This is a genomic window from Rosenbergiella gaditana (genome assembly GCF_018494065.1).
GTDB lineage: Bacteria > Pseudomonadota > Gammaproteobacteria > Enterobacterales > Enterobacteriaceae > Rosenbergiella > Rosenbergiella gaditana.
Genome location: NZ_JABBFR010000014.1, coordinates 1 through 89416, shown reverse-complemented (window position 1 = coordinate 89416; position 89416 = coordinate 1). Strand labels below are relative to the sequence as shown.

General features: G+C 47.8%; 82 protein-coding genes, 1 tRNA gene and 9 pseudogenes. 58 read left to right on the top strand and 34 right to left on the bottom strand.

Annotated features, from left to right (window positions below; all coding sequences use genetic code 11):
• Nucleotides 1–725: glycosyltransferase (locus HH682_RS11235; RefSeq protein ID WP_214237638.1), on the bottom strand; the 725-nt coding region annotated here is incomplete at its 3' end.
• Nucleotides 726–1406: 681 nt separating this feature from the next.
• Between HH682_RS11235 and HH682_RS11230 the strand changes: the two genes are divergently transcribed.
• On the top strand, nt 1407–1826 hold the full coding sequence (locus HH682_RS11230) for a secondary thiamine-phosphate synthase enzyme YjbQ (RefSeq protein WP_214237637.1): 420 nt from the start codon (nt 1407–1409) through the stop codon (nt 1824–1826).
• 42 nt (nt 1827–1868) lie between these two features.
• On the opposite strand, the gene HH682_RS11225 is transcribed toward HH682_RS11230, so the two are convergent.
• Nucleotides 1869–2921 carry an NAD(P)-dependent alcohol dehydrogenase gene (locus tag HH682_RS11225; RefSeq protein WP_214237636.1) on the bottom strand — a complete coding sequence of 351 codons (1053 nt, stop codon included), beginning with the start codon at nt 2919–2921 and terminating at the stop codon, nt 1869–1871.
• A 53-nt stretch (nt 2922–2974) separates the two neighbouring features.
• Nucleotides 2975–5803 (bottom strand): excinuclease ABC subunit UvrA, encoded by a 2829-nt coding sequence (uvrA, locus tag HH682_RS11220; RefSeq protein WP_214237635.1) that lies wholly within the window; start codon nt 5801–5803, stop codon nt 2975–2977.
• 224 nt (nt 5804–6027) lie between these two features.
• Here uvrA and HH682_RS11215 point away from each other — a divergent pair, with 224 nt between their 5' ends.
• Nucleotides 6028–6558 (top strand): single-stranded DNA-binding protein, encoded by a 531-nt coding sequence (locus HH682_RS11215; RefSeq protein WP_099825125.1) that lies wholly within the window; start codon nt 6028–6030, stop codon nt 6556–6558.
• Between the two features lie 334 nt (nt 6559–6892).
• Here the strand turns inward: HH682_RS11215 and HH682_RS11210 are convergent.
• Nucleotides 6893–7546: pseudogene (locus tag HH682_RS11210) on the bottom strand (IS1 family transposase).
• 487 nt (nt 7547–8033) lie between these two features.
• On the opposite strand from HH682_RS11210, the gene HH682_RS11205 reads away from it, so the two are divergent.
• The 4 genes from HH682_RS11205 to HH682_RS11190 are packed head-to-tail and all read left to right on the top strand — an operon-like array spanning nt 8034 to nt 12716.
• The gene (locus HH682_RS11205) at nt 8034–8306 is read left to right on the top strand and encodes a YtcA family lipoprotein (protein ID WP_338049339.1); all 273 of its coding nucleotides are present in this window, start codon (nt 8034–8036) and stop codon (nt 8304–8306) included.
• Between the two features lie 6 nt (nt 8307–8312).
• A complete protein-coding gene (mdtN, locus tag HH682_RS11200; RefSeq protein WP_214237633.1) occupies nt 8313–9353 on the top strand; it encodes a multidrug transporter subunit MdtN in 1041 nt (346 codons plus the stop codon).
• The gene (locus HH682_RS11195) at nt 9350–11284 is read left to right on the top strand and encodes an FUSC family protein (RefSeq protein ID WP_214237632.1); all 1935 of its coding nucleotides are present in this window, start codon (nt 9350–9352) and stop codon (nt 11282–11284) included. Before mdtN ends, HH682_RS11195 begins: the two co-directional genes overlap by 4 nt.
• Nucleotides 11271–12716, top strand: coding sequence for an MdtP family multidrug efflux transporter outer membrane subunit (locus HH682_RS11190; RefSeq protein ID WP_214237631.1), 1446 nt, complete (start codon nt 11271–11273; stop codon nt 12714–12716). The genes HH682_RS11195 and HH682_RS11190 overlap by 14 nt, the downstream gene beginning before the upstream one ends.
• 62 nt (nt 12717–12778) lie before the next feature.
• Here HH682_RS11190 and HH682_RS11185 read toward each other — a convergent pair.
• A pseudogene (locus HH682_RS11185) lies at nt 12779–14238 on the bottom strand (peptide MFS transporter).
• Nucleotides 14239–14407: 169 nt separating this feature from the next.
• On the opposite strand from HH682_RS11185, the gene HH682_RS11180 reads away from it, so the two are divergent.
• Entirely contained in the window at nt 14408–14848 is a 441-nt protein-coding gene (locus HH682_RS11180) for a GNAT family N-acetyltransferase (RefSeq protein WP_214237630.1), read from the top strand.
• Here HH682_RS11180 and HH682_RS11175 read toward each other — a convergent pair.
• The 4 genes and pseudogenes from HH682_RS11175 to HH682_RS11160 all read right to left on the bottom strand — a co-directional run.
• Nucleotides 14827–15069, bottom strand: coding sequence for a glutathione binding-like protein (locus tag HH682_RS11175; RefSeq protein ID WP_214237629.1), 243 nt, complete (start codon nt 15067–15069; stop codon nt 14827–14829). The genes HH682_RS11180 and HH682_RS11175 overlap by 22 nt on opposite strands.
• Before the next feature lie 79 nt (nt 15070–15148).
• Nucleotides 15149–15568: a WapI family immunity protein gene (locus HH682_RS11170; RefSeq protein WP_214237628.1), complete on the bottom strand. Its 420-nt coding sequence runs from the start codon at nt 15566–15568 to the stop codon at nt 15149–15151.
• Nucleotides 15569–15579: 11 nt separating this feature from the next.
• Nucleotides 15580–16077 (bottom strand): hypothetical protein, encoded by a 498-nt coding sequence (locus tag HH682_RS11165; RefSeq protein WP_214237627.1) that lies wholly within the window; start codon nt 16075–16077, stop codon nt 15580–15582.
• A gap of 338 nt (nt 16078–16415) precedes the next feature.
• A pseudogene (locus HH682_RS11160) lies at nt 16416–16502 on the bottom strand (thioredoxin domain-containing protein); the annotation flags it as partial.
• An 80-nt stretch (nt 16503–16582) separates the two neighbouring features.
• Here HH682_RS11160 and HH682_RS11155 point away from each other — a divergent pair.
• The 6 genes from HH682_RS11155 to HH682_RS11130 all read left to right on the top strand — a co-directional run bounded on the left by HH682_RS11155 (nt 16583) and on the right by HH682_RS11130 (nt 20279).
• Complete coding sequence (locus HH682_RS11155) at nt 16583–16855, top strand: putative quinol monooxygenase (protein ID WP_214237626.1); 273 nt, start codon at nt 16583–16585, stop codon at nt 16853–16855.
• Between the two features lie 4 nt (nt 16856–16859).
• Complete coding sequence (locus HH682_RS11150; protein WP_214237625.1) at nt 16860–17417, top strand: isochorismatase family protein; 558 nt, start codon at nt 16860–16862, stop codon at nt 17415–17417.
• The gene (locus HH682_RS11145) at nt 17398–17709 is read left to right on the top strand and encodes a cupin domain-containing protein (protein ID WP_214237624.1); all 312 of its coding nucleotides are present in this window, start codon (nt 17398–17400) and stop codon (nt 17707–17709) included. Before HH682_RS11150 ends, HH682_RS11145 begins: the two co-directional genes overlap by 20 nt.
• Before the next feature lie 336 nt (nt 17710–18045).
• Nucleotides 18046–18399 (top strand): multidrug/spermidine efflux SMR transporter subunit MdtJ, encoded by a 354-nt coding sequence (mdtJ, locus tag HH682_RS11140; protein WP_214237623.1) that lies wholly within the window; start codon nt 18046–18048, stop codon nt 18397–18399.
• Entirely contained in the window at nt 18396–18731 is a 336-nt protein-coding gene (gene mdtI, locus HH682_RS11135; protein WP_214237622.1) for a multidrug/spermidine efflux SMR transporter subunit MdtI, read from the top strand. Before mdtJ ends, mdtI begins: the two co-directional genes overlap by 4 nt.
• A gap of 114 nt (nt 18732–18845) precedes the next feature.
• The gene (locus HH682_RS11130) at nt 18846–20279 is read left to right on the top strand and encodes an MFS transporter (protein ID WP_250318666.1); all 1434 of its coding nucleotides are present in this window, start codon (nt 18846–18848) and stop codon (nt 20277–20279) included.
• A gap of 38 nt (nt 20280–20317) precedes the next feature.
• Here the strand turns inward: HH682_RS11130 and HH682_RS11125 are convergent, their stop codons facing one another.
• Nucleotides 20318–20584 (bottom strand): YdgH/BhsA/McbA family protein, encoded by a 267-nt coding sequence (locus HH682_RS11125; RefSeq protein ID WP_214237643.1) that lies wholly within the window; start codon nt 20582–20584, stop codon nt 20318–20320.
• A 211-nt stretch (nt 20585–20795) separates the two neighbouring features.
• Complete coding sequence (locus tag HH682_RS11120) at nt 20796–21656, bottom strand: helix-turn-helix domain-containing protein (protein WP_214237620.1); 861 nt, start codon at nt 21654–21656, stop codon at nt 20796–20798.
• Between the two features lie 177 nt (nt 21657–21833).
• On the opposite strand from HH682_RS11120, the gene HH682_RS11115 reads away from it, so the two are divergent.
• The 5 genes from HH682_RS11115 (at nt 21834) to HH682_RS11095 (ending at nt 28811) form a co-directional block, all read left to right on the top strand.
• Nucleotides 21834–22775, top strand: coding sequence for a DMT family transporter (locus HH682_RS11115; RefSeq protein ID WP_214237619.1), 942 nt, complete (start codon nt 21834–21836; stop codon nt 22773–22775).
• A gap of 287 nt (nt 22776–23062) precedes the next feature.
• Nucleotides 23063–23983 carry a 2-hydroxyacid dehydrogenase gene (locus HH682_RS11110; RefSeq protein ID WP_214237618.1) on the top strand — a complete coding sequence of 307 codons (921 nt, stop codon included), beginning with the start codon at nt 23063–23065 and terminating at the stop codon, nt 23981–23983.
• Nucleotides 23984–24129: 146 nt separating this feature from the next.
• On the top strand, nt 24130–26529 hold the full coding sequence (locus HH682_RS11105) for a membrane-bound PQQ-dependent dehydrogenase, glucose/quinate/shikimate family (RefSeq protein WP_214237617.1): 2400 nt from the start codon (nt 24130–24132) through the stop codon (nt 26527–26529).
• Nucleotides 26530–26655: 126 nt separating this feature from the next.
• Nucleotides 26656–27531 carry an SDR family oxidoreductase gene (locus HH682_RS11100; RefSeq protein ID WP_214237616.1) on the top strand — a complete coding sequence of 292 codons (876 nt, stop codon included), beginning with the start codon at nt 26656–26658 and terminating at the stop codon, nt 27529–27531.
• A gap of 26 nt (nt 27532–27557) precedes the next feature.
• The gene (locus HH682_RS11095) at nt 27558–28811 is read left to right on the top strand and encodes an AGE family epimerase/isomerase (protein WP_214237615.1); all 1254 of its coding nucleotides are present in this window, start codon (nt 27558–27560) and stop codon (nt 28809–28811) included.
• Between the two features lie 44 nt (nt 28812–28855).
• On the opposite strand, the gene HH682_RS11090 is transcribed toward HH682_RS11095, so the two are convergent.
• Nucleotides 28856–31129, bottom strand: coding sequence for a heavy metal translocating P-type ATPase (locus tag HH682_RS11090; RefSeq protein WP_214237614.1), 2274 nt, complete (start codon nt 31127–31129; stop codon nt 28856–28858).
• Nucleotides 31130–31266: 137 nt separating this feature from the next.
• Here HH682_RS11090 and HH682_RS11085 point away from each other — a divergent pair, with 137 nt between their 5' ends.
• Nucleotides 31267–31620, top strand: a complete 354-nt coding sequence (locus tag HH682_RS11085; protein WP_214237613.1) for an ArsR/SmtB family transcription factor — start codon at nt 31267–31269, stop codon at nt 31618–31620.
• Here the strand turns inward: HH682_RS11085 and HH682_RS11080 are convergent.
• From HH682_RS11080 to dalD, 4 genes are all read right to left on the bottom strand, one after another.
• Complete coding sequence (locus HH682_RS11080) at nt 31617–32612, bottom strand: cation diffusion facilitator family transporter (RefSeq protein WP_214237612.1); 996 nt, start codon at nt 32610–32612, stop codon at nt 31617–31619. The genes HH682_RS11085 and HH682_RS11080 overlap by 4 nt on opposite strands.
• Before the next feature lie 81 nt (nt 32613–32693).
• On the bottom strand, nt 32694–33446 hold the full coding sequence (locus tag HH682_RS11075; RefSeq protein WP_214237611.1) for a YoaK family protein: 753 nt from the start codon (nt 33444–33446) through the stop codon (nt 32694–32696).
• A 66-nt stretch (nt 33447–33512) separates the two neighbouring features.
• Nucleotides 33513–33986: a SemiSWEET family sugar transporter gene (locus tag HH682_RS11070; protein WP_214237610.1), complete on the bottom strand. Its 474-nt coding sequence runs from the start codon at nt 33984–33986 to the stop codon at nt 33513–33515.
• A gap of 4 nt (nt 33987–33990) precedes the next feature.
• The gene (gene dalD, locus HH682_RS11065; protein ID WP_250318665.1) at nt 33991–35397 is read right to left on the bottom strand and encodes a D-arabinitol 4-dehydrogenase; all 1407 of its coding nucleotides are present in this window, start codon (nt 35395–35397) and stop codon (nt 33991–33993) included.
• A 204-nt stretch (nt 35398–35601) separates the two neighbouring features.
• On the opposite strand from dalD, the gene HH682_RS11060 reads away from it, so the two are divergent.
• On the top strand, nt 35602–36282 hold the full coding sequence (locus HH682_RS11060) for a YjbE family putative metal transport protein (protein WP_214237609.1): 681 nt from the start codon (nt 35602–35604) through the stop codon (nt 36280–36282).
• 59 nt (nt 36283–36341) lie between these two features.
• Here the strand turns inward: HH682_RS11060 and HH682_RS11055 are convergent, their stop codons facing one another.
• The gene (locus HH682_RS11055; RefSeq protein WP_420826207.1) at nt 36342–37220 is read right to left on the bottom strand and encodes an SDR family oxidoreductase; all 879 of its coding nucleotides are present in this window, start codon (nt 37218–37220) and stop codon (nt 36342–36344) included.
• A gap of 177 nt (nt 37221–37397) precedes the next feature.
• Here HH682_RS11055 and HH682_RS11050 point away from each other — a divergent pair, with 177 nt between their 5' ends.
• On the top strand, nt 37398–39038 hold the full coding sequence (locus HH682_RS11050) for a dihydroxyacetone kinase subunit DhaK (protein WP_214237608.1): 1641 nt from the start codon (nt 37398–37400) through the stop codon (nt 39036–39038).
• 87 nt (nt 39039–39125) lie between these two features.
• Here HH682_RS11050 and HH682_RS11045 read toward each other — a convergent pair whose 3' ends face one another.
• Nucleotides 39126–39263: a hypothetical protein gene (locus HH682_RS11045; protein WP_214237607.1), complete on the bottom strand. Its 138-nt coding sequence runs from the start codon at nt 39261–39263 to the stop codon at nt 39126–39128.
• Between the two features lie 300 nt (nt 39264–39563).
• Between HH682_RS11045 and HH682_RS11040 the strand changes: the two genes are divergently transcribed.
• Both HH682_RS11040 and HH682_RS11035 read left to right on the top strand, forming a co-directional pair.
• On the top strand, nt 39564–40685 hold the full coding sequence (locus HH682_RS11040) for an alkene reductase (RefSeq protein ID WP_214237606.1): 1122 nt from the start codon (nt 39564–39566) through the stop codon (nt 40683–40685).
• Between the two features lie 13 nt (nt 40686–40698).
• Entirely contained in the window at nt 40699–41013 is a 315-nt protein-coding gene (locus tag HH682_RS11035) for an ArsR/SmtB family transcription factor (protein ID WP_214237605.1), read from the top strand.
• A gap of 29 nt (nt 41014–41042) precedes the next feature.
• Here the strand turns inward: HH682_RS11035 and HH682_RS11030 are convergent, their stop codons facing one another.
• Nucleotides 41043–41813, bottom strand: coding sequence for a class I SAM-dependent methyltransferase (locus tag HH682_RS11030; RefSeq protein ID WP_214237604.1), 771 nt, complete (start codon nt 41811–41813; stop codon nt 41043–41045).
• 100 nt (nt 41814–41913) lie between these two features.
• On the opposite strand from HH682_RS11030, the gene HH682_RS11025 reads away from it, so the two are divergent.
• Nucleotides 41914–42702 (top strand): helix-turn-helix transcriptional regulator, encoded by a 789-nt coding sequence (locus tag HH682_RS11025; protein ID WP_214237603.1) that lies wholly within the window; start codon nt 41914–41916, stop codon nt 42700–42702.
• Between the two features lie 192 nt (nt 42703–42894).
• Here HH682_RS11025 and HH682_RS11020 read toward each other — a convergent pair.
• Both HH682_RS11020 and HH682_RS15840 read right to left on the bottom strand, forming a co-directional pair.
• Nucleotides 42895–43304 (bottom strand): annotated as a pseudogene (locus HH682_RS11020) (NUDIX hydrolase).
• Nucleotides 43305–43417: 113 nt separating this feature from the next.
• Nucleotides 43418–44545 (bottom strand): metallophosphoesterase, encoded by a 1128-nt coding sequence (locus HH682_RS15840; RefSeq protein WP_214237602.1) that lies wholly within the window; start codon nt 44543–44545, stop codon nt 43418–43420.
• Between the two features lie 244 nt (nt 44546–44789).
• Here HH682_RS15840 and HH682_RS11010 point away from each other — a divergent pair, with 244 nt between their 5' ends.
• The 5 genes from HH682_RS11010 to HH682_RS10990 are packed head-to-tail and all read left to right on the top strand — an operon-like array spanning nt 44790 to nt 50782.
• The gene (locus HH682_RS11010) at nt 44790–47120 is read left to right on the top strand and encodes a TonB-dependent receptor domain-containing protein (RefSeq protein WP_214237640.1); all 2331 of its coding nucleotides are present in this window, start codon (nt 44790–44792) and stop codon (nt 47118–47120) included.
• A gap of 43 nt (nt 47121–47163) precedes the next feature.
• Nucleotides 47164–48189, top strand: coding sequence for a hemin-degrading factor (locus HH682_RS11005; protein WP_214237601.1), 1026 nt, complete (start codon nt 47164–47166; stop codon nt 48187–48189).
• Nucleotides 48189–49022 carry a heme/hemin ABC transporter substrate-binding protein gene (locus tag HH682_RS11000; protein ID WP_214237600.1) on the top strand — a complete coding sequence of 278 codons (834 nt, stop codon included), beginning with the start codon at nt 48189–48191 and terminating at the stop codon, nt 49020–49022. The genes HH682_RS11005 and HH682_RS11000 overlap by 1 nt, the downstream gene beginning before the upstream one ends.
• Nucleotides 49006–50010 (top strand): FecCD family ABC transporter permease, encoded by a 1005-nt coding sequence (locus HH682_RS10995; protein ID WP_214237599.1) that lies wholly within the window; start codon nt 49006–49008, stop codon nt 50008–50010. The genes HH682_RS11000 and HH682_RS10995 overlap by 17 nt, the downstream gene beginning before the upstream one ends.
• A complete protein-coding gene (locus tag HH682_RS10990) occupies nt 50003–50782 on the top strand; it encodes a heme ABC transporter ATP-binding protein (RefSeq protein WP_214237598.1) in 780 nt (259 codons plus the stop codon). Before HH682_RS10995 ends, HH682_RS10990 begins: the two co-directional genes overlap by 8 nt.
• A 4-nt stretch (nt 50783–50786) precedes the next feature.
• Here the strand turns inward: HH682_RS10990 and HH682_RS10985 are convergent, their stop codons facing one another.
• From HH682_RS10985 to HH682_RS10975, 3 genes are all read right to left on the bottom strand, one after another.
• Nucleotides 50787–50927: a hypothetical protein gene (locus HH682_RS10985; RefSeq protein WP_214237597.1), complete on the bottom strand. Its 141-nt coding sequence runs from the start codon at nt 50925–50927 to the stop codon at nt 50787–50789.
• A 128-nt stretch (nt 50928–51055) separates the two neighbouring features.
• Nucleotides 51056–53215: a beta-glucosidase family protein gene (locus HH682_RS10980; RefSeq protein ID WP_214237596.1), complete on the bottom strand. Its 2160-nt coding sequence runs from the start codon at nt 53213–53215 to the stop codon at nt 51056–51058.
• Between the two features lie 77 nt (nt 53216–53292).
• A complete protein-coding gene (locus HH682_RS10975; protein ID WP_214237595.1) occupies nt 53293–54249 on the bottom strand; it encodes a LysR substrate-binding domain-containing protein in 957 nt (318 codons plus the stop codon).
• Nucleotides 54250–54515: 266 nt separating this feature from the next.
• Between HH682_RS10975 and HH682_RS10970 the strand changes: the two genes are divergently transcribed.
• The 5 genes and pseudogenes from HH682_RS10970 (at nt 54516) to HH682_RS10950 (ending at nt 57664) form a co-directional block, all read left to right on the top strand.
• Nucleotides 54516–54866, top strand: coding sequence for a cupin domain-containing protein (locus HH682_RS10970; protein ID WP_214237594.1), 351 nt, complete (start codon nt 54516–54518; stop codon nt 54864–54866).
• Between the two features lie 130 nt (nt 54867–54996).
• Nucleotides 54997–55320, top strand: a pseudogene (locus tag HH682_RS10965) (MsnO8 family LLM class oxidoreductase); the annotation flags it as partial.
• Between the two features lie 129 nt (nt 55321–55449).
• The gene (locus tag HH682_RS10960) at nt 55450–56016 is read left to right on the top strand and encodes a YceI family protein (protein WP_214237592.1); all 567 of its coding nucleotides are present in this window, start codon (nt 55450–55452) and stop codon (nt 56014–56016) included.
• A 142-nt stretch (nt 56017–56158) separates the two neighbouring features.
• Complete coding sequence (gene lpxP / locus HH682_RS10955; protein WP_214237591.1) at nt 56159–57082, top strand: kdo(2)-lipid IV(A) palmitoleoyltransferase; 924 nt, start codon at nt 56159–56161, stop codon at nt 57080–57082.
• A gap of 90 nt (nt 57083–57172) precedes the next feature.
• A complete protein-coding gene (locus HH682_RS10950; RefSeq protein WP_214237590.1) occupies nt 57173–57664 on the top strand; it encodes a GNAT family N-acetyltransferase in 492 nt (163 codons plus the stop codon).
• A 164-nt stretch (nt 57665–57828) separates the two neighbouring features.
• Here HH682_RS10950 and gsiD read toward each other — a convergent pair whose 3' ends face one another.
• The 5 genes from gsiD to HH682_RS10925 form a co-directional block, all read right to left on the bottom strand.
• Nucleotides 57829–58737, bottom strand: a complete 909-nt coding sequence (gsiD, locus tag HH682_RS10945) for a glutathione ABC transporter permease GsiD (protein WP_214237589.1) — start codon at nt 58735–58737, stop codon at nt 57829–57831.
• Nucleotides 58738–58746: 9 nt separating this feature from the next.
• Nucleotides 58747–59667, bottom strand: coding sequence for a glutathione ABC transporter permease GsiC (gsiC, locus tag HH682_RS10940; protein WP_214237588.1), 921 nt, complete (start codon nt 59665–59667; stop codon nt 58747–58749).
• A gap of 44 nt (nt 59668–59711) precedes the next feature.
• On the bottom strand, nt 59712–61247 hold the full coding sequence (gene gsiB, locus HH682_RS10935) for a glutathione ABC transporter substrate-binding protein GsiB (RefSeq protein WP_214237587.1): 1536 nt from the start codon (nt 61245–61247) through the stop codon (nt 59712–59714).
• Nucleotides 61244–63148 (bottom strand): dipeptide ABC transporter ATP-binding protein, encoded by a 1905-nt coding sequence (locus HH682_RS10930; RefSeq protein WP_214237586.1) that lies wholly within the window; start codon nt 63146–63148, stop codon nt 61244–61246. The genes gsiB and HH682_RS10930 overlap by 4 nt, the downstream gene beginning before the upstream one ends.
• A gap of 211 nt (nt 63149–63359) precedes the next feature.
• Entirely contained in the window at nt 63360–64166 is an 807-nt protein-coding gene (locus HH682_RS10925; protein WP_214237585.1) for a deaminated glutathione amidase, read from the bottom strand.
• A gap of 138 nt (nt 64167–64304) precedes the next feature.
• On the opposite strand from HH682_RS10925, the gene HH682_RS10920 reads away from it, so the two are divergent.
• The 8 genes and pseudogenes from HH682_RS10920 to HH682_RS10885 all read left to right on the top strand — a co-directional run.
• The gene (locus tag HH682_RS10920; RefSeq protein WP_214237584.1) at nt 64305–64643 is read left to right on the top strand and encodes a gamma-glutamylcyclotransferase family protein; all 339 of its coding nucleotides are present in this window, start codon (nt 64305–64307) and stop codon (nt 64641–64643) included.
• A gap of 113 nt (nt 64644–64756) precedes the next feature.
• Nucleotides 64757–64833 (top strand) — tRNA-Ile (locus tag HH682_RS10915).
• 396 nt (nt 64834–65229) lie between these two features.
• Nucleotides 65230–66855: an ABC transporter substrate-binding protein gene (locus HH682_RS10910; RefSeq protein WP_250318667.1), complete on the top strand. Its 1626-nt coding sequence runs from the start codon at nt 65230–65232 to the stop codon at nt 66853–66855.
• 53 nt (nt 66856–66908) lie between these two features.
• Nucleotides 66909–67871: an ABC transporter permease gene (locus HH682_RS10905; RefSeq protein WP_214237582.1), complete on the top strand. Its 963-nt coding sequence runs from the start codon at nt 66909–66911 to the stop codon at nt 67869–67871.
• A complete protein-coding gene (gene opp4C / locus HH682_RS10900; RefSeq protein ID WP_214237581.1) occupies nt 67868–68815 on the top strand; it encodes an oligopeptide ABC transporter permease in 948 nt (315 codons plus the stop codon). Before HH682_RS10905 ends, opp4C begins: the two co-directional genes overlap by 4 nt.
• On the top strand, nt 68812–69792 hold the full coding sequence (locus HH682_RS10895) for an ABC transporter ATP-binding protein (RefSeq protein ID WP_214237580.1): 981 nt from the start codon (nt 68812–68814) through the stop codon (nt 69790–69792). Before opp4C ends, HH682_RS10895 begins: the two co-directional genes overlap by 4 nt.
• Nucleotides 69789–70754: an ABC transporter ATP-binding protein gene (locus HH682_RS10890; RefSeq protein WP_214237579.1), complete on the top strand. Its 966-nt coding sequence runs from the start codon at nt 69789–69791 to the stop codon at nt 70752–70754. The genes HH682_RS10895 and HH682_RS10890 overlap by 4 nt, the downstream gene beginning before the upstream one ends.
• A 176-nt stretch (nt 70755–70930) precedes the next feature.
• Nucleotides 70931–71107, top strand: a pseudogene (locus HH682_RS10885) (transposase); the annotation flags it as partial.
• Here the strand turns inward: HH682_RS10885 and HH682_RS10880 are convergent.
• A pseudogene (locus tag HH682_RS10880) lies at nt 71094–71436 on the bottom strand (IS1 family transposase); the annotation flags it as partial. The pseudogenes HH682_RS10885 and HH682_RS10880 overlap by 14 nt on opposite strands.
• 256 nt (nt 71437–71692) lie before the next feature.
• On the opposite strand from HH682_RS10880, the gene HH682_RS10875 reads away from it, so the two are divergent.
• The gene (locus HH682_RS10875) at nt 71693–71941 is read left to right on the top strand and encodes a hypothetical protein (protein ID WP_214237578.1); all 249 of its coding nucleotides are present in this window, start codon (nt 71693–71695) and stop codon (nt 71939–71941) included.
• Nucleotides 71942–72782: 841 nt separating this feature from the next.
• Nucleotides 72783–74267 (top strand): PhoPQ-activated pathogenicity-related family protein, encoded by a 1485-nt coding sequence (locus HH682_RS10870; RefSeq protein ID WP_214237577.1) that lies wholly within the window; start codon nt 72783–72785, stop codon nt 74265–74267.
• A gap of 367 nt (nt 74268–74634) precedes the next feature.
• Here the strand turns inward: HH682_RS10870 and HH682_RS10865 are convergent, their stop codons facing one another.
• Both HH682_RS10865 and HH682_RS10860 read right to left on the bottom strand, forming a co-directional pair.
• Nucleotides 74635–74889 carry a hypothetical protein gene (locus HH682_RS10865; RefSeq protein ID WP_214237576.1) on the bottom strand — a complete coding sequence of 85 codons (255 nt, stop codon included), beginning with the start codon at nt 74887–74889 and terminating at the stop codon, nt 74635–74637.
• A 499-nt stretch (nt 74890–75388) separates the two neighbouring features.
• Nucleotides 75389–76897 (bottom strand): L-lactate permease, encoded by a 1509-nt coding sequence (locus HH682_RS10860; RefSeq protein ID WP_214237639.1) that lies wholly within the window; start codon nt 76895–76897, stop codon nt 75389–75391.
• A 155-nt stretch (nt 76898–77052) separates the two neighbouring features.
• Between HH682_RS10860 and HH682_RS10855 the strand changes: the two are divergent.
• The 8 genes and pseudogenes from HH682_RS10855 to HH682_RS10820 form a co-directional block, all read left to right on the top strand.
• Nucleotides 77053–77208: pseudogene (locus tag HH682_RS10855) on the top strand (MFS transporter); the annotation flags it as partial.
• Nucleotides 77209–77274: 66 nt separating this feature from the next.
• The gene (locus HH682_RS10850; protein WP_214237574.1) at nt 77275–77427 is read left to right on the top strand and encodes a hypothetical protein; all 153 of its coding nucleotides are present in this window, start codon (nt 77275–77277) and stop codon (nt 77425–77427) included.
• A gap of 161 nt (nt 77428–77588) precedes the next feature.
• The gene (locus HH682_RS10845) at nt 77589–78176 is read left to right on the top strand and encodes a YtfJ family protein (RefSeq protein WP_214237573.1); all 588 of its coding nucleotides are present in this window, start codon (nt 77589–77591) and stop codon (nt 78174–78176) included.
• A 79-nt stretch (nt 78177–78255) separates the two neighbouring features.
• On the top strand, nt 78256–79164 hold the full coding sequence (locus HH682_RS10840; protein WP_214237572.1) for a polyprenyl synthetase family protein: 909 nt from the start codon (nt 78256–78258) through the stop codon (nt 79162–79164).
• A gap of 9 nt (nt 79165–79173) precedes the next feature.
• Nucleotides 79174–80460, top strand: a complete 1287-nt coding sequence (locus HH682_RS10835) for a glycosyltransferase (protein ID WP_214237571.1) — start codon at nt 79174–79176, stop codon at nt 80458–80460.
• Entirely contained in the window at nt 80453–81601 is a 1149-nt protein-coding gene (crtY, locus tag HH682_RS10830; protein WP_214237570.1) for a lycopene beta-cyclase CrtY, read from the top strand. Before HH682_RS10835 ends, crtY begins: the two co-directional genes overlap by 8 nt.
• A gap of 8 nt (nt 81602–81609) precedes the next feature.
• Complete coding sequence (locus HH682_RS10825) at nt 81610–83091, top strand: phytoene desaturase (RefSeq protein ID WP_214237569.1); 1482 nt, start codon at nt 81610–81612, stop codon at nt 83089–83091.
• Complete coding sequence (locus tag HH682_RS10820; RefSeq protein WP_214237568.1) at nt 83084–84010, top strand: phytoene/squalene synthase family protein; 927 nt, start codon at nt 83084–83086, stop codon at nt 84008–84010. Before HH682_RS10825 ends, HH682_RS10820 begins: the two co-directional genes overlap by 8 nt.
• On the opposite strand, the gene HH682_RS10815 is transcribed toward HH682_RS10820, so the two are convergent.
• A complete protein-coding gene (locus tag HH682_RS10815) occupies nt 83955–84485 on the bottom strand; it encodes a sterol desaturase family protein (protein ID WP_214237567.1) in 531 nt (176 codons plus the stop codon). The genes HH682_RS10820 and HH682_RS10815 overlap by 56 nt on opposite strands.
• Nucleotides 84486–84752: 267 nt before the next feature.
• On the opposite strand from HH682_RS10815, the gene HH682_RS10810 reads away from it, so the two are divergent.
• Nucleotides 84753–85118, top strand: coding sequence for a VOC family protein (locus HH682_RS10810; protein ID WP_250318663.1), 366 nt, complete (start codon nt 84753–84755; stop codon nt 85116–85118).
• Here HH682_RS10810 and HH682_RS10805 read toward each other — a convergent pair.
• A complete protein-coding gene (locus tag HH682_RS10805; RefSeq protein WP_214237566.1) occupies nt 85097–85510 on the bottom strand; it encodes a DoxX family protein in 414 nt (137 codons plus the stop codon). The two genes, HH682_RS10810 and HH682_RS10805, sit on opposite strands and share 22 nt — an antisense overlap.
• 117 nt (nt 85511–85627) lie before the next feature.
• Between HH682_RS10805 and HH682_RS10800 the strand changes: the two genes are divergently transcribed.
• The 5 genes and pseudogenes from HH682_RS10800 to HH682_RS10780 all read left to right on the top strand — a co-directional run.
• The gene (locus HH682_RS10800; protein ID WP_214237565.1) at nt 85628–86518 is read left to right on the top strand and encodes a LysR family transcriptional regulator; all 891 of its coding nucleotides are present in this window, start codon (nt 85628–85630) and stop codon (nt 86516–86518) included.
• 170 nt (nt 86519–86688) lie between these two features.
• Nucleotides 86689–86898, top strand: a pseudogene (locus tag HH682_RS10795) (IS3 family transposase); the annotation flags it as partial.
• A 775-nt stretch (nt 86899–87673) separates the two neighbouring features.
• Nucleotides 87674–88261: a fimbrial protein gene (locus tag HH682_RS10790; RefSeq protein ID WP_214237564.1), complete on the top strand. Its 588-nt coding sequence runs from the start codon at nt 87674–87676 to the stop codon at nt 88259–88261.
• A gap of 41 nt (nt 88262–88302) precedes the next feature.
• On the top strand, nt 88303–88995 hold the full coding sequence (locus HH682_RS10785; RefSeq protein ID WP_214237563.1) for a fimbrial biogenesis chaperone: 693 nt from the start codon (nt 88303–88305) through the stop codon (nt 88993–88995).
• Nucleotides 88996–89007: 12 nt separating this feature from the next.
• Nucleotides 89008–89416 (top strand): FimD/PapC N-terminal domain-containing protein (locus HH682_RS10780; RefSeq protein WP_250318662.1); only part of this gene is annotated, 409 nt, incomplete at its 3' end.

Here is an 89416-nt window from a genome sequence, read left to right as displayed (position 1 = left end):
AGTCGGTGGAGTTGCATGATAAGGTCATCGGGTACTACCTCACGATAAAGCACTATCAATAAATTGGAGTCATTACCAGCATCTTGGTCATAATATTTTAAGGAATCAAATTTGCTCTCATTAACGAGTGTATGCATTGATTTTTTTGTGATAGAAAGTCGGTACCATTCATTTGTGTTGATTAACATCACTCCAGAATTGAAATAGCCTTTGAAACCGAGCTGGGTCCCAAATAATTCATCAGCTTCAATGATGTTCTTGGCGCCAGGATCGCTTACAGCTGCTACAGTGTACCGACTTACATCTAAATTAACTAAGTAGCTAATATCACCGTTACAGAATACGTCAGAGTCTAAGTAAAGGATTTTGCTAACCTTGCCATAGAAGTAGTCGGCTATCATCAATCGAAAATAGATAGCGTGGTTCCATGTTTTGTTTGTGGGAAGCGTTTTAATAAAATCTGTGTTTACATTATATATATTTATAGTAGTTTTATGTTTTTTGCATACTTGGGATAACTTATCTAAATTTTCGCGTGAAATATCATCAGTAAATATATGGAATTTGAGTTTTCTATCATTATTATTAATGATAACTGATTCGATTGAAACACCAGCGCCAAACATAAATTTATCGTCTGCACCATAGGCGATATTCAACTCTTCTCCACCTTCCAACGATGAAAATTCGACCTTACTTTTGACTAAATCATGACCAAAGAACATTTAAAAGCCCAAATATAAACATAATGAAGAATAATCTTATATTAGGAGTTTGTAAGTTACTATAGGGATTTTGTTAAGATGATAGTCTGTATATGCCATATTTTATAGTGCTGGGCCACTTGTGTAGCATTCGGCGCTGAAAACGACCTTCGTAGTGGGCTGACCGATCTCGCATCGGCAGTTAATCATCTCTGAACGGTGAATTTATGCCGTGGTCCCCTATTGGTATTAGGATGCTCCATTACCCGCCTATGCGCACACCGACTTTGGGGGGTTAACTCTGTTGTGACAAGATAAAAATGGTGGCCTACAAGTTTGGGATCACGAATGTACTGAGCGGTGACAGGCTACACCGATGCCAAGACGTTTTACCTTGAATCTCGAGGAGATGATTGCTGGCTGGACCCATGACCACTTTATATTGACGTTGCATCGGGTTATCAGCACTCGTGGGTTTGCGCGTTACATCATACCCTTCTGCTACAATATTTGGCGCCTAGTGAAGAGAGAAAATACCCACCCGCCACGGTGATCGAGGACAGTCTCAAAAATAGGTAAAAAACTACGGCTAACCGATTATTGGGAGAGTTTCTCACTCGTAATCTCTGACCGGTAGGGCGATTTTTCTTACGTGTTGACGTGATTTGCTACACTACTGAGTAAGTACATTTAGGAGGTCACATGTGGCACCAGAAAACCATTACCTTAACTGAAAAGCGCCGTGGATTTCATCTGGTCACCGATGAGATTTTGCGAGCAATACCTGAAATATCTAGCCTGTCTGCCGGTCAACTGCAGCTATTTCTGCAACACACGTCGGCATCGTTGACGCTGAATGAAAATTGTGATGCAACAGTACGCGCGGATATGGAACAACATTTTCTGCGTTCAGTTCCCGATAATGCTGATTATCAACATGATTATGAGGGGGCTGATGATATGCCTGCGCATATCAAATCATCGTTATTAGGCGTTTCTTTATTATTGCCGATCTCTCGAGGAAAAGTGATGTTGGGGACATGGCAAGGAATATGGCTTGGGGAGCATCGTATTCATGGCGGTAGTCGTAAAATTATCGCCACATTACAAGGTGAGATCTAACGAAAATACCGTTCCCTCAGGGAGGGAACGGTAAGTAATGACTTACTTTCTCAATGAGTTATTGTCGATAACGAAGCGGTACTTCACATCGCTTTTCAACATACGTTCATAGGCTTCATTAATTTGGTCGATATTGATTAACTCAATATCCGCAGTGATATTGTGCTCGCCACAAAAGTCGAGCATCTCTTGTGTTTCCGCTATGCTACCAATAAGTGATCCACCCACAGTCCGGCGTTTAAACACTAATTCTGCCACGCTCGGTGCCGGGTGGTCGTGCTCTGGAACGCCGACTAACGCTAAGTGTCCATCACGTTTAAGTAAACGGATAAATTGCGTTAAATCGTGTTGTGCCGCAACGGTATTGAGGATCAAATCAAAGCTATTGACCTGTGTTTCCATCTGCTCAGCATCTTTAGAAATGATGACTTCGTCAGCGCCTAAGCGCTTTCCATCCTCAATTTTAGAGGCGGATGTGGTAAATAACACAACCTTCGCGCCCATAGCATGGGCTAACTTAACGCCCATATGCCCTAAGCCGCCTAAGCCGACAATGCCAACTTTCTGACCTGGACCCACTTTCCAATGGCGTAGTGGCGAATAAGTGGTAACGCCAGCACAAAGTAACGGTGCCACGCCGGCAGGATCTAAGTTTTCAGGCACTTTTAGCACAAAGTCTTGGTCAACCACGATATCCGTAGCATAGCCGCCGTAAGTGATCGCTTCGGAATGGCGGTCATTACTGTTGTAGGTTGCCACGAAACCATTTTCACAGTAGTTTTCAGCACCTTCCTCACAGCTTGAGCAGGTCCGGCAGGAGTCGACCATACAACCCACTCCGACTAAATCCCCTTGTTTGAATTTTGTCGCTGAAGTGCCTGCATCGACGATACGGCCAACAACTTCGTGGCCTGGAACGATTGGATATAACGTATTTTTCCACTCATTGCGCGCCATATGCAGATCAGAGTGACAAACACCGCAGTAGAGAATCTCAATCTTGACGTCGTTATCGCGCACTTCCCTTGAAGAATATTCAAAAGGGGTTAGGGGGGATTTTTCATCCTGTGCTGCATAAGCATGAATTTCTGCCATGATAACTCCTCATAGTTAGAACAAAATTGCCCAGAATATCTGGGCGTTTAGGTTTATTTGGCGAGTAGAGGTTTAAGGAAGCGTGCAGTATGCGATTGCTCACATTCCGCTACAGTCTCAGGCGATCCTGCAATCAGGATTTCACCTCCGCCACTTCCTCCTTCGGGCCCCAGATCGACAATCCAATCTGCGGTTTTGACCACGTCCAAATTATGCTCGATCACGACAATAGTATTACCTTGATCGCGTAACTGATGTAACACAACCAATAGCTGTTGAATGTCCGCAAAGTGTAGGCCTGTCGTCGGTTCATCGAGAATATACAATGTCTGGCCAGTCCCGCGTTTAGAGAGCTCGCGTGACAGTTTAACCCGCTGTGCTTCCCCTCCAGATAAGGTCGTTGCTGATTGCCCTAAACGAATGTAGGAAAGTCCTACACTGATTAAGGTTTGCAGCTTGCGTGCCAGTGCGGGCACAGCCTCGAAAAAGTCTTTAGCTTCTTCGATAGTCATCTCCAGCACTTCGTGGATATTTTTCCCTTTATATTTGATTTCCAAGGTCTCACGGTTATAGCGCTTACCTTGGCACTGATCGCAGGGAACATAGACATCTGGAAGGAAGTGCATCTCAACTTTAATTACGCCATCGCCTTGGCAAGCCTCACAACGACCGCCTTTAACGTTAAAACTGAAGCGACCAGGGGTGTAGCCCCGTGAACGCGCTTCGGGCACTCCAGCAAACAGTTCCCTTACCGGCGTAAAGATACCGGTATAGGTTGCAGGGTTCGACCGCGGGGTTCGTCCGATAGGGCTTTGGTCGATATCAATCACCTTATCAAAATGTTCGAGACCATTAACCTCATGATACGGTGCCGGTTCAGCAATAGTTGCGCCATTCAGTTGACGTTGGGCTATGGGGAATAAGGTATCGTTGATTAAGGTCGATTTACCGGATCCAGATACCCCAGTTACACAGGTAAATAATCCTACCGGAAGCGAAAGCGTGACATTTTTTAAGTTATTACCGCGAGCACCCGCGATGCGTAACATTTTTTCAGGATCGGCTTTAACGCGGTTTTTAGGAACTTCGATGGCTTTCTTACCGCTAAGGTATTGGCCTGTTAACGAATCTTCGTTGGCCATGATCTGCTCAACATTCCCCTCCGCGACCACAGAACCGCCATGCACTCCGGCACCGGGACCGATATCGATCACGTGATCGGCAGCGCGAATCGCATCTTCATCGTGCTCCACCACGATCACGGTATTACCCAAGTCACGTAAATGGATCAGCGTACTCAGTAGGCGCTCATTGTCGCGTTGGTGTAAGCCAATAGAAGGCTCATCCAGCACATACATCACGCCCACTAGCCCCGCACCTATCTGGCTGGCAAGACGGATTCGTTGCGCCTCGCCACCGGATAAGGTATCCGCTGAACGCGACAGTGATAAGTAGTTCAGACCAACATTGACCAGAAAGCCGAGCCGCTCTCGGATCTCTTTAAGAATTTTTTCTGCAATCTGTGCTTTTTGACCATTTAGCGCCAACTGCTCAAAAAAGTCGCTCGCGTGACCAATACTCATTTCTGAAATTTCTGGCAGCGTGTTCTCGGCAACAAACACGTTGCGTGCTTCTTCTTTTAACCGCGTTCCGTGGCAGCTGCTACAGGCACAGTTACTGATGAACTTTGCTAACTCTTCACGAACCGCATTCGATTCCGTCTCTTTATAGCGTCGCTCCATATTGTGGAGGACGCCTTCAAACGCGTGGCGTCGAACCGAGGTATCGCCTCGATCGTTCACATAATTAAATTCGATATTGGTTTTTCCGGAACCATACAGAATGACTTTTTGCGTCTCTGTACTTAAAGATTCGAAAGGGGCTTCAATATCAAATTTATAGTGTTCGCTTAGTGAACGTAACATCTGATAATAATAGAAATTGCGGCGATCCCAGCCGCGAATGGCACCATTTGCGAGGGAGATTTCGCGGTTCTGGATGACACGCTCAGGATCAAAATATTGTTGTACGCCAAGTCCGTCACACGTCTGACAAGCCCCTGCTGGGTTATTAAACGAGAACAAGCGCGGCTCAAGCTCGCGCATACTGTAGCCACAAACAGGACAAGCAAAATTGGCGGAGAAGAGTAGCTCTTCCGCTTTACTATCGTCCATATCGGCGACAATAGCGGTGCCCCCAGACAAGGCGAGGGTGGTTTCAAAGGATTCCGCTAAGCGAGTACCGATATCATCACGGACTTTAAAGCGATCTACCACGACTTCAATGCTGTGCTTTTTCTGTAGTTCAAGCTTAGGCGGATCAGACAGATCACAAACCTCTCCGTCGATCCGAGCACGGATATAACCTTGGGCCGCGAGGCTCTCTAGGGTTTTGACATGCTCTCCCTTACGATCTTTCACTACCGGTGCGAGCAACATTAATCGTTGTCCTTCAGGTTGTTTCAGAACCTGATCAACCATCTGGCTAACGGTTTGTGCCGCGAGAGGTTGATGATGCGTAGGACAGCGAGGTTCACCGACTCGCGCAAAAAGTAAGCGCAAATAGTCATGAATTTCGGTAATAGTCCCCACGGTGGAGCGTGGATTATGTGAGGTGGACTTTTGCTCTATAGAAATGGCAGGAGATAACCCCTCAATATGATCGACATCGGGTTTCTCCATCAACGAGAGAAACTGCCGAGCATAAGCCGATAACGATTCGACATAGCGCCGCTGCCCTTCGGCGTAAAGGGTATCAAAGGCCAGCGAGGATTTACCTGATCCAGAAAGACCAGTGACGACCACTAGCTTGTCACGGGGGATGGTGAGGTTGATGTTTTTTAAATTATGGGTTCGTGCACCCCGTACTTCGATCTTATCCATTCACATTTCCCAATTTGATTGCCTATACGCTGAGATGACATCGCTCTGCATCGATTTCAAGCAGACTCTATAGTATGGCACAAAAAATAACCTGAATAAATATCCAGTACTTTTTGCTATAATGATTGCCTTTGTGCGCTTGCTCTAAACTACCCAACTTAAGCAGTGACGTGCTATCATCCGTTAGATAGTATCTGTATAATTTTTCATCAGGAGAGAGTGCAATGGCCAGTCGCGGCGTAAACAAAGTGATTCTTGTCGGTAATTTGGGTCAAGATCCAGAAGTCCGGTATATGCCAAATGGAGGAGCTGTGACAAACATTACACTGGCAACCTCTGAAAGCTGGCGTGATAAGCAAACCGGTGAAAATAAAGAAATCACTGAATGGCACCGTGTTGTGTTGTTCGGTAAGTTAGCGGAAGTTGCTGGTGAATACCTGCGTAAAGGTTCTCAAGTTTATATTGAAGGCCAACTCCGTACGCGCAAATGGCAAGATCAAGGTGGCCAAGATCGCTACACCACCGAAGTCGTGGTCAATGTCGGTGGTACAATGCAAATGCTAGGTGGACGTCAAGGTAATAACGCTCCTCAAGGCGGCGGTGCGCCAAACAATAATAATGGTTGGGGTCAACCACAGCAGCCTCAATCTTCTGGCGCGCAATTTAGCGGTGGCGGACAGGCTCCGCAATCACCTAAAGCTCCAGCCGGCGGTAATGAGCCACCAATGGATTTCGATGACGATATCCCGTTCTAAGATGTGATAACGCTGTGTCTGCCTACCCCCGTGATGACGGGGGTTTTTTTATGGTAATTTTATTGTAATGGCTAAAGGTTTTGGATACCAATAGCGATATCGGTCTATAATTAAATATTATTAACCATTAATTATAAATAATTATTACATAATGCTAGTTTGATTTTTAGGAGGCGTAATCATTGACTCCCACGCTGGTTTATTTTGTAGTAGTAATCAGAATAATTATTGGAATTATCGCTAGGCATATTGTCACGGTATTTTCTGATGATGAATACTTGGTATTATTGGTGGGTTTGATAAAGTAGGTCACGTATTCAATATATAGATCCGGTTATTGTACGTAATACTCACGCTCGACGAACGTACCGATGACCTTATCGTGCCTTTCTGCTGATTTTGAGTACCCGACAGTCTTGCGATTGAGTCGTGTTAACCGGTTACGAAGATTCAGGTTTTCTCGCTCAATGCCTTGCGTGTAAAGCTTGCCTGTGATGTGATTTTTACTGGGCAACAGTTCATAAGCGCTGATGTTATCTGTACACCATAAGGCAACATTGAAGCCCGACAGTCACCCCTGTAATTTATGCAGCGTCTTTTTACTCCGGTCCCCGAAAGCATGGGCAATAATGCGTTTGAGACGAGGCACCCCTGCATACCACCGCCAGCGCTGTTGCTTCTTATTGTCAACAAATGACCACATTTCATCAACTTCACAGATAAGCTGAATCTGGAGATTATCCAGTAGGAGTGTGGTTACACATCGCGGCGAGAGTTTTTTAAGGTACGAACAACGGCATTGATACTGATATGTAGCGTTCGAGCGGTGTCACGAATGCGCGCATTGTTCATTGCAAAAGCGACAATCTGTTCTTTCATTTAGGGCTGACAGGTGCGATAGCGCTGATGCCCGGTTTTACCCTGACCCTGTTTTTTTAACGGATTCGGTCTGCTCACAAACAGGGCATTTCACGTCAACGTTAGCCATCAAATGCACTCTGCAAAAAGAGTGATTTTATAACATGATTAACGCTTTGGATACTTGACCGTATTAAGGTATGAAAAATAGGGCAGGTATACAGCGTGAACTTAATAAACGAATAATAAACTCTATCGAGTTCAGAATAACTGCTCAAAGAATAATAACGTTAAATCGAATCCCGTTTATAGGAAGTGGATCTTTCTTTAACATGAAAATAAGCTGCGAAATGCTGTTATTTCTTCACGGTGAGGTATTCATAATGTTTAACTATGTATTAAATTAGATAATTACGCCGATAAACACTGTAACCTGTAATGATAAATATTTTATCAGTCCAATTCACCATCGCCCACAGATTCAACTGACTTTTAGTGCTTAGTATACCTCTTAGCGCATAACCCCCACTCTCGTCCTATTCTGCCGCGCTTTCGCTTCCAATCTTATCAAAAAAAGTTAACAATCAATCTCCTTAATGGTTAATGGAGTAACGGTTGTGTGGCAGCGTTATCTATGGAAAAGGCCTCTGATCGTATTACTGGCTGGGTTACTCACCGGTTGCACACTCTCGCCTGCTATCCCGGTCTTTGGGGCGACTTTTCCCGCATGGCTTTTTTGTAGCGTGGCGGGAGCATTTTTACTGATCCCGACCCATCTCTTGCTGGCTCGACGAGGCTGGCTACGCCCATTTTCCCCGCTGGTCATTAGTTATTTGGCCTTAATGTTTATCTATGCCGCCATCATATGGCTACTTTTGTTTATGGGTTGAGTCATCATGACAACATCGAATACAGCCTTTATCCGACATAAATGGCCATTATTGTTGGTCGTCTGTTTGGCAATCGCGGCCTTGATCGGCGTTATTGCCTACTTACAAACTTCTCCACAGACCAATGATGCTTATGTCTATGCTAGCACCATTGATGTCGTACCGGAGGTCAGTGGTCAGATTATTGAGATGCCAATTCAGGATAATCAGCGGGTCAAAAAAGGCGATCTACTATTTAAAATTGATGATCGACAATACCGTGCGATGTTATTAGATGCCCAGTCACGATTAGCGGCTTTAGATGCCCAAATTCACCTGACAGCGCGTACAGTCAAAGCCCAAGAATACAATGCGCAATCTGTTACTGCGGCGGTGGCGAGAGCGCAAGCCTTGGTGCAGCAAACTACCTCATCGCGTCAGCGGTTAGAACCGTTAGTTCCGCAAGGCTTTGCCTCGCAAGAGGAACTGGACCAAGCACGTACTGCTGAAAAAGCAGCGAGGGCAGAGCTCAACGCGACCTTACTTCAAGCCAAACAAGCGACGGCAGCCGTATCGGGGGTGGATACCCTCGTAGCCCAGCGCGAGGGCGCACTCGCGCAAATTGCGTTAGCTACGCTTAACCTTGAACGCACGGAAGTGAGGGCCCCGTTTTCTGGGACTGTGGTGGCATTAAAAACCACCACGGGCCAATTTGCTTCGGCCATCAAGCCAATATTCACGCTGATTGATAGCGATCATTGGTATGTGGTGGCGAACTTTAGAGAGACTGACCTCAACGATATTGTTCCTGGAACGCCAGCGACGATTCGTGTGATGACTAATCATCATCGCACCTTTTCAGGACGCGTCGACTCCGTGGGTGCAGGCGTTCTTGCCAGTGGCGATAGCGTTATTGAAGGCTTACCGGTAATACAAAAAAGTATTAATTGGGTGCACGTCTCACAACGCTTTCCAGTAAAAATTGCGGTGACTGATGCGGACCCTAGCTTATTTCGCTTAGGGGCTTCAGCGAGTGCCACCTTACAATTAGGGCCATCCCAGCCATGATCACTCGGCAGTGGATGGCGCAAGCACGACAGGTCTCCAGTGAACGTTGTCACACTGCGCTGCGGCTCACGCTCTCGTGCCTGTTGTTGACCTTACTCTTTCTTAGCTTACAGTTACCTTTTTTAGCCGTTGCTATCATCGTCGTATTTTATGTTACACAAAAAAATGTTGTTCTCACCGCAGGAATTGGACTGGGCTTTATTGTCGTTGCGCTGCTCGCACTAGGGGAGATGTTACTGATCATTAAGGTTACCTACGATTACCCCTTAATCCGGTTGGTCACCTCGCTATTCCTGTTTTTTTGGGCGATGTTTTTTATGCGGGTTTTGGGAAAACTGGGCTTAGCCTTTTTTGTTGTCGGCTTGGTGCTCATCTACGCACAAACTTTTCCTTCAATGACCGGTGAGAGCGAAGTTATAGTCCGACTTATCCTATGGTTATGGACGTCGATGGTAGTCGCTATAGGGGTTATAGTGTTAGTGAATGCTTGCTTCGTTCAGGCATATCCTCACTACCAGTTTGGGCAGCAGGTTGCAGATCTTTACGAGCAAGCGGCCGACAGGCTACAGACTGCACCGGCTATTGAAGGGCATGTCGGCATCATCATTGCTGAACATCTCAGCCAGAGACAAACTCTATTTAAACTCGCTTGCTTAACGAACGGTCGCTTTAAACAACAAAAAGAAAGTTGGTGCTCACTATCAAATATGGCCATGAGATGTGTTGAGCTAGCAGAAGCTTATCGGCTTAATCCTACCAAAAATGATTCGTACAGTGCGCAGGCGCTCGCGCACTGTTTTCGGCAGCTTGCTGAGCAAGCTCGTCAGCGACAATTACCAACGCCTCTAGGTTTGGAGATAACCCCCGCAGAGCCAATATTAATTGAAATAAGTGAGCTTTATCATCAGTTTGCCAGCGGACAGGCTATCGTGCCGCCGCCCGGTCATAGCGAAAAGCCGCCACTGATGGCAGCCGACGCTTGGCGTAATCCGATTTATTTACAGTTTGCCCTGAAGACCTTACTCGCTAGCCTCATCTGTTACCTGTTTTATACTGCGACAGCCTGGCAAGGTGTGCATACCATCATGCTGAGTTGTGTCATCGTTGCGCAACCGGGTTTAGGGGCGACTTATCAAAAGGCGATCTTACGGATTACGGGGGCGCTTTGCGCGGCGGGAGCCGCTGTGCTGTGTATGGTCTTTATCCAGCCGCATCTCGACACGGTTGTCGGATTACTGCTGATGTGCTTGCCGATTTTCGCGCTCTCTGCTTGGCTGGCTGCAGGGACAGAACGTGTTGCTTATGCAGGCATTCAGCTAGGGTTCACTTTTGCGCTACTTTTTCTGTCCGGATTTGGACCGATGAGTAATCTGACGGAATTACGTGACCGAATGATTGGAATTGTACTGGGCGTCATCGTCGCCTCAATTGTCTATCTCTATTTATGGCCAGATAGCGATGCCCCACGGCTGCGACGCGGGATGGCTAACCTTTATCGGCAATTATCGCACTATTTTGCTCAGCCAGCGCAAAATGCTACGCCGTTACCGATTTACCAATGTGTGCAGCAGGTTGAAGAACTGGCGAATCGGCTTTGTGCAGAACCACTGGCCAGCACAACCCTTCCCTACCGCTATGCCGCGCAGTGGCCGATTAACGAAAGTGTAGCGCTTGCACAACAGCTAGCAATACTTGCGACGGGTTATCACCGTTGTGCAGGCAGTGATGATCGTTATCTTGCTTATGCGGCAACCTGGTTAGGGGCTTATGCGAGCCATCTAGCAGAAGAGGGAGAGTACCCGCTAGAGGCGTTCCCCCATCCTGATAGGCACAACCCCTATGCCACGGCACTGGATAAAGATTTACGTCGTCTTGCAGTTTGGCCCTCCACAGCTCTTCAAACAACACAGGAAGTCAATGATGGCACTTAAAAAAGGGTTCTCGTTAACGCTTGGCGGGATGCTGCTCAGTGGGTATGCCTTAATCCATGATGAACCCGCACAGGTGTCACAGTTACCGGCGCAGCAGGCGCAATTATCACAGGTTATTCATCTCGCTAACAGCCAGTGGCCACAAGCTCGCTGGTGGGAGGCTTATCATGATCCCCAGTTATCGAGTTTGATTATTCTCGGTTTGGCCAATTCCCCAACCCTCCAAGCAGCTAAATTGCGTATTCAACAGTCGCAGTCATCAGTTGAAGTCGCTCAATCGACACTAGGGGTACAAGCAACGGCAATTGCCGCACAGAACCATATGCGAGTCACTGATCGGCAAACGACGTGGCCTTATTCGATCTCTTTACCGACAGACAAACGTGGCCCGTGGTACACCCTCAGTACGGTAGGGGTGGGAGCGGATCTGAATATCGATTTATGGGGAGCGAATCGCGCAGGGGTTGTTGCCGCAATGGGCGAGCAAAATGCTCAGCTGGCTGAGACCGCAGGGATACAGTTAGATTTAGCATCGAGTATTGCGCAGCTCTATTTTTCTCTCCAAGCCAATTACCGACGCGTTGCGTTATTAAAACAGCAGGAAGCGATTGCAGCATTTTCTCTAAAAGCTCATCAGCAGCGTGCCGCGCGCGGTATTGAAGACCAGGTCAACATCGCCTCCGCGCAATCTGAGTGGTTTAGCGCTCAGCAACAGCTTGTCGCTGCGCAGACTAATATCGTGCGTGACCGAGAAACACTACGGGCCCTCACGGGAATGACCGGACAGCAACCACTGGTGATTGCAGAGCAACCTTGGCCACAGCTTCAGCAAAGTTTACCCGCTTCACTCTCTTTCGATTTGCTGGCGCGCAGACCCGATTTGCAAGCGATGAGTCACACGGTGCAGGCCTCGTTAAGTCGAGTGGATGCGGCGAAAGCGGCGTTCTATCCGCATGTTGATATCAAAGCTTTTTGGGGCTACAACGCACTGAGTATTGGCGACTTATTTAAAAGCGCTTTTCAACAATTCAATATACTGCCAGGGCTTTATTTATCGCTTTTTGATGGCGGACGGTTAAATGCGGCGCTACGCTCGACGCGTACGGCCAGTAATATCCTTATCAAACAGTACAATCAGGCAGTGTTAAATGCCGTAAGGGATGTGGCGATCACCTCGCAGCAACTGAATAACCTCAATCAACAAGTTTTGCTGCAGCAACAGAAAGTTACCGCCGCACAGTTAACGACGGATAGTGTGCAAGCGCATTATCAACGGGGATTGACCAGTCTTTATCTGGCACAAGAAGCGAGACGCACCACCTTAATGCAGCAATTATTATTAATTGATCTTCGTGCCCAGCAATTAAGTAGTGACCTATTGTTAATCAAGGCACTAGGTGGGGGGTATCGCGCTGATCAACCCGTTATCTAAAAGGGTAAACCTTAAGCATGCCCTTGGCTGACATAACGTCGCCAAGGGAACGCTAACCATTATTAACAGGTCTGTACGGGTCCAATTAAGCGGCGTAATAACGGGATTAATAGCGCAAGGATTAATGCGGTTAACCCAGAGGCTATCGCCAGCACGATAAACAGATGGCTGTATCCTGGATTAGTCAACAGAGGGGTGGACCCTTGTGCCGTGGGCATCGCTTGCGATAAATATCCGGCAAGGATGGAAGCAATACCGGAAATCATCATCCAGGATCCCATCAGTAAGCCTTGGTATTGCTGCGGAGCCAGACGCCCAATCATGGCGTAGCCAATCGGGGAGATCAGCAGTTCACCGATGCTTTGTAGCAAATAACTCCAAAATATCCACTGAAAATCGACTAAGCCATTAGAGGCTGCAAGCTTAATACCGATAGGAAGCACTAACATACCTCCTCCCATAAACAGCAGAGATGCCGCAAATTGACTTGGGATATCGATAACCATTCCGCGTGAACGTAGGCGTTTAAAGAGTAAGGCGAGCAGTGGCCCCCCCAATACAATCACCAGGGTGTTAATATTCTGAATCCACTGTGGGGCGATGTGCCAGCCAAAGAGTTGCAAATTAAGATTATTTTCGGCGAATAACATTAAGCCCATGGGGGCGAGTTGATACAAAGACCAAAAAACCAGTGAGCCAAGGGTGAGGAGTAGATAGGCGATCATCCTGGAGCGTTCTGCCGAGACCTTATGCCGCCCTGTAATAATACCAAGTGCAATAAGTACTATTGTGCCTAACCCTAAAACGAAGTAACTACTTACTTCTGAGTGAGTTAGCATAACCTTAACGACTGGTAGGAGCAGCAACAGGATAATACAGCCAATCCCCAGTCGTTGTAACATCGCAGGCCGTGAGGCCTGGCTTAGTGGCGTATTGAGATCGTGTAAATGACGCCAGAAAATAGCGGTGAGTACGATGGCGATAAGGTTACCGAGGGTAGCAAATAAAAATAGTGCATGATAATTAAGGCTTAATTGAAAATAACCGGCGGCCGTAAAACCCATAAAAAGCCGAGATTCATTCCGGCATAATTCCAGAGAAACGCTGATTCGCGGCGTGGATCATTGGGGGTAAAGCGTTGAGTCAGCATCATGTTAATACAGGTAATATTCAGGCCACTGCCGGTTAAAAATAGCGCCAGTCCCCAATACAATCCGTCAATATTGGCACTAGACAGCAGATAACAGCCTATGACCTGCAACACCATACCAATCACAAACAGATTACGGTTACTTAAGAACCGCCCGCCAAGATAACCGCCGAACAGATGCAGACCATAATTAAACGCGCCAAAAATACCCATAATGGCGTTGGCAGAGTGTTCACTGAAGCCCAATTTTTTGGTGGCGTAGAGCACAAGTGAAGAATAGAGTACTGCAAACCCCATGGTGGAAAATATCTGTACGAAGCAAAGAATATTCGCTCCAGCAATTTTATTCTGTTTTTGAAGTGTAACGTCCAACCTAACCCCTTAACGCTGTTTTAGTTAGTGCAAAAAGCTGATAAGGAAAATTGCCAGTTTTTAATAGTTCAAACAACTGTTAATAGGGTAAAAAACCTAATAATTGACATGTTATAGGCGCTTTTACTGTAATTTTTTATTACCGTAGCTAAAAAAGTGAGGAGTATCTATGCAATATATTCTTACCCCAAATCTCAATGTAACCGACCAACAAGAGTTATTTGTCGGGTTACGCCGCTACAACCACACTTTTTTACCTCCCCAAGAGGTGGGGCATTTCGGCGTCTATTGCCGAGATGAGCAAGGCGTCATGTTAGGTGGCCTCAATGCCTCAATCAAAGGACAGTGGTTGTGTATCGATTATCTTTGGGTGGATGAGACGGTGAGAGGGAAAGGTGTTGGCGGGCGGTTAATGCAGCAAGCTGAAAACCACGCTAAGCGTCAAGGGTGCCAATCAAGCCTGGTCGATACTTTTAGCTTTCAAGCCCCGCTTTTCTATACGAAGCTCGGTTATCAGACAGTAATGACGCTGGATGACTTTCCCAAAGCAGGAATGCAGCGCCATTACTTGCGCAAAGCCTTGGTCGATCAAGAGACCTGTAGCGATTGATAACTGATCATGACATGGCGTTGATAAGCCGGTCGTTGGGTTAAACGGTGGTAGTACTCCTCAAGGGCGGGAAAGGTGCGTACGCCGATCCCTAATTGATAATAACGATAGAGCAGATGACCCAATTGAATATCAGCCAAGCTAAAGTGTTCACTCGCTAAATAGGGGAATTGGGTAAGCTGCTGCTCGGCGCTCGACTTCACATCGAGCAAAAATCTCAATTGTTATACTTTTCATTGAACGTAATGAATTTAACATAAGCCCTTTACGCGCACCCACGTAGAGGGGAGTGATACCTAGTCAGCTCTGCCAGTTAATCATCTCATCAAGACCTGACAGTAATGCAGGGAAGTAGCTTTGATCAAGGTAAAAAGTGTCAGAAACCCTAACACTCTCTGCATGATCCTCTGGTCTCAAAAGCAAATTTACCTCAACTTGCTCAGGGTGATTTTTTATGAAAGAAAGGTTCATCTTTCTTTCCAGACTATCCAAAATCACAGGAGATATTTCACTTATAGAAATCATACTTTGGTAGATATTTGCAATCCCGCTTTTTAATTCCATAATCTCATAAACGGTAAGTGCAGTTTTAAACTGTGTTTTCAACTCAGGTATGGAAAATTCAATCCATAGGTTTATCCAGTCATCATTATCAGGGTTAGTCTCTCTTTCGTAAGGTGTTATTTTTAATGTTCTGGTACCGCAAATTAGTTCGATCATAACTCACCTGCTCACTTGTATAGAAAGTGGCTAATTGTCCAATTTTTCTCTCTGACGATAACTTCCAACATGTATTTTTTATAGGTGTAAGTTTTATTTACCTTATTCTCTACAAGTCTATACATCTCAGTTTCATAACGAAAATATCCTATTTTTTTCTGCGGATCTGGCATCCTACGACCATAGCGAATAGCTTTTTCCTGAAGCTGCAAAGGCACATAGCGTCCGGGATTATGCATATGCTTTGCTGCAGTTTCTGTCATTTTAAGGTTACGGGCGGATAGACCCATTTTTAACCGACCACGCAGGAAGGTGACGGTGCTCTGGCTTAGTTTTACGGTAATAGCCGCTCTGGCCCCGCTTTGTAATAATGACCTTCCCGCCATGAAAACGCGAAATACACCGGCTGCTAGTAACGCAATATCAAGTGGATCAATCAGTAGTGATCCCAGTGGGGCTTCTTCAAGTATGACAAAATTGCCTTCGGCATAATGTCTCCTTACGCACACCGCTCAAACGCTCTAGAAACGATTCTAGGGTGTAATTCCTAATCCCACGTCTTACTCCCTTAAAACGCCTCACAATCTCTGAGATGAATTCTGAACCTATGAATCGTTATGCATCCAACAGACTGGCGACGTATTTCACTGTTTTATTAATGAAATGTCCAATTGAATGATTTCGTATTTAACGAACCTAATACGCTAATTCCTTAAATAATCTTATAAGGAAATCAAAAGGTGAATAAAATATATCTACTTATTATTAATTTAATTATATTTACAGAGCTGATGGAGGGGCTCATAAAAGAGCTGTCTCATCTAGGGGATTTGAGAATAAAATTTTTACGGTTGTAGTCAAGGTTTAACTCCCCGATGCACCACATCACCGCTTGAACATTTGAAGAGGTTTCTCTTCCCCATATTTGCACCATATTTAGCCTCCTGAGCTATAGCCTTTTTACGCATTATCTCTTAACGTAGAAGCTTCGAGGCATGAGGTAAAGGAAAAGTAATGATCATATTGAGTGGTTTTTTACGTTGTCGCACACCTGAAGAGTCCCAGATTGTGAGCCACTATCTCCCCGCACATCAACAGCTATCACGGGCTGAAGTCGGTTGTTTAACGTTTTCGGTGACACAAACCTCAGATCCCTTGGTATGGTGTGTAGAAGAGTCATTTAGGGATAAACATGCTTTTGACGTCCATCAACAGCGTGTGGCTGCATCGGAGTGGGGCGGTAAAACGGGTGGTATCGTTCGAGACTACACCATTAGTGAGGGCTAAAAGAATGCAAGATGCGCTATTGATCATTGATATGCAGCAATTTGTGCAGCAACGCTTCGATCAAGGTATCGATGCATATTCCCATCATGCGGTAGAGAAGGGGCTTTCTTTACTCAAGGCTTACCGACACAGCCAGCGGCCGATTATTCATATCTATCACCACGATCAGGATAGTTGTGGTGCCCTACACCCCGACCATTCGGCAGCCTTACCGCTTGAAGGTTTCCAACCCTTACCTAACGAAAAATTTTTTATTAAACACGGCTCTTCCGCCTTCAGTCATACAGGACTTTATGAGCACCTAACAGCACAGGGTATCTCACACCTCACCGTGATCGGCGCTGTTGCGGGATTTTGCGTGAATTCAACGGTACGCGCGGCGGCTGATTTAGGGTTGAGTGTGACGCTCATTGAAGACGCGGTGTTAAGCTTCGAACTCGAAGGAACGCCGTATCACGCTGAATTATTGTGGAAAACCACGCTAGCCTTACTTGCTGCGGACTTTGCTGAGGTGAACACCCTCGCGCAATGGTGGAGTAAAAATGAAAATAGTCTGGAGTAGTACCTTTACCGGGAGTCGTGCTTGGGACGCGCTCGATATTGCTAATTTTGACGGGACGTCTGTTCGATTGCATTGGACAAACCAACCCTATCAATGGCATATCAACGACGGCCAAGAGGTCTTTACGGTTCTGCAAGGTTGTGTCGAGATGTTCTACCGCATTGCTGGGGAAGAGAAGTCGGTAGTCTTACAGGTAGGCGATATTTTTTATGCCAGTGTAGGAACTGAACACGTCGCCCATCCCCGTGGGGAGGCCAGAATTTTAGTAATAGAAAAAGCCGGTTCAGTCTAAATTATTGAGTAAAACCCTAAAATATGAGGTAAAGATTCGCAAAGTAGCGGGATTTCTGGCATTCGCTCTGGCAGAATTACGATAACTACACTACCGAGGACAACTTTTTTCCGCAATGATGAGAAGCAACCCTGCGGATAAATTGTAATTTTATGCGTATGCCGATCCAAAAAGAAGGATTCTTTTTTTCGACTGTTCTATCTCCTTTCCCTAGCTCTGCGAGTGATCAACACTGGCGCTCGGCGCTTTAGCTCCACTCTTCCTGATCGTTTTTCTCTTATATCTCTCACTCTATTTTGGTGCAGAGCACTTATGCCATGATTTGGAAGAATCACCATGTTTTATTGGATGCTATTAGTACTCGCTATTATTTTTGAAGTTACTGGGACATTATCGATGAAGTGGTCCGCTCTAAGTGGGTCCGCCAGTGGTTTTTACATCATGTTATTCATGATCGGCTGCTCTTATCTCTCTTTATCGATCGCGATAAAAAAGATCGCGTTAGGTGTCGCCTACGCAATGTGGGAAGGGGTGGGAATTATCCTTATCTCACTGTTTAGTTTATGGTTATTTGATGAATCATTATCAGCCGGTAAACTATTTGGCTTAGCCTTATTGATCCTAGGGATCGCTTTGATCAAAATTGGGACACGATCGGCGGATCCTGAAAAAGAAGAGGTGATGCAATGATTGATCTCCTATTTGAATGGCAGCATAGCTTATGGTTGCTGCTGGCGGTGATCGTAGAAATTATCGCTAACGTCTTGCTCAAACTTTCCAATGGATTTGAAAAAAAAGCTTATGGGATACTGTCGCTCATCGCGGTGTTAGCGGCGTTTAGTGCGCTGGGACAAGCGGTGAAGGGGATCGACTTGGCTGTGGCTTATGCCCTATGGGGGGGAATGGGGTTACTCGCTACCATCACTTTTGGCTGGATTTTATTTGGGCAACGGCTTAATTGGATCGGTGGTGTGGGGATCATTTTGCTATTGATCGGGATGACTATTATTAAATTAGCCTAACGTTATATCAGCTGTTCCATTGGTGATTTCATTCACAGGCAAACAAAAAACTTGTCAATAACGCGATAATGAAGGAGTCTAGACGTCTAAACATCCATGCGGTTAAGTGATTTTATGACGGATAATGCTGAGCAGACTTCTTATATCGTTCACAATGCGGCCGATGTTAGCCGTTTGATTAATACCTCTTCAGTGAGCAGCAATAATGCTCGGATGATTGTTGCGTTAGCTCTGGGGGGCATTTTTCTTGATGCTTATGACCTCGGTGCATTGGCCTTTGGAGTGAAAGATATCACTGCGCAGTTTGCGCTCAGTGCAACACAAGTCGGTATGGTGGTTTCCGCCATTACGTTTGGAGCCATCATTGGTGCGCTGTTAGGCGGGTACTTAACCGATAAAATCGGTCGTTACCGCGTCTTTATGGCTGATATGTTCTTCTTTGTCTTTGCGGCTATCCTTGGTGCAATGGCGCCTAATGCAGAAATTCTCACACTTAGTCGCTTTATTATGGGGTTGGGTATCGGTATCGATTTACCGGTAGCGATGGCCTTTCTCGCAGAGTTTTCACGCTTAACGGGCCGCGGTAGTAAAGCGGCAAAAATCGCGATGTGGTGCCCAACGTGGTATGCGGCCATTTCCGTCGCATACCTGTTGGTATGGGTGCTTTACAGTTTTCTCCCCGACAGTCAATCGGCCTACTTATGGCGCTATATTGTCGGTTTTGGTGCTGTACCAGCGTTAGTGATCCTCATGATCCGAAAAAAATATATGACTGAATCACCAATATGGGCGGCTCAGCAGGGCGATCTGGCAACGGCTGTGATAATTTTAAACTCGACTTACCGTATTCCTGCGACAGTGGGCAGTAGCGCGCCGGGACGGCAACAGACTAATCAGGTTCCACGACCTTGGACCGCTTATCGGTCCCTATTCAGCGGATATTACGCAAAACGAACCGTTCTTAGTAGCACACTTTCTTTTGTCTCGCCTTTTGCTTATGCCGCTATCGCTTTTGGTTTACCCATTATTATCTCGACGCTTTTTGCTCAATCGCTATTAACCACTATTTTGGCCTCCTTAGCGCTGAACCTCTTTTTTGCTTTCACCGGAGGCGTGCTGGCCGTGCGGTGGGTGGCGATAATCGGTGCCAGGCCGCTAGCAATGGCTGGTTATGGTTGTCAAATTGTGGCACTGATAGGCTTAGCTTGGTTGGGTAAACCGCAAGATACCTTACATGCCCTCTACTGTTTTGGGTTGCTGGCATTGTTTCTCTTTGGACAAGGTGTAGGGCCTGGGGCACAGTCGATGGTCTATGCTTCATTAAGCTATCCAGCCTCGCTACGTGGGGTGGGAGTCGGGCTTAACCAGACAGTGACTCGAATCAGTTCAACTCTAGCACTGTTTATTTTTCCTTTATTAACTCTCTATCTGGGTACCCAGCTTTTTTGGGTCATTGCGTGTGCCCCAGCGATAGGACTTATTGCGTTGAAGGTATTAGGGTGGGAGCCTGTAGGGTACGATGTGGATGCAGAGGATTATTCGCGGTAACGCCGAAAAGTGGGGGGCGCTAACCCCCCACATCTTACTTATTTATACAGGTCAACCACGGCATCAAAATTAGGGCCGTGTTCACGAGCAGCGATGATGACATAGTATTTCGCGCCTTTATCATCCGCTCGTTTAGAGATTTCTTTGTGTAAATCGGAAGGCGAAGAGATGCTTCCCCCAGTCTCCGCGATAGAAATTTCTCCCACTTTGGTTAATTTAAAATGTTTCACTTCTTCTTTCGAAATGTTTTGAGCAGCTTGTGCAGCAACGCAGCAGGTTAAACCGAACAGACCTGCGAAAAGCATCGAACGTGTTATTTTCACTTTTTTACTTCCTCTAGGTAGAGAAACATGGGCTAGCATCATTGCATCATTGCATCGTTATCTGATCAAGCAAGATAAGGCGATTCTTTATAATTAAACAGCTGTTGAAGTAATCGAGATAAAATTAGCACTTTTAGTGATGTATTTGTGAGTTCAATCACAACAGGTGTTGATCTGCGTCAGCTAATTTTTATCACTGTCGACGAAATTGTGTCGGCGTCACTCCAGTATCCCGTTTAATACGTTGGCTTAGGTGGCTGGTAGAGCTAAAACCACAGTGATAGGCAATATCCGTCATACTGCTGTCGGTGGTCGCGAGTAACTGTTTGGCCAGCTGTAATCGACGTTGCATCACATAGTGATGGGGAGGAACCGACATCGATGCGGTAAACATCCGAGCAAAATGGTATTCACTTAACGCCGCTTCTTGTGCAAGTACCGTCAAAGTGAGGGGATCGGCGAGGTGAGTATCGATATAGTCGCAAACGTTTCGTAAGACATAAGGCGACAATCCACCGGTTACCGTCGGCAGACGCCATTTCACTTGGCTGTAATGTTGAATAAGATGCGTCAAGAGTAATGAACTCGCTGAACTTAGCGCTAGCTGATTAGCGTTGTCCTGCCAATCGTAACTCAGTAAAAAGTGGCGGTACAAGGCTGTTACTTTATCATCACGCTGAAAGCTGGTTTCCACCAAAGAAAATTCCGCTGGGCTACGGTCCCAAATTTGTTCACCGATATGACGCAAATGCTGCTGGGTGCAATAGAGATGCACAAAAGATAATGGCCCGCGGATATCCCAATGGCTCTCTATATCTTTTGGCATAATACAGAGCTTATCGGGACCGCCGCCATTATGCCAACCACCGCGACATTTTTGGAAGCTTTGATAGCCGCCGTGGGTATAGAGACTTAGGGTATGGTGATCACTCATCACCCTGATGTGATCACGCTGGTTTGACCAGGAAGCCAACTGAATACCTGTATTGAGCGCAACCTTTTGATGCAAGGTGGCTCGCTGCTGGCTTAAGATTTCGAAAGTTTGGTAAGGCATTGGCGCACCAGGCAATCGGAGAATAACCCAGTGTATGAATCAAAACGGACAATTACTAGCTTTCAGCCCTAGGGAATAATAAAAACCGCAAGAATATATAAATTGATCTCATGGGGATGACAGCGTTTTCCTGACTCATGTTGCACAGTAGAGGGAGTGAACATAATGGAGATGCTGATGAACAAGTTAGTGTATTTAGGTGTTGTCGTCATTTGGGGAACAACGTGGTTTGCCATTGCCCTACAGCAAGGCGAGGTCTCCATTCTGGTCTCGATTTTTTGGCGTTTTACGATTGCTGGCGGACTCTTATTGCTTATTAATCGCTGGCGGTTGGGAAAAACGCAATTAACGTGGCGAGATCACGGCTTTTGCTTACTACAAGGCCTCTGTGCTTTCAGTCTGAATTTTTACTGTTTTTATCTCGCCGCATCACAGATTACGACAGGTATTGAGTCGGTAATTTTTTCAATGGCAATTCTTTTTAATGCGATCAACCAAGCCATTTTTTATCGCGTAACACCGGTGAAACGCTTCTGGCCGGCCGCCGCATTGGGGATTATCGGAATTACCATACTTTTTAGCGATCAGTGGGGTGCACAGTATTTCTCGGTGTCACTCGGAGTAGGGGTAGGGCTAAGTTTAGTGGGAACCTATGGTTTTTCTTTAGGTAATATGTTGAGCATTAGGCATCAGCGTCGGGGATTAGCCATTCTGACCACCAATAGCTGGGCGATGTGTTATGGGGCTGCGGTGGCTGGGATCCTCGCTTATTTTTACGGGTATTCTTTTACGTTGCCAGCGCAGCCCCTTTATCTCGGGGCCTTATTCTATCTCGCGCTATTCGGCTCAGTGATAGGATTTGGCGCTTATTATTTCTTGGTGGGACGAATAGGCGCAGGGCAAGCAGCGTATACCACGGTACTGTTTCCCTTAGTCGCCTTAACAATATCAACACGGTTTGAAGGGTATCAGTGGCACCCGCATGCAGTGGTCGGGCTAGGCATTATTTTGCTGGGGAATTTCATCATGTTTTTTCCCGTACACAAATTTGGAAAAAGCCGGCTCCGTTTACCCGTCGCTTCGGCAGCGATACAGGGGAAACGGAGCGACCTTCCCTGAGTCTTATCTGTTATAAGCAGCTTTAGCTGTTGCATAAGAAGACAGCTATCTTCTTGCCCTGGTGAGGCCGATAACCCAAAACGTGATACTGCAAATTTAGGGTCTCTTGCGCAATAATTTTTAATTAATGATAAGGACTCAGGGGAGAATTATAGAGATAGCGCGTTAACGCAGCAATATCTAATGACCCCAGGGGTTGATTGATATCAATTTAGTTAGACTTTATTAACAATCGATAACGGGTTATAACATTAAAAAATCTTGTGATTTATATTGAGGCGTTATCGATGCACTCTATCGCATTTTACAGTCGTCATGCTGAAACAGATTTATGGTTGGCTCCCTTACAGACGGCCCTACCTGACGTCACGCTGAATGTCTGGCCTGAGTATGATGAACGGGCGACTGTCGCATTAACTTGGGCACCCGATCAAACTTTTATTGATGCACATCCGAATCTTAAAGTAATTTTTAATATGGGTGCCGGGGTTGATGCGATTTTGGCCCTAAAATTACCCAAGGATATTGCGATTATTCGTATAAAAGATGGCGGGATGGCGGTGCAATTGGCTGAATACTGTTGTGAAGCAGTGATTCGTTTTTATCGTGAATTTACGCAATACGAACAACAACGCCAGCAACACAAGTGGCAAAACAACCTGCTCAAAAACCGTGAAGAGTATCCGGTTGGCGTAATGGGGCTTGGGGTACTCGGTGAACAGATCGCCCAAACCCTATGTCATTTTGACTATCCCGTTAATGGCTGGAGCCATAGCCGTAAAGCACTCCCAGGAGTGACATGCTACGACGGGCAACAGTTAGACGCATTTTTGCGCGCTTCGCGAATACTGATCTGCGTGCTCCCGCTAACCGATAAAACGCGAGGGATCCTGAATTACCAGCACCTCTCACTGCTTCAAGAGGATGGCTACTTAATAAATGTCGCCCGTGGTGGTCATTTGATCGAGGCAGATCTACTCCAACTGATCAAAGAAGGGAAAATGCGTGGTGCAACGTTAGACGTCACTCAGAATGAACCCTTAGGCGACGAGGATCCTCTATGGCAAGTTCCGCAAATTCGTATTACTCCACATATCGCCGGTAAGACGCAGGTTGAGCATGTCTTGGCGCAGGTAGTGCCGCAAATTACGCGCTGGTTTGAAGCGGGTGAAATTGATGGGGCCATAGACTTACATCAGGGTTACTAATCAATTCTATTCGAAATGGCATTTTTTGAGCGGAAAACTCGTCGTGTCGCTTCTATTATCCACAATACTAAAGTTAAATTTATATTTATTTAACTTGTTGGTTACAAGAGAACTTTTCCACTCACTATTTTGCACAGGTCATCACCATGAAAGGTAAATTGATATTACTAAGGATCGTGTCTGTCTTGCTGCTGCTCACTAGCAGCATAATGATTGCGGGTGGAGGGTATTTACTCTCGTTATCAGGGTCTTCATATTATTTGATAGCAGGGATTTTTCTGCTTATCAGTGCGATTCAGCTATTTCGCCGTAAGTCCTCAGGGGCGATACTCTTTTTTGTTGTTTACCTTGCCACCCTCCTCTGGACGATTAATGAAAGTGGTGCGGATTATTGGGGATGGGTGCCTCGCTTATCCTTGCTCACTGTCTATGGTTTCTTATTAGCGCTGAGCTTACCGACCTTACAGCGTCAACCCTCGAATAAACTGAGTTTCGGCTTAGCTGGGATTTTTGTAGTGATCTTTGCTGTCGCATTTGGCATGGCTTTTGTGCCGACTCAGGTGTTCAATTCCGACACCCCTTTTCCACAGCAACCTCTTGTTAAGATGCCTACGCCTTCGCAAGCTGAACAGCCTGATAGTGATTGGACTTATTATGGCAGAGATGCTGATGCCTCGCGGTTCTCACCACTGAGTCAGATCACACCAGAGAATGTCGCCCAGCTAAAACGTACATGGACTTATCGGACGGGTGACTTACCGGCGCCGGGACAGGTTAATAAATGGGCCGCCGAGAATACCCCAATTAAAGTGGGTAATGCGGTGTATGTCTGTTCTGCACGGAACAACATCATTAAACTGGATGCAAAAACTGGGAAAAAAATCTGGGAACATGATACAGGCGTAAAATATGAGAGCATTCCTTATACTGCCGCCTGTAAAGGCTTGACCTATTACACCTCTACCCAAACGCCTGTTGGGCAAGCATGTCATACACGTCTTATTGTTGGGACGTTGGATGAGCGCTTAGTGGCAGTCGATAGTGAGACAGGGCAATCTTGCCAAGCATTTGGCGATCAAGGTCAAACAAACTTACTGAAAGGTTTAGGCTATACCGTTCCTGGTTTCGTTGCCGTGACCGCGCCAGTGCCAATTATCAATGGCACAATTGTCGTTAACCATGAAGTTCTTGATGGGCAGCGTCGCTGGGCCCCTTCGGGTGTTATCCGTGGCTACGATGCGGAAACTGGACAGTTTAAATGGGCGTGGGATGTCAATAACCCTAAGGACCACAATGAACCGGCACCAGGCAAAGAATACAGCCGTGGAACACCTAACTCTTGGGCGACGATGGTCGGTGATAATCGCCTTGGATTAGTGTATGTGCCAACAGGGAACTCGGCAGCGGATTACTACAGTAAATTACGTTCGGCGAATGAGAATAAGGTCTCCTCATCCATTGTTGCGATTGATGTTAACACCGGCGAAGTACGCTGGGTATTCCAAACTGTTCATAAAGATGTTTGGGATTATGATATTGGCTCACAACCTACATTATTGGATTTCCCTGGACCCAATGGGTCGACGATACCGGCGATTATTGTGCCAACTAAACGTGGGCAAACTTTCGTGCTCAATCGTGAAACCGGTAAGTCTTTAACGCCAGTTGAAGAAAAAGCGGCCCCTGCGGCGGTAGTAAAAGAAGATCCTCGTGCATCGACACAGCCTTGGTCAGTCGGTATGCCACGTCTAGGTTTCCCAGATCTGAGCGAACGTAAAATGTGGGGGCTGACTCTGTTTGATCAGCTAGCCTGTCGTATTAAGTTCCGTCAAGCACGTTACCAGGGGGAATTTACGCCTCCGAGTTTAGATAAGCCTTGGATTGAATACCCAGGGTACAATGGCGGAAGCGACTGGGGCAGTGTGGCCTACAACCCGCAAAACGGCGTACTGATTGCTAACTGGAATAACACACCAATGTATGACCAGTTGATTACGCGTAAAAAAGCCGACAAGTTAGGCCTGCAATCTATCGACTCGGCGAAGTATAAGTCTGGAGGCGGTGGCGCAGAAGGTAATGGTGCCATGGCGGATACACCCTATGCGATTCAAGTGTCTCCATTCTATCTAAATAGTACGCAGATGCTGTGCAATGAACCACCTTACGGCATGATTACGGCGATCGATATGCATACCCGCAAAGTGTTATGGCAACATCCGTTAGGCAGCGGTGAGAAGAACGGTCCTTTCGGTCTTCCAACCCATATGCCCATCAATGTCGGAACACCAAACAACGGTGGTCCAATCATCACCGCTGGGGGGTTAACCTTTGTTGCGGCGACCACGGATAATAAAATTCGTGCCTTTGATAACCGTACAGGTAAAGAAGTGTGGAGCGATACCTTGCCCGCTGGGGGACAAGCGACACCGATGACCTATTCAGCAGGAGGTAAGCAATACCTGGTGATTATGGCCGGAGGTCACCACTTTATGCGCACTAATGTGGGTGATTATGTGATTGCCTACACCCTTCCTGATAACCCTTAATTGTTACGGCCCTGCGGGGCCATTTACATATTGATAAAAAGTTTTCATCATTCATCCGACCAGTGTGATCTTCGTCAACTATAGTTATTAACCTAAGTCTAATTTATTTGACAACGGAGCTAACAAATGGTCAAGAAAGTAGAAATTCATGCGCAATCACAAAAGTTACCAGGTTCTGAAGCGAAATTGTCACCAAAAGCGGAAATGATCCGTGAAGATTACCGTGGCAGTGGCAAGCTCGCAGGAAAAGTGGCGTTAGTGACCGGAGGCGATAGTGGGATTGGTCGTTCCGCTGCACTACACTTTGCCCGCGAGGGCGCTGATGTCGCCATCACCTATCTTCCAAACAATGAGGATGAGGCCGCCGATGCGCGTTCAATCAAAGCATTGATTGAACAAGAAGGGCAACAATGTGCTATCTACCCAGTCGATTTACGTAAAGCCGAAAATTGCCGTAAATTGATTGCTGATGTGGTTGAAGCGTTTGGTAAGTTAAATGTTCTCGTGAATAATGCGGGTACGCAATACCCTAACGAAGACCTCACTACGCTGAGCGACGAACAGTGGCTAAACACTTTTGATACCAACATCCATAGCATCTTCTTCCTCACTAAAGCCGCTCTACCGCACCTCAAAGAAGACGACAGCATCATTAATACGACATCGGTAAATGCCTATATCGGTCCCCAAATGTTGATCGACTACACCGCGACCAAAGGGGCTATCGTCAGCTTTACCCGCGCACTGTCCAACCAAATCGCAGGCAAAGGTATTCGTGTCAACGCTGTGGCACCTGGCCCAGTATGGACACCACTGCAACCTGCTACCTTAGGGGATTACAATCCAGAACTACTGGAAAAATTTGGTCACGAAACGCCAATGGGACGTGCAGGGCAACCGTCTGAACTCGGCCCAATTTACGTCTTCCTCGCAAGCCTAGACTCTTCTTACATCAGTGGTCAGGTGCTCCATCCTAACGGCGGTACCATGGTCGGTGGCTAACTTTTACATTCTCTAGAGGTGTTGTTATGTTATTTAGGCAATTTAGTCATAGTTGGCTAAGCCAGGAATATCATCATCACTGGCTGGAAGATCAAGGCCGGCAATTATTAGCGTTTTATAAACGCGCCAGATGTGAACGTGGCGGTTTTACCGCCCTCGATGATAAAGGTTATCAGGCGAAAGGCAGCCAGCCGGATACTATGCAAACGGCGCGGATGACACATTGTTTCGCTTTGGCCTCGCTACAAGGTGAGCCGGGTGCGGCGGAGTTAGCTCAGTGGGGCGTTGATTCGCTGCTCGATGTGTTGAAAGATACTCAGCATGGTGGTTGGTTGAGCACATTACCCGAAAAAGTCGCCGACGAGCGTAAAGCTTCTTATCTGCATGTCTTTGTGACCTTAGCGGGTTGCAGTGCTAGCCTAGCTGGAATCCCCCGCGCCGAAGAGCTTTATCAACAAGCGGTGGAGACTCTCGAAACGCATTTCTGGTTGGCTGATGAAAACGCGTTATGTGAAAGTTATACCCGTGATTGGCAAGATCGTGAAGCCTATCGCGGGGGGAACAGTAACATGCACTGTACAGAACTGTTTCTGCAATTGGCGGACTTTACCGAGGATCCTATTTGGCGTGAACGCGCCTTAGCGATTGTTGATAAGGTGATTCACCAACATGTCCCAGCCAATAACTACTTCTTGGCCGAACATTTTCACGAAGATTGGCAAGAGTGGCATGACTATAATAAGGATAAACCGACTGACAGTTTCCATCCTTATGGTGTTACGCCTGGCCATGCTTGTGAATGGGCGAGGCTGCTACTGCATCTTGAAGCCGCTCTGCAAGCTGCAGGGGAACCGGTTCCAGAGTGGCTACTTACCGATGCAAAGGGCCTGTTTCATGCGGGCACAACCTACGGTTGGCAGGTAGATGGCACACCAGGAATGGTTTATACCCACGACTGGGAAGGTAAGCCAGTGACCCATAGCCGCATCCACTGGACGCTAGCGGAAAGTTGTGGAACCGCGGCAAGCCTGCTGAAACGCACCGGAGAGCAGGTGTATGAAGAGTGGTATCGCCGACTCTGGGACTATATCGGCTGCTACGTCATTGATACGCAGAATGGTAGCTGGTGGCATGAACTGGATCAGCAGCAGCATCCGTCAACAGTGGTATGGGAGGGGAAACCTGACTTATATCATGCTTGGCAGCTTACGCAGATTTCACGTCTACCTCTGACGCCGATGATTGGGTTATCCATCAAGCATGGACATCATCAACGTTAAGCCTCTAGGCCCTGAACCGTTTTACGATTCAGGGCTTTTTTTATTTAATGGATAAAAGTAGTCCGTTTTAATCGTAATGCATTGCCCAACACAAATACGCTTGAGAGCGCCATCGCCCCGGCCGCCAAGATCGGTGAAAGCTGAATCCCAAAATAGGGATAGAGCGCACCCGCCGCCACAGGTATTAACACTAAGTTGTAGATAAACGCCCAAAAGAGATTTTGATGAATATTGGTCATTGTTGCCTGGGAGACATGTAGCGCGTTGAGCACGTTATTGAGCGTATCGGACATCAACACCACATCCGCCGACTCTATCGCAATGTCAGTGCCGCTCCCCAAGGCAATACCCACATCAGCCGCCGCCAAGGCAGGGGCATCATTTATCCCATCCCCAACGAAACTGACGCGGGTAAAGCGCTGTTGCCATCCTTGGATCGCCTCGACCTTTCCTTGTGGTTTTACGTCGGCAACCACTTCGCTGATGGCTAACTGTTTAGCGACCGCCTGCGCGGTCAGACGGTTATCTCCAGTGACCATCGCCACGGTGATCCCTTGAGCCTGTAACTGACTCACCACTGCTTGGCTGGACGCTTTTATCGGATCGGCAACGGCGACCAATCCCGCCAGTTGCTGGTCAATCGCAATATAGAAGGGAGTTTTCCCCTGCTCGGCGTACTGTGTCGCCAGCGACTTGAGAGCAGTACCATCAATAGCCAGACTGTCGAGATAACGCTGAGCACCGATATGTACCAGCCGCTCATTAACCTTAGCACTCACACCCATCCCACTATTGGTGGTGAAATCCGTCGCGGGTAAGGGGTCAAGCTGTTGCGCTTTCGCGGCATTCACCACCGCACTCGCCAGAGGATGCTCAGAGTAACGTTCTACCGCGGCGGCATAGGTTAAAAGCTGTTGCGCCGTAAAACCGTTGACAGGCTGTATATCCGTCAACGCAGGCCGTCCTTCGGTCAAGGTACCTGTCTTATCGAAAGCGATAAGTGTCGTCTCACGTAACTGCTGTAAGGCTTGACCTTGGCGGAACAAGATCCCTTTTTCTGCCGCTCGACCAGTTGCCACCATGATTGAGGTCGGCGTCGCCAGCCCCATAGCACAGGGGCAAGCAATAATCAGCACGGCAACAGCATTGACGATGGCAAGACTTATCCCCCCTTGTGGCGCAAAATAGAGCCAACCGAGCAAGGTGATTAACGCTGCCACAAACACAACCGGAACAAACCTAAGGGTGATTTTATCGACCAGACCTTGGATAGGGAGTTTGGCGGCTTGTGCCTGTTCTACCGCCTGAACGATCTGCGCAAGCACAGTCTGCTCACCGGTGGCGGTTACTTGAAAGCGTAAATAGCCTTGTTGATTTAGGGTACCGCCTGTCAGCACGTCTCCCGGTTTTTTTCGCACCGCTAAGGGTTCGCCGGTAATCATCGATTCTTCAACATGGCTATTCCCCGAGACAACTTCACCGTCGATGGGGATCTTCTCGCCCGGTCTTACCTCGACGATATCACCAAGGACTAAACTCTCGGTGGCAACCTCTTCACTTTGCTCGTTATGCCAACGGTGGGCCACATTGGGCTGGAGTTGTAGTAGTCGTTGCAGGGCTTGTGAGGTTTTTCCTTTTGCGCGTGCTTCGAGTAGTCGTCCAATTAACACCAAACAGACAATCATCGCCGCCGCTTCATAATAGACATGGACACTTTGGGCTGGCAGCCACTGAGGGGTGAAGGTGGCAAACAGTGAATAGCCCCATGCGGCAAGGGTTCCTATCGCCACCAACGTGTTCATATCAGGTGCGCGATGCCATAGGGCGGGCAAACCGAGGCGATAGAATTGTCGACCAGGTCCAAGCAGCACCAGTGTTGAAAGGAGGGCTTCTACATGCCAACGTCCTGGTGTGGGGAGGACGTGATCCATCCAGCGATCTATATCGTGGCTAAGGTGCATCGCCATCTCGACTAAAAAGATGGGCAGTGTCAGTACAACGGCAATCAAGACGTTATGCTTAAGTGCTTGGATATGTTGCTGCTTTTTTTGTTGTTGTAAGGCACGGGTCTGGGCCGCATCGACGAATATTTTCGCTGGATATCCCGCTGCGGTGACCGCTTGAGCCACGCTTTCGCCTTCAACCTCTCCTACGATGGTTGCGCGCTCAGTCGCTAAGTTAACAGTTGCTTGTTCAACGCCGGGTTGAGCCGCTAATACGCGCTCAACACGTCCGACACAGCTTGCACAAGACATTCCCTCAACCGTCAGTTGTAGGGTTGAGCGGGAATGGCGAGATGCGGATGATTGACTAGACATGATGAACTCCTCCTGTTCAAGTAAGCCTAGCCTACAGCTTCCTGCAAGGGAAAGGTCAAGTGAGGAAAAGCTGGACGCACTTTGCTATCTAAGCTGTAATATTAGGTATGAAGAGAGCACTTGTTAGGGAACAGACTATGCGTACTGATCCATGTATTGAGCAGCAAACCGTAGAGCATCCCCCATTACCTGTATTGAGTAGCCAAGATATTGCTCTGCTTGCTGACACGTTTAAATTATTGGGTGATCCCTCACGTCTGCGTATTTTGCTTCAGTGCCTGACCCACCCGGCGGCGGTGAATGATATTGCAGAAGCTTTACAGCTTTCACAATCCTTGGTGAGTCACCATTTACGGCTATTAAAAGCTGCTCGGTTAGTGATTGGCGAGCGCAATGCTCGCCATGTCTATTACCGTGTGGCCGACAACCATGTCAGCCATGTTTTGCGGGATATGGCTATTCACTTGACGGAAGAGCCCGTGCAAGACTAATGGGAGTGGGGATGAGCGGTGCCGCTAGAGTCACCGTGGGCGACCACATCACTTAATAAACAATTTGGCGTAGAAGGCTCATCGGCCCAATCGATCGCAATAGTGCTGTGGCCGATAGAGAATTTTTCCTGCAAGGCAACTTCCACCGCACGAACCACCTGTTTCGCCTGTGCATCTTCCACCGCTCGAATATGTAGGGTCGCCAGTGTAAAGCCAGTGCTGATTTGCCAGACATGAATATGTGAAACATCGCTCAGACCTGAAACATGTTCCAGAAGATGAGTACGGATCAGCGTCGGGGCGGCCTCATCTGGGGCTCCTTCCAGCAGAATATGCGACGTTTTTCGTATCAACTTCCAAGCCCCTCGCAGGATTAATAGTGCTACCACCACCGAGAGTATCGGGTCAATAGGGGCCCATCCGGTGAGTCCAATCACTACTGCAGCAATAATCGCCGCGAAGGAGCCGAGTAAGTCCCCCATGACATGCAGGATAACGCCTTTAATATTGACGTTTTCGGTTTCGCCACGTGTCATAATCCATAAAACAAGAAGATTGATGAACAGTCCGGCACAGGCGACAATAAACATTGGCCAAGGCATAACGTTGGCCGGCGTAGTAAGGCGTTGCCATGCTTCGTAAATGATAAAAAACGCAATTAAAAACAGTGTCATGGCGTTAAATAAACTCGCCAGTACTTCAAATCGAATATAACCAAAGGTCAGGCGGTTATTGGGTTGGCGCTGACCAAAATAAAAGGCGGCCCACGCCAGCGCTAAAGCGAATGCATCGGTCAACATATGCCCGGCATCGGCGATCAAGGCGAGTGATCCGGCATACAGACCGCCCACCAGTTCGACAATCATAAAGGTAAAAATCAATACAAAAGAGAGCAGTACTTTCTTTTGATTGGCTTGATTCACTTTTGGAACATGAGAATGGTCATGGTGGTCATGGTGGTCATGATCATCGTGGTGAGAGTGAGATGACATTGCTGCCTCGCTATAAATAATAAATGAACATATGAATACATATTAATATATAGCGAGCAGGAGAGAAAGGGGTATTTCTGGTTATCGTTGTATTGAGCAGCCTTGAAAAGCTTTGGTCCGTTTACGACACACTACACGAATCAAGCTGAGTAAGGAGACGGCAAGTAGGATAGCACCGGCTAAAATAAAGGCGTTCATCCCTAACCATTCATAGCCGAGAATACCGATCAGTCCACCGGTAAAGAACGAAATAAATGACGTGACATACACACTGAGCAGATAGCGGAACTGCTTCATTTGTGCGGGGGGATGGCGCATGATCGGGTGCAGCAATAAATTAGCCAGTACAATCCCGGCATCGGTTAAGGTTCCCGTAACATGCGTGGTTCGGACTTTACCTTGAGAGAGCTGTGTAGAGGTGGCGTTATGCACACCGAGCAGGAAGCTTAGGCCAAAAATGTAGTAGCCATGTTGTAGATTCTGTGGGTACCAAAAGCCAATCACAACCGGTGCAATCAGGAGTAACCCTTCAACCAAAAGGATATGAGCGTAAATCGTCCGCAGATTCGCTTTTTTAGCCAAGGAGACGGCAACACGAGAAGTAAATGCGCCGGAAAGAAAGCAAGTGAGCAGTAAAATGAGCGGGATCATTTCGAGTTTGTCCCACTGCAGCAATTCTTGAGAAAGTTGCGTCGCATTACCTGTCATATTGGAGGGGAAAAGACCAAATGCCCCTAATGCCAGCACGTTAAGCATACCTGCACACCCAGCTAACGCGATAGCAAGCTGGCGATCTTCATTACCGGTACGGCCAGACTTTTTATCTATAAGCATAATTTACCTTCCCTATCAAAGTAGGAGCTTTACAATGAGCGATATTCTAATAAGGAAGGCACCTAATTACTCAGTAAGTTCAGCAGCAGACTGATTTTTCTTACTTTTCTTAGCCGCACGTGCGTTAAGCGTTCGTTGTAAAGGACGCAGACTATGTATTCGTGGTTTTAATACAACACGATGCATCCGACGAATACGTCGTCCACGTTTTATTAATCGTGGACGTTCTAACCATAATTTTAAGCCAATGACGGTTATGGCTAGCAGGGCGGTAACACCGTTAGCCATCATGACGGGAATATCATGAACGCGGAAACCATAGCCAGTCCAACAGGCGACACCGAAGAACAGTGCCGACCACATACCCAAAGAGAGGGCTTTAGTTTCTTTATTCTTAACAATGTGTAGAACTTGAAGGCAAAAGGAGCCAGTCGTTACCCACGCCGCCAACGTCCCCAGCCAAACAGGCCAAGGAGTAAGCACGGCAATCGACAGTAGGGCTAAAGCGATAGTAATTGCTACAATAATTATATTTTTCATGATATTAGAGTGATTCCTCTAACGTTTTTTCGACCTGCTTGACCACATCACGTAAATCCTCAGTAAACGTCGGATGTTCAGCTAAGCTTCCCATCAAGCTAGAGGATTGCGCAAACGCTTTGAGACTATCCTGTTCAGCAAAAATGTGATCGAAGGGGACACTGCCTATCGCCCGATCTTGATATTCGAAAGGAAGCATTCCGGCCGCGCGGCGTTGCATAAACAGATACCATAGCGCGACTAACACAAGAGTGGCTTTAGGAACGTCACCTTGTTGGTAGCGAGTTTTCAGCGTCGGCAAAATAAATTGCTGTAATTTTGCAATACTGTCGGACGAGACGCGCTGGTTGGTATCTCGTACCTTGGCATTACTAAAACGGTGCAGGGTGGTCGTGCAATAGTCATCAAGGTTGATCGGCCCTTTAGGCAGCGCCGCGCTGACGTCTTGCGCGATATAATCGCGGATCCATTCACGTACCTGAGGAGTGAGGCTCTCATCAATAGCGTGTGCGCCGAGTAACGCACCGGCCCAAGCTATGCCGCTATGACTGGCATTCAATACTCGAATCTTGGCCTCTTCGAAAGGAATTACATCCTCCACAAATTCAACGCCAACACGCTCTAGCTCAGGGCGACCCGCGATGAAGTCATCTTCAATGACCCATTGCGAGAAGGCTTCGCAGGCGACCGGCACCTGATCATTATTGATTCCTTGATCCACCAAACGCTGTTGTAGTGCATCATCACTTTTAGGGGTGATACGGTCGACCATGCTATTTGGCGTGCTGATCGCGGTGTCACACCATGCGGCTAACGCTTTATCGCCCACTGCAGCAATGTACTCATTCAGCCCGGTACGTAAACAGTCTCCGTTATGACGCAGATTATCGCAATTGAGTAAGGTGACTGGCCCGGCTTGCGTGGCTAAGCGTTCACGCAAGATCGCAACGAGAACGCCATAGACCGTGGCAATATTGCTGGGATCGGTCAGCTCCTGAACGATGACGGGATGTTCGAGGTCAAGGTGTCCATCATCTTTCAGGAAATAGCCGCCTTCCGTGACGGTAAAAGAGATTAGCTTTGTTTCCGGGTCTGCGCCGACGTGAATAAGCTGCGCTAATTTAGTGTCCCAAGGGATCACCGTTTTAATTGAGGTAATAGTTTGGTAATCGATGTCGCCATCAGGGCTAATCACTTCCAGCGTATAGACACCTTGTTGGTGGCCGAGTTGATCGAGAGTCGCTTGGCTTGAACTGTTACGGATATTACCGAGGGCTAATGACCAACGCGTATCACCGAGTTTATGCAGCTGATTGAGGTACCAACTTTGGTGAGCTCGATGGAAAGCTCCCGCGCCTAAATGCAGCCACGTTGAATGAACAGAGGGTGTAACCAGTGTAGGTGTTTGCAAAGGGCATCCTTAGTCGCAATCGACAATTGTTACGTTAGAATGTTACTGGTAACCATAGCACAATTAGTCAAAATGCAAAGTTTTAGGCCGAAATAAGTGGTGAATTACGGGTGAGGGATAACTAAGGCTTTACTTTGTAACAAATTTTGATAAACAGTAGCCTAACTTAATTATAGACAGGTTTGGTACTGCTTCGAGGATATTATGGGTGAAATTTTCCAGCATTGGGATTGGGTCGCTATCTTAGCGCAGATCCTGTTAATTGATTTATTATTGGGCGGTGATAACGCTGTTGTTATCGCAATGGCTTGTCGTGGATTACCGGAAAACTTACGTCGTAAAGCGATTATCATTGGTACGCTAGGCGCTATCGTGGCACGGATTGTTCTTTTAGTGGTCGCCGTTTACCTGTTAACCCTACCAGGACTGAAGCTAATAGGGGGTCTGTTGCTGTTATGGATCGGCTATAAGCTAGTGTCAGGTGAAGAGGATGGGGACGAGCAGGGTAAAACCTCTTCAAGCCTCTGGAAAACGGCACTTACCATCACCATCGCCGATGTCATCATGTCATTGGATAATGTGTTAGCGGTGGCTGCAGCAGGCCGCGGTCACTTAGTGATCGTAGCGGTAGGCGTATTGTTAAGTATCCCGATTATTGTCGCTGGCAGTCGTTTGGTACTGCACTTATTGGATCGCTGGCCAGTTATTGTTTTGGTGGGTGGGGCATTAATTGGTTGGATTGCCGGTAGCATGTTACTAACCGATCCGTTGCTGCATCCTTACGTGGCAGGTAAAGACCTAGCGTTTTATGAGCATTGTGCAGGCGGGATTTGCGCGCTGCTTATCTTCATTATCGGTTGGTTTACAACACGCAAAACCGCTTAGCGGTAATAGGGTGAATCAGCCACTAAGGTGATTCACCCTTTTTTATCGATTAACACACATTATGCCGTGCCGGTTCCACCATCAGAACACCAGACTTGGCCAGAGGCAAACGAGTTCTCATCTGACGCGAGTGTGACGTATAGCGGCGCAATCTCAACCGGTTGGCCGGGGCGTGCTAGGGGAGCCTCCTCACCGAAATGCGCGACTTTTTCTTGGGGTTGTCCACCACAGACTTGTAATGCTGTCCAATAAGGGCCAGGCGCGACAGCATTGACGCGAATACCTTTCGGTCCTAACTGTTTTGCTAACGCTTTAGTAAAAGCGATGTTACAAGCTTTGGTTTGTGCGTAATCGAGCAGAATGTCGCTAGGTTTAAAGGCCTGAACGGAAGACGTATTGATGATCGCCGCGCCTTCGCCTAAATGCGCAACCGCTGCACGGGTAATCCAAAAAGGTGCGTAAACGTTGGTTTTAAAGGTGGCATCGAACGACTCAGTAGTCAGTTCACTAATGCTTTCGCAAAATTGTTGGCGACCGGCATTATTGACCAAAATATCTAAGCCTCCGAGCTCCTGTACCGCCTTGTCGACCAGTGTTTGGCAAAAACCCTCGTCAGTGATATCGCCAGGAATGGCAATAGCTTTGCGACCCTCTGCTCGGATCAGCTCGATTACCTGTTGGGCATCACTCTCTTCTGCCGGAAGATAGTTAATCGCCACATCGGCACCCTCGCGAGCATAAGCGATAGCGACTGCACGGCCAATTCCTGAATCGCCGCCAGTGATCAGGGCTTTTTTGCCCACTAAGCGATTGTGTCCCTTATAGCTTTTTTCACCATGATCCGGCAGTGGGTGCATTGCAGAAGCTAAGCCAGGAAATTGCTGAGGCTGTTTGTCAAAAGGCGGGCGTGGAAAACGTGTTTTCTCTGTTGGCATCATTAACTCCCTTACTGTGAAAAAAGAACCTCCGCTAAGGGTAGTTATAATTGAGCGGTTTGCTGCCCGTTTATCCAATTTATTTTGTGATCATGATCACTAATGGTACGGGGGAAAGCCACGAAATTATCATTATTAGCCACACTTACTAAGCCGACAATCACTTTCAAGGAGCCTCCGGTGAGCCACTTTTTATTCAATAAAAAAGCAACAATCGTCGATCAAGCAATAGAAGGCCTTATTCGTACTTCTCCCCATCAAAACTTAGCTCGACTGAAAACGGACGATGGTCTGCGCATTGTTGTGCGTCGAGATTGGGATAAATCCAAAGTGGCAATTATCTCCGGTGGTGGTTCGGGGCATGAGCCGATGCATGTCGGTTTTGTTGGAAAAGGAATGCTGACGGCGGCGGTGTGCGGCGATATTTTTGCCTCACCCGGTGTCGAGGCTATTTTACATGCCATCGTCACGGTCAGTGGGAAAGCGGGATGCCTCTTAGTGGTAAAAAATTATACCGGGGATCGCCTTAATTTTGGGTTAGCGGCAGAAAAAGCACGGGCGTTAGGTTTTAAGGTCGAAATGGTGCTGGTGAAAGATGATATTTCACTACCGAAAAATCCTCAGCCTCGTGGATTAGCGGGCACGATACTGGCGCACAAAGTGGCCGGCTACTACGCCGAGAAAGGAAAATCATTAAAACAGATTGTTGATCATACCCAAAAGATGCTGGATAAGGTTGCCACAATAGGGGTTGCTCTCTCTGCCTGCCACCTACCTGGTAGTGATGAGTCAGAAGGGATTCCTACAGGAAAAAGTGAGCTGGGTATGGGGATCCATGGCGAACATGGGGTAGCGACATTGGATACCCAAAACAGTAGCAAGATTGCAAAACAGCTCGCAAAAAATTTACTCAAACACCTGGGCGAAGAAGATAACCTGCTGTTGCTGATTAATAACCTAGGGGGACTTTCGGTTCTAGAGTTGACGCTTGCCGCGCAGGAAGTTTTACATACGCCACTTGCCGATCGAGTGAGTTATCTCCAAGGTCCGGGTACCCTTGTCAGCGCACTGGATATGAAAGGGCTGTCTCTTACCGTCTTGCCATTAGATGATCAGTTACTGACGGCATTGGAAGCCCCGGTGACTGTTGCTGGGTGGATACCAATCAGCCCTGCCCAACCTATGCAGTGGCAAGAAGCCGACTCCCTGCCCAATATAGAAGTGGGAAAACCTTCACAGAATGCACAGGTCGCCGACGTGGTAAAACGTATTTGCCAAGCATTGATCGATAACGAAGACGCACTCAATAAATTAGATGGACAAGTCGGAGACGGTGATACCGGATCAACCTTGGCCACTGGGGCGAACTATGTGCTGAAAGCCCTGAAACAGAAAAAACTCCCCTTAAACGAGCCACAAGCGCTGTTACATTGGTTAGGTGAGAAGATCACTACCCCAATGGGAGGATCCGGAGGCGTGTTACTTTCTCTGCTTTTTAGTGCTGCGGCCGCGTCGCATCCTGACGCCAAAAATTTGGGCGCTAGCTTACTGGCGGGACTCAAGAAAACGAAAGATTATGGCGGAGCAGATCAAGGTGATCGCACAATGATTGATGCGCTACAGCCGGCCTTTGAAGCCATGGAAGCAGGGAAAAGCTGGTCAGAAGTCAGTAACGCTGCAACCTCTGGAGCGGAGTCGACTAAAAAAATGGAAAAAGCTAAGGCCGGACGCTCATCTTATTTAAATGCCGAGAGCTTGAAAGGGCATATGGACCCAGGCGCTTGTGCGGTGAGTAAAGTGTTTGAGCAGTTAAAGGATTAAGAATAAATAATATTAATCATTAACCGTCAGGAAATGGCGGTGATGAGAACTAATGGTATAGCGGTGAGATACCGCTATACCATTATATTAGACGTCTAAATGAGGAAACTGATCCCCAAGACCTAAATAAGCATGGACTGCGCAATAACCAAAAAAAGCTAAGATAATAGCAAAAATTGCAATGGAACCGATTTCAAATGCGAGCGTAAAATGGCGTCTAGTCATGATTTCCCTCCAGTACCAAAAAGTCACTACATTCTCAGCATAGCGAACTTATAGAGAGAAACAAGTCTACTTTACACTTAGCAATACATTAAGAATTCCATTCATATAATCAATCAATTTAATTAACAACCGTCACTATTCTGTAAAAATAACCCTGAAAATTCTGCGTTTTTGCACCAAAATGATCCTTAGGTAGCAGAGGAATGAATACGGAAGAAGAAAAGGATTTTCGTCTAATATATTTACATATTTAAATGTATAAATATAATAAGCGGAAATTTATCGCTAAACGGGATCGCCATGCAACCTACACTTTTTACCCCACTTGAGTTGGGGGGAATACCTCTACGAAATCGTATTGCGCTTCCACCCTTAACACGCTGTCGCAGTGCCCAGCCCGGTAATATTCCGAATGAGATGATGCGTGACTACTATAGGCAACGTGCCAGCGCAGGGTTTATGGTAACAGAAGGTACGCAAATCGAGCCGCGGGGGCAGGGATACGCCTGGACACCCGGGATCCATAGCGCTGAACAAATCGCCGGTTGGCAAAAAGTGATTGATGCCGTTAAAGCGCAGGGTGGAACCCTATTCTGTCAGTTATGGCATGTAGGGCGCGTCTCTCATCGCGCCTTACAACCTCACCAGCAGCCACCTATAGCCCCTTCAGCGGTTGCCGCGACCAATGTGAGGGTCTTCGTTGAAACCGCACCCGGTGAAGGCGAGCTTGTCGCCCCAAGTGAACCGCAAGCACTCAGTACGCAAGAAATCCCTCAGTTGGTTGAACTGTACCGGCAAGCCGCAGTAAATGCCAAGCAAGCGGGGTTTGATGGAATTGAATTACATGCGGCAAATGGCTATTTGATAAACCAATTTCTTTCGGAACACACCAATTTTCGGACCGACCAGTATGGCGGTAGTTTGACGAATCGACTGCGTTTTCTTAAAGAGATCGTCGAAGCGATCTCGACAGTATTTGATAGCGGTCGGATAGGGGTACGTTTCTCGCCATTATTTTCCACTACCGAGGAAGATCGCGTTTACTTGGGCTTAGTTGAATCGGATCCGGCAGAAACCTACCTGACTGCGGCTAAAATGTTAAACGAGATGAAAATCGGTTATCTATCGATAGCGGAAGCCGATTGGGACAACAGTCCCGCTTTACCAGAGAGTTTCCGTGAAGCACTACGAAAGACATTTACCTCGGTGATCATGGTCGCGGGCCGTTACGATGAAGCAAAAGCGCAGCACGTGTTATCACAAGGTTGGGCGGATTTAATCGGATTTGGACGAACCTTTATTGCCAACCCTGATCTTCCCCAGCGCTTGCGACGTGACTTGGCTTTGAATAATGTCGAACTAAGTTCTTTGTATGGTGGGACAGCGAGAGGGTATACTGATTATCCTGCCATCGACGAATAAATGATAAGAGCCAATGCTTGCTGAAAATGCGATGAAACTGTTAGCCAACCCACTGAGGGTGGCCATTCTGACGTGGTTAAAGCAACCGGACGTAGCCTTTGCCGCCTATAGCCAACTGTATCCGTATGAACAGTATGGCGTGTGTGCGAGTTTAATTCAGGATAAGGCTGGGCTCTCACAACCGGCCATATCACTCTGTTTGAAATCGTTACATGAATTAGGGGTGGTTGAGGCACAGAAAGTCGGAAAATGGACCTATTATCGCCGAAACGATAGCAACATCCAGGCAGTGGTGGAAACTATCACGCAGCAATTACAGCAGCTTTAACGTAGCCGCCGTTTGGCGGCTGCCTATTTTTACCCTTGACGTTGTGCGCAAAACATCAAGGTATCCGTAGAGAACGATCCGTTGTCCTGTAACTTAAAATAGGACTGCACCTGACCGGAGACCGCTTGCTGTAAAGTGCGAATCGTCGCGACGGTAGCGGCCGGAGTTTTCATTCTTGTCACCCACTGCTGAAAATCCAGCGCCAGTCGCCCTGTCACTAACTGTTCAATACGTAAGCCACTTTCTGTTGCCATTTGTAGCCATTCACCCGGTGAATAGTTACGAACATGGGAAGGATCACGCAGCACTTCAATACTTTGTAACCAGATATCGTAAAGCGGTGCGCCCGGTGAGGCGATATCCATCATAATGAGCTGTCCTCCCGGTTTTAAAACACGAAAGACTTCACGCAATGCCTGTGGCACATCTTGCCAATGATGGGCGGAGTAGCGACTGATCACACAGTCAAACTGCTGGTTATCGAAAGGCAATGATTCGGCTACACCTTGCTGGCAGTCAATATTGGTCAATTCACGGCTATCGGCGGTCTCCTTAACCACCTTTAGCATCTCATCCGACAGATCATAAGCCGTGACCTGTCTGACCAGAGGCGAGGCAGTAAAGCTTGCATGGCCAGCGCCACATCCGATATCTAAAATATGCGCATCGCTAAAGGGGGCTAGCCATTGTTGCAGGCGCTGTAAATCTTCACCTGATGCATGCACTGAACTGGTTAAATAGGCGCTGGCTTGTGGACTAAATTGCTCGGTAACACGTTGAGCATGCGCGCTATTGTTCATAGAGTCCTCTTCATATTTATCTGGTTGGTAAAACTAAGTTATACAACCTATTATACCCGTACAATACCTGTAGTTATCCTAGTATAAGAGGTAATAGGCTATGGCTGAGAAGCATGAGAACCCAGCGAAACAATTGGGAGAATTTTTGCGTCTTAGACGGGAGCAGCTCAGTCCAGAGCGTGCAGGATTAATAAAAGGCCCTCGGCGACGTACTCCGGGATTACGCCGAGAGGAAGTGGCTCAGCTCAGTTATGTCAGCACCACATGGTATACCTGGCTCGAGCAGGGAAGGGGCATGACGGTCTCTCCGCGTAGCCTAAGTGGTATTGCCACGGCCTTACAGCTCTCCAAGGCTGAGCGTGTTTACTTGTTTAGTTTAGCGGGGTTAACTGATCCGCTTAACCACGTAACGTTATCGTCTGAGCCTAGTGTGAAGGCGATAGTGCAGGTGATGACGACACCCTGCTATATCATGAATGCAGCATGGCAAGTCGTAGCGTGGAACCAAGAGGCGGCCGCGTTATTTAGCGGTTGGTTAACTGAAGAGTCCTCTCCTAATATGCTTGAGTTTATCTTTATGAATCCCTTAGCCCGCCACGTAGTGGTCGATTGGCCTGAGCGGGCGCAGCAGATTGTGGCAGAGTTACGAGCAGAGTCCCTTCATCTAGAACAGTCGGCACCGTTAAAAGCCACTATCGATGGCTTATTGCAGCAGAGTGGGGAGTTTGCCGAATGGTGGCAAAAACATCACGTTATCCAACGAGAGGGTGGGCAACGTAGTTTTCATCATCCGCAGCAGGGCCTAGTTCATTATCAACAAACGACGTGGCAATTAGCCCCCGATCCCAGCACCAAATTGGTCACGCTTATACCGTTGTCGGAGGTATAGTCCTTATGCGTTGGTAAGCCCGTGACGAGTCGCGGTTGAGGTTGCGGGAAAATGTGTCAAGGACAATCTTCCCGCAAGCCAGTGTTGAAGGCGCTTTTCTGAGAATTAAACTTCGATAATTTCATGAAAACCGATCATTATTCCTCACAAATTTCGTCGTTCTGGTTTGATAAGAAAGTGTGATACACAAGATTATGGATTGGCCTCGATTAGGGGTAAAAGCTGATATCGAGTGAGTGGGGCTAGGGAGAGGTGTTCGCAGTCTTTTACCGACAGCAGATCGCTTCTTCTATTTCTGCAGCGGGGGCGAAGGCGAATGACGCCTTTTCTACTCGAAACATATGCGCGGTTAACTGATGATTTGCTTCATTCGCTGCGACGTCGTGAAAACAGCCCATTGGCACTAACTCTTTTTTCTCTACAACCAAGTTTAACTCTTCGAAAAGTTCTCTTATTAGCGCATCTTCTGGGGTTTCACCCTGCTCAATTTTGCCCCCTGGCTGCATAAAAAAAGAGGTACCGCGTTTTCTCACGAGTAGGACATTTTTATTCGCATCAATGATTAACGCCGCGGCGATAGTGATCTGATGAGTATTCGTCATTGTTTCACCTAAGTAGGGTTAGTGAAGGTAAAAGGGAGAAAAGTGAGTCATACGACCCGCGATAAATACAAAAGGATAAGAGAGGTAGATTCTCACTCTACCTCAATCGAGCTTTACCCTGTATGTGCCTCATCGCTTTTTAAGATAAATAATGTAATTTCTGAAGGGTAGCCCAACCGTAAGGCGAAGCCATTCCATAGCCCCGTTCCGTTACTGACATAGAGGTGGCGGTTATTTAGCGTATAGAGCCCTGACGAGAACCCTTGGTTGGCCCGTTTGACTAGTGTTGCTAAGCCGTACACCATCCCGCCATGGGTATGGCCGGAAAGCTGCAAAGCAACGCCGGCGGCCAGGTTTTGACGGGCATTTTCAGGGCGATGATCAAGCAGAATAATCGGTGATTGTCGATCGACGCCCGCTAAAGCCTGTTCCAAGTTAGGGCCTGCTTGGCCGTAACGCAACGCTGCTTCATCGGTAACGCCCGCAATATAGAGCCGACGCCCTTCTTTTTCGATCGTCACCGAACGGTTAATCAACTCATGAAATCCCAACTGCTGCATACGCTGCATCCATTCGGGGTAGCCTGAATAGTATTCGTGGTTACCGGGAATAGCAAAACACCCCTGTTTCGCCTCTAACGCGGCAAGGGGAGCGACATCGTTAAAACGCTTCTCGATACTACCGTCCGCGACATCCCCAGTGAAAAGGACCACATCTGCTTGCAACTGATTGGTGCGGTCGACCACTTTTTTCATCCAGCGTCCGGTAAACAGGGTACTGGCATGCAAATCGGTCAGCTGGACAACACGATACCCTTCAAAGGCTTTAGGTAAATTTTGTAGCGTCAAGGTCACGGTTTTAACGCGAGGGACCTTAACCGCTTGGTAGGTGGCGTAACCTGCGGTAACGAGCGAAATGCATAACAAGACATAACGGGTGGTTTGATGAGTCGGCCAGGCTCCTCGTAAAGCAAATTGAACTGCACTGACGATGTCGCACAGGATCAGCAACAGCGTAAAGGCAATCAAGGATCCGAATAAAAAGTTAATGGCGACCATCACCCCATGGGGGAATTCCGGCGCGAAACGATTACCAAACACAAATTTATAAACAAGATGGCACTCTGCCACGAGCACAACAGCAATGAAAAAGAGCAGCCGAAGTATGAGAGGAAGAGGGAGTGGCAAGATAAATCGCCCACCAATGTACAGTGCGGGTAAAAGTGTTATCCAAGCAAACACAGAGCCTCCAGGATAAATAGTATCGATTCACTTACTGTAGCACTGCGCCAAGGCGATGTAAGCAAAGGATAAAGAATAAAAAAAGTTAACCCTTATATCAAATGATATTGGTAATAATTATCATTATAATATAGATTCGTATTCAATAAAATAAAGGCCGTTAATACTAGTTATTTGTCACCTTTTGCGAATTGCCGCACCTTTAGGAATACACAGCTCTATGCGTAAACTCTCTCAGACTGTAATGCTCATACCTACTCGTCCTTGCTTATCTGTTTTGGCGCTTAGCCTCAGTAGTCTTTACTGCTATACGGCGGCAGCCGACAACCTTCCACTCGCGGGTCAAACCAAACAGCGCGATACGTTAGTGGTGACCGGTGCGACGCCGAAAATTGAGGCCAATAACAAAGTGGTCGTCAGTGCCCAGCAGATGCAAAAAAATGGTTCTAACGATTTTGGTACGCTCATGCGCTATCAACCCTTGGTCAGTGCGACGGGGAGCAGCGGTGGGTCAGGAAGTGGAAAAAGTGGCTTTGATCGCAGCGGATATACCGGCTACAACATCCGTGGTTTAGAAAATAACCGTGTGGGGATTGATGTCGATGGGGTATCGATGCCACAAGCGACTGGACGGCCTTATGCTGGGCGAACGGGGGTGAATAGCTTTGGTATTGGCCGTGACTACATTGATCCTTATCTTTTAAGCCAGATGGATATTGAAGCTGGAGCGACTGCTGTGTCGCAGCCGAATACCGCGATGGGTGGGCTAGTGGCCTTCCACTCAAAGTCTGCTGATGATTACTTATCTCCCTCGCGCCAACACTATTTCGGCTACCAAACTGATTACGACTCGGCAAATCGTGCTTGGCATAATGGAATCACCGCCGCGGCAGGCGATGACGCTTTGCGAGGCATTTTTGTTTATAGCCGACGTGACGGGCAAGAGACGAGGACTCAAGGCAAGAATCAAGCTTGGCCAGAAAATTGGCATTCTGATGCCTTTGCTGCCAGCACTATTTGGCAGCCAAACGATGAACATAAACTGACGACCAGTGGAAATTACTACCAAAAAAGTAGCCATACCCACTTTGATACGTGGGACTCATCAGGAAAGGACGTTATAGGGACCAGCCAACAGTCGAGCCAGACGCGTCGCTTTGGTGTCGCCTTACAAGATGAGTATACGCCGCTGAATCAGTGGGTGGACCAGTTAACTAGCCGTATTTATTGGCAGAAGACACAAGCGCACGATAATACTTTCGGTCCGAGTGACATGTTAATGCCGACCCGAACGCTGTCTGATTTTAATACCAATAAATTTGGTTTTTCGTCGGAACTGGCAAAAACGATTGGGCGTCATGATATTCGTGCTGGCTTAAATGGTGAGATGACACGGACTGAACGACCCTTTTCTCAATCTCCGGCACCCCTGGTGTATTTCCGTGTGATGCAACCGCAAGCGGACAGCCAAACGACCACACTCGGCGGTTTCATTGAGGATAAAATCAATGGTGACTGGCAGGGACATCATGTGGCGATCACCCCCGGTATCCGTGCTACCTACATGAAAAATAAGCCCCGTAATCTTGGCAGCTTAGCGGCTGGAAGCAGCGTATTGACCGAAGAGAGTGTTTCGACGCTCTATAGTCGCCAAAGTGATACACAACTCTTACCGTCGCTGGGCCTTGAATACTCGCTGACGCCGCAATTATTAACCTACATTCGTTACCAACGGGGGGCGCAATTCCCAGAAGCGAGCCAGCTTTACGGTTCATGGAATTTAGGCTCAAGCTATGCCGGTACGCAACAATATGCCTTGATTGGCAACAACTCCCTTAAGACCGAGACCAGTAATGACTTGGAGTGGGGCATAAAGGGGCAAGCCCTACCGGGAATCGATATCCAGGGGTCGATGTTCTATAACGATTACGATAATTTTATCGCCTATAACCGTTATACACGCAGCGGCTCACCGAGCAAATTTACCCATGTACCGTCCAATATTTATACCGTTTTCCAAGCAGAAAATCGTGATAAGGCCTTTATTTATGGTGGTGAGCTGACGACTAAAATTCATTATGGAGAATGGTTCCCTACGGTGAGTGGCTTAAGCACAAGTTTTGCTCTGGGGTACACCAAAGGAATGTCTAAATCTTCACTGCAAGGCGATAAATATATCGATGTAGACAGTGTTGCACCAATGAAAGCGGTAATAGGTGTCGCCTGGGATGATCCGGCGCAACGCTATGGTGCGGCAGTCACGGCGACTTTTGTGAAGGGGAAACAGGCGAAACAAACCACCCGTGATACGACGACGAACGATCGTGCGACAGAGAGTGATAACAGTAAATATCTGCGTATCCCTGGCTATGGCATGGTGGATATGACGGCTTACTGGCGAGTCACACCAACGGTGAAACTGAGTGGTGGTGTTTATAACCTGACCAACCGTAAATATTGGGATTATTTGAGTAGCCGTGATTTAACGACCGATAATGCCCAGCATCAAGCGGATATCGCGCTAGCGACTATGCCGGGAAGAACCTTCCAACTTGGCTTAAATATTGATTTCTAATTTTCAGCCCCGGTTCGCTGGGGCGTTATCGAGGACGTAACCGATGAATAAACAGTATCTTGATTATTTAGCGTTAAAAACGGAACACCCGCACCTGTATGTCCGTGATCTCGCGGCAATGATGGCGATCAGTGAAGCTGAATTAACCTTGATTCGTTGCGGTCACGATGCACTATCGTTACAACCCAAATTTGAAGCTCTACTTAACGGATTAGCTGTGGTTGGCGAGATCAAAAGTTTGGTTCGTAACGATTACGCGGTACATGAGCACATTGGACGTTACGAGAACGTGCACTTTGGCCAACATGCTGGCTTAGTATTAAACCCACGAGCCCTTGATCAACGTTTCTTCCCCAAGCAATGGCATAGCGTTTTTGCCTTAACGGAGCTGAGTGCTTCGGGTGAACGTAAAAGCCTGCAAATCTTCGATGTTCAAGGCGAAGCGGTCGTTAAAATTTATGTCACAGCACAAACAGACAGTATCGCGTGGCAAGCACTGATCGATCAGTGGCAGCAAGCGACACCTTCCAGCCTCGCATTACAGCCGCCATCTGCGGTCAAGCAAACCGGTAGCAGTGACCCACAAACAGTGGAGCAAGAGTGGCGAGCGATGACCGACGTGCACCAATTTTTCCAATTACTGCGTCGTCATCAGCTTACCCGTCAACAAGCCTTCACGCTGGTCAGCGATGAGCTCGCACACCAAGTCAGTAACGAGAGCATTGCACTATTACTTGAGCGCGTACAGCAGCAGCAAAACGAGATCATGATTTTTGTCGGGAATCGTGGCTGCACACAAATATTTACTGGCCGCTTAGCGAAAGTGACAGAGATGAAAGGCTGGCTCAATATCTTTAACGATAATTTTACCTTGCATCTCCAAGATAGGAAAATCGCTGAAACCTGGATCACCCGTAAGCCTACCGCCGACGGTCACGTCACCAGCCTAGAGCTGTTTGCCGAAGATGGCACGCAAATCGCCCAACTCTATGGACAACGTACGGAAGGGCAGCTGGAACAAAGCCTCTGGCGTCAACAGCTTGAGGAATTAGCCGGAGAACTCTGCTAATGAAATTCGCCGTATTGTTACTCTGCTTATCCACGCTGCCTGTGACGGCTGCACAACGGTTAGTCTCTATAGGCGGCGATGTGACCGAGATTATTTATGCGCTGGGCAGTGGCGACCAATTGGTGGGGCGTGACACAACCAGTCAGCGTCCTGATGCGAGCCTTAAGCTTCCCGATATTGGATATATGCGCCAGTTAAACAATGAAGGAATATTGGCGCTCAAGCCTACTTTGGTACTGACCAATGCACAGGCACAACCTTCTCAGGTCTTCCAGCAAATCGAAAAAGTCGGCGTAAAAGTGGTGACTGTCCCTGCGCAGCCACAGCTCTCGATGATTAGGGTAAAGGTCAGCACGCTCGCACAAGCGTTAGGTAAAACCGCTCAAGCGCAGCCTATATTGCAGCGATTAGCACAACAGGTAAGCGCGCTTAATCAAGCGTCCACCGGGATCAGTCATAAGGCGCTTTATATTATGGCCAATCACGGTATGCAAAGCTTGATTGCAGGCAAAGAGACTGCCGCTGATGTCGCCTTACGTAGCGCTGGACTGACCAATGTGATGGGGCAGGTGGCACACTATCAGCCGATGTCGCAAGAAGGTGTGATCGCCGCAGCGCCTGAGGTCGTCGTCATAGACCAGCACTCGCTCCAGCAGATGGGGGGAGCGAGTCAGCTATGGAAGCTACCCGGTTTAGCCTTAACTCCTGCAGGCAAAGCCCATCGTGTCGTGGTGATCGACCAAATGGCCCTGTTAGGTTTTGGGATCGACACCCCACAGGCTATCCTCAAACTTCGTCAAGATGTGGCAGGCAGCTATGCGCGTCAGCCTTAGCCGCCAGACTAGGCTGCTACTGTTTATCGCCTTACTGGTTATCAGTGCTATTGCGGCGACTCAGCTAGGGGCGATGAAACTCTCGTTGACGGAAATTTGGCAGCAGCCGCTCGACAGTATTGTGTGGCAAGTGTGGTTAACGATTCGTGTTCCTCGGGTTCTGCTGGCACTACTGATTGGCGCCGCGCTAGCAGTATCCGGAACCATTATGCAGGGGCTTTTTCGTAACCCTCTTGCCGATCCTGGGCTATTGGGCATTAGCAGTGGTGCAGGCCTTATGGTGGCTTTGGCTTTACTCCTGCCGCTGCAATTACCGCTCTTCGCCAGTTTATGGTTGCCGGTGATTGCGGCCTTTATCGGTAGCTTATTAGTGACGGCGTTAATCTTTCAATTAAACAAGGTCAGCCAAGGACAGCTATCACGGTTATTGCTTTTAGGGATCGCGATCAATGCACTCTCTGGATCGCTGATCGGCGAACTGTCGTGGCTGAGTAATGATCAACAGCTACGCCAGCTTTCACTCTGGGGCATGGGATCCTTGGCTCAAGCCCAATGGCCAGTGGTTGGGCTTTGTGCGATCATCATCCTTCCCACCTCTGTTTTACTTTTGCGCTCTGCACGTGCGCTAAACCTCTTACAATTGGGTGAAGAGGATGCCTTTTACAGCGGGTTAGATGTGTTACGCACTCAGCAGTGTTTATTAATCGGTAACGCCTTATTGGTCGGAACCGCCGTCTCTTTCACCGGTATAATTGGTTTTATCGGTTTAGTGATCCCGCATCTGGTGAGAATGATGTTTGGCAGCGATCATCGCTGGTTATTGCCTGGGGCGATAATTGTCGGTGCGTTACTGTTACTCCTGTCAGATACCTTGGCACGAACCCTAGTCCAACCTGCCGAAATGCCCGTAGGCTTGCTGACCAGTTTGCTGGGCGCACCGTGGTTTTTTATGTTGATCCTTAAACGCTTACAGGCCAGTTATGCTTAAAACGCTTACCGCTAGGCAACTCGAACTGCGAATCGGATCGCAGACCTTAATTAACCCCCTAGATCTCGATCTTAAACTTGGCGAATTTGTCACCATAATGGGCCCGAATGGCGCAGGAAAGTCGACGCTATTACGCTTATTAACGGGTTTTCTCGGTGCAACAAATGGAGAGTGTTTGTTGGCTGGCAAGCCGTATGCACATTGGGACAGACGGCAACTCGCTGGGCAACGAGCCGTTATGCGCCAACATAATCAGTTAGCCTTTGCTATGTCGGCTGAAGAGGTGATCTTGTTGGGGATCAGTCAGTACGCTATCCGACGACAACGTACGATCTTGGATCAAGTCGTGTCGCTGATCGGTTGCCAAGCGCTCCGTGATCGTTATTACGCAACCCTGTCAGGTGGGGAGCAGCAGCAAATTCAGTTGGCGCGGGTATTGGCACAATTATGGAAAGATAAGGAACCGGAGGGGTGGTTATTTCTTGATGAGCCAACCTCGGCTTTAGATCTCTATCACCAACAACATTTGTTGCGTTTACTTCATCGATTAACGCGAGGCGGAAAGCTAATGGTCTGCGCGATACTGCATGATGTCAATTTGGCGGCAACCTGGTCAGACAGGATTGTGGTCATGCAGCAGGGGACATTGGTGGCTGACGGTTCGGTACAGCAGGTACTTACCGAATCGCAATTAACCGCTTGGTATCAGGCTGAATTAAGCGTCATTCAGCCTGCCTCGTCTTCCCATCCAATCGTTTTATTGAATAAGTAATGACTTAATCATTAAATTGCAGCTCATGGTACTCCCCCTCGTCAGGGATATGGCGTCGAGGTACAGCCGCGCTCGATTCTTCAGGAAAAGGGCGTTGACGGGTGGCAAACAGCGTCTCATAAAGATCGTAATCATAATCGCTCATAGGTAAACCTCTTCAATATGCCGATGACTCCCGCTAGCTTGCCGCACAAAGATGACAGATTAATGACGTAAAACCGTTTTTACGGTCTGCGACCTCATAATAGAGGTTGGCAGACCGAGCCACTCACTTTAACAAAGCGGATAACCAAAGGTCTGCGCAGCAAGAGTCAGCTTACCGCTGAGTACTGGCGTGAGCGCATCGGTGGCTTGGTAGATCTCGTATTCTTCTCCGGCAATCGACCAGTACTGTTGTGCACTCTGCCATTGCGCCACCACGCGCGGCTCAATACGTAAACTGATACGTTGTGCCTCGTCCGGTGCCAAGGTGATTTTACGAAAGGCCACTAAGCGCGAAGGATAACGTCCTGATGTTGGGCGCAGATAGAGCTGTACCACGTCACTGCCACTTCGTTCACCACAGTTGGTTAAAGTTAGGCTAGCGGTTATTTCGCCTGAGGTCTGGCAAAGCTGCAAATCCTCATAGCTAAATTGCGTATAAGAAAGGCCAAAACCAAAGGGAAACAATGGCTTATAGCGTTGACGTTCATACCAGCGATAGCCAACATCCGCCCCCTCGACGTCGTAATCGATCGTAAAGATCTCACCTTTTACTTTAACGCCGGGTAAAGAGGTTGTGGTGCTGGGATCGATTTGATCAGGATGAGGCAATTGTTGTTCGCTGGCCGGGAAGGTGATCGGTAAGCGTCCTGCAGGGTTTACTCGACCAAATAATACACCGGCAATGGCTTCCCCACCCCCCGAACCGGGATACCACGCTTCCAGTAGAGCGGGTACTTTATCAAGCCAAGGCAAGGTCACTGCTCCCCCGGTTTCTAGCACTACCACTACTTTTGGGTGGGCGGCGGATAAGGTCTCAATTAACTGGTTTTGGTGATCATCAAGATCCAAGCCTTGGGCATCGAGTGCTTCCGAACGCCACTCCTCGGCGAAAATAATCACAGCATCACTGCCTTGGGCGGTATCGAGTGCCTCTTCGATCGATACTCCCGATACATAATCAACCTGTTTAGCCAGTGAATTACGGCGAATAGCCGCCAAGGGTGAGCTGGGGTGATAGACTTTGGGGGTTTGTATCCCCATAAAATCGACGCCTTCTTGCTGTAAGCTGCCTTGTGGAGTCACCGCCGATGAGCCACCTCCCGCTAACACGCCTTTATCGGCATGGGCGCCTATTACCGTAATGCGGGTTAGCTCGGGCGGCAGGGGGAGAATATTTTGTTGGTTTTTCAGTAAGACGATGCCTTGTTCCGCTGCACGTTGGGCGATCAATTGATGCCAACTATAGTCGAGGTTATTACCGCGTTGAGCGGGATGTTGGATGGCTCCGCAGGCAAATAGGCTACGGAGGATCCGCTTGATCATCTGATCAATCTGCGCCGGGACGATCTCGCCTTGCGTAATGGCATCGCGTAGAGGTTGATCGAACCACACACATTCATCGAGATTCGCACCCGATTGGACATCCAACCCAGCCAGTACAGCTTTCGTCGCGGAGTGTGTCGCTCCCCAATCAGACATCACCCATCCCGGATACTGCCAATCACCTTTTAACACCTGCGATAACAGAAAATGATTTTCAGAGGCCCAATCGCCATTAACCAGATTATACCCTGGCATAACTGCGCCGGGTTTACCGATATCGATGGCCAGTTCAAAGGCTAAGAGATCAGATTCACGTAGTGCGGACTCACTTATTCTTGAGTCAGCAACCACTCTCCCGGTTTCTTGGGCATTGACTGCGAAGTGTTTAACGGTCGACACCACATGTTGAGATTGAATACCGCGCACACTGTGCCCCGCTATCACGCCAGTCAGCAGAGGATCTTCGGAAATATATTCGAAGTTACGTCCACCGCGAGGCTCGCGAATAAGGTTAGCTCCACCGGCAAGTTGAACATTGAATCCTTTGTTAAAAGCCTCGCGCCCAAGCATCTCCCCCGTGGCTTCTGCCAGTTCTGGATCGAAAGAAGCCCCTAACGCTAAGCTACTAGCAAGAGCGGTAGCGTGATCACCAGAACGAATTCCCCCCAATGCACTGACCCCTAAACTGGCATCACTCTGTTGTAAGGCTGGGATCCCCAGGCGAGGAATAGCCGGATAGTAAGCGGCTGATCCTATTGCCTCTGGCGGCAGTTTATCGTCTTTTTTTAACGGAATGGCCATCGGCCCAGAGAGCCAAGCAAACTTTTCATCAGTAGTCATTGCGGCGACAACCGCTGCAGCTTGTTGATCGGCATTTAAGCCAGGTTTTTGCCATGGGAAAGACATAACATAAGCTCCTAAGCGTAAGAGTAAGTCCTTTTAGCCTAGTCGCCTATGTCATAAGAGAGGAGGTATCCGTGCGCTTAAATTTGAAAATCGTAACCGAGTTCTGAAGGTTCAGTGATACCGCGTGCCATCTGCTTTAATTCGTCTTCAGACAGATTCGGGTTACAGAGCGTCATAAATTGCCACAAATAGTCCCGCTGCAATTGTCCCTGCTTCACCCCTAACCACACGGTATTACTATTAAACAGGTGACGGGCGTCCAAAGAGATCAACTCAGGATCGTCGTGATCGGCTGCTGTCTCGGCAATGATACCGATCCCCATCCCGAGGCGAACATAGGTTTTGACCACATCAGAATCTTGAGCACTGAGTACGACATTGGGCAGCAATGAGACGGTTTGAAAGGCTTCATCTATCACGGAGCGCCCGGTCATCCCCGCGCGATAAGTCACAAGCGGCCACTGCGCTAACTGCTCTAGGCTGAGTTTATCCTCCTGCGCTAAAGGGTGGTCATGCGGAACTAAAATACGGTGGTTCCATTTGAACCACGGAAAAGTGGTTAACTTTCCATTATGAGCTAAGCCCTCGGAAGCAATACCGATATCCGCTTCACCGGAAATTACCTGATCGCGGATCTCTTCCGGCGTCGCTTGATTAAGAACGACTTGAATATGCGGATAGCGACTACGAAACTGCTTTAATATGGAGGGTAAGGAGTAACGTGCTTGGGTATGGGTGGTCGCAATAGTCAATATTCCGGCTTCTTGTGCGGTAAATAATTGGCCTAAACGCTTGGCTTTCGCCGACTCGTCTAATATCCGTTGAGCGATCACTAACATCTCTTTTCCCGGACCGGTAAGACCGAGCATACGCTTACCGTGACGAATAAATAATTCGACCCCTAATTCGTCCTCTAATTCACGAATATGACGGCTAATCCCGGATTGGGAAGTAAAAAGGGTTTTTGCTACCTCGGTGAGATTACACTGGCAACGGGCTGCTTCACGGATAATTTTAAGTTGCTGGAAATTCATAAGGCATACTCTTTATGCATTTAATGACTCCCACAGTAGTGAATTGGTCTTCATTACATAAATAATTAAAACGAAAACGTTATATCACAAAGATATAACGGCGATAATTATCGGAAAATAGCCGTCCTACATCGGTTAATTGCAGCCAATAAATAAAAATCAGCATAAAACGCTGTTAACTCGAAATATATTCTTAGCAAATTAATGGTAATCGTTAGCATAGTTTGTGTTATTAATCAGAAAGTATGCGTTAAATAGGAGAAACCATGATCGATAAGACAACGGCTGAACATTATCAGTGGGGTGATAAGTGCGATGGCTGGTATTTACTTCAACGCCAAGACTTATTAATTATTCATGAGAAAATGCCTGCTGGTACCGCAGAACGCCGTCACTACCACCAACAATCACGGCAATTTTTCTTTGTATTAACCGGTGAACTGATAGTGGAATTAGCAGGAGATAAACATCGGTTACAGGCTCAGCAAGGCCTAGAAATTCCGCCTACTGTTGCCCATCAAGCACTCAATGCTTCTCAGGAAGCGGTGGAATTTTTAGTCATTTCCCACCCCAGCACGCGGGGAGACCGACAGGATTTACCTATCTCGACCTCATAGAGGAATGTTATATTTACGTCACGAATCAGCGATTAGCGAAATATATGATTTTTAATGCCTAATTAATTATTTCCAACAATTTCTCTTTTCTTTTAGAACTAAGGCATGGTGATTAATAAAGAGAAGCCCTATGCCTTTTCGTCTGAGTATTCTGGATAAGTGCCCGCGACAGCCGGAGGAAACTAGCCAGCAAGCGTTACAAAATAGCTTAGCGCTTGCCCGTTTAGCTGAACAAGCGGGTTTTTATCGTTACTGGATTGCAGAGCATCACAATACCCCTGCGCTGGCTAGCCCGTCGCCGGAAATTGTACTGGCGTGGTTAGCTGCTCAGACAAAGACCCTGCGTCTGGGGGCCGGTGGCGTAATGTTACAGCGCTATAGTCCTTATAAAGTGGCTGAAAATTTCCATCTATTGGCAGCGATAGCCCCAGGCCGTATTGATCTCGGGGTGGGAGGACGAGCAAGAAGGGGTGACGCATTCACAGATTAACCCTCCCGGAATCACCTACCCATAAATAATTTCTCTCGGCAGGTCACTCCACGCTAAGCTATAGTTTCAGCGTCTCTGTTCGGGAGTTAAGTCATGTTACGTGTGGGATTATTGTTGCTTGGGATCTTGGGGGGAGTACTTCCGATCTATGCCGCCCCAATTCCTTTTCAATTAACCGATAGCAGCTATGTATTGCTGCGTTGGAATATGATTGGTAAATCCGATTACCATGCACGGATCACTGGGCTTCGCGGGGATATCGTGGTAGACCCAGAGCAAGATATGGCAGACCGGCTACGAATCGATATGCCTATCGCAAATCTTGATGCTCACCACCGCGTGCTGACCTGGGCCTTAAAGAGCCATCAATTTTTTGATCAAGCTCAATACCCTAATGTGACCTTTACCAGCAGTCGTATTGTCGACGTGGGCGAGGGGCGTTATCGGGTATTAGGGTCTCTAAAAATCAAAGAGATGACTCGGCCAGTGATGCTCTATGGTAAGCGGAGCGACGATTCACGTTTACTCCCGAGTGGAGGATATTTACGACTTTCTGGTACGATCACTCTATCGCGCCAAGCCTTTGGTATGGGACAATACCCTGCGCTGGTCGCGGACCCTATCCAAGTTGATATTGTCCTCGTCGCGACGACACCTTAATCTTGGATACATTTGCTTTCATTATTTAACGCAATATTTCGGTGACATTCTCTGCTTTCTGCGGTCAAACTCTTTACCGAGGCCATACGTTGCCAAGAAATGTGGAGTTTCTGGCGTAGAGGCTTCTTTTATTGAAGGCTTTATGAAAAAAACTGGGCAATTTCAGCTTAAAATTTTACATCCACGCTATTGGCTCACCTGGTTCGGACTTGGTGTGCTGTGGCTACTCGTGCAACTCCCTTATCCAATTTTGATTCGATTAGGGGCGAAGGCCGGTAAAATTTCACGTCGTGTATTAAAAAGACGTGAGTCGATTACTCGGCGTAACGTTCAACTGTGTTTTCCCAATATCCAAGAGCAAGAATTGGAAGTGCTCATTGCCAAAAACTTTGAATCTCTGGGGATGGCCCTGGTCGAGACAGGCATCGCATGGTTTTGGTCAGATAAACGGGTACGTAAACTTTACTCCGTCTCTGGGCTAAATAATCTGCAACAAGCGCAGCAAGAGCAGCGTGGTGTCATGGTGATTGGTGTGCATTTTATGTCGCTAGAGCTAGGAGGTCGGATTACTGGGCTTTGTCAGCCGATGATGGCAATGTACCGGCCGCATAATAACCAAGCGATGGAATGGGCGCAGACCAAAGGGCGTATGCGTTCGAACAAAGCGATGATCGACCGCCGCGACCTGCGCGGGATGGTCCATGCGTTGAAACAAGGCGAAGCGGTATGGTTTGCCCCAGACCAAGATTACGGCCCCAAAGGCAGTGTTTTTGCGCCACTGTTTGCGGTCGATAAGGTCGCGACAACCAATGGTACCTTCGTGTTATCGCGATTGGCCAAGCCTTCAATGCTGACTATTGTTTTGATCCGCAATACCAATAAAAGTGGTTATCAATTAATTATTCAACCGCCACTACAAAATTATCCTTATGAAGATTCGCAAGCCGCGGCGAGCTATATGAATAAGGTGATTGAAACCGAGATACTCCGCGCACCAGAGCAATACCTTTGGTTGCACCGTCGGTTTAAAACCCGTCCACCGGGTGAAGTGTCACTCTACAGTTAATCAGAAAAAGCGCCGTCAAGGCGCTTTTTTTATACTGGGGAACTTGGCCTCGTCTATAGTTAATCCATTATAAATTAACGGGGAATACCCATGGAAATTACGCAGTGTGGGCCGGACGAGTGGGCTGATTTGGTCGATATTTTTTCCGAAATGGAACGTTATCACCATCCGCAAGCCGTTATCGCCGCGGAGCAAATGGCTAAGTACTTAAAAGATAGGGTATTCCCTGCCCATTCTGGCACTGAAATTTATAAAGGTATGAGTGAAGGGCGTATCATTGCCTTTGCCTGCGTAACGATACTCTATCCTGTTCCTCGTTACAGTGGGCAGATGTTTATTAAAGAGCTATTCGTCTCAGAGAACTATCGACGTAAAGGTTTTGGCCATCAAATGATGGGCTTTATCGCACAGCGTGCTCAAGAGAAGTCCTGTAGCCGATTAGATTGGTTATCAGTGCGTGAAGATAGCGCAGCGCAAAGCTTTTATGCATCCCTCGGAGCAAAGGTGGTTGAAGAGGTCAATTATCATCGCCTTGATCAACACTTTTTAGCGCAATTAGCCACCGGTTCTAAGCAAGAATAGCCGGTTAGTCAAAGGCCTAACAGGTTTTGAGCACAAACTATTTTTTATTGGCAAGATAGAGGGTGAGAAATCTCTGTGTAAGCGCAAAGTCCTGACCAAGAGATCAGGACTTTATCGGTCATCTGAAACCTGCTTTCGCAGGTTTTTACTTATCAGCCTAACCTTTACTGCTTACGTAATTTGGGATCGAGCGCGTCGCGCAAGCCATCACCTAATAAATTAAAGGCCAGTACGGTGAGAAAGATGGCAAGAATAGGAAACAGGGCGACATGCGGTGCCATCACCATATCGGAACGTGCCTCATTGAGCATTGCGCCCCATTCAGGTGTGGGCGGTTGAGCGCCTAATCCGATAAATGAGAGACTGGCAGCCGAGATAATCGATACCCCAATACGTAGTGTAAAAAAGACAACAATCGAGGAGAAGGTGCCCGGCAGAATATGCTTGAGTAAAATATGAGTATCTGAGGCCCCAATACTGCGTGCCGACTCCACCCAGGTGAGTTGTTTCAGCACCAAGGTATTGCCACGAACCAGTCGTGCAAACGCCGGAATACTGAAAATCGCGACGGCAATCACGACGTTTGACATACCCGGTCCCATCAGTGCGACCACCGCAATCGCTAACAGGATCCCCGGGAAAGCGAACAGCACATCGCAAATACGCATAATGCACCTATCTGCCCACCCCTCGTAATACCCTGCAATTAAGCCTAGTACTGTCCCAATAACAGATCCCAGTGCAACGGAAAAAACCCCAGCCAATAAGGAAATACGCGTTCCTAACATAACACGGCTAAAGATATCTCGCCCTAACGCATCCACGCCAAACCAGTGCATCAGGCTTGGGCCTTGGTCTATACGGTCATAATCAAAGTAATTTTCTGCATCAAAAGGCGTAAGCCAAGGTGCAAAAATCGCGATAATAAAGAGAACGATCACAAACAGCGCGGCAATAACCGCCACGGGTTGCTGACGAAAGCGCAGCCAAAACTCGCGCAAGGGCGGTTGCGGGGCTGTCGGATCAAGGGGTGGAAGGGATTTCATAGCCGCTTCGCGGCGCCAATGTTTCATGACCTTTCCTCAGCGGTAGCGGATGGTGGGGTTAACCACAGCATAGAGGATATCGACGACTAAATTGATCACGATAAACTCACAGGAAAACAGCAGGACCAATGCCTGAATAACGGGATAATCCCGGTTTTCGACGGAATCGATCAATAAACGGCCCAGCCCTGGCCAGTTAAACACCACTTCAACCACAATCGCGCCGCCTAATAGTAGGCCAAACTGGAGTCCCATCATGGTAATGACCGGAATAAGCGCGTTACGTAGGCCATGTTTAAAGATCACGCGACTTGGGCTTAAGCCCTTCGCGCGAGCCGTGCGCATATAGTCTTCACCCAATACGTCAATAAACGAAGCACGGGTAAAACGTGCCATCACCGAGGCAACTGACGCGCCGAGGGTAAGAGACGGCAAAATATAGTTGCGCCAGCTATCGGCTCCGACCGTCGGTAGCCATCCGAGTTGTACGGAGAAAATCTGCATGAGTAGAATACCTAAAGCAAAGGCGGGGAACGAAATACCCGACACGGCGATCAGCATCCCCAATTTATCCGGCCAACGGTTACGCCATACCGCGGAAGCGACACCGATTAATAAGCCAAATAGGCATGACCATGCCATGCTACAGAGGGTTAACAGTAGCGTTGGCGTAAAGCGACTGGCGATCTCTTCACTTACCGGTCGCTGTGATGACATCGATTGACCAAAATCGCCATGCAGTAATCGAACGATATAGTGCCAGAACTGTTGCGGCAGGGGTAAATCTAGACCAAGTTGATGGCGAACCATGGCCACAACAGTGCCGTCAGCATTAGGCCCCGCTAACAGGCGAGCCGGATCGCCGGGTAACAGGTGGACAAATAGAAAAACGAGAATGGCGACAATCAATAACGTCGGCAGCATCCCTAGCAAGCGTTTAAGAAAATAATTGAGCATGCGTATTCTCGGGTTGTGGGCAGGGGGTTACCTGCCCAATACAATCACTTCAGATCAGCATTATCAAAATCAAAACCGGTATCTGGCATGACATTGAAATGGGTGAGGGCCTTATTATTGGCGGAGACTAACTTTTCGACTACCAGCGGGATCCAAGGTTGGTCATGCCAAATCTTATCTTGCGCATCTTTATAGAAGGCATTTTTCTTGGCCGCATCGGTGGCATTTAATGCATCGGCTAAATCTTTATCCACCTGAGGATTACTGTAAAAAGCGGTATTAAAGATTGCCGGTGGCCATGAGCTGGTCGCAAACAGCGGTGTTAAGGCCCAGTTAGCCTCGCCAGTTGAGGCGGTCCAACCGGTGTAGAACATCCGCACTCCACTCTCTTTCTGGCCTTTGTCTTCGACTTGTGCGGCACGTTGTCCTGCATCCATCGCCGTTACTTGGGCCTTAATCCCCACCAGTGCGAGCTGTTGCTGTGTGAACTGTAAAACCTTCTGCGCCGTAGAGTGGTTGTGTGACGACCATAAAGTTGTTAGGAAACCTTGTGGGTAACCAGCCTCTTTTAATAATTGACGCGCTTTGGCCGGATCATAAGGAATAGCCGGGTAGTGTTGGGCATCAGCAATAGCGGGCGGTACAATGCCGGTAGCAGGGGTAGCATAACCCGCAAACGCAACCTTAGCTAAGGCTTCACGATTGATCGCATAGTTAAGTGCTTCACGGACTTTTGGATTATCAAAAGGTTTTTGTGTCACGTTTAGACTAATGTAACGCTGCATAATGGATGGCCAGCTCACCACATCCAACTTACTGTTCGCCTTTAAGCGGGGGGCTTGCTCATAAGGAATTGGGTAAGCAAAATCCGCTTCCCCTGTCTGCAACATTGCCGCTCGGGTATTGTTATCAGCAACAGGACGCCAAACGATACTGTCTAACTTAGGTAATCCTTTTTGCCAATAATTGGGCCATTTCTTCACCGTCATCGCATCGGTCTGGTTCCAGCTGATAAATTGATAAGGGCCGGTTCCGACCGGATGAAAGCCAATTTGCTTACCATATTTCTGTAAAGCGGTGGGCGAGATCATCACAGCAGAGGGGTGAGCTAGGGTGTTAATAAAGGCTGAGAACGGTTTTTTCAGGGTGATTTTCACCGTGAGCGGACTCACTACCTCTGTCTTGGCGATATCGTTAAATAAATTATAACGTTTTAAGTGGCTATCCGGGTTGCTGGCGCGATCAAGGTTAACCTTAACTGCCTGTGCATTAAAAGGGGTGCCATCTTGGAAAGTCACATTCGGACGTAATGTTAGCGTATAGGTCAGGCCATCTGTACTCACGTGGTAGCTTTCTGCGAGCACAGGCTTAATCTTCATCGCTTCATCGAAGCCATAGAGTCCTTGATAGAATGATTTAGCGACGCTTTGGGAAAGGGTGTCATTGGCATCATAAGGATCGAGCGTGGTGAAATTAGATCCGACCGCGACGACGATATTTTTTGCGGCGAAGCTCGATACACTGAGTAGACTTGCGGTCATTCCTACCGCAATAAGCCAAGGGCGTTGGCGTGTGGTCATAATAAAGTGTCTCCTGTCTGCAATGAAGGGGATGCCGTATGGGCCGGCGATAAAGGTGAGGTCGACGCGTTTGTCGCAACATAATGCCCAGGGGCCACTTCATTGAGGGTTACGCGTTCGGGGCCTTTTCCTAAGGGATAGATGGCACTGGGAATCTCTTCAACGGCTGAAGAGAGGGGGGGTCGCTGACTTCTCGGATCCGCAACCGGTACTGCCTTAAGTAGTTTTTGAGTATAAGGGTGTTGAGGCGTGGCGAAGACAGCAGCACGTGGCCCCATCTCCACGATTTGTCCTTGATACATAACAGCCACCCGGTGACTGATACGCTCGACAACCGCCATATCATGGGAAATAAATAAGAAAGCCAATCCCTGCTCCCGCTGTAAATCGAGCAGTAGATTAATAATTTGTGCCTGCACAGAGACATCTAATGCCGAAACCGACTCGTCGGCGACAATTACTTTGGGATTAGAAGCCAGTGCGCGAGCAATACAGATACGTTGACGCTGCCCACCCGAGAATTGATGCGGATAACGCAAGGCATGCTCTGCCGATAAGCCGACTTTTTCCAGCAGTTGATGTACCCGCTGTTGTGCTTGCGCAGGTGAGGCCAGTTTATGCACTAACAGCGGCTCCATAACTGAGTAGCCGACCGTTTTACGTGGGTCGAGCGATGCATACGGGTCTTGGAAAATAAACTGGATTTGCTGGCGTAATCGGTTGAGTGCCGAGCCAGTTAGTTGATCGATACGTTGCCCATCAAAGGTGATTGCCCCCTGTTGGCTCGTCACTAATTGAAGAAGCGCCCGACCAGTGGTCGATTTACCGCAGCCAGACTCGCCAACTAACGCCAGAGTTTCTCCTGCACGCAAGTCAAAGTTGAGATGTTCTACCGCATGCACTTCATTGACGACGCGATTAAGGAGGCCGCCACGTAGCGGAAAGCGGGTCACTAGATCCCTGACTTGTAATAGCGGGGGAGAGTGCCTATCGACCGTGTCGTGAGTGCTCGCAGGGGGATTCTCTGTTGTGAGTAAAGAAAATTTTTGTGGTTGATCGTAGGGTTGCATATCCCCTAGACGCGGTACCGCCGCGAGTAATTGCCGAGTATAGGGATGCTGTGGCGCGTAGAAAAGCGTATCGACTGCAGCGGTCTCCAGCGATTGACCTTGACGTAACACGGTGACCTCATCAGCCATTTCGGCTACCACGCCCATATCATGGGTGATAAAGAGCACGCCAGTATCCAGATCTCGCTGTAATTCACGGATCAGCGTTAATATTTGTGCCTGTAAGGTGACATCAAGTGCCGTGGTTGGCTCATCGGCAATCAGTAGTGCCGGGCGACAGCTGAGGGCCATTGCAATCATCACTCGCTGACGCATTCCCCCGGACATCTGATGCGGGTAGCGGCTAAGTACCTGTTTAGCCGCCGGAATTCTCACGCGTTCTAACAGTTGTAGACTTTGTTTAAGCGCTTCGGTTTTGGAGAGGGGTTGATGCTGACGTACTGATTCGGCTAACTGCTGACCAACGGTAAAGACAGGATTGAGTGAGGTCATCGGCTCTTGAAATATCATGGCAACTTCTGCGCCACGCACCCCTTGCCATTGGGACTCCGTAAGCTGACCCAGCTCTATGTGCTGGCCCGCTCGGTTACGTAACAGACGCTGGCCCTCGACCACCGCTTCTTTGGGTAATAGGCCCATCAACGCCAGAGAACTGACGGATTTGCCTGACCCCGACTCACCGACTAGGGCGAGGGTTTTTCCTCGGTAGACCGATAAATTCAGGTTATCTACCACGGATTGTAGCCTTCCCTGTTGAGGGAAACGAATGGTCAGATTTTCCACTTGTAGGATGGGCTGAGACTGATGAGCTTGTTGATCCGTTTCCGACACCCTTAACTCTCCCTTTTATGACTGCACTAAAAACGGCAACGTTAGTGATGAAAGTGTGCCACTCACCGCGCGTAAATCGAATAACGCCTTATCAAAAGTATATGATGTTTCTGAAGTTATGCCATTTTGACTATAAGAAGTCTTACTTGGCTTGTAAATCAATAACCTCAAGCGATTAATAACGTTTTGTTATGTTCATCGCTAAAAAAATCTAATAGAGGGTGGGCGAAACGAACGCAGGCGCTGACCTTAAACGACAATGCTGTAACACCGGTAATTGCTGACGCACCGCAGTGAGATGTGTTTTATCGAGCTGGGCAAAAATAAGTTGCGGCCGCTCTCCCGCTTGAGCGATGACTAAGCCGAGAGGATCCACGACTAGGCTATGGCCAATATTTTTAACGCCACATTCACCGCTTGCCGCGATATAGCAGGTATTTTCGAGCGCGCGTGCCCGTGTAAGTAGCTCCCAATGCAGTTCTTTATTGGCACCTTTTAACCATGCGGCAGGTAGAACCAGTAACTCGGCGCCTTGTAAGGCTAAGGCCCGTGCCATCTCTGGAAAGCGTAAGTCGTAGCAAGTCATTACACCAACCTTAAAATCATCGATCTGTAATAAGGGGGGTAAGGTTTGTCCGGCGACGACGCTATCTGATTCACGCACCGTAAAAGCATCATAGAGATGAATTTTATCGTAGGTCAGTAAGATCTCACCCTGACGCAGCGCCACTAATACATTACGCGCTTTATTATCGCCAGCCGGAACATGCAGCGTGAAAAGGGTGGTCAGTGAGAGCGTACGGCTGGCAGCCAGCAACTGACTGATAAAGGGGCCATCGAGGGGTTGCGCTGCATCGATCACCCAATGGCTATCTTGGTTATCCCGAGCTAATACCGCTTCAGGTAGTACCAGTAACCGTGCAGCTTGCCGATCGGCATCCTGCATTAGCTGAATAATGGTATTGGCATTTTCTTGCCATTCTCGACTGACTTGCCATTGACCCAATGCGATATTCATTGCTTCTCCTGGTAGATCGAGTGATAGAACGCGCTGTAAACAATGTAGAGGCTTTTGAGCGCTTCCCCAAGGTAAATTATTGCAATATCACTGCTGCTCAAAGCATGATGTGAAAAACGGATAGCGAGGAGAGTCGGCATGACACCTTTATTTGTGTACGGCACTTTACAAAAGGGCCGTGAAAATGAGCATCTACTCACCCGCATCGGCGGCAAGTGGGTAGCTGCGACTATTCGAGGCACTTATTACCCTAGGGCATGGGGATTGGCGGCGGATTTTCCGGGAGTCGTCTTAGATGAGCAAGGGGATAAGGTGGCGGGCTATTTATTTATCAGTCCACAGTTACCGCATCACTGGCCCGAATTGGATGAGTTCGAGGCCGGCTATGATCGCGTGCTGACCACCGCCACCACTGCTGAGGGGCAACAACTTGACGCTTGGGTCTACCAAGTCCAACCTCGTTCCTCGACATACTAGGACGGCTTTGTAAAATTCTTAGTGATAGCAGATAATCTGCCTTAAAAAACAGCAACTAACTCGACAGTACTGGATTCGACTAATCGGATGCTTTATACTCCCTGCCACATTAAGGCCCCTTAGCTCAGTCGGTTAGAGCAGACGACTCATAATCGTTTGGTCCCCAGTTCAAGTCTGGGAGGGGCCACCAAATTTTTCCTGTTAAATCAGGACATTAAGCCACTCGATTGAGTGGTTTTTTTGTTACCTCATTTTCGAGTGGCGATAAAATGGCGGTGGATTTTTCACCGTCACGTTGTATCGCACACCTGCCAGTGTTCGATATTGCCCACAGCTATTTATAGGGGCGTTAATCTGAATTGTATTATCGTAATAAAGAAAATAATTTCTATGCTTACCCATAAAAATTATAAGGAAATTTAGTTATTTGTTATAGCGTATGGTTGTTAGACACCGGATCGGGAAAAGCTTAACGTTCAGTTTTTGTAAATTAACGTTGCAATAATATTGATGAGGGTTTCTTTTGGTCAGGTTAATCAACAAACATAATATCCCATTCCATCTTAAAACAGCCCTCTTCAGCGGCATGATAGCCTTCAGTACCATGACTTTTGCCGAAAGTACCCTTAAGGAGGGCATCACTCCGGCCACCGATATCAGTCAGATCCCAACAACTGCCAAGCTGCGCAAAGATACGGTGGTGGCGGGGATTTCTGAACCTCAGGGGATTTTTAATCCCTACTTCTTTGTCAATGGCTGGGATGAAAACGTTACTAACGTCATCTTTTCACGCCTGATTGACTGGGACAGCCACGGTAATTTGGTACCGGGTTTAGCTGAAAGCTGGACCGTAAGCCCAGATAAAAAAGTCTATACCCTTAAGCTGCGCCACAATCTGACGTTTAGCGACGGCTCACCGCTCACCGCCAAAGACGTCGCCTTTACCCTGACGGTATTGTACGACCCGAAATATGATGGCGACACCGATATCACGTTGGCCAATATCGCGGGAGGTGCTGAATATAAAGCAGGTAAAGCCGACAGCATCAGTGGTCTGAAAGTGATCGACCCACTCACGCTTCAGGTTACTACCACCCAACCAGGGGCCACCACCCTGGCAAAAATTGGCGGCCCGGTGCTGTCTGCTGCCTATTATGGCAAGGGCTATCAGCGTGGTAACCTTGACTACCTGCGGACCCTACATGGCAAACCGCTGGGAAATGGCCCCTATGTTTATGAAAAATATATACCTGGGCAGGAAATTCGTTTTCATGCCAATACCCACTTTTATCTTGGCACTCCGCCGACGCCACGTTTTATTTATCGCATCACTAACCCCTCTACCAATTTCCAGTTATTCCAGACCGGTGAAACAGATTACGACAGCTTCACTTCACGACCGGATGATATTGAACAACTAAAACTGCTCGGCTTTGCCAATATCAATCTCTATGGGTCCAGTGATTACAGCAAAATCGAATTCAATGTTCACCGTCCTGCGTTGCAGGACGTCAAGGTGCGTCAAGCGCTGATTTTTGGACTGGATCGCCAGAAGCTGATCGATGTGGTGTATCAGGGGTATGGTAAGGTTGCGATTGAACCTATCGCGCCAATTTCCTGGGCCTATAATGCGGATGGCGTAAACCCATACCACTATGATCCGCTGCAGGCGAAAAAATTACTCGATGAAGCGGGCTGGAAACCCGGCCCAGATGGCATTCGGGTGAAAGACGGTAAACGTCTTGAACTGACCTTACTGGCCAGCAAAAAAGTATTAAATGATGCGCTGATTCCCATCGCTAAAGAGAACTGGCAACAAATCGGAGTATTGCTTAAACCCCAGGTCGTGGACTTTAATGCCCTGATGGCCCAGCGCAAAGCCGGTAATTACGACCTAGCATCCTTTAGCACCAGTACGTTAAACGATCCTCATGACGGGGTATGGGATTACTACAGCACCGAGGCTAAGGTCTCCGGCTACGCAAATCCGCAGGTGGATAAGCTGATCAATGAAGGTAACGCAGTATTGGATGTGGCACAGCGTAAGCCAATATACCACCAGCTGTATAAAGTGCTGGCAGATGACCCTCCAGTGATTTTGCTCGGCTATCGCCAAGTCCTTTCCGCCAGTAGTGCCCGTGTAACCGGTTTCAAACCGGATATCTATAACGGCCTCACAGGCAGTCTGCCGGACGTCAAGATCGTTCAGTAACCTTGTCAACGAATCAGTCGTCGGCACTTGCTGGCGGCTGATATGAGAACACCATGAAAAATTTCATCCTCAGACGACTGATCCACACTCTACCCATGCTGCTGTTTGCCTCCTTCATCATCTTTATGTTGTTTGCAAAAACGCCGGGCGACTTTATCGATGGCAACGTGACGCTTACCGCCGCGCGCGCGGCTGAACTAAAAGCGATTTATGGTCTTGATCAACCGCTGCTTACTCGCTATCTGCACTGGCTTGGCCAACTGTTGCGGGGTAATTTGGGTTTCTCGCTGCAATATCAAATCCCGGTCACACAGTTGCTCAATCAATACATCTGGAACTCATTCCTGCTGGCGAGTGTCGCACTGGTGTTTTACTGGGGGATTGGCCTGTCTGTCGGTATCGCATCGGCGATAAAAGCTAACTCGTGGTTCGATCATCTGGTCAGCGTGCTGGTATTTGCCGCGATGTCTTTTCCGACATTTTTTCTCTGCCTATTGTTAATTAAATGGTTTGCGGTGGATCTACAATGGTTACCGGTCGGCGGCATGACCAATACCGGCAGTAACGACACGGGCTGGGCCTATATCGTTCAGGTAGCGGCACATCTAGTGTTGCCTGTGCTGGCACTGGTAATGTTACAGGCGGGCAGCCTGACGCGCTATTTTCGCGCCAGCATGCTCGATGTTATCAAAATGGATTTTATTCGGACCGCGCGGGCAAAAGGTTTGCGCGAACGCACCGTGATCATGAAACATGCGTTACGTAATGCGCTACTGCCGATCATTACCTTGCTTGGCTTTGAGCTCCCGGGGCTGTTTTCTGGTGCCATCATCACCGAAAAAGTCTTCAACTGGCCCGGTGCGGGGCATATCCACATCGATTCGCTCGCCGCTCGTGACTATCCGGTGTTGATGGGTTTTACGTTATTCCTAGCGGTGTTAACTATCCTCGGCAATCTGCTGGCTGACGTACTTTATGCGTGGGCAGACCCGCGTATTCGGGTAAGTTCATCATGATCCGTTCCCTTTTTTCCACTCATCGCCGGCTACGCAAAGCGGTGATCCCAGCACTGGCTCAGGCAACCCCCTCACTATGGCACCAGGCTTGGCAGGCGTTACGACGTAACCCACTGGCTATGCTGTGCCTCGTTTTATTGATTATTATGGCGATCTGGTGCGTATTGGGGCCGCTCTGGTCGCCGTGGCAGGATGATGCCACGGATGCCCTTATGATTAACAAGCCGCCAGGGGCACAGCACTGGCTGGGGACTGATTTCTTGGGGCGGGACGTCTATACGCGGTTACTCTTTGCGGGGCGTATTTCGCTGACTATCGGCCTGTTAACGATGTTACTGTCGGTAACCCTAGGCTATCTGCTCGGTGCCGTGTCAGGCTACGCGGGGGGGCTGACCGACAAACTGATAATGCGTTTGGCCGATTTGGTGATGACCATTCCTAGCCTGCCGCTGTTGATTGTCGCTGGCGCCATGTTGTCGGAATTCGATTTCTCAGCGGATGCGCGTATCTATATGGTGATCATCATGTTGAGCCTGTTGGAGTGGCCTAAACTGGCACGGCTAGTGCGGGGGCAAATCCTTTCACTGCGCGAACGTGATTTTATGCTGGCAACGCAGGTCCTGGGACTCTCAGCACGTCGCCGTCTGTTTGGTCATCTGCTACCGAATACCGTCCCGATTCTGGTGGTCATGGCGACAATGGCGGTGGCGAATGCCATTCTGAGCGAGTCTGCACTGAGCTATCTCGGTCTTGGTGTCGTCCCGCCAACTCCCTCATGGGGTAATATGATGGATGCCGCCAACAGCCTGATCGACTTTCAACGTCGCCCGTGGTTGTGGATGCCGCCGGGCATCGCCATCTTTATTACCGTGGTTGCCATTAACGTACTCGGCGATGGATTGCGTGATGCACTCGATCCCCGCATGAAACGGAGCCTGAAATGAGCCAACCACTGATCACCTTTGAACAGTTATCCGTCTCCTTTGCTGTCGAACAGGGCCGTGCGCGCGCCGTGCAAGAAGTTTCTTTCACCCTTGATCCCGGACAGACCATTGGTATCGTCGGCGAATCCGGTTGTGGCAAAAGCGTCACCGCCCTGTCGCTAATGGGCTTGCTGCCACCGCAAGCGGCACGTATTGATGGTGGTGCAATCCGCTTTCAGGGGCAGGATCTGCTCAGGCTCTCTCCCGCCAAGATGGCCGACCTGCGTGGCAACCAGCTAGCGATGATTTTTCAGGAACCGATGAGCGCCCTGAATCCGGTGTTGACCATTGGCGAACAGCTGTGCGAGCCATTGATTCACCATCTTCGTCAATCGCCTAAAACCGCTTGGCAGCAAGCCATTGCGTTGATAAACCGTGTCGGGCTCGCACGTGCGGAGAGTGTGATGGCGAGCTACCCGCACCAGCTTTCCGGTGGCATGTTGCAGCGCATAATGATCGCAATGGCCCTTAGCTGCCAGCCGAAACTGCTGATCGCCGATGAACCTACCACGGCACTAGACGTGACCGTTCAGGCCCAGATTTTACGCTTGCTGCGCGATCAAGCCCGCGCGAACCAGATGGCGCTGATGCTGATCACCCATGACTTGGGGGTCATCGCCCAGATGACGGAGCAGGTGGTGGTAATGTATGCCGGACGGGTTGTCGAACAAGGGCCTACGGCGGAGGTACTGAGTGATCCGCGGCATCCCTATACCAAAGGTCTCATTGCTTCACGACCCGTGCCCGGCGAGCGGCGACGTCGGCTCTACCCGATCCCCGGTCAGGTACCGGATCTGGCCGCGCTACCGGCCTTCTGCGCTTTTTTTGACCGCTGCGAACGCGCCAGCGAGATTTGTCAGGCAGGTATTCCACCACTTGTTGGGCAAACGCGGCGGGTCGCCTGTTATCACAGTGAAAAAGTAGAATCCTTATCATGAGTGACGAACACTTAATTGAAGTGGAAGGGCTGAAGAAGTACTTCCCAATACGTGATGGCCTATTTGGGCAGGAAACGGGTCAGTTGCGCGCCGTTGACGGTGTTAGCTTTCGTATCCGCCAGGGGACTATTTTCGGTCTAGTTGGCGAGTCCGGCAGCGGTAAAACCACCGTGGGTCGAACATTGCTGGGATTATATGACCAAACTGCTGGCAGTATTAAGTACCGGGGACAGGCGTTGTCTAGCCTGACGGCGCGGCAGAGGCAGGCGCTACGCCCCAAAATGCAACTCGTGTTTCAGGATCCCTATAGCTCACTCAATCCGCGCATGCGTATCGGAGATGCCATTGGTGAGGCGCTTCTAGCACATAAGCTGTGCACGAAAGCAGAGTTGTATGACAAAGTGATCGCAGTGATGAAGATTTGCGGACTGGCTCCGCAGCATTATCCCCGTTTCCCGCACGAATTTTCAGGGGGACAGCGCCAACGCATTGGCATTGCCCGTGCACTGATCCTTAATCCGGATTTTATTATCGCTGATGAGCCAATTTCGGCGCTGGATGTCTCTATTCAGGCGCAGATTATTAACCTGTTCTCGGATCTGCGCGATGATCATGGCGTCACCTTTCTCTTTATTTCTCACGATCTCGGCGTGGTAGAACATCTTTGCGATGATGTAGCGGTAATGTATCTCGGCCAGCTGGTGGAGACGGCCAGCCGCGACACGCTGTTCAGTCAGCCTCTGCATCCTTATACCCAAGCGTTACTCGCTGCCGTTCCGACGCTTGATCCAGAAGGTGAGCCGATAGCGGTGGTCCAGGGAGAGATTCCGGATCCGTCACGTCCCCCTTCCGGCTGCCGTTTTTCGCCACGTTGCCCGCAGGCGAAAGCGCAGTGCCGCGAGCAGGTGCCGGCGTTGCGCGAAGTATCATCCGGACACTGGGTGGCGTGCCATGTAATTTAGCTAAGTAAAGAGTAAGCCCTACCAAAGATCGCAAAAATAAGATGATGGCTTTCACTTACTCTCAGTGATAGCCGATTCCTTACTTTGATAACGCTGTGACCTCCGGTGCCAAGCTTGTTTACCCATCAATGGTGGACACGCAACTAAGTGAGTAAACTCTCAATCAGAGGTGACTCATGACAAAACCAGTATCAACCAACAAAAAGCTCCGTAAACAGCACACGCCCGAGTTCTGTGCCGAAGCCTTGAAGCTTACCAGTCGCATCGGTGTTACTGCCGCCGCCCACGAACTCACCCTGTATGAATCCCAACTTTATGCCTGGCGCAGCAAACAAAAACAACAAATGACCACATTTCATCCACTTCACAAATGAGTTGACTTTGCAGATTATCCAGTGGACGAGAGGTTACATTTCTCGGCGAGAGTTTTTTAGCGTGCGCACAACGGCATTGATGCTAATGCGCAATGCGCGAGCGGTATCCCGGATACCGGCATTGTCCATGGCAAGGTCAACAATTTGTGTCTTCATGCCCTGTTGGCAGGCACGGTATTTATATTCGAGTTGAAAGCTTCTGCAGTATGCCTGGCAACGATAACGCTGATGCCCGGTGCTTCCCAGCCCATGCTTTTTCACTGGACTGTTTGCTTACAAAACGGACATTTCACATCGACCTTAGCCATCAGAACCCCTTTCGATAAAAAGGGGGAATTTATCTGATTATCACCGGATTGAATACGTGACCCTATTTTTCAAACGCAAAACCGAATGGACGACTACAGCGCTAACCTTTGCCAACGGTCAGTCGACGCCTTGTGGCTTAAAAATCATGCTTTCGAATCGACTCGATCCAAAACAAAATCCGACGCCGGCTCATGAGCCTCTCACCTTTATCAATACGGTTACGCACTCTTTAAACAGCGTTGGTATTTAGAAGGGATGGCAAAATGGATGGAGACGGTATTTAAACCTGAGGAGCCAGTCAGTGTTGCCATGACCGCGCCAGTCGATTGCCATGCGTGGTATCCACAAGATTATAATGCCGCTATTTTTTGGCAAAGTCTCGCTAATCACTATCCAAACTCGCCGGTCACCGTCGGCCCGATGACCTATTCAAATCAGCAACCGGTGTTCAAAAAATCCGTGTTTAACGGCGGGGCGGTGGCCACCCCTTACTCACAGCCTTGAGTCAGCAGAGCCTAGCCCTGACGCAACAGTATCACTGCCCGATGCGAGACTGGAGTGAGAAGCAACAGCACCAACCGCAAGATAACGAGACGATTTGTCGGGTAGTCAATCAGTTATTGACGACCGCTCCTACTCAAAGCAGAGGGTAAAACTTCATTTTTTATGCTCTGCCGCCGTTGTTTGGAGCCGAGCGTGAAGAGACCGGTGCAAGCCACAATAACAGCGTCGAAAAGCGCGAAAGTATTAGGATAATCCCACACTCATGGCCACCCAGCGTGAAATATATAGAGTCTTGACGTCGGGTGGCCGCCACGATGAACCTATTGACGTGAATCGGGATCAGCGACTGGCGTCGATTACCGGCGCACATCGAAAATCGATGAATTTCGTCGCGGGATCATACTATTGGTGCAAAGTAAGTGAAATCCCTAACGGATACGCCTTATAATTCTACCCCTCTGTTCGTAACGAAAATTACCCTACATCACAGGTTTTGGCCTACCGCTCTGCCTTCACCTTGCAGCAGAATAGTGAAGGCCGACGAAGAGGAAATGGAAGCGACCGGTTTTGATGTCAGACGCCAGCAACGATCAGCGATTGAGTTCCGGCCTGTCTGTCATCAACTCAGGTATTACGGTCGCTCTTGGGTCCCAATAAGGCACCGCAGAATCTTTTCATACCAGGGGAAATTAGCGCGGTGATAAGACAATAAGTCGATCACGACACACTGTTATTCGCCTGTGAGATTAGGCAGAAGGTTCCCATACCGCCACAACGCTGACGCCCATAATGGTCAATAGCCGGTGATGGATCTATTTTAGCGTGAAGAAGGAGTTTCTTAATGAAAATAAAAGTGTTAGCTCTGGCGATGTTAAGTATTTCGCCGAACTGTCTTGCGTTATCTGCGGGGGCACCCCCTCAACACACCCAACTGACGCATAGTATTTCTGATTACCGGATATCCCTTGCGGCATTGCCTCTTGATTATTCTCTGTTGGAAAAAAAGTCGCTACCGGGTGTGACGGTGCAGAGATATAACTTGAACTCACAAACATGGTCACCACAAGGTGTGGTTACGCCACAACGTTGGCAGAACGGGGTGGATATCTATATTCCTGATTCAGCCAGAAATAAAAATGCCCTGGTTGTTATTAATAACGGCAGCAACGTTAATAGTTCAGGTACGCCTGTAGCGCCGACTAACTTTAGTCAAGAAGAGCTTTCACGTATTGCGGTCGCTACACGAACAGTGGTGATATCAGTCAGTAATGTTCCTAATCAGTTGTTGACGTATCGGGGCCTGCCAACCCCTCTGGGTGAAGATGACAGTGTGGCCTATTCTTGGCAACTGTTTATCGGGGATACGCAGAAATACCAAAATGCATCCCTCCATATCCCGATGGCGGCGTCAGTGTCGCAGGCATTTAGGCTGGCAAAGCAAGAGCTGGCACCACTGAACATTACGAAATTTATCGTTACCGGCGCCTCCAAACGTGGCTGGGCCGCGTGGCTAACCGCGCTGTCGGATCCGGATGTTGATGCTGTTGTGCCTTTCGTCATGGATTTGTTGGACACTAAAAAGTCTCTCGAACACATGTATCAGTCATACGGAAAAAACTGGCCTATTGCTTTTTATCCTTACTATAAACAGGGCGTTGACCAGCAGATTGGCTCGGATAACTTTGCAAGCCTGATGACGCTTGAAGACCCTTTGGCTTATTTGAATACCGATTTGGGTGATCGACTCACTATTGCTAAATATATTATCAATGCCAGCGGCGATGATTTCTATGTCCCTGATAATAGTCATTTCTATTATGGCCAGTTACCTGGGGTAAAATCCTTGCGAGTTGTCCCTAACTCCACACATAACGGTATTCTCGCTATTGCGGAGCAATCGCTGATCACCTTTGTTAACCGCTTTCAAAATCAGCAAAAACTGCCGGTTATGACAGAAACAGTACAGGGTAGCAAAGAGGGAAAAAAAGCATTGACGGTCAGTTTTTCAGAGAAGCCGGTAACCGTTTTACAGTGGACCGCCACTAACCCAGTCGCAAGGGATTTTCGCTATGCCTGCGCGATTAGATACCGCTCCGCACCCGTTAATTTGGTCGGCCACGAGAAGCCTAGTATCCCGCTGCCCTCCCCAGAACGCGGATGGCAGGCCACCTATATTGAAGCAACCTTTAGCGATGGATATGTGGCGACATCACAAGTGTATATCACACCGGACGATAAGTATCCGCAAGTCGCGCCGCCATCGACAGGGGGAGCCTGTCAGACACTACCTGGTCGCGGACTGAACCCCGTGTCAGTGAAGCGCTAACCTGTTCATCGCTAAGGTGGGTAAGTGTGTGATGAAAGGCCCACCGCGAATCGTCGACGCCGGTAATACCGCTTAGACAAGGGCTAAGCGGTATTACCGGTGTTACAGTGAAAGTCACTATTTATTACACATTTACTTAAGCCCAACTTTTTAAATGTTTACTTCAAGGTAAAATTTATTAGATTGATTATAACGTGATGATCACAGGGAGTTTATTTATTACTCGCTGAAAGTTATAGTCTCTTTTTGACCTTCTCTTATTGAATAGAGAAATAATCAATCTACTGAATCTACGTGACTTATCATTAAATTGTTCGGTTAATTAATTGGTTATAGACCATAGCGGTTGTCTTGATGTGTGGGAAATTTAGTCTGCAGAGGTGTTTTTTTCAAATACGTGATCAGCTAAAAAAGTAAGATTGTTACGATTGATAATTAGTACTAAATCATTCATTTTTTCTTCGAGAGAGAATGCTTGAGCACGGCTTATGTCATCGGCATTTACTGTTGCCCCAATGTACTGAGCAAGTAGGTAGATAATGCTTTTGTTTTCAAGAATTTTCCCGCTAGGAAGGGTAAATATAATTTCATTTTCTGGTACTATCGATAGGATTTTTGGCATTAAGTCACCTTGTAGAAGAATATCAGTCGATCATACTGATTATGTCAAAGTGCTGCATCAACAAATTAAGAAACACTTCATCACTATTTATGACGAGGGAAATTTCTTGAAAAAAATATTGAGCAATTTGAGTAGATAGAACCTAAATATTTAGCTATATAAAGGATTAACTTTATGAAAATAATGGTTTAATTTCTAATTCAAGGGCGTGTGAGTAGATTTTCACTTAATGATACGATTAATTTTATTGATAGGATTAAACTAAGTAATTGCCATTTATAATAGATAATATCTTTGTTTCTTGTTGAGAAAATTTGCTGGATATTTCAGTGCTAGCGCAGCTTGGATTTATTGCATTGATATCGATGGAGCATTAGTCGACAAAAAATACATAAAAATATTTTATCGGTTAAAAATAAGCAGGTGCAGACGTTTTCGTTAAAGCCCTTCAATTTTATATTATCGGCTTAATAAAATTGAGCACCCGCTTATTTGATCTCTAAAGCGTATAAAATAGACCTATCCCTAATCCCAATAAGAAAATATAGAGTAAACAATATTTTAATGTAGTAGACATTATTTCGCCGCTGAGGTGCTCTAATTTACTGGCAGAAACGGCAATCGCGATGCTCTGTGGTGAAATCATCTTACCACCTGTTGCCCCTGCAGTATTTGCGGCGGCCAGGGCATGGGGATCAATGCCTAATTGCTGAGCGGCAGTAGCCTGGAGTTTACCGAATAACACATTTGCATTGGTATCGCTGCCGGTTACAAAGGTTCCCAGTGCGCCGATCAAGGGGGAGAGGAAGACATAACCGATCCCGGTTGTCGCGACTAAAGTTGTGGCGATGACGGTGATCATACCGCTTTTGTCCATCACGGTTGCCATCGCGACAATGGCTAAAATGGCGATAATCGATTTTTTGAGTTGTCGCAGTGTCGTGAATAATAGAGAGACCATCTCCTTCGGTTGGCTACCTTGAATTAAACCACCGATTGTTGAGGCTAAGAGTATCAGTACACCTGGTGTGATAAGCCATTCAATTTTTAATTGCAGGGTATCTGTGGTACTTAATGGGAAATTAATTTGGCTGTAAAACGCCCCTAAACTCTGCTTAATGGTGGGGAAGAGCGGGGAGCAGAGTACAATAAATATAAAGGTAAAGAGGTAAATAAGACTCGCTTTAAACAGCTTAGGGAGCGCGACACGTTCAGTAGTACGGTCGGTTTTTTGGCAGCGAGCAAGAATAATGGTAATGATTAAACCGCCCAAACTGCCGGCGAATGCCGGTAATTCTGCGCCTAAATAGCGTGCAACAAAATATTGTGGGAGTAACGAGGCAACACCACAACAGAGTGTGATCCAGAATACGCCACGGATTGCCTTTACCCCGCCGCCAATTATTGCCACCAAGACAAAAGGCAAAAGAATATTAAAAGCGGCAAGTTGCAAGATGATATGCATACTTAGCGTGTGTACTGCTAAGCCAGTCTGTTCTGCTAGCATAATGACCGGGATCCCCACCGCGCCAAAGGCCGTTGGAACGGAGTTAGCAATTAACGAGACGACTGCGGCTTTAAGGGGTTGGATGCCTAATGCGATCAGAATACCGACGGGGATCGCGACAGCGGTTCCATAGCCAGCCACCGCCTCAAGGAATCCACCAAACCCCCAAGCGATAATTAAGACTTGTATTCGTTTATCGTCACTGATTGCCGCTAAGGCCTGCTTAATAATCGCCATACTGCCATTACCAAACATTAGGTTATAGCCATATATGGCGGCAAAAATCACGATCACAATCGGCCATAGCCCTTTAGCGGCACCATAGAGTGATGCGACGCTTAAGGCTTGAAGGGACAAATCAAAGTGCCAAGCGGCAATACACCAGGTGATAAGGAGAGTGATGAGCACTGCGTAATGCACGGCGACTCTGAGCATCAAAATAAGGAAAATTAATAGGGCAAGGGGGGTGATTGCAAGTAGAAAGGAGAGTATATCCGTCATCATTTTCAGTTCCTTGAAGAAAGCGAGTAAAAATTAACCGCTGAAAAACTATACGGAAGTTGCAGCTTCTCTTTATTGATTTATGGCATAAAGACGAGTATCGGCATACATAACGGGTGAGATTCCCGCTATATGAGTAAGGATAAGTCGATGACGTTATCGGCTTAATGACCTTGGGCAATGCCTTTAATGCGTTGATCAATAATATTTATGGGTCGGTGGTCATTGATGTTACGCCGAAATCGTCGGTGGGTGCTTACAGTGGGTTGACCTTAGCGATAGCCAATAGCTTTGCAATTATTTCACCTATCTACCCCTCAGTGTCAGGATAGTTGTCACCCCCTCTGAAAATAAACCGGAGGGTGATGGAGTGACAAATGAAACGTATTTCCCCTGAACGAAAAACCAGCATACTGGCAAAACTGCTGCCGCCCTACAATATGACCGTCGCGGCGGTTGCTCAGATGGAAGGGATGCCCTCTGTGGTGCGCTCGCCGAATATGATGGCTACAACGCGATGTTTTGGGTGACCGGAAGTTTTGCTTTGTTGAGTAGGTGTGCCATGGCCTTTCTCCAACCGGAAAAGTAGTTAGTTGCCCGCCATGCAGCGGTTTCTCATTCAATCACCTCACCCAAGCTATAACGGTAAGCTATGCTTGAAGCAGTGATCCTAGCCAAGGCGTGTTAAGCGATGAAGAAAGTTAGCAGTGGTATGGTCTGGATTGCCGGACTCTCTCTCTTAATTCAGACGGCACATGCCGAGCTTCCGCATGTGGGGACGTTATTACCGGCCGTCACCGTGCAACGTGGCGGGGAAGTTATCCTTAATGCAGAAGAGATGACGCGCCAACCGTGGCAACCATCGTGGCCTCAATCACGTCCACAGTTAATTATCCATGTTGCGGGGCGTCTGGCAGCAAAACAACAGCTTAATTCGGTTGTTACGCGGCTTGAACAAGCGCAGTGGGTGACTAAAAGCGTCACGATGACGACCATTGTCAACACCGATGACAGTATTTGGGGAAGCCAGCCCTTCGTTGAACACAGCATTCTCAACAGTAAAAAACATTCGCCGACGAGTCGTTTTATTTTAGATAGCAGCGGCGTGGTAGCCCACCAATGGCAATTACAGCCAGAGAGTGCCGCAATAGTTGCCACTACTGGGCAGGGGCAAGTGATTTTTTTCCAGCAAGCGCCATTTTCTGCGGCGGACATTCAACGACTTCTTGACCGTTTACAATATGCGCTAAAGAGTGGATTAAATTCATCTTTTCACTAACATTTTACACTGGGTCAGCTACGCTTAGAGTAATGATAAATAATCTATTCTTTTACACTGTTTGCAAAAAGGGGCGGCTATGTCGATCGGTACTGAAAAGAGCGAAGGATGGGTAACCGATCCGATTACGCTCACCCTTAACGCTATTGAACAGCGGTTAGATCAATTACTCCCTAACACTTCTGAGCGAGAACAAGTCAGCCTTGCGATGCGCGAAGGGACTTTGGCACCGGGTAAACGTATTCGGCCTCTATTATTGTTATTAACCGCTCAAGATTTGGGCTATCAATCGTCTCAACAGGGATTACTTGATTTTGCCTGTGCAATTGAAATCGTTCATGCGGCCTCGCTGATCCTAGACGATATGCCCTGTATGGATAATGCCCTAGTGCGTCGCAGTCAGCCCACTGTCCATCGAAAATTTGGTGAAGCGGTGGCGTTATTGGCGGTGGTGGCTTTGGTGAGTAAGGCGTTTCAAATTATTAGTCAAGCGGAAGGTATCAGTGAGTTAGCAAAAAATCTTGCTGTCGCGGAACTCTCTCATGCTATTGGGGTACAAGGGTTAGTGGAAGGGCAGTATCAAGATTTAAGTGAAGGGGAGAGTACTCGTAGTCCTGAAGCGATCGCCCTGACCAACCACTATAAGACCAGTACTCTATTTTGTGCAGCCTTACAGATGGCCGCTATCGCGGTAGGCGCTGATGAGGCAACGCGCGATCAACTACGCCATTGCTCATTTAACCTAGGTCAAGCCTTTCAATTGTTGGATGATTTATCCGACGGCTCGATGTTGACCGGTAAAGATCCTTATCAAGATCTTGGGAAATCGACGTGGGTGAATGTGTTTGGCGCGAAAAAAAGTGAAAAACAGCTCCGCGATCATTTAGGGCATGTTAGCTTGCATTTTTCTCAAGCTTGCCAGCATAGCCGGCAAACTCAGCAATTTGTCGAGCAATGGTTTGAACAAAAACTGACTGCGGTAGGCTAGGAAACATCCATGAGTCATTATGCGGTGATCGCTCCGCCCTTTTATAGCCATATCCACGCCCTTGAACAGTTATCACTGGCATTGATCTCGCAAGGCCACCGTATTACTTTTTTTCACCAGGCTGATGTCCGTGCACTCATTCGTTCGCCATTGATCGGTTTTTATACGTTAGGGGCAAAAACGCATCCGGCAGGGAGTTTACGCCATACCCTATCTCTCGCGGCAAGACCCTTTGGACCCTCGATGTTTGGTCTGATCGCTGATATGGCGGAAAGTACCGCGTTATTTTGTCGTGAATTACCGGCTGCCTGCCGAGACATAGCAATCGATGGACTGATCGTTGACCAGATGGAACCCGGCGGGGCGCTGGTGGCTAAGAAACTGGATCTCCCTTATATTTCCGTCGCTTGTGCACTACCGTTAAACCGTGAGGCGGGATTACCCTTGGCAGTCATGCCTTTTACCTATCAACAAACTGCACAAGCCTATAAGCGGTATGAAACCAGTGAGCGTATCTACGATTGGATGATGCGTAAACACGATCAAGTCGTCGCGCATTATGCCCAATCCTTTGGAATTACAGGGATCACACAGTTACATCACTGCTTTTCTCCGTTAGCGCAGTTGAGCCAGTTGGTCCCGGAGCTTGATTTTCCTCGCCATCATTTACCCAACCACTTTCATTGCGTAGGCCCACTGCGCGCAATGAAGGGTAGCGCCACCACGACCGCTGCATTAAGCATGGGGCGTCAGCGGTGTAAGGTCTATGCGTCATTAGGCACCTTACAAGGGCATCGCTATTCGGTGTTTAAAAAACTGGTCGCAGCCTGCACCCATGCTCAGGCGGATTTACTGATCGCCCATTGTGGTGGGCTAACCCCTAAGCAAAGTGAGACGTTAGCTAAGACGGTAGGCGTCGAGGTGGTGGACTTTATTGATCAACCGCAGGCAATTGCGGCGGCGGATATCACGATCACCCATGGGGGAATGAATACTGTTCTGGATAGTATTCAACAGCTAACCCCTTTATTAGTCATGCCGTTGGCGTTTGACCAACCGGGAGTCGCCGCGCGCGTGCTGCATCATGGTGTTGGGCAGAAGTTATCACGTTTTGCGAGCAGTAAAACCTGGAGTGAGCAACTTACCGACTTGCGTGAGCAGCCAGAGATAAAGCCTAATCTTTTACGGTTACAACAAGCGCTTTCTCAAGCGGGCGGCAGCGGTTACGCTGCCTCCTTAGCCAGTAAAGCATTGCGCTTCGGACAACCGATAATGGCGCGAGGTGTACATGGCTGATTACGATCTGATTTTGGTCGGCGCAGGGTTAGCCAATGCGCTGATCGCATTAAGATTAAAAACGAAACAACCTCAGCTTTCGCTACTTCTTATCGAATCAAGCGAACAGCCGTTAGGAAATCACACTTGGTCCTTTCATCGTGATGATTTAACCGATAGCCAATTTGCATGGATAGAGCCCTACATCCGTTATCGCTGGTCGGGATATGATGTCCGATTCCCCAAGCTAAACCGAACACTGACGGGGGGATATTTTACCCTCACTTCCGAGCAGCTCGCCAGTCAACTTGCCGAGTCATTATCCGGTCAGATAATGACGGATTCACCGGTTAAAGCGCTCACCGAGCACTCGGTCAAATTAGAAGATGGTCGAGAGATCTTTGCGCATGCCATCATCGATGGACGGGGGTTTCGGCAAGACCAATCGATGGCCATTGGCGTACAGGCTTTTGTCGGTCAAGTGTGGCAGCTTGCGGTGCCGCATGGCTTAACTCGTCCAATTTTAATGGATGCCACGGTCGACCAGCAGCAAGGTTATCGGTTTGTTTACACCTTACCGCTGACAGAGGATCAATTGTTGATCGAGGATACCCACTATATTGATCATGCTGATCTGGCCCTAGAGCAAGGACGAAACAATATCAGTGACTATGCTGCGGCTCAGGGGTGGCAACTGGCCACACTGCTTCGTGAAGAACGCGGGAATCTGCCGATCACCTTAGCGGGAAAAATTAAGCGTTTTTGGTCGACCCAACCTATTGCTGCCAGTGGCTTACGGGGTAATCTCTATCATGCGACAACCGGATATTCACTACCTCACGCTGTGGCGTTAGCCGATGAGATCGCCCAGATGTCATGCCTTACCAGTGCATGCCTGCGCTTACTCACCTACCAGTTTTCACGCCAGTCATGGCGCAAGCAGCGTTTCTTTCGCCTGTTAAATCGTATGCTTTTTCTCGCCGGCCCTGCGACGCAGCGTTGGGAGGTCATGCAGCGTTTTTATCGTCTCAGTGCTCCGCTGATTACTCGCTTTTATGCGGGACAGTTAACGCCATGGGATAAACTTCGTCTTGTCAGTGGCAAACCTCCCGTCCCGGTGATCGCCGCGATAAAAGCCATTATTACAACGCTTATAAAATGAGTCTTTGAATGAAAAAAACAGTCGTTATCGGTGCAGGATTTGGTGGATTAGCGTTAGCCATTCGTTTACAAGCAGCGGGCATTGCAACGCTATTACTCGAGCAGCGAGATAAACCGGGTGGACGCGCGTACGTTTATCAAGAAAAAGGATTTACCTTCGATGCCGGGCCAACGGTTATTACTGATCCCACGGCATTATTTGAACTGTATGAACTGGCAGGTAAACGGATTGAGGAGTATGTCGAACTGCTGCCGGTGAAGCCTTTTTATCGTCTTTGTTGGGAAAACGGTAAAGTCTTCGATTACGACAATGACCAAGCCGAGCTTGACCGTCAAATTTTGGCGTTTAACCCTGCTGACGTGCAAGGCTATCAGCGTTTTTTAGCTTACTCACAAGCCGTGTTTAAAGAAGGTTACTTAAAGTTAGGGGCGGTGCCTTTTCTCTCCTTTAAAGATATGCTGCGCGCCGCGCCACAATTGGGACGGCTACAAGCCTGGCGCAGCGTCTATAGCAAGGTGGCGAGCTATATTCAGGATGAACATTTGCGACAAGCGTTCTCCTTCCACTCGCTGCTGGTGGGAGGAAATCCTTTTGCAACCTCATCAATCTATACCTTGATCCATGCTTTAGAGCGGGAGTGGGGCGTCTGGTTCCCACGAGGCGGTACCGGTGCGTTAGTCCAAGGCTTAGTGAAATTATTCCAAGACTTGGGTGGGGAACTGCTCCTTAATGCCAAGGTGGATCGTATCGATTGTGCCAATCAACGCATTACTCAGGTGACACTGGCGGATGGGCGTGAGTTTAGCGTTGCGGCGATCGCCTCCAATGCCGATGTGGTGCATACCTACCGACATCTGTTACGCGGACATACAGCTTCAGCGGAGTACGCTGAGCAATTGGTGAAAAAGCGCATGAGTAACTCGTTATTTGTCCTCTACTTTGGCCTTAATCATCATCATGATCAATTAGCGCACCATACGGTCTGTTTTGGTCCACGCTATCGCGAATTGATCGATGAGATCTTTAATCACGATGGTCTGGCAGAGGACTTCTCACTCTACTTGCACGCTCCTTGTGTCACCGACCCTTCGCTTGCGCCAGAAGGGTGTGGCAGCTATTACGTCTTAGCACCTGTTCCACATCTCGGTACCGCTGAGTTGGATTGGGAAGTGGAAGGGCCAAGATTACGGGATCGGATCTTCGCTTATTTAGAACAGCACTATATGCCGGGGCTACGCAGCCAATTAGTGATGCATAGAATGTTTACGCCGTTCGATTTCCGGGATCAGTTACAGGCGTGGCAGGGGTCGGCATTCTCGATCGAGCCGATCTTGACGCAGAGTGCGTGGTTCCGTCCGCATAACCGCGATAAAACGCTAGAAAACCTGTACTTAGTCGGTGCAGGCACCCATCCTGGTGCAGGCGTACCGGGGGTACTGGGCTCGGCTAAGGCGACTGCCGGCTTGATGATTGAGGATAATCATGGATAACCGCTCTCTCGATGAATATGTTAAACAGACCATGGAAGTGGGTTCAAAAAGTTTCGCGGCGGCCTCCGCGTTGTTCGATCCCGCTACGCGACGTAGCGTATTGATGCTTTATGCCTGGTGTCGGCATTGCGACGATACCATTGACGATCAGGTCTTGGGGTTTAATACCGATCAGCCAGCAAGCTCCACTGTCGAAGAACGTTTGGCGACCTTAAAGGCACAAACTGCCAGTGCTTTCGCTGGTGAGAAGCAGTCGACTGCCGCGTTTGCAGCGCTACAAGAGGTGATCAGCGAACATGGCTTAACCCAACAATTCGCCTTCGATCATCTGCAAGGCTACGCGATGGATGTCGACCAAACTCATTACTCCACCCTCAACCAAACCTTGACCTACTGCTACCACGTTGCCGGGGTCGTCGGCCTGATGATGGCGCAAATTATGGGGACGCAATCCCCCGCGACCCTCGACAGAGCCTGTGATTTAGGCCTAGCCTTTCAGCTGACCAATATCGCCAGAGATATCGTGGAAGATGCCGACGCAGGTCGTTGCTATCTTCCCGAGCAGTGGCTAATCGAGGAAGGCTTGAATGTCGACAATTTCGCCGCACCAGAGCACCGCCAAGCCTTGAGCCGTGTCGCGGCACGATTAATTGATTACGCCGAACCCTATTATCACTCTGCCTATCAAGGTCTCGCCGCGTTACCGTGGCGTTCGGCGTGGGCGGTGGCCACGGCACGGCGTGTTTACCGTAAAATTGGCTATCGGGTTAAACACGCGGGGGCTGGCGCGTGGCAGCAGAGGCTTTCGACCTCTAAGGTGGAAAAACTCCTTATGCTTGGCGCGGCAGCGGGTGATGTATTAATCAGTCGTTTACCGTTGGCGACTCAGCGTTCCGCTGTTTTGTGGCAGCGGCCGTAGCGCGTTGGCGTTTTTTGTAGTCTTTAAGCTGAGCTTGAATTTTTTCCACAGGGGGGGCGTAGATAAAGCCAAATGAGACACAATCTTCTTTGCCTCTGACTGCATGATGAAAATGGTGGGCAAGGTAGAGGCGACGTAGATAGCCTTTACGCGGGACATAGCGGAAAGGCCAGCGCTGATGCACCAATCCATCATGCAGTATAAAGTAGATCACACCATACAGGGTCATGCCAGCACCAATCCACTGTAGTGGCCAGAGGCCGTGACTCCCCGCGAAGATCAACACAATGGCGATCCCAGCAAACACCAGCGCGTAGAGATCGTTGACTTCAAAAATACCGTGGCGTGTCTCGTGGTGAGATTGATGCCAACCCCAGCCCCAGCGATGCATCACATATTTATGCATTGCAGTGGCGACGATCTCCATCACCAGTACCATTACGACGACGATCAATAGGTTGATGATCCACGGCATTCAGTTAATCCTTGTTAACAGATAATGATTGAGTCGATCGACGACCCGGCGTTATATTTTCTAGGGTTACCCAGAAGTCAGTCGTCAAAAAAATAGCATAGTCAATAAAGCGCCCCGTAGCGAGCAGTGTGATGTATTAACGATTTCGTCGGCCGCTAACATTTTTCCCGTGCAAAATAATTAAGAGGTGTTTATGTATAGCCATGTCGTGGTGGGCGCAGAGGATATCGCGGTTGCTAAGCGATTTTATGATGCAATTTTTCGCATATGCCGCTTGATGAACAGGGGTATGACAAACTTGACCGTCCTTTTTATCGGCAGGGTAAGCAGCGTTTCATTGTCACGCTGCCTATTAACGGTCAGCCGGCTACGGCGGCAAATGGCGGAACCATTGGCTTTGAGCTAAGCAGTTGCGATGCAGTGTATGCATGGCATCAGGCGGGTGTGGATCACTGCGGAAGGAGTGCTGAGTCGGCACCGCATATCCGTGCAGATGGAAATGTGTCGCTTACTTGCGTGATCCTTCTGGAAACAAGCTTTACGCATTTTATCAAACAGAGAGGTAGTGTGTTAGCACGCCCACTGGGTGATGAGGGGGCGTGCCGAGTGTATTACCGCTTATCGAGTGAGTAGCGACCTGCACCGGCCACCGAGAGCAGTAATAACCCACCAATAATACTGATATTCTTATAAAAATTAATTTCAGCTGCCATCTGTTCTGTTCCGCTCATCGACCAGAAAGGGTGGCCAATAATCGCCGTCGCTAAGGTATAGATCGCCAGTACTAAGGCGATAGGGCGAGTAAAGTAACCCAGCATAATGGCCAATCCGGCAAAGAACTCCAGTCCCACCGCGATCAGCGCGGCAACGGTCGGCAAAGGGGCTCCCAATCCACTCATATAGGCAACGGTGCCGCCGAAATGGATCAATTTTTGATAACCAAACATCACGAATAACAGCATTAATAAGAATCGTGCGAGTAATAGCACGGTAGGTTGCTGCTTAGTAAAAGTGAAATACTGCATTGAATTCCTCATCTTTTTTTCTATTTGAAGGTAAGCGATGGCTGCAGACTTTAGCGCTGGCGGCATGTGGAATAAATAGCTAAAATGAATAAGATAATTTCATATTTGGAATAATAGATGCGCGTCGATGCCAATGATTTGCTGATCTTTACTCGGATCGCGGAGGAAGGCAGTTTTACTAAAGCCGCCGACCGTCTCGACCTCCCTGCTCCCACCTTATCTCGACGTATTGCCTCGCTCGAGCAGCAGTTAGGTGAACGTTTATTCATTCGTACAACACGGAAAATGACCATTACCCCTTTCGGACAAGCGATACTCAGGCATACGCAGCAAATGGCTGCGGAACTTACCGCTATCTATGCGTTAATCGAGCACCGTAGCATTGCGCCTAGCGGAAAATTACGGGTCTCATTACCGGGGGATTTTACCCAGGCGCTGATTAGCGAGTTTTTGGCCGACTTTATTGCCCATTATCCGCAGATCACTCTTGATATTGACGTGTCGCAGCGGCGAGTTGATTTAATCGCGGAAGGGTTTGATTTAGCCCTGCGGATTGGTACTTTAGCGGACGATGCGTCGCTGGCCGCGCGTTTGTTAGGATATTTCGAATTAGGGCTCTACGCGGCACCGAGTTATTTGCATCAAGCCCCAAAGATTACGGAACCAGACGATCTGCTCCCCCATCCTTTACTACGTTTACACAGCGATAGCGGTCCCTTATCGTTATCCACCTCTCAGCGCCAGTGGCAAGGTGAGTTAGTCACTAAAACGCTGGTTAATTCACCCAATATCTTGGTTAATCTAGCGTTACGTGGGGCGGGGGTGACACGGATAGCCGCCCATTCAGTCCGTCATTATGTTGAAAAAGGGGAGTTAATTAGGATCCTCCCGGAGTGGCAAAGTAAAAAACGTCCCGTTTGGATTGTCTTTCCTGCTACGCGGCTAATGCCGTCACGAACGCGTATTTTTATTGATAGTTTGGTGAGTTGCTTCGAGCAGCTGAGTTGAGGCCCCTTATGCTTATCCTGAGGGACTTAGGGTTTACTGATTGTCGCGCGCGGAAGGCTCAATAGGAAGAGGTAGTTTGTCGTGGATCACAACATTAGCACACTGGAATAACCTGTTTCGATTTTTTTCATAGACGCAAGGCGGTAATCCTGTAGTGGCTCAAGAATTCAGGACTGTACTTTTCTACGGATTATCAAACGCTGTTGAAACGATATACACTGCGCCGGAGCATGAACGCCAGAGGTCACTGTAATGATCGCGCCTGTGCAGGAAGCTTCTTTCACACGTTAAAAGTTAAATATATTCACGACGGGCGCTTTATCAGTCGGGAAATAATGCGGACAAAAGTGTTTAATGATATCGAGTCCGATGACAATCGTTGATAACGATAATACAGTTTAGGCTAGGGCTGATTTATATCAGCCTTTTTCAGTGAATATCATTCGACATCATTCCAAATATTCATTAATTTTTTTTCTAAAAAGTGGGTAGCCAATTCTTTATATTTTTAATTCAATATTAAAATTATTAGAATGATTGTGATTAGATGATTACAGTAAGTTTAGTTATTTATTTGTCACTATCTAAAACTCATATCCTATTACTGTAATTATCTTATTGACATAATTTTTACTCGAGGTGAGAATGTCATCCCAACGCCAAAGCGTACGCCTGTACCAACAGGTATCCTTTATTTAATTGGAAGCTAAAAATTAATATAGAGTGTGAAATTATTTATACATTGTATTATTAACTTGCTAACTTTCTTTTTTCGCCCTTTAAAGGATAAAGCTCCAGCCAGCGTACTTTGATGCAAATTATTGGTGCCAAAACTCAGTATCGAATCAAGGATACGGGGTTTTTTAATCTCTTAAAATAAGCATTAAAAAAATTTGTAAAATTAAGTCTTAAATGATCATTATTTTATAATAATAAGGATGCTTTATATTTAAAAAATTAAATTATTCTTTAACAACTATTATGGTCATCGCCTAATTATAAGAGTAAGAGCTAAAACTGATCGTCAAAAAAATATCTGGATTTTGAATAATATAAAAAGTTTCCTGACTGGAATAAGTAGACTTTGATTAAAAATTATCAAAGAAATTATTAACATTATTTAACTTTAAGGCTATACAACCTCGAGAGGAAAAAATGAAAAATTACAAAGCACTATCAATAATGGCAGTAAGTATTTTAGCTTCAACCCAAGTCATGGCTGATACGCCATCAGCAGGTGGAACCATCAATTTTAGTGGGGCAATTACCGATACGACCTGTACTATTAACGGTGGGAAAAGTGCTGATTTCTCTGTCGCGCTGAGCCCGATCTCTGTGACAGATGCAGGAACAACCGCGAATTCAGTTATTACTAAAAATAAAAAGAGTATCTCGTTAACATTCTCTGACTGCTCACCAGCAGGCGCAAACGCAAACTCAGCACTAAAAATATATTTTTCTTCAGCACAGAATATTTCTAATGATGGCAGATATTTAATCAATAACTCAGTTAACGAAAATGATCAGGCAGTTGCTAAGAATGTTGGTTTTGCATTAACTAACTCTGGTTCAACTACGCCAATCCAACTTAATCAGCCTTTAACCACAACGTTAACGGGCAGTAGTAAAGCGCCGTCTGCAGAGACTCTAAATTTAGATGTCTATTATTACAAACCTAATTCTGAGCCCGCCAAGGTAGGTGCTGTAAACTCAAGCTTAATTTACACCGTATCGTATTTATAATGTAAAAAGGCCAGAAATTACCTGGCCTTAAAGGTTTTCATATGAAAAAAATCTTTTTCACTACTATCGTTTTTTGTGTTTCTTTTGCAGTTAACGCAAATGTTATTATTAATGGTACCAGAGTTATTTATCCAAAAGATAATAAGGAAGTGATTGTTCAACTTTATAACAATGGCGATAGTCCCTCTTTAGTTCAGTCTTGGATAGATGATGGTGATATTAACTCTACACCTGAAACCTCTAAAGCTCCATTTTTAGTCTCCCCACCAGTGGTGAAAGTTGATGGTCATTCAGGACAGCAAGTTGGTTTGAAACTCCTAGGAAATACACTGCCTTCAGACAAGGAATCAATGTTCTACCTGAACGTATTAGACATCCCTCCTACTCCAGATAATTTAAATGGGATGAATACGATTCAAATGGCAATACGTTCAAGAATAAAAGTTATTGTGCGACCTAAAGAGATTTCTTCCATAAAAAATACGCCATCAACTCAATTAATCGTTTCGAAGAACAGTAATGGTGTTCAACTCGACAATAAAGGCGCTTATTTCATAAACATTGCCAATATAATCTGTGGGCAAGATAGCTTTCTAAAAGAACCTCTTATATTACGCCCCTTTACCCGTGAGAATATTGATACGATAAGGAAAGTGGATGTTGAAGAGAAATGCAATTTAACGTATGTAGATGATTTGGGTGCTTACACTAAGGTAGTATTTACTATAAAATAGAATGGGACGAGAATGTATAGAAAACATAAAAAAATCCTATTACTTCTTCTTCTATGGGATGTAAAAGCATATTCAGTGTCGTTTAACACTAATCTACTTGCGGGTAATTCAAAAAATACTGACATCTCTCACTTCTATAATGAAGGAAATATACCTCAAGGTATCCAAACCCTCGATATCTACGTTAATGATCAGTGGAAATGTCGATGTGATCTTATTTTTGATGATAAAAAAAACATTAGCATAAAATTAGAAGATGCAAAAAAACTTGGTATAAAATTTAAAAATGAAAAAAATAAAGTAATTTTACTATCAAGTTTAGTTCATGATGGTAGTATTTCAGTAAGAATAAAAACATTGAGTCTATATCTGACTATTCCACAGAAATATATACTTGACTTACCTGCAGGATACCCACCCA

Coding starts and splice junctions, on each gene's coding strand:
- HH682_RS11005 (WP_214237601.1), top strand. CDS start 47,164: ATGAATAAACAGTATCTTGATTATTTAGCGTTAAAAACGGAACACCCG.
- HH682_RS10905 (WP_214237582.1), top strand. CDS start 66,909: ATGAAAAATTTCATCCTCAGACGACTGATCCACACTCTACCCATGCTG.
- uvrA (WP_214237635.1), bottom strand. CDS start 5,803: ATGGATAAGATCGAAGTACGGGGTGCACGAACCCATAATTTAAAAAAC.
- HH682_RS11000 (WP_214237600.1), top strand. CDS start 48,189: ATGAAATTCGCCGTATTGTTACTCTGCTTATCCACGCTGCCTGTGACG.
- HH682_RS11095 (WP_214237615.1), top strand. CDS start 27,558: ATGTTATTTAGGCAATTTAGTCATAGTTGGCTAAGCCAGGAATATCAT.
- HH682_RS11170 (WP_214237628.1), bottom strand. CDS start 15,568: ATGATCGAACTAATTTGCGGTACCAGAACATTAAAAATAACACCTTAC.
- HH682_RS10835 (WP_214237571.1), top strand. CDS start 79,174: ATGAGTCATTATGCGGTGATCGCTCCGCCCTTTTATAGCCATATCCAC.
- HH682_RS10860 (WP_214237639.1), bottom strand. CDS start 76,897: ATGACGGATATACTCTCCTTTCTACTTGCAATCACCCCCCTTGCCCTA.
- HH682_RS11110 (WP_214237618.1), top strand. CDS start 23,063: ATGCACTCTATCGCATTTTACAGTCGTCATGCTGAAACAGATTTATGG.
- HH682_RS11105 (WP_214237617.1), top strand. CDS start 24,130: ATGAAAGGTAAATTGATATTACTAAGGATCGTGTCTGTCTTGCTGCTG.
- HH682_RS10865 (WP_214237576.1), bottom strand. CDS start 74,889: ATGCCAAAAATCCTATCGATAGTACCAGAAAATGAAATTATATTTACC.
- HH682_RS11030 (WP_214237604.1), bottom strand. CDS start 41,813: ATGAACAATAGCGCGCATGCTCAACGTGTTACCGAGCAATTTAGTCCA.
- HH682_RS10990 (WP_214237598.1), top strand. CDS start 50,003: ATGCTTAAAACGCTTACCGCTAGGCAACTCGAACTGCGAATCGGATCG.
- HH682_RS11215 (WP_099825125.1), top strand. CDS start 6,028: ATGGCCAGTCGCGGCGTAAACAAAGTGATTCTTGTCGGTAATTTGGGT.
- HH682_RS11085 (WP_214237613.1), top strand. CDS start 31,267: ATGCGTACTGATCCATGTATTGAGCAGCAAACCGTAGAGCATCCCCCA.
- HH682_RS10850 (WP_214237574.1), top strand. CDS start 77,275: ATGAAACGTATTTCCCCTGAACGAAAAACCAGCATACTGGCAAAACTG.
- HH682_RS10790 (WP_214237564.1), top strand. CDS start 87,674: ATGAAAAATTACAAAGCACTATCAATAATGGCAGTAAGTATTTTAGCT.
- HH682_RS11130 (WP_250318666.1), top strand. CDS start 18,846: ATGACGGATAATGCTGAGCAGACTTCTTATATCGTTCACAATGCGGCC.
- HH682_RS10875 (WP_214237578.1), top strand. CDS start 71,693: ATGGCAAAATGGATGGAGACGGTATTTAAACCTGAGGAGCCAGTCAGT.
- HH682_RS10825 (WP_214237569.1), top strand. CDS start 81,610: ATGAAAAAAACAGTCGTTATCGGTGCAGGATTTGGTGGATTAGCGTTA.
- HH682_RS11035 (WP_214237605.1), top strand. CDS start 40,699: ATGCTTGCTGAAAATGCGATGAAACTGTTAGCCAACCCACTGAGGGTG.
- HH682_RS11125 (WP_214237643.1), bottom strand. CDS start 20,584: ATGCTTTTCGCAGGTCTGTTCGGTTTAACCTGCTGCGTTGCTGCACAA.
- HH682_RS11040 (WP_214237606.1), top strand. CDS start 39,564: ATGCAACCTACACTTTTTACCCCACTTGAGTTGGGGGGAATACCTCTA.
- HH682_RS11180 (WP_214237630.1), top strand. CDS start 14,408: ATGCAATATATTCTTACCCCAAATCTCAATGTAACCGACCAACAAGAG.
- HH682_RS10805 (WP_214237566.1), bottom strand. CDS start 85,510: ATGCAGTATTTCACTTTTACTAAGCAGCAACCTACCGTGCTATTACTC.
- HH682_RS10910 (WP_250318667.1), top strand. CDS start 65,230: ATGATAGCCTTCAGTACCATGACTTTTGCCGAAAGTACCCTTAAGGAG.
- HH682_RS11120 (WP_214237620.1), bottom strand. CDS start 21,656: ATGCCTTACCAAACTTTCGAAATCTTAAGCCAGCAGCGAGCCACCTTG.
- HH682_RS10960 (WP_214237592.1), top strand. CDS start 55,450: ATGTTACGTGTGGGATTATTGTTGCTTGGGATCTTGGGGGGAGTACTT.
- HH682_RS10845 (WP_214237573.1), top strand. CDS start 77,589: ATGAAGAAAGTTAGCAGTGGTATGGTCTGGATTGCCGGACTCTCTCTC.
- mdtN (WP_214237633.1), top strand. CDS start 8,313: ATGACAACATCGAATACAGCCTTTATCCGACATAAATGGCCATTATTG.
- HH682_RS11045 (WP_214237607.1), bottom strand. CDS start 39,263: ATGACTAGACGCCATTTTACGCTCGCATTTGAAATCGGTTCCATTGCA.
- opp4C (WP_214237581.1), top strand. CDS start 67,868: ATGATCCGTTCCCTTTTTTCCACTCATCGCCGGCTACGCAAAGCGGTG.
- gsiD (WP_214237589.1), bottom strand. CDS start 58,737: ATGAAACATTGGCGCCGCGAAGCGGCTATGAAATCCCTTCCACCCCTT.
- gsiC (WP_214237588.1), bottom strand. CDS start 59,667: ATGCTCAATTATTTTCTTAAACGCTTGCTAGGGATGCTGCCGACGTTA.
- HH682_RS10920 (WP_214237584.1), top strand. CDS start 64,305: ATGACACCTTTATTTGTGTACGGCACTTTACAAAAGGGCCGTGAAAAT.
- HH682_RS11010 (WP_214237640.1), top strand. CDS start 44,790: ATGCTCATACCTACTCGTCCTTGCTTATCTGTTTTGGCGCTTAGCCTC.
- HH682_RS11195 (WP_214237632.1), top strand. CDS start 9,350: ATGATCACTCGGCAGTGGATGGCGCAAGCACGACAGGTCTCCAGTGAA.
- HH682_RS10870 (WP_214237577.1), top strand. CDS start 72,783: ATGAAAATAAAAGTGTTAGCTCTGGCGATGTTAAGTATTTCGCCGAAC.
- crtY (WP_214237570.1), top strand. CDS start 80,453: ATGGCTGATTACGATCTGATTTTGGTCGGCGCAGGGTTAGCCAATGCG.
- lpxP (WP_214237591.1), top strand. CDS start 56,159: ATGAAAAAAACTGGGCAATTTCAGCTTAAAATTTTACATCCACGCTAT.
- HH682_RS11225 (WP_214237636.1), bottom strand. CDS start 2,921: ATGGCAGAAATTCATGCTTATGCAGCACAGGATGAAAAATCCCCCCTA.
- HH682_RS10895 (WP_214237580.1), top strand. CDS start 68,812: ATGAGCCAACCACTGATCACCTTTGAACAGTTATCCGTCTCCTTTGCT.
- HH682_RS11115 (WP_214237619.1), top strand. CDS start 21,834: ATGAACAAGTTAGTGTATTTAGGTGTTGTCGTCATTTGGGGAACAACG.
- HH682_RS11060 (WP_214237609.1), top strand. CDS start 35,602: ATGGGTGAAATTTTCCAGCATTGGGATTGGGTCGCTATCTTAGCGCAG.
- HH682_RS11145 (WP_214237624.1), top strand. CDS start 17,398: ATGAAAATAGTCTGGAGTAGTACCTTTACCGGGAGTCGTGCTTGGGAC.
- HH682_RS11155 (WP_214237626.1), top strand. CDS start 16,583: ATGATCATATTGAGTGGTTTTTTACGTTGTCGCACACCTGAAGAGTCC.
- HH682_RS11100 (WP_214237616.1), top strand. CDS start 26,656: ATGGTCAAGAAAGTAGAAATTCATGCGCAATCACAAAAGTTACCAGGT.
- HH682_RS11025 (WP_214237603.1), top strand. CDS start 41,914: ATGGCTGAGAAGCATGAGAACCCAGCGAAACAATTGGGAGAATTTTTG.
- HH682_RS10810 (WP_250318663.1), top strand. CDS start 84,753: ATGCCGCTTGATGAACAGGGGTATGACAAACTTGACCGTCCTTTTTAT.
- HH682_RS10820 (WP_214237568.1), top strand. CDS start 83,084: ATGGATAACCGCTCTCTCGATGAATATGTTAAACAGACCATGGAAGTG.
- HH682_RS10800 (WP_214237565.1), top strand. CDS start 85,628: ATGCGCGTCGATGCCAATGATTTGCTGATCTTTACTCGGATCGCGGAG.
- HH682_RS10995 (WP_214237599.1), top strand. CDS start 49,006: ATGCGCGTCAGCCTTAGCCGCCAGACTAGGCTGCTACTGTTTATCGCC.
- HH682_RS10925 (WP_214237585.1), bottom strand. CDS start 64,166: ATGAATATCGCATTGGGTCAATGGCAAGTCAGTCGAGAATGGCAAGAA.
- mdtI (WP_214237622.1), top strand. CDS start 18,396: ATGATTGATCTCCTATTTGAATGGCAGCATAGCTTATGGTTGCTGCTG.
- HH682_RS11055 (WP_420826207.1), bottom strand. CDS start 37,220: ATGATGCCAACAGAGAAAACACGTTTTCCACGCCCGCCTTTTGACAAA.
- HH682_RS10840 (WP_214237572.1), top strand. CDS start 78,256: ATGTCGATCGGTACTGAAAAGAGCGAAGGATGGGTAACCGATCCGATT.
- HH682_RS11075 (WP_214237611.1), bottom strand. CDS start 33,446: ATGCTTATAGATAAAAAGTCTGGCCGTACCGGTAATGAAGATCGCCAG.
- HH682_RS10975 (WP_214237595.1), bottom strand. CDS start 54,249: ATGAATTTCCAGCAACTTAAAATTATCCGTGAAGCAGCCCGTTGCCAG.
- HH682_RS11190 (WP_214237631.1), top strand. CDS start 11,271: ATGATGGCACTTAAAAAAGGGTTCTCGTTAACGCTTGGCGGGATGCTG.
- HH682_RS10970 (WP_214237594.1), top strand. CDS start 54,516: ATGATCGATAAGACAACGGCTGAACATTATCAGTGGGGTGATAAGTGC.
- HH682_RS10890 (WP_214237579.1), top strand. CDS start 69,789: ATGAGTGACGAACACTTAATTGAAGTGGAAGGGCTGAAGAAGTACTTC.
- HH682_RS11080 (WP_214237612.1), bottom strand. CDS start 32,612: ATGTCATCTCACTCTCACCACGATGATCATGACCACCATGACCACCAT.
- HH682_RS10815 (WP_214237567.1), bottom strand. CDS start 84,485: ATGCCGTGGATCATCAACCTATTGATCGTCGTCGTAATGGTACTGGTG.
- HH682_RS11150 (WP_214237625.1), top strand. CDS start 16,860: ATGCAAGATGCGCTATTGATCATTGATATGCAGCAATTTGTGCAGCAA.
- HH682_RS11090 (WP_214237614.1), bottom strand. CDS start 31,129: ATGTCTAGTCAATCATCCGCATCTCGCCATTCCCGCTCAACCCTACAA.
- HH682_RS11230 (WP_214237637.1), top strand. CDS start 1,407: ATGTGGCACCAGAAAACCATTACCTTAACTGAAAAGCGCCGTGGATTT.
- HH682_RS10980 (WP_214237596.1), bottom strand. CDS start 53,215: ATGTCTTTCCCATGGCAAAAACCTGGCTTAAATGCCGATCAACAAGCT.
- mdtJ (WP_214237623.1), top strand. CDS start 18,046: ATGTTTTATTGGATGCTATTAGTACTCGCTATTATTTTTGAAGTTACT.
- gsiB (WP_214237587.1), bottom strand. CDS start 61,247: ATGACCACACGCCAACGCCCTTGGCTTATTGCGGTAGGAATGACCGCA.
- HH682_RS11070 (WP_214237610.1), bottom strand. CDS start 33,986: ATGAAAAATATAATTATTGTAGCAATTACTATCGCTTTAGCCCTACTG.
- HH682_RS10785 (WP_214237563.1), top strand. CDS start 88,303: ATGAAAAAAATCTTTTTCACTACTATCGTTTTTTGTGTTTCTTTTGCA.
- HH682_RS10950 (WP_214237590.1), top strand. CDS start 57,173: ATGGAAATTACGCAGTGTGGGCCGGACGAGTGGGCTGATTTGGTCGAT.
- HH682_RS10985 (WP_214237597.1), bottom strand. CDS start 50,927: ATGAGCGATTATGATTACGATCTTTATGAGACGCTGTTTGCCACCCGT.